General features: G+C 47.4%; 99 protein-coding genes, 1 tRNA gene, 6 rRNA genes and 1 riboswitch (2 of these 107 only partly in view). Of the genes, 73 read left to right on the top strand and 33 right to left on the bottom strand.

What is annotated here, in order from left to right:
• Window positions 1-524, top strand: partial view of a DeoR/GlpR family DNA-binding transcription regulator gene (locus SSED_RS23430; RefSeq protein ID WP_012144811.1) — the 3' portion only. The gene continues 247 nt to the left of window position 1, outside the view; 524 of the gene's 771 nt are visible here — the last part of the coding sequence; the start codon falls outside the window, past its left edge; its stop codon occupies window positions 522-524.
• Between the two features lie 64 nt (window positions 525-588).
• Window positions 589-2,418 carry a glutamine--fructose-6-phosphate transaminase (isomerizing) gene (glmS, locus tag SSED_RS23425; protein WP_012144810.1) on the top strand — a complete coding sequence of 610 codons (1,830 nt, stop codon included), beginning with the start codon at window positions 589-591 and terminating at the stop codon, window positions 2,416-2,418.
• A gap of 240 nt (window positions 2,419-2,658) precedes the next feature.
• Here glmS and SSED_RS23420 read toward each other — a convergent pair whose 3' ends face one another.
• The 4 genes from SSED_RS23420 to SSED_RS23405 form a co-directional block, all read right to left on the bottom strand.
• Window positions 2,659-3,672 carry a helix-turn-helix domain-containing protein gene (locus tag SSED_RS23420; RefSeq protein WP_041421883.1) on the bottom strand — a complete coding sequence of 338 codons (1,014 nt, stop codon included), beginning with the start codon at window positions 3,670-3,672 and terminating at the stop codon, window positions 2,659-2,661.
• 259 nt (window positions 3,673-3,931) lie between these two features.
• Entirely contained in the window at window positions 3,932-4,138 is a 207-nt protein-coding gene (locus SSED_RS23415) for a DUF2061 domain-containing protein (protein WP_012144808.1), read from the bottom strand.
• Window positions 4,139-4,355: 217 nt separating this feature from the next.
• Entirely contained in the window at window positions 4,356-5,261 is a 906-nt protein-coding gene (locus tag SSED_RS23410; RefSeq protein WP_012144807.1) for a 1,4-dihydroxy-2-naphthoyl-CoA synthase, read from the bottom strand.
• A 122-nt stretch (window positions 5,262-5,383) separates the two neighbouring features.
• On the bottom strand, window positions 5,384-5,737 hold the full coding sequence (locus SSED_RS23405; protein WP_012144806.1) for a hypothetical protein: 354 nt from the start codon (window positions 5,735-5,737) through the stop codon (window positions 5,384-5,386).
• A gap of 90 nt (window positions 5,738-5,827) precedes the next feature.
• Here SSED_RS23405 and ccoG point away from each other — a divergent pair, with 90 nt between their 5' ends.
• The 10 genes from ccoG to SSED_RS23350 all read left to right on the top strand — a co-directional run bounded on the left by ccoG (window position 5,828) and on the right by SSED_RS23350 (window position 21,797).
• Window positions 5,828-7,267: a cytochrome c oxidase accessory protein CcoG gene (ccoG, locus tag SSED_RS23400; RefSeq protein WP_012144805.1), complete on the top strand. Its 1,440-nt coding sequence runs from the start codon at window positions 5,828-5,830 to the stop codon at window positions 7,265-7,267.
• A 704-nt stretch (window positions 7,268-7,971) separates the two neighbouring features.
• A 16S ribosomal RNA gene (locus SSED_RS23395) occupies window positions 7,972-9,514 on the top strand.
• A 354-nt stretch (window positions 9,515-9,868) separates the two neighbouring features.
• A 23S ribosomal RNA gene (locus SSED_RS23390) occupies window positions 9,869-12,773 on the top strand.
• 145 nt (window positions 12,774-12,918) lie between these two features.
• Window positions 12,919-13,034: ribosomal RNA gene (gene rrf, locus SSED_RS23385) — 5S ribosomal RNA — on the top strand.
• A gap of 1,720 nt (window positions 13,035-14,754) precedes the next feature.
• Window positions 14,755-16,297, top strand: a 16S ribosomal RNA gene (locus SSED_RS23375).
• Window positions 16,298-16,635: 338 nt separating this feature from the next.
• Window positions 16,636-19,531, top strand: a 23S ribosomal RNA gene (locus tag SSED_RS23370).
• 138 nt (window positions 19,532-19,669) lie between these two features.
• Window positions 19,670-19,785, top strand: a 5S ribosomal RNA gene (gene rrf / locus SSED_RS23365).
• The 16S, 23S and 5S rRNA genes sit together here with 1 tRNA gene alongside, the layout of an rRNA operon.
• A gap of 112 nt (window positions 19,786-19,897) precedes the next feature.
• Window positions 19,898-19,974: transfer RNA gene (locus SSED_RS23360), tRNA-Asp, on the top strand.
• Window positions 19,975-21,067: 1,093 nt separating this feature from the next.
• Complete coding sequence (locus SSED_RS23355; protein ID WP_012144804.1) at window positions 21,068-21,319, top strand: YkgJ family cysteine cluster protein; 252 nt, start codon at window positions 21,068-21,070, stop codon at window positions 21,317-21,319.
• A gap of 22 nt (window positions 21,320-21,341) precedes the next feature.
• The gene (locus SSED_RS23350) at window positions 21,342-21,797 is read left to right on the top strand and encodes an Rrf2 family transcriptional regulator (protein WP_012144803.1); all 456 of its coding nucleotides are present in this window, start codon (window positions 21,342-21,344) and stop codon (window positions 21,795-21,797) included.
• A gap of 70 nt (window positions 21,798-21,867) precedes the next feature.
• On the opposite strand, the gene SSED_RS23345 is transcribed toward SSED_RS23350, so the two are convergent.
• From SSED_RS23345 to gpmM, 4 genes are read right to left on the bottom strand one after another with little or no spacing between them, the layout of a single operon-like run.
• Entirely contained in the window at window positions 21,868-22,629 is a 762-nt protein-coding gene (locus SSED_RS23345; RefSeq protein WP_012144802.1) for a divergent polysaccharide deacetylase family protein, read from the bottom strand.
• Window positions 22,630-22,662: 33 nt separating this feature from the next.
• On the bottom strand, window positions 22,663-23,868 hold the full coding sequence (locus SSED_RS23340) for a S41 family peptidase (protein WP_012144801.1): 1,206 nt from the start codon (window positions 23,866-23,868) through the stop codon (window positions 22,663-22,665).
• A 33-nt stretch (window positions 23,869-23,901) separates the two neighbouring features.
• Window positions 23,902-25,035 carry a murein hydrolase activator EnvC family protein gene (locus SSED_RS23335; RefSeq protein ID WP_012144800.1) on the bottom strand — a complete coding sequence of 378 codons (1,134 nt, stop codon included), beginning with the start codon at window positions 25,033-25,035 and terminating at the stop codon, window positions 23,902-23,904.
• Between the two features lie 10 nt (window positions 25,036-25,045).
• Window positions 25,046-26,590 carry a 2,3-bisphosphoglycerate-independent phosphoglycerate mutase gene (gene gpmM / locus SSED_RS23330; RefSeq protein ID WP_012144799.1) on the bottom strand — a complete coding sequence of 515 codons (1,545 nt, stop codon included), beginning with the start codon at window positions 26,588-26,590 and terminating at the stop codon, window positions 25,046-25,048.
• A 240-nt stretch (window positions 26,591-26,830) separates the two neighbouring features.
• Between gpmM and SSED_RS23325 the strand changes: the two genes are divergently transcribed.
• From SSED_RS23325 to SSED_RS23295, 7 genes are all read left to right on the top strand, one after another.
• Window positions 26,831-27,265 carry a rhodanese-like domain-containing protein gene (locus SSED_RS23325; protein WP_012144798.1) on the top strand — a complete coding sequence of 145 codons (435 nt, stop codon included), beginning with the start codon at window positions 26,831-26,833 and terminating at the stop codon, window positions 27,263-27,265.
• A 228-nt stretch (window positions 27,266-27,493) separates the two neighbouring features.
• Window positions 27,494-27,982: a protein-export chaperone SecB gene (gene secB, locus SSED_RS23320; RefSeq protein WP_012144797.1), complete on the top strand. Its 489-nt coding sequence runs from the start codon at window positions 27,494-27,496 to the stop codon at window positions 27,980-27,982.
• A gap of 120 nt (window positions 27,983-28,102) precedes the next feature.
• Window positions 28,103-29,119 (top strand): NAD(P)H-dependent glycerol-3-phosphate dehydrogenase, encoded by a 1,017-nt coding sequence (gpsA, locus tag SSED_RS23315; RefSeq protein WP_012144796.1) that lies wholly within the window; start codon window positions 28,103-28,105, stop codon window positions 29,117-29,119.
• 130 nt (window positions 29,120-29,249) lie between these two features.
• Window positions 29,250-30,434 (top strand): BaiN/RdsA family NAD(P)/FAD-dependent oxidoreductase, encoded by a 1,185-nt coding sequence (locus SSED_RS23310; protein WP_012144795.1) that lies wholly within the window; start codon window positions 29,250-29,252, stop codon window positions 30,432-30,434.
• 5 nt (window positions 30,435-30,439) lie between these two features.
• Window positions 30,440-30,892: an NlpC/P60 family protein gene (locus tag SSED_RS23305; RefSeq protein WP_012144794.1), complete on the top strand. Its 453-nt coding sequence runs from the start codon at window positions 30,440-30,442 to the stop codon at window positions 30,890-30,892.
• A gap of 170 nt (window positions 30,893-31,062) precedes the next feature.
• Window positions 31,063-31,596 carry a molybdopterin adenylyltransferase gene (gene mog / locus SSED_RS23300; RefSeq protein WP_012144793.1) on the top strand — a complete coding sequence of 178 codons (534 nt, stop codon included), beginning with the start codon at window positions 31,063-31,065 and terminating at the stop codon, window positions 31,594-31,596.
• Window positions 31,597-31,900: 304 nt separating this feature from the next.
• Window positions 31,901-33,559, top strand: coding sequence for a methyl-accepting chemotaxis protein (locus SSED_RS23295; RefSeq protein WP_012144792.1), 1,659 nt, complete (start codon window positions 31,901-31,903; stop codon window positions 33,557-33,559).
• 259 nt (window positions 33,560-33,818) lie between these two features.
• Here the strand turns inward: SSED_RS23295 and SSED_RS23290 are convergent, their stop codons facing one another.
• The 3 genes from SSED_RS23290 to SSED_RS23280 all read right to left on the bottom strand — a co-directional run bounded on the left by SSED_RS23290 (window position 33,819) and on the right by SSED_RS23280 (window position 37,372).
• Window positions 33,819-34,964, bottom strand: coding sequence for an ABC transporter permease (locus SSED_RS23290; RefSeq protein WP_041422415.1), 1,146 nt, complete (start codon window positions 34,962-34,964; stop codon window positions 33,819-33,821).
• Between the two features lie 79 nt (window positions 34,965-35,043).
• Window positions 35,044-35,778 carry an ABC transporter ATP-binding protein gene (locus SSED_RS23285; protein WP_012144790.1) on the bottom strand — a complete coding sequence of 245 codons (735 nt, stop codon included), beginning with the start codon at window positions 35,776-35,778 and terminating at the stop codon, window positions 35,044-35,046.
• Window positions 35,771-37,372, bottom strand: coding sequence for an alpha/beta hydrolase (locus SSED_RS23280; protein WP_012144789.1), 1,602 nt, complete (start codon window positions 37,370-37,372; stop codon window positions 35,771-35,773). The genes SSED_RS23285 and SSED_RS23280 overlap by 8 nt, the downstream gene beginning before the upstream one ends.
• Window positions 37,373-37,856: 484 nt before the next feature.
• Between SSED_RS23280 and SSED_RS23275 the strand changes: the two genes are divergently transcribed.
• Window positions 37,857-39,653, top strand: a complete 1,797-nt coding sequence (locus SSED_RS23275; protein ID WP_012144788.1) for an AMP-dependent synthetase/ligase — start codon at window positions 37,857-37,859, stop codon at window positions 39,651-39,653.
• 445 nt (window positions 39,654-40,098) lie between these two features.
• A complete protein-coding gene (locus SSED_RS23270) occupies window positions 40,099-40,503 on the top strand; it encodes an acyl-CoA thioesterase (protein ID WP_012144787.1) in 405 nt (134 codons plus the stop codon).
• Between the two features lie 80 nt (window positions 40,504-40,583).
• Here the strand turns inward: SSED_RS23270 and SSED_RS23265 are convergent, their stop codons facing one another.
• Window positions 40,584-40,841: a GNAT family N-acetyltransferase gene (locus SSED_RS23265; RefSeq protein WP_012144786.1), complete on the bottom strand. Its 258-nt coding sequence runs from the start codon at window positions 40,839-40,841 to the stop codon at window positions 40,584-40,586.
• 24 nt (window positions 40,842-40,865) lie between these two features.
• Window positions 40,866-41,300: an acyl-CoA thioesterase gene (locus SSED_RS23260; RefSeq protein ID WP_012144785.1), complete on the bottom strand. Its 435-nt coding sequence runs from the start codon at window positions 41,298-41,300 to the stop codon at window positions 40,866-40,868.
• A gap of 98 nt (window positions 41,301-41,398) precedes the next feature.
• On the opposite strand from SSED_RS23260, the gene SSED_RS23255 reads away from it, so the two are divergent.
• On the top strand, window positions 41,399-42,169 hold the full coding sequence (locus SSED_RS23255; protein WP_012144784.1) for a DUF4344 domain-containing metallopeptidase: 771 nt from the start codon (window positions 41,399-41,401) through the stop codon (window positions 42,167-42,169).
• A 164-nt stretch (window positions 42,170-42,333) separates the two neighbouring features.
• Here SSED_RS23255 and mtnC read toward each other — a convergent pair whose 3' ends face one another.
• Window positions 42,334-43,011: an acireductone synthase gene (mtnC, locus tag SSED_RS23250; RefSeq protein WP_012144783.1), complete on the bottom strand. Its 678-nt coding sequence runs from the start codon at window positions 43,009-43,011 to the stop codon at window positions 42,334-42,336.
• Window positions 43,012-43,270: 259 nt separating this feature from the next.
• Between mtnC and SSED_RS23245 the strand changes: the two genes are divergently transcribed.
• From SSED_RS23245 to SSED_RS23230, 4 genes are all read left to right on the top strand, one after another.
• Window positions 43,271-44,071, top strand: a complete 801-nt coding sequence (locus SSED_RS23245; protein ID WP_012144782.1) for a tetratricopeptide repeat protein — start codon at window positions 43,271-43,273, stop codon at window positions 44,069-44,071.
• Between the two features lie 235 nt (window positions 44,072-44,306).
• Window positions 44,307-45,491 (top strand): alpha/beta hydrolase-fold protein, encoded by a 1,185-nt coding sequence (locus SSED_RS23240; protein WP_012144781.1) that lies wholly within the window; start codon window positions 44,307-44,309, stop codon window positions 45,489-45,491.
• A 485-nt stretch (window positions 45,492-45,976) separates the two neighbouring features.
• Window positions 45,977-46,525 carry a porin family protein gene (locus SSED_RS23235; RefSeq protein ID WP_012144780.1) on the top strand — a complete coding sequence of 183 codons (549 nt, stop codon included), beginning with the start codon at window positions 45,977-45,979 and terminating at the stop codon, window positions 46,523-46,525.
• 626 nt (window positions 46,526-47,151) lie between these two features.
• Window positions 47,152-47,883 (top strand): hypothetical protein, encoded by a 732-nt coding sequence (locus SSED_RS23230; protein WP_041421881.1) that lies wholly within the window; start codon window positions 47,152-47,154, stop codon window positions 47,881-47,883.
• Between the two features lie 261 nt (window positions 47,884-48,144).
• On the opposite strand, the gene hutI is transcribed toward SSED_RS23230, so the two are convergent.
• Complete coding sequence (hutI, locus tag SSED_RS23225) at window positions 48,145-49,371, bottom strand: imidazolonepropionase (protein ID WP_012144778.1); 1,227 nt, start codon at window positions 49,369-49,371, stop codon at window positions 48,145-48,147.
• A gap of 195 nt (window positions 49,372-49,566) precedes the next feature.
• Here hutI and hutC point away from each other — a divergent pair, with 195 nt between their 5' ends.
• The 4 genes from hutC to SSED_RS23205 all read left to right on the top strand — a co-directional run bounded on the left by hutC (window position 49,567) and on the right by SSED_RS23205 (window position 54,368).
• Entirely contained in the window at window positions 49,567-50,268 is a 702-nt protein-coding gene (gene hutC, locus SSED_RS23220) for a histidine utilization transcriptional repressor HutC (protein ID WP_012144777.1), read from the top strand.
• Window positions 50,269-50,442: 174 nt separating this feature from the next.
• A complete protein-coding gene (hutU, locus tag SSED_RS23215; protein WP_012144776.1) occupies window positions 50,443-52,113 on the top strand; it encodes a urocanate hydratase in 1,671 nt (556 codons plus the stop codon).
• A gap of 3 nt (window positions 52,114-52,116) precedes the next feature.
• Entirely contained in the window at window positions 52,117-53,649 is a 1,533-nt protein-coding gene (gene hutH / locus SSED_RS23210; RefSeq protein ID WP_012144775.1) for a histidine ammonia-lyase, read from the top strand.
• 218 nt (window positions 53,650-53,867) lie between these two features.
• The gene (locus tag SSED_RS23205) at window positions 53,868-54,368 is read left to right on the top strand and encodes a PaaI family thioesterase (RefSeq protein WP_012144774.1); all 501 of its coding nucleotides are present in this window, start codon (window positions 53,868-53,870) and stop codon (window positions 54,366-54,368) included.
• Window positions 54,369-54,496: 128 nt separating this feature from the next.
• Here the strand turns inward: SSED_RS23205 and SSED_RS23200 are convergent, their stop codons facing one another.
• Window positions 54,497-55,123, bottom strand: coding sequence for a DUF3157 family protein (locus SSED_RS23200; RefSeq protein WP_012144773.1), 627 nt, complete (start codon window positions 55,121-55,123; stop codon window positions 54,497-54,499).
• Between the two features lie 92 nt (window positions 55,124-55,215).
• Window positions 55,216-55,752, bottom strand: a complete 537-nt coding sequence (locus tag SSED_RS23195; RefSeq protein WP_012144772.1) for a hypothetical protein — start codon at window positions 55,750-55,752, stop codon at window positions 55,216-55,218.
• Between the two features lie 196 nt (window positions 55,753-55,948).
• On the opposite strand from SSED_RS23195, the gene SSED_RS23190 reads away from it, so the two are divergent.
• Window positions 55,949-57,211: a mechanosensitive ion channel family protein gene (locus tag SSED_RS23190; protein ID WP_012144771.1), complete on the top strand. Its 1,263-nt coding sequence runs from the start codon at window positions 55,949-55,951 to the stop codon at window positions 57,209-57,211.
• A 183-nt stretch (window positions 57,212-57,394) separates the two neighbouring features.
• On the opposite strand, the gene SSED_RS23185 is transcribed toward SSED_RS23190, so the two are convergent.
• Window positions 57,395-58,021, bottom strand: a complete 627-nt coding sequence (locus SSED_RS23185) for a LysE family translocator (RefSeq protein ID WP_012144770.1) — start codon at window positions 58,019-58,021, stop codon at window positions 57,395-57,397.
• Between the two features lie 85 nt (window positions 58,022-58,106).
• Window positions 58,107-58,658 (bottom strand): lysophospholipid acyltransferase family protein, encoded by a 552-nt coding sequence (locus tag SSED_RS23180; RefSeq protein WP_041421880.1) that lies wholly within the window; start codon window positions 58,656-58,658, stop codon window positions 58,107-58,109.
• Window positions 58,659-59,117: 459 nt separating this feature from the next.
• Between SSED_RS23180 and SSED_RS23175 the strand changes: the two genes are divergently transcribed.
• Together SSED_RS23175 and SSED_RS23170 are read left to right on the top strand one after the other, a co-directional pair.
• Window positions 59,118-59,540: a YybH family protein gene (locus SSED_RS23175; RefSeq protein ID WP_012144768.1), complete on the top strand. Its 423-nt coding sequence runs from the start codon at window positions 59,118-59,120 to the stop codon at window positions 59,538-59,540.
• A gap of 123 nt (window positions 59,541-59,663) precedes the next feature.
• Window positions 59,664-60,227 (top strand): Tll0287-like domain-containing protein, encoded by a 564-nt coding sequence (locus SSED_RS23170; protein ID WP_012144767.1) that lies wholly within the window; start codon window positions 59,664-59,666, stop codon window positions 60,225-60,227.
• Here the strand turns inward: SSED_RS23170 and SSED_RS23165 are convergent.
• Both SSED_RS23165 and SSED_RS23160 read right to left on the bottom strand, forming a co-directional pair.
• Entirely contained in the window at window positions 60,208-60,969 is a 762-nt protein-coding gene (locus tag SSED_RS23165; protein WP_012144766.1) for an NRDE family protein, read from the bottom strand. The two genes, SSED_RS23170 and SSED_RS23165, sit on opposite strands and share 20 nt — an antisense overlap.
• Window positions 60,970-61,178: 209 nt before the next feature.
• Window positions 61,179-62,708: a ZIP family transporter gene (locus SSED_RS23160; protein ID WP_012144765.1), complete on the bottom strand. Its 1,530-nt coding sequence runs from the start codon at window positions 62,706-62,708 to the stop codon at window positions 61,179-61,181.
• Window positions 62,709-62,946: 238 nt separating this feature from the next.
• On the opposite strand from SSED_RS23160, the gene SSED_RS23155 reads away from it, so the two are divergent.
• Window positions 62,947-63,552 carry a YhgN family NAAT transporter gene (locus tag SSED_RS23155; RefSeq protein WP_012144764.1) on the top strand — a complete coding sequence of 202 codons (606 nt, stop codon included), beginning with the start codon at window positions 62,947-62,949 and terminating at the stop codon, window positions 63,550-63,552.
• Between the two features lie 206 nt (window positions 63,553-63,758).
• Here the strand turns inward: SSED_RS23155 and SSED_RS24895 are convergent, their stop codons facing one another.
• Window positions 63,759-63,950, bottom strand: a complete 192-nt coding sequence (locus tag SSED_RS24895; RefSeq protein ID WP_041421879.1) for a hypothetical protein — start codon at window positions 63,948-63,950, stop codon at window positions 63,759-63,761.
• A gap of 18 nt (window positions 63,951-63,968) precedes the next feature.
• Between SSED_RS24895 and SSED_RS23145 the strand changes: the two genes are divergently transcribed.
• From SSED_RS23145 to SSED_RS23135, 3 genes are all read left to right on the top strand, one after another.
• The gene (locus SSED_RS23145) at window positions 63,969-66,125 is read left to right on the top strand and encodes an MGH1-like glycoside hydrolase domain-containing protein (protein ID WP_012144763.1); all 2,157 of its coding nucleotides are present in this window, start codon (window positions 63,969-63,971) and stop codon (window positions 66,123-66,125) included.
• Between the two features lie 183 nt (window positions 66,126-66,308).
• Entirely contained in the window at window positions 66,309-66,632 is a 324-nt protein-coding gene (locus tag SSED_RS23140) for a hypothetical protein (RefSeq protein WP_012144762.1), read from the top strand.
• 14 nt (window positions 66,633-66,646) lie between these two features.
• Complete coding sequence (locus SSED_RS23135) at window positions 66,647-69,502, top strand: immune inhibitor A domain-containing protein (protein WP_012144761.1); 2,856 nt, start codon at window positions 66,647-66,649, stop codon at window positions 69,500-69,502.
• Window positions 69,503-69,577: 75 nt separating this feature from the next.
• On the opposite strand, the gene SSED_RS23130 is transcribed toward SSED_RS23135, so the two are convergent.
• Window positions 69,578-70,141, bottom strand: coding sequence for a chorismate--pyruvate lyase family protein (locus SSED_RS23130; protein ID WP_012144760.1), 564 nt, complete (start codon window positions 70,139-70,141; stop codon window positions 69,578-69,580).
• A gap of 114 nt (window positions 70,142-70,255) precedes the next feature.
• Between SSED_RS23130 and SSED_RS23125 the strand changes: the two genes are divergently transcribed.
• Both SSED_RS23125 and rlmF read left to right on the top strand, forming a co-directional pair.
• A complete protein-coding gene (locus SSED_RS23125; RefSeq protein WP_041422412.1) occupies window positions 70,256-70,663 on the top strand; it encodes a flagellar basal body-associated protein FliL in 408 nt (135 codons plus the stop codon).
• 59 nt (window positions 70,664-70,722) lie between these two features.
• Entirely contained in the window at window positions 70,723-71,937 is a 1,215-nt protein-coding gene (gene rlmF, locus SSED_RS23120) for a 23S rRNA (adenine(1618)-N(6))-methyltransferase RlmF (RefSeq protein ID WP_012144758.1), read from the top strand.
• A 1,186-nt stretch (window positions 71,938-73,123) separates the two neighbouring features.
• Here the strand turns inward: rlmF and SSED_RS23110 are convergent.
• Window positions 73,124-74,029 carry a substrate-binding domain-containing protein gene (locus SSED_RS23110; RefSeq protein WP_012144757.1) on the bottom strand — a complete coding sequence of 302 codons (906 nt, stop codon included), beginning with the start codon at window positions 74,027-74,029 and terminating at the stop codon, window positions 73,124-73,126.
• Between the two features lie 87 nt (window positions 74,030-74,116).
• Complete coding sequence (locus tag SSED_RS23105; RefSeq protein WP_012144756.1) at window positions 74,117-75,004, bottom strand: formate dehydrogenase accessory sulfurtransferase FdhD; 888 nt, start codon at window positions 75,002-75,004, stop codon at window positions 74,117-74,119.
• Between the two features lie 254 nt (window positions 75,005-75,258).
• Here SSED_RS23105 and SSED_RS23100 point away from each other — a divergent pair, with 254 nt between their 5' ends.
• The 13 genes from SSED_RS23100 (at window position 75,259) to SSED_RS23040 (ending at window position 91,166) form a co-directional block, all read left to right on the top strand.
• Complete coding sequence (locus SSED_RS23100) at window positions 75,259-75,729, top strand: DUF3305 domain-containing protein (protein ID WP_012144755.1); 471 nt, start codon at window positions 75,259-75,261, stop codon at window positions 75,727-75,729.
• Window positions 75,729-76,352, top strand: a complete 624-nt coding sequence (locus SSED_RS23095; RefSeq protein WP_012144754.1) for a DUF3306 domain-containing protein — start codon at window positions 75,729-75,731, stop codon at window positions 76,350-76,352. The genes SSED_RS23100 and SSED_RS23095 overlap by 1 nt, the downstream gene beginning before the upstream one ends.
• 228 nt (window positions 76,353-76,580) lie before the next feature.
• Window positions 76,581-78,272, top strand: coding sequence for a 4Fe-4S binding protein (locus SSED_RS23090; RefSeq protein ID WP_012144753.1), 1,692 nt, complete (start codon window positions 76,581-76,583; stop codon window positions 78,270-78,272).
• Between the two features lie 10 nt (window positions 78,273-78,282).
• Window positions 78,283-78,978, top strand: coding sequence for a TorD/DmsD family molecular chaperone (locus tag SSED_RS23085; protein ID WP_012144752.1), 696 nt, complete (start codon window positions 78,283-78,285; stop codon window positions 78,976-78,978).
• 183 nt (window positions 78,979-79,161) lie between these two features.
• The gene (locus tag SSED_RS23080) at window positions 79,162-79,362 is read left to right on the top strand and encodes a twin-arginine translocation signal domain-containing protein (RefSeq protein WP_012144751.1); all 201 of its coding nucleotides are present in this window, start codon (window positions 79,162-79,164) and stop codon (window positions 79,360-79,362) included.
• Window positions 79,363-79,398: 36 nt separating this feature from the next.
• The gene (locus tag SSED_RS23075; protein ID WP_012144750.1) at window positions 79,399-82,248 is read left to right on the top strand and encodes a formate dehydrogenase subunit alpha; all 2,850 of its coding nucleotides are present in this window, start codon (window positions 79,399-79,401) and stop codon (window positions 82,246-82,248) included.
• A 27-nt stretch (window positions 82,249-82,275) separates the two neighbouring features.
• Entirely contained in the window at window positions 82,276-82,866 is a 591-nt protein-coding gene (gene fdh3B, locus SSED_RS23070) for a formate dehydrogenase FDH3 subunit beta (protein WP_012144749.1), read from the top strand.
• Between the two features lie 60 nt (window positions 82,867-82,926).
• A complete protein-coding gene (locus SSED_RS23065; RefSeq protein WP_012144748.1) occupies window positions 82,927-83,934 on the top strand; it encodes a formate dehydrogenase subunit gamma in 1,008 nt (335 codons plus the stop codon).
• 621 nt (window positions 83,935-84,555) lie between these two features.
• Window positions 84,556-84,753: a twin-arginine translocation signal domain-containing protein gene (locus SSED_RS23060; RefSeq protein ID WP_012144747.1), complete on the top strand. Its 198-nt coding sequence runs from the start codon at window positions 84,556-84,558 to the stop codon at window positions 84,751-84,753.
• 18 nt (window positions 84,754-84,771) lie between these two features.
• Window positions 84,772-87,627 (top strand): formate dehydrogenase subunit alpha, encoded by a 2,856-nt coding sequence (locus tag SSED_RS23055; RefSeq protein WP_012144746.1) that lies wholly within the window; start codon window positions 84,772-84,774, stop codon window positions 87,625-87,627.
• A gap of 28 nt (window positions 87,628-87,655) precedes the next feature.
• Window positions 87,656-88,225 (top strand): formate dehydrogenase FDH3 subunit beta, encoded by a 570-nt coding sequence (fdh3B, locus tag SSED_RS23050; RefSeq protein WP_012144745.1) that lies wholly within the window; start codon window positions 87,656-87,658, stop codon window positions 88,223-88,225.
• Window positions 88,226-88,430: 205 nt separating this feature from the next.
• A complete protein-coding gene (locus SSED_RS23045; protein WP_012144744.1) occupies window positions 88,431-89,417 on the top strand; it encodes a formate dehydrogenase subunit gamma in 987 nt (328 codons plus the stop codon).
• Between the two features lie 411 nt (window positions 89,418-89,828).
• Entirely contained in the window at window positions 89,829-91,166 is a 1,338-nt protein-coding gene (locus SSED_RS23040; RefSeq protein ID WP_012144743.1) for a coproporphyrinogen III oxidase family protein, read from the top strand.
• A gap of 151 nt (window positions 91,167-91,317) precedes the next feature.
• Here the strand turns inward: SSED_RS23040 and SSED_RS23035 are convergent, their stop codons facing one another.
• Window positions 91,318-91,533: a hypothetical protein gene (locus tag SSED_RS23035; protein ID WP_041421877.1), complete on the bottom strand. Its 216-nt coding sequence runs from the start codon at window positions 91,531-91,533 to the stop codon at window positions 91,318-91,320.
• A 313-nt stretch (window positions 91,534-91,846) separates the two neighbouring features.
• Between SSED_RS23035 and SSED_RS23030 the strand changes: the two genes are divergently transcribed.
• From SSED_RS23030 to SSED_RS23020, 3 genes are all read left to right on the top strand, one after another.
• The gene (locus SSED_RS23030) at window positions 91,847-92,404 is read left to right on the top strand and encodes a GNAT family N-acetyltransferase (protein WP_012144742.1); all 558 of its coding nucleotides are present in this window, start codon (window positions 91,847-91,849) and stop codon (window positions 92,402-92,404) included.
• Window positions 92,405-92,495: 91 nt separating this feature from the next.
• Window positions 92,496-93,335, top strand: a complete 840-nt coding sequence (locus SSED_RS23025) for a PfkB family carbohydrate kinase (protein WP_012144741.1) — start codon at window positions 92,496-92,498, stop codon at window positions 93,333-93,335.
• 319 nt (window positions 93,336-93,654) lie between these two features.
• The gene (locus SSED_RS23020; RefSeq protein WP_012144740.1) at window positions 93,655-95,112 is read left to right on the top strand and encodes a sensor domain-containing diguanylate cyclase; all 1,458 of its coding nucleotides are present in this window, start codon (window positions 93,655-93,657) and stop codon (window positions 95,110-95,112) included.
• A 28-nt stretch (window positions 95,113-95,140) separates the two neighbouring features.
• Here SSED_RS23020 and SSED_RS23015 read toward each other — a convergent pair whose 3' ends face one another.
• From SSED_RS23015 to SSED_RS23000, 4 genes are all read right to left on the bottom strand, one after another.
• Window positions 95,141-95,653 (bottom strand): hypothetical protein, encoded by a 513-nt coding sequence (locus SSED_RS23015; RefSeq protein ID WP_012144739.1) that lies wholly within the window; start codon window positions 95,651-95,653, stop codon window positions 95,141-95,143.
• 187 nt (window positions 95,654-95,840) lie between these two features.
• Window positions 95,841-97,124, bottom strand: coding sequence for an ATP-binding protein (locus SSED_RS23010; protein ID WP_012144738.1), 1,284 nt, complete (start codon window positions 97,122-97,124; stop codon window positions 95,841-95,843).
• A gap of 34 nt (window positions 97,125-97,158) precedes the next feature.
• Window positions 97,159-97,887 carry a response regulator gene (locus SSED_RS23005; protein WP_012144737.1) on the bottom strand — a complete coding sequence of 243 codons (729 nt, stop codon included), beginning with the start codon at window positions 97,885-97,887 and terminating at the stop codon, window positions 97,159-97,161.
• A 72-nt stretch (window positions 97,888-97,959) separates the two neighbouring features.
• Window positions 97,960-98,412: a CC0125/CC1285 family lipoprotein gene (locus SSED_RS23000; protein ID WP_012144736.1), complete on the bottom strand. Its 453-nt coding sequence runs from the start codon at window positions 98,410-98,412 to the stop codon at window positions 97,960-97,962.
• Between the two features lie 168 nt (window positions 98,413-98,580).
• Here SSED_RS23000 and SSED_RS22995 point away from each other — a divergent pair, with 168 nt between their 5' ends.
• Both SSED_RS22995 and SSED_RS22990 read left to right on the top strand, forming a co-directional pair.
• Window positions 98,581-99,279 carry an MOSC domain-containing protein gene (locus SSED_RS22995; RefSeq protein ID WP_012144735.1) on the top strand — a complete coding sequence of 233 codons (699 nt, stop codon included), beginning with the start codon at window positions 98,581-98,583 and terminating at the stop codon, window positions 99,277-99,279.
• A gap of 78 nt (window positions 99,280-99,357) precedes the next feature.
• On the top strand, window positions 99,358-99,684 hold the full coding sequence (locus tag SSED_RS22990) for a DUF4870 domain-containing protein (protein ID WP_041422408.1): 327 nt from the start codon (window positions 99,358-99,360) through the stop codon (window positions 99,682-99,684).
• A 132-nt stretch (window positions 99,685-99,816) separates the two neighbouring features.
• Here SSED_RS22990 and SSED_RS22985 read toward each other — a convergent pair whose 3' ends face one another.
• Both SSED_RS22985 and SSED_RS22980 read right to left on the bottom strand, forming a co-directional pair.
• On the bottom strand, window positions 99,817-101,733 hold the full coding sequence (locus SSED_RS22985) for a methyl-accepting chemotaxis protein (protein WP_012144733.1): 1,917 nt from the start codon (window positions 101,731-101,733) through the stop codon (window positions 99,817-99,819).
• 297 nt (window positions 101,734-102,030) lie between these two features.
• Entirely contained in the window at window positions 102,031-103,680 is a 1,650-nt protein-coding gene (locus SSED_RS22980) for an electron transfer flavoprotein-ubiquinone oxidoreductase (RefSeq protein WP_012144732.1), read from the bottom strand.
• Window positions 103,681-103,907: 227 nt separating this feature from the next.
• Window positions 103,908-104,042, top strand: a riboswitch (molybdenum cofactor riboswitch).
• Here SSED_RS22980 and moaA point away from each other — a divergent pair.
• The 14 genes from moaA (at window position 104,030) to SSED_RS24400 (ending at window position 113,728) form a co-directional block, all read left to right on the top strand.
• Window positions 104,030-105,010, top strand: a complete 981-nt coding sequence (gene moaA / locus SSED_RS22975; protein WP_012144731.1) for a GTP 3',8-cyclase MoaA — start codon at window positions 104,030-104,032, stop codon at window positions 105,008-105,010. It overlaps the preceding riboswitch by 13 nt.
• A gap of 183 nt (window positions 105,011-105,193) precedes the next feature.
• Window positions 105,194-105,718 carry a molybdenum cofactor biosynthesis protein B gene (moaB, locus tag SSED_RS22970; protein WP_012144730.1) on the top strand — a complete coding sequence of 175 codons (525 nt, stop codon included), beginning with the start codon at window positions 105,194-105,196 and terminating at the stop codon, window positions 105,716-105,718.
• 80 nt (window positions 105,719-105,798) lie between these two features.
• Complete coding sequence (gene moaC, locus SSED_RS22965; RefSeq protein ID WP_012144729.1) at window positions 105,799-106,275, top strand: cyclic pyranopterin monophosphate synthase MoaC; 477 nt, start codon at window positions 105,799-105,801, stop codon at window positions 106,273-106,275.
• A 9-nt stretch (window positions 106,276-106,284) separates the two neighbouring features.
• Window positions 106,285-106,536: a molybdopterin synthase sulfur carrier subunit gene (gene moaD / locus SSED_RS22960; protein WP_012144728.1), complete on the top strand. Its 252-nt coding sequence runs from the start codon at window positions 106,285-106,287 to the stop codon at window positions 106,534-106,536.
• Window positions 106,537-106,538: 2 nt separating this feature from the next.
• Window positions 106,539-107,003, top strand: a complete 465-nt coding sequence (gene moaE / locus SSED_RS22955; RefSeq protein WP_012144727.1) for a molybdopterin synthase catalytic subunit MoaE — start codon at window positions 106,539-106,541, stop codon at window positions 107,001-107,003.
• A gap of 49 nt (window positions 107,004-107,052) precedes the next feature.
• Window positions 107,053-107,868: a molybdate ABC transporter substrate-binding protein gene (gene modA, locus SSED_RS22950; RefSeq protein WP_012144726.1), complete on the top strand. Its 816-nt coding sequence runs from the start codon at window positions 107,053-107,055 to the stop codon at window positions 107,866-107,868.
• A 3-nt stretch (window positions 107,869-107,871) separates the two neighbouring features.
• Window positions 107,872-108,552: a molybdate ABC transporter permease subunit gene (gene modB, locus SSED_RS22945; protein ID WP_012144725.1), complete on the top strand. Its 681-nt coding sequence runs from the start codon at window positions 107,872-107,874 to the stop codon at window positions 108,550-108,552.
• Window positions 108,533-109,642, top strand: a complete 1,110-nt coding sequence (locus SSED_RS22940; RefSeq protein ID WP_012144724.1) for an ABC transporter ATP-binding protein — start codon at window positions 108,533-108,535, stop codon at window positions 109,640-109,642. Before modB ends, SSED_RS22940 begins: the two co-directional genes overlap by 20 nt.
• Window positions 109,643-109,775: 133 nt before the next feature.
• A complete protein-coding gene (locus SSED_RS22935; protein ID WP_012144723.1) occupies window positions 109,776-110,135 on the top strand; it encodes a NirD/YgiW/YdeI family stress tolerance protein in 360 nt (119 codons plus the stop codon).
• 155 nt (window positions 110,136-110,290) lie between these two features.
• Window positions 110,291-110,827, top strand: a complete 537-nt coding sequence (locus SSED_RS22930) for a PepSY domain-containing protein (RefSeq protein WP_012144722.1) — start codon at window positions 110,291-110,293, stop codon at window positions 110,825-110,827.
• 9 nt (window positions 110,828-110,836) lie between these two features.
• A complete protein-coding gene (locus tag SSED_RS22925; RefSeq protein WP_012144721.1) occupies window positions 110,837-111,514 on the top strand; it encodes a response regulator transcription factor in 678 nt (225 codons plus the stop codon).
• Between the two features lie 82 nt (window positions 111,515-111,596).
• On the top strand, window positions 111,597-112,820 hold the full coding sequence (locus tag SSED_RS22920) for a sensor histidine kinase (protein ID WP_012144720.1): 1,224 nt from the start codon (window positions 111,597-111,599) through the stop codon (window positions 112,818-112,820).
• Window positions 112,821-112,865: 45 nt separating this feature from the next.
• The gene (locus SSED_RS22915; protein ID WP_012144719.1) at window positions 112,866-113,540 is read left to right on the top strand and encodes a TIGR01621 family pseudouridine synthase; all 675 of its coding nucleotides are present in this window, start codon (window positions 112,866-112,868) and stop codon (window positions 113,538-113,540) included.
• Between the two features lie 23 nt (window positions 113,541-113,563).
• Entirely contained in the window at window positions 113,564-113,728 is a 165-nt protein-coding gene (locus SSED_RS24400; protein ID WP_012144718.1) for a YqaE/Pmp3 family membrane protein, read from the top strand.
• An 81-nt stretch (window positions 113,729-113,809) separates the two neighbouring features.
• Here SSED_RS24400 and SSED_RS22905 read toward each other — a convergent pair whose 3' ends face one another.
• The gene (locus SSED_RS22905) at window positions 113,810-114,589 is read right to left on the bottom strand and encodes a substrate-binding periplasmic protein (RefSeq protein WP_012144717.1); all 780 of its coding nucleotides are present in this window, start codon (window positions 114,587-114,589) and stop codon (window positions 113,810-113,812) included.
• Between the two features lie 146 nt (window positions 114,590-114,735).
• Between SSED_RS22905 and SSED_RS24395 the strand changes: the two genes are divergently transcribed.
• Both SSED_RS24395 and gltS read left to right on the top strand, forming a co-directional pair.
• Window positions 114,736-114,894, top strand: coding sequence for a DUF2986 domain-containing protein (locus SSED_RS24395; protein ID WP_012144716.1), 159 nt, complete (start codon window positions 114,736-114,738; stop codon window positions 114,892-114,894).
• 336 nt (window positions 114,895-115,230) lie between these two features.
• Window positions 115,231-115,343 carry the 5' end (the start) of a sodium/glutamate symporter gene (gltS, locus tag SSED_RS22900; RefSeq protein WP_012144715.1) on the top strand. Its footprint extends 1,111 nt past the window's final position, so the window shows 113 of its 1,224 coding nt (coding positions 1-113); its start codon is at window positions 115,231-115,233; its stop codon lies beyond the right edge, outside the window.

Raw genomic sequence — 115,343 nt, 5'->3', positions numbered from 1 at the left:
AGGCTGCAGCTAAGCTGATTAACGATCATAATCGAATCATCATAGATAGCGGCAGCACCACATCGGGATTAGTCCGGGAGCTTAATGGTAAGAATGGCTTGGTGGTGATGACCAATTCATTGCAGCTGGCTAATGCTATCCATGAGCTTGAGAATGAACCGACATTATTGATGACCGGTGGCACCTGGGATCCTCATTCTGAGTCATTTCAGGGGCAGATAGCCGAGCAGGTATTGCGTTCCTATAACTTTGACCAACTCTTTATTGGTGCAGATGGCATAGACCTTGAGCGCGGCACAACCACCTTCAATGAACTTACCGGACTGAGTAAGGTGATGGCAGAGGTTTCCCGTGAGGTCGTGGTCATGCTCGAGTCAGAAAAACTGGGCAGGCGAATTCCCAACTTAGAGTTGGCCTGGAGCAATATCAGCGTGTTGGTAACCGATGAAAACTTACCAGCCGAGGCTGTTGAAACAATTTCAAACCATGGGGTGCAGGTGATCCTGGCACCTCATGTAAGTTAATCAAATTCAATTTTAATTTTAACTCTTATTTTAACTCTTGTTTTAGAGAGGTTAGGTAATCAATATGTGTGGAATCGTTGGCGCTGTTGCGCAAAGAGATGTAGCTGAAATCTTAGTAGAAGGACTTAAGCGCCTCGAGTACCGAGGATATGATTCGGCTGGTGTAGCGCTCATTCAGGATGGTACGCTCAGCAGTACTCGCCGTGTAGGTAAAGTTCAGGAACTTTCGGCTGCTTTAGATGCTGCGCCATTAGCCGGTGGTACAGGTATTGCTCATACCCGCTGGGCCACCCACGGTGAGCCGAGTGAGCGTAATGCTCACCCACACCAGTCTGAGGGTGATATTGCCGTCGTACATAACGGTATTATCGAAAATCACAATAAGCTACGGGAAATGCTTAAGGGTTTAGGTTATACCTTTGCATCAGATACCGATACCGAGGTTATCTGTCACTTAGTGCACCATGAGCTTAAGTCTAACGATAACTTACTTGCAGCCGTTCAAGCGACGGTAAAGCAGTTAGAGGGGGCCTATGGCACCGTGGTTATCGATCGTCGTGATAGCGAACGTATGATCGTTGCCCGCAGCGGTAGCCCGCTGGTTATCGGTTATGGTTTGGGTGAGAACTTTGTCGCTTCCGATCAGCTTGCTCTTCTGCCGGTTACCCGCTCTTTTGCATTCCTGGAAGAGGGAGATGTAGCCGAGGTGATGCGCCGTGAAGTTAATATCTTCGATGTTGACGATAATGCTGTCGAGCGTGAGGTCAAAGAGTCGGAAGTCACCCATGACGCGGGTGATAAAGGTGAATACCGTCACTATATGCTGAAAGAGATCTACGAGCAGCCACGTGCAATCGCACACACGTTGGAAGGTCGTATTGCCGCTGGCACCGTATTGGATTCAGCATTTGGTGAAAACGCCGCCGAGTTCCTGAAAGATATTAAACATGTACAGATCATCGCCTGTGGTACCAGTTATCATGCGGGTATGGCTGCACGCTACTGGTTAGAAGACTGGGCCGGTGTCTCTTGTAATGTAGAGATCGCATCTGAGTTTCGTTACCGTAAGTCGCACCTGTTCCCGAATAGCTTACTCGTGACTATTTCACAGTCCGGTGAAACCGCCGATACCTTAGCGGCACTTCGTCTGGCTAAAGAGATGGGCTACAAGGCCACTATGACCATCTGTAATGCGCCGGGTTCATCTTTAGTGCGCGAATCAGATATGGCCTACATGATGAAAGCGGGCGCCGAAATTGGTGTAGCTTCGACTAAAGCGTTCACCGTACAGCTTGCTGGCCTGTTGATGTTGACCGCCGTTGTCGGTCGTCATAATGGCATGTCTGCCGATATGCAGGCGAAGATCACCCAAAGTCTGCAATCTATGCCAGCTAAAGTTGAGCAGGCACTGGGGCTGGATGACGCCATTGCCGAGCTTGCCGAAGATTTTGCCGATAAACATCATGCGCTATTTCTGGGCCGTGGCGATCAATATCCTATTGCGATGGAAGGGGCGTTGAAGCTTAAAGAGATCTCTTACATTCATGCCGAGGCCTATGCATCTGGTGAGCTTAAGCATGGACCGCTCGCGTTAATCGATGCCGATATGCCAGTGATCGTGGTTGCGCCAAACAATGAGCTGTTAGAGAAGCTAAAATCCAACGTAGAAGAGGTACGTGCCCGTGGTGGCTTGATGTATGTCTTCGCCGATGTCGATGCTGAGTTTGAGTCAGATGACACCATGAAGGTCATCCCTGTGCCTCACTGCGATGAGTTTATGGCGGCGCTTATCTACACTATCCCAATGCAGTTATTGTCATACCATGTGGCCTTAATCAAAGGTACAGACGTGGATCAGCCTCGTAACCTGGCTAAGTCTGTTACTGTAGAGTAAGCCTCAATCGTTAAGCAAGAATAGTAAAGCCCCTGCTGGATAGAATCTAACAGGGGCTTTTATTTTAATTGCCTTGGTTGAACGTGATAAAGGGAGGTGCGCGCATAGCAGGAGACTAGTGCCAATGATGTAGAGCGAGATACCTCAGTACGTGCCATCAATCGTTACCTACGGGAAATTAAAGCCAACCAGGCATCGATGACCTAGTTGACCTAATCGCTAAGTTATTTAATGACAGAGCTACTTAATAAGATGTTTGCTAAGCTGTAAAACCTCAATTGCAGTTTTTCCTAAGGTGTACCTACCGGAAATCGCATACTGATGGTTATATTTTTCTAACCAGGTTCGTAAACTTTCATTGAATATATCGAGTGAAGTGACTTTGTTCTTTTTCAAGAATGGTTCATAAAACTCGTTATAAGCCAGATGTTGGAACTGTGAAGCCATACCGTTTACTACTGGGCCGTTATAGGCTCTCATTTGGATGTGGTTTATGTCGAGTTCAGTCATTGCTTCCTGAAAGGGAACACTATTCTTACCTGAGAATTCAGCTCCCCTATCAGTCAGAATGCTATTGATATGAATATTGCTCTCTCTGTACCAAGGAATAACTGCCCCCAGTAAAAAGTCTGCCGCTACAGTGGAGTCATTGCTTGTAGAAATAACGGCGTGTGCGTATTGGCTGTAAGCATCAATAAAAGTGTGCTGGTATACCGGGCCAAGACCGTTAATCTCTGCAATTTTAAATGTATCCTGAACACAGACATCGCCAGGGAACTTGCAGTCTAATGTTGATTCATTTTGTTCCAGTTTATAGAGCTGTTCCATGTCGTGTTGAGCCTTGAAGCTCAGATGGTTTTGCTGTCTCAATCGACTGTTTAGTGCGAGTAATCTGTTTTTCTTGGTTTCTAAGTTATGTCTTAGCCATATTGTTCTCACCCCGCTGGCTGAGATGACACAACCTCTGGCCGTTAGAATTTCTGCGGCTTTAGCCTGGCCATAATTAGGGTAATCGAGTGCAATTTCGATAACTTGGTCTTCTATTTCCTGAGACACTCGATTCTTTAATGCCGGCTTCTTTCTCGATAAATTAATTAATCCCCGCTCACCGGCTTCTTCATATTGTTTTTTAAAGCGGTAATAACTGTCGCGACTATATCCCATAATATCGCAAGCTTTGCTGATGCTATTGAGTTCTTTAGCAAGTTGAAGCAGTGCAAGTTTACTGCGGATTTCGTTACTGTTCTGGGTCATAACTTCTCTATTCCATCGAAAAATATGTGCAGCTTTGGTTATTCTATCAAAAAAGCTCATTCGAGGTGTAGCTAGCTATCTGACCAAAGTCTCGTCTCAACAGAATATTTGTTCTTTTGGGCGGATATCCTTTATCTGATTTGAGATTATATTGCTATATCAGCTCGTCATAAAAGCAATTAGGTTGTGAGGAGAGAAGTCAGACTCATTAATGCGGCTTTATCTACTTCTTTTATCTATCGGCTATTTTCGATATTCATTAAGCGGCAACTTTAAGTGAGGCGTCTGGTGAAGAGTGACTTTGAATTCTCTGCCATACCTTCTCATGGAAATAGAAAACCACGGTATTGACGGCGGGTTCGATGAGGGCAATGGCACCACCGATTACGACGCTACCAGTCAGTAGATAAGTAACAGTGAATGCGACGCTAAAATGTAGTATTGCAAAGGTGATTGTTTTAGTCATGATGAGCCCCGTTATCGAATGCGACCAAATGATAACTATTCTCATCTTGGTTTGGTAGTGGGATTATTAGATTTGTTTAATCGATATGTTCAATTGAAAGCTACTTTTAGTTATAAAGCCGTCAGCTTTAATGTCTGGTAATAAAAAACTAACGGCTTTATTCAAGTAAGCTATTTAAACTAGCCTAAGGTGTGGATATTTGGGGTCATCATTGGGATCAATAGTGCCATGGGAAATCAGAGAAATCCTGATCTCGCTTCTCAAGGAAGGAATCCCGCCCCTCTTGTGCTTCGTCGGTGCCGTAGGCAAGTCGGGTGGCTTCACCGGCAAACAGCTGCTGACCAACAAGACCATCATCGGGTAGGTTAAAGCCGTACTTAAGCATACGCATTGCCGTGGGAGATTTTGAGTTGATCTCTCTGGCCCAGTTTAGGGCTTCGGTTTCAAGTTCCGCATGAGGAATTGAACGGTTTACCATACCCATGTCGAACGCTTCATCGGCAGAGTAGTTAAATCCAAGGAAGAAAATTTCTCGAGCGCGTTTCTGTCCAACCATTTTTGCAAGGTAAGCACTGCCATAACCGGAATCGAAACTACCTACATCGGGATCGGTCTGCTTAAAGATTGCATGTTCTTTAGATGCTAAAGTGAGGTCACAGACGACGTGTAGGCTGTGGCCACCACCAACGGCCCAACCGGGAACAACCGCAATAACGACTTTCGGCATAAATCGAATTAAACGTTGTACTTCGAGTATGTGAAGACGCCCCATGCGGGCTAGGTCAGGTGTACCCTGTTCGGCGCCTTCATATTTATAGCCATCTTTGCCACGAATACGTTGATCGCCGCCGGCACAAAATGCCCAGCCACCATCTTTTGCCGATGGACCATTACCGGTTAACAGTACACAACCTACATCTGACCATTGTCTTGCATGGTTTAATGCTGTGTATAGTTCATCAACTGTTTTGGGGCGGAAGGAGTTTCTACACTCTGGGCGGTTTATCGCGATACGTACAGTGCCTTGATCTTTGGCTCTGTGGTAGGTGATATCTTCAAAATCAAACCCGGAAACTTGATCCCATAGTGTGGGATCAAAAATGTCTGAAACCTGCTGACTCATGATATTTAGCCTTAATACCCAAATTTTGATTGAGCAAAGGCTAGGCCGAAACTTAACTCAGGTCAATCGTCAGTTTCTATAAATGTCTGGCTATATGACTAGAATATTAAATTTGTTGAAAACTACTTTAGCCTGTCACAAATAAAAAAGAGGTTATCTTTATTGAAACTATCATGCTGTTTCGTTTTGCCACTACAGTAGTCATCTTTGAACTCTTGCAGGGTATACTCTGATGCAAGTATATCGTCCAAAGCTTTTAGTTCTCGTTCAGACATGCGCTGGCCAATCTCTTTTTTCAGATGGGCTAGCCTGTTATCTACCCTAATTATTTTAGTACCCGTTAATGAGTCTAATTTCCGCTCGATTTTTTGTAGTAGCTCATCTGATTTCGCAATCGGCTCATCGAGCTTATTGGTCTCAGTTGCTACGTAATATAACAACCCAGCTCCTAATCCTAATATGATCCAGCCTCTCATATTTTTAACCCAACTTTGATGAATAAAATGTAATATAACAGGTATAATAAGCTAATTTTCGTGCAATATTAAAGCGGTAAGGTTACAAAGATGAGCACAGAGTCTGAAAAAAAGGATTATTCGAAGGCTAAACGAATCAAGATCCATCAACCTGATGCAAATAAGGCTGACCGATTTAACCCACGTAATCGAATATATGTTCGAGCCGTCGATGGGCTTTGGAGTCAGCTTCGAAGACGATTAGGTTGGGTCGCCATGCTCTTTTTTCTTATCTTACCCTGGATCCCCTGGGGTGACCGCCAAGCCGTTTGGTTTAATCTGGGCGAGCAGAAGTTTCATATTTTCGGTTTGACCATTTGGCCTCAGGATCTAACGCTATTAGCTGCGCTTTTAATGATAGCCGCCTTTGGCTTATTCTTTATTACGACTTACCTTGGTAGGGTGTGGTGTGGTTACACTTGTCCTCAAACGGTTTGGACGTTTATTTTCATCTGGTTTGAAGAGAAGCTCGAAGGGGCCCGTAATAAGCGGATTAAATTGGATCAGATGCCCTGGAGTTTCAATAAACTTTGGCGAAAAACGGCAAAACACGCATCCTGGCTATTCATTTCATTATTAACGGGAATGACGTTTGTCTCCTACTTTGTGCCTACCAGTGAAGTATATCGTGATGTATTTACTTTAAGCGCGAGCGGCGGGATCTACTTTTGGGTCGTACTCTTTACTCTCGCTACTTATGGTAATGCGGGCTGGATGAGGGAGATCATGTGTATTCATATGTGCCCCTATGCACGGTTCCAGGCTGCGATGTTCGATAAAAATACCTTTATTGTTGGCTATGATAATAAGCGAGGTGAAACACGAGGGCCAAGATCACGTAAAGCCGATCCTAAAGAGATGGGGCTGGGTGATTGTATCGATTGCGACCTTTGTGTGCAGGTATGTCCCACCGGCATCGATATTCGAAACGGCTTACAGTATGAATGTATTAACTGTGGTGCCTGTATCGATGCCTGCGATACGACCATGGAACGTATGGGGTACGATAAAGGACTCATCGCTTACACCACCGAAAATAAACTCGATGGAATAAAACAGAAAGTGCTTAGACCAAAGCTGGTTGGTTATGGTGTAGTTCTGACTGTTATGATCGTAATATTTGTCTATGCAAGCGCAACCATAGCGCCTGTACGCATCGATGTTATTCGGGATAGAAACCAGTTATTCAGAGAGAATAATGAGGGTTTGATTGAAAATACTTTCACATTGAAGATTCTCAATAAGACTGAATCTGCTCATGACTATATACTGGCTGTAGAAGGTTTACCTGAGTCTCAATGGTATGGGTTACAACGAGTTCATATCGCAGGGGGTGAGGTGTTAACTCTGCCTATTAGTATTGCGGTTGATCCGGTAGAGCTGTCAAGATCTATGACTAAAATTGATTTCAGGGTGACTGCAGTGAATGCTGATACAAACAATGGGGATGTGATCGAGGCAAAACAGGAGTCACGCTTCTTTAGTCAGTAGCCAACGGTTAGTTTTGAATAGATAAGAGTATAAAAGGGGGCGTTTAGCCCCTTTTGGGTATCTTAAGCACATATTTCGTATCTTAAGTCGCCGTATCGATTGATAAAGCTGCACTCAGGGCTTTTAATGTGATTTTCTTTCAAAAAGCTCTTGTGCTCCAAGCCCACATCCCTATAATGCGCATCCACTGACACGGCACAGCAGGCCATCTAGACTAACGCTTAGAGATTAGACATAGTCGCTAAGCTAGATAGAACGGGACTTGCAGCGTGTTAGAGAGTTTAACTCCTTTGGAATTAGACTCTGGTGACAAACGCTTTAAGAGCTTCGGGTTTTGGTTTGATTTCACGAGAGTGATTAAGAAATCATCGCTTGGGAAACTTCTTAAAATAAGCGCTTGACGCCAATCACGGGAAGTGTAGAATACACCTCCTCAAGCCAACGACCTAGCGTCTGACGGCAGCATCTGAAAGATTGATGCTAACGCTCTTTAACAAATTGAAACAAGAAATCTGTGTGGACACTCACAGGTGTTGAGTTATTCGAAATTGCCTCTTTGAGGCAATCAAAAATTTTACTCAATGTAAGATGAGTGTTCATAGCAATATGTACAAACGTTTTTAAGATTCTTCCGAGTCTTTTAAACGAAATCAGAATTCATTGAGCCGAAGTCATTTTCGAAAGAGAGTGCTTCAACAAAACTTTAATTGAAGAGTTTGATCATGGCTCAGATTGAACGCTGGCGGCAGGCCTAACACATGCAAGTCGAGCGGAAACGGAGATAGCTTGCTATCAGACGTCGAGCGGCGGACGGGTGAGTAATGCCTAGATATCTGCCTAGTCGTGGGGGATAACAGTTGGAAACGACTGCTAATACCGCATACGCCCTACGGGGGAAAGGAGGGGACCTTCGGGCCTTTCGCGATTAGATGAGTCTAGGTGGGATTAGCTAGTAGGTGAGGTAATGGCTCACCTAGGCGACGATCCCTAGCTGTTCTGAGAGGATGATCAGCCACACTGGGACTGAGACACGGCCCAGACTCCTACGGGAGGCAGCAGTGGGGAATATTGCACAATGGGCGAAAGCCTGATGCAGCCATGCCGCGTGTGTGAAGAAGGCCTTCGGGTTGTAAAGCACTTTCAGCGAGGAGGAAAGGTTGTGTGTTAATAGCACATAGCTGTGACGTTACTCGCAGAAGAAGCACCGGCTAACTTCGTGCCAGCAGCCGCGGTAATACGAGGGGTGCAAGCGTTAATCGGAATTACTGGGCGTAAAGCGTACGCAGGCGGTTTGTTAAGCCAGATGTGAAAGCCCCGGGCTCAACCTGGGAATTGCATTTGGAACTGGCGAACTAGAGTCTTGTAGAGGGGGGTAGAATTTCAGGTGTAGCGGTGAAATGCGTAGAGATCTGAAGGAATACCGGTGGCGAAGGCGGCCCCCTGGACAAAGACTGACGCTCATGTACGAAAGCGTGGGGAGCAAACAGGATTAGATACCCTGGTAGTCCACGCCGTAAACGATGTCTACTCGGAGTTTGGTAACTTAGTTACTGGGCTCCCAAGCTAACGCATTAAGTAGACCGCCTGGGGAGTACGGCCGCAAGGTTAAAACTCAAATGAATTGACGGGGGCCCGCACAAGCGGTGGAGCATGTGGTTTAATTCGATGCAACGCGAAGAACCTTACCTACTCTTGACATCCAGAGAATTCGCTAGAGATAGCTTAGTGCCTTCGGGAGCTCTGAGACAGGTGCTGCATGGCTGTCGTCAGCTCGTGTTGTGAAATGTTGGGTTAAGTCCCGCAACGAGCGCAACCCTTATCCTTATTTGCCAGCACGTAATGGTGGGAACTTTAGGGAGACTGCCGGTGATAAACCGGAGGAAGGTGGGGACGACGTCAAGTCATCATGGCCCTTACGAGTAGGGCTACACACGTGCTACAATGGTCGGTACAGAGGGTCGCAAAGCCGCGAGGTGGAGCTAATCCCACAAAGCCGGTCGTAGTCCGGATCGGAGTCTGCAACTCGACTCCGTGAAGTCGGAATCGCTAGTAATCGTAGATCAGAATGCTACGGTGAATACGTTCCCGGGCCTTGTACACACCGCCCGTCACACCATGGGAGTGGGCTGCACCAGAAGTAGATAGCTTAACCTTTCGGGGAGGGCGTTTACCACGGTGTGGTTCATGACTGGGGTGAAGTCGTAACAAGGTAGCCCTAGGGGAACCTGGGGCTGGATCACCTCCTTACCTATACGACTAACTTAATGTTTGTTGAGTGTTCACACAGATAACTTGTTCTTGTTAGAGCGAGTGGCACGCCTTTACGGTGATGCTTGTTCTTTAAAAATTTGGAAAGCTGATAGTGTTAATGTGAAAGGGACAATGATGAACTTATTCGTAAGTGACTTATTGTTAATAGCATTAATGCGAAAATAAATAATTGAGTTCTCAAACACTTAAATCAAGTGCCGAACGATTTACCTTTGGGTAATGAGTTCAAGAGTATTCTTTTGGCGAAAGTAAACACCATTAGTTGCGATACAACCACTGAGCTACCCGCTCGGTAAGGTGTGTTTCTTAGGAAACTCATTTGGGTTGTATGGTTAAGTGACTAAGCGTATACGGTGGATGCCTTGGCAGTCAGAGGCGATGAAGGACGTAGTAACTTGCGAAAAGCGTTGGCGAGCTAGTAACAAGCATTTGAGCTAACGATGTCCGAATGGGGAAACCCACTCACATAAGTGAGTATCACAACATGAATACATAGTGTTGTGAGGCAAACCCGGGGAACTGAAACATCTAAGTACCCGGAGGAAAAGAAATCAACCGAGATTCCCCTAGTAGCGGCGAGCGAACGGGGATTAGCCCTTAAGCGTAGAGGGTGTTAGTGGAATGTGTTGGAAAGCACAGCGGCACAGGGTGATAGCCCCGTACATGAAAACTAACTTTACGTGAAAACGAGTAGGACGGGACACGTGACATCTTGTCTGAACATGGGGGGACCATCCTCCAAGGCTAAATACTCCTGACTGACCGATAGTGAACCAGTACCGTGAGGGAAAGGCGAAAAGAACCCCTGTGAGGGGAGTGAAATAGAACCTGAAACCGTATACGTACAAGCAGTGGGAGCGGTTCTTGAGACCGTGACTGCGTACCTTTTGTATAATGGGTCAGCGACTTACATTTTGTAGCGAGGTTAAGCGAATAGCGGAGCCGTAGGGAAACCGAGTGTTAACTGCGCGTTTAGTTGCAAGGTGTAGACCCGAAACCCGGTGATCTATCCATGGGCAGGTTGAAGGTTGAGTAACATCAACTGGAGGACCGAACCGACTTATGTTGAAAAATGAGCGGATGACTTGTGGATGGGGGTGAAAGGCCAATCAAACCGGGAGATATCTGGTTCTCCTCGAAAGCTATTTAGGTAGCGCCTCGTACGAATACCATTGGGGGTAGAGCACTGTTAAGGCTAGGGGGTCATCCCGACTTACCAACCCTTTGCAAACTCCGAATACCAATGAGTACTATACGGGAGACACACGGCGGGTGCTAACGTCCGTCGTGAAAAGGGAAACAACCCAGACCATCAGCTAAGGTCCCAAAGTTATTGCTAAGTGGGAAACGATGTGGGAAGGCTTAGACAGCTAGGATGTTGGCTTAGAAGCAGCCATCATTTAAAGAAAGCGTAATAGCTCACTAGTCGAGTCGGCCTGCGCGGAAGATTTAACGGGGCTAAGCAATACACCGAAGCTATGGGTTTGCCAGTTTACTGGCAAGCGGTAGAGGAGCGTTCTGTAAGCCGTTGAAGGCGAAGGGGTAACCCACGCTGGAGGTATCAGAAGTGCGAATGCTGACATGAGTAACGATAAAGGGAGTGAAAAACTCCCTCGCCGAAAGACCAAGGGTTCCTGTCCAATGTTAATCAGGGCAGGGTGAGTCGACCCCTAAGGCGAGGCCGAAAGGCGTAGTCGATGGGAAACGGGTTAATATTCCCGTACTTCTGCTAACTGCGATGGAGAGACGGAGAAGGCTAGGCTAGCGCGGCGTTGGTTGTCCGCGTTTAAGGCTGTAGGCTGTGTACTTAGGCAAATCCGGGTACACGCATTAAATTGCAAAGCTGAGAGTTGATGACGAGGTCCTAAGGGACTGAAGTAGTTGATGCCATGCTTCCAGGAAAATCTTCTAAGCTTCAGGTTAGTAGGAATCGTACCCCAAACCGACACAGGTGGTTGGGTAGAGAATACCAAGGCGCTTGAGAGAACTCGGCTGAAGGAACTAGGCAAAATGGTACCGTAACTTCGGGAGAAGGTACGCTCCCGACGGTGATGAGACTTGCTCTCTAAGCTGTTGGGAGTCGCAGATACCAGGTGGCTGCAACTGTTTATCAAAAACACAGTACTGTGCAAACTCGCAAGAGGAAGTATACGGTATGACGCCTGCCCGGTGCCGGAAGGTTAATTGATTGGGTTATCTTCGGAGAAGCTCATGATCGAAGCCCCGGTAAACGGCGGCCGTAACTATAACGGTCCTAAGGTAGCGAAATTCCTTGTCGGGTAAGTTCCGACCTGCACGAATGGCGTAATGATGGCCACGCTGTCTCCAGCCGAGACTCAGTGAAGTTGAAATTGCGGTGAAGATGCCGTATACCCGCGGCTAGACGGAAAGACCCCGTGCACCTTTACTATAGCTTGGCACTGAACATTGAACCTACATGTGTAGGATAGGTGGGAGACTTTGAAGATGGGACGCTAGTTCTGTTGGAGTCAACCTTGAAATACCACCCTTGTAGTTTTGATGTTCTAACTTAGGCCCCTGAATCGGGGTTAAGGACAGTGCCTGGTGGGTAGTTTGACTGGGGCGGTCTCCTCCCAAAGAGTAACGGAGGAGCACGAAGGTTGGCTAAGTACGGTCGGACATCGTACGGTTAGTGCAATGGCATAAGCCAGCTTAACTGCGAGACATACACGTCGAGCAGGTACGAAAGTAGGTCATAGTGATCCGGTGGTTCTGAATGGAAGGGCCATCGCTCAACGGATAAAAGGTACGCCGGGGATAACAGGCTGATACCGCCCAAGAGTTCATATCGACGGCGGTGTTTGGCACCTCGATGTCGGCTCATCACATCCTGGGGCTGAAGTCGGTCCCAAGGGTATGGCTGTTCGCCATTTAAAGTGGTACGCGAGCTGGGTTCAGAACGTCGTGAGACAGTTCGGTCCCTATCTGCCGTGGGCGTTGGATGATTGAAGGAAGCTGCTCCTAGTACGAGAGGACCGGAGTGGACGAACCGCTGGTGTTCGGGTTGTTATGCCAATAGCATTGCCCGGTAGCTACGTTCGGAATCGATAACCGCTGAAAGCATCTAAGCGGGAAGCGAGTCCTAAGATGAGTCATCCCTAGGAATTTAATTCCTCTAAAGAGCCGTTCGAGACTAGGACGTTGATAGGCAGGGTGTGTAAGCGTTGTGAGGCGTTGAGCTAACCTGTACTAATGACTCGTGAGGCTTAACCATACAACCCAGATGGGTTTTATGAGTAGCTATAGTGATTACTTCATAAGCACAAAAGAATACGAACTTGATTTTAGTGTGACTCAACTTATTTAAGAGCTATTTAGAAGATTCTAGATAGACAGCTTTCTAAATTTTACCAAATTAGTCTGGAAACCATAGCATTGTGGCCCCACCTGATCCCATCCCGAACTCAGAAGTGAAACGCAATCGCGCCGATGGTAGTGTGGGGTCTCCCCATGTGAGAGTAGGTCATTTCCAGGCGCCTAATACACGAAAAAGCCCTAGCAGAAAACGCTAGGGCTTTTTTCGTATATACGCTCCGCGAAAGCATCTACTTCACATGCAGTCCACAGCTGCTAACGCAGTGTGGGCCCCTCAGTTCGGCGACTACGTCACCTCTCGCTACAAAGCAGCTGAATGCTTCGCATCCAAGGCACTACTTTTTCGCCCCCATGTAAGAGGCCTTCGGCGTATTCCATTTATCTCATAGGGTGAGGAGCCTGTGCTCATCAAGCAACGCTTTATACAGGCTCTGGCGGAGGCTTCCTGCGTTATTCTAATCCACAGCTGACCATGACAGGTGCCTTGCTTGGTTTTGCAGCGGACTTTTCCACTTATGCAGGCATGAATGCCACATTGGTTTATAAAGAGCCGACGTCGCGCCGATAACAGCTCCTTCAATATCCACACTTCCACCATCTGATGTTTAGGATTTCCAAATGCCTCGATGCATGGTTGCCATACGACATGAAAGCTTCGCGGCTAAAGCTCGCTCCAACGTGGGGAATGGGTGTCATTGGATTGTGTAGGACCGGCTTTAGCCGGGAATCGGTCATTTCGTCATATAAGCTTCGCGGCTAAAGCGCGCTCCTACGTGGGGAATGGGTATCATTGGATTGTGTAGGGCCGGCTTTAGCCTGGAAGAAGATATTAAATAAGCCTTGCCCCTTTTTTTGCAAACCTCTTCGCGGCTAAAGCACGCTCCTACGTAGAGGCTAGCTGCTTTCCGTACACTTCTTCTTTGAACAAGATCTACACCACCAAAATTAAAAATGTTTCTTGTACTGCAAAGCCAGGTGTATTCTTCCATGGATAGAAGTTGCAGAGCTTTTTTTGGGGAGGAGCAGAGAACTAGAAGGGCTAACTTCAGGCCGTTGCGCCTTTATAGGGCCTGTTCATTTGATGCTTTAACCACTGTGTACGTACAGCTGCTCAGTGCTTGGTTGCATAAAACTCTCAATTGGTTGGTTTTTAAGCATAAGTTTAGGTGGGATATCATTTGGGTATGGCCAATTTTTGAAGTGGATACTCTAGTAAAAATGGCGGCAGCCTAAGCTGGTTGTGGGTAACCTTGTGCGTAATCGGTGCGTAAGCTGTTTCTAAGTGGTCATTTGATAAAAACATTCATTTTTCAGTAATTAGCGCTTGTGCTCTGCCTAAAACTCCCTATAATTCGCTCCCACTGACACGGCACAGCAGGCCAACTAGACTAACGCTTAGAGATTAGAAATAGTCGTTAAGCTAGATAGTACGGGACTTGCAGCAGTGTTAGAGATTAGATTTTCAATAGAAACTCTAATCAGGTGAAAAGCGGTTTAAGTGGTTCACTGATGTGCCTTACATACGAGAGTGTATAAGAAATCATCGCTTGAAAAACTTCTTAAAATAAGCGCTTGACGCCAACCACGGAGAGTGTAGAATACGCCTCCTCAAGCCAACGACCTAGCGTCTAACGGCGATATCTGAAAGATTGATATCATTGCTCTTTAACAAGTTGAAACAAGAAATCTGTGTGGACACTCACAGGTGTTGAGTTATTCGAAACTACTTCTCACGAAGTAGTCAAAAAATTTACTCAATGTAAGATGAGTGTTCATAGCAATATGTACAAACGTTTTTAAGATTCTTCCGAGTCTTTTAAACGAAATCAGAATTCATTGAGCCGAAGTCATTTTCGAAAGAGAGTGCTTCAACAAAACTTTAATTGAAGAGTTTGATCATGGCTCAGATTGAACGCTGGCGGCAGGCCTAACACATGCAAGTCGAGCGGAAACGGAGATAGCTTGCTATCAGACGTCGAGCGGCGGACGGGTGAGTAATGCCTAGATATCTGCCTAGTCGTGGGGGATAACAGTTGGAAACGACTGCTAATACCGCATACGCCCTACGGGGGAAAGGAGGGGACCTTCGGGCCTTTCGCGATTAGATGAGTCTAGGTGGGATTAGCTAGTAGGTGAGGTAATGGCTCACCTAGGCGACGATCCCTAGCTGTTCTGAGAGGATGATCAGCCACACTGGGACTGAGACACGGCCCAGACTCCTACGGGAGGCAGCAGTGGGGAATATTGCACAATGGGCGAAAGCCTGATGCAGCCATGCCGCGTGTGTGAAGAAGGCCTTCGGGTTGTAAAGCACTTTCAGCGAGGAGGAAAGGTAGGTAGTTAATAACTGCTTGCTGTGACGTTACTCGCAGAAGAAGCACCGGCTAACTTCGTGCCAGCAGCCGCGGTAATACGAGGGGTGCAAGCGTTAATCGGAATTACTGGGCGTAAAGCGTACGCAGGCGGTTTGTTAAGCCAGATGTGAAAGCCCCGGGCTCAACCTGGGAATTGCATTTGGAACTGGCAAACTAGAGTCTTGTAGAGGGGGGTAGAATTTCAGGTGTAGCGGTGAAATGCGTAGAGATCTGAAGGAATACCGGTGGCGAAGGCGGCCCCCTGGACAAAGACTGACGCTCATGTACGAAAGCGTGGGGAGCAAACAGGATTAGATACCCTGGTAGTCCACGCCGTAAACGATGTCTACTCGGAGTTTGGTAACTTAGTTACTGGGCTCCCAAGCTAACGCATTAAGTAGACCGCCTGGGGAGTACGGCCGCAAGGTTAAAACTCAAATGAATTGACGGGGGCCCGCACAAGCGGTGGAGCATGTGGTTTAATTCGATGCAACGCGAAGAACCTTACCTACTCTTGACATCCAGAGAATTCGCTAGAGATAGCTTAGTGCCTTCGGGAGCTCTGAGACAGGTGCTGCATGGCTGTCGTCAGCTCGTGTTGTGAAATGTTGGGTTAAGTCCCGCAACGAGCGCAACCCTTATCCTTATTTGCCAGCACGTAATGGTGGGAACTTTAGGGAGACTGCCGGTGATAAACCGGAGGAAGGTGGGGACGACGTCAAGTCATCATGGCCCTTACGAGTAGGGCTACACACGTGCTACAATGGTCGGTACAGAGGGTCGCAAAGCCGCGAGGTGGAGCTAATCCCACAAAGCCGGTCGTAGTCCGGATCGGAGTCTGCAACTCGACTCCGTGAAGTCGGAATCGCTAGTAATCGTAGATCAGAATGCTACGGTGAATACGTTCCCGGGCCTTGTACACACCGCCCGTCACACCATGGGAGTGGGCTGCACCAGAAGTAGATAGCTTAACCTTTCGGGGAGGGCGTTTACCACGGTGTGGTTCATGACTGGGGTGAAGTCGTAACAAGGTAGCCCTAGGGGAACCTGGGGCTGGATCACCTCCTTACCTATACGACTAACTTAATGTTTGTTGAGTGTTCACACAGATAACTTGTTCTTGTTAGAGCGAGTGGCATACCTAGACGGTAATGCTTGTTCTTTAAAAATTTGGAAAGCTGATAGTGTTAATGTGAAAGGGACTATTGTGGAAGATATCTCGTAAGGGATAACAACTGCTTTAGTTAATAGCATTAATGCGAAAATAAATAATTGAGTTCTCAAACACTTAAAATCAAGTGCCCGAACGATTTACCTTAATTGGTAATGAGTTCATGAGTATTCTTTTGGCGAAAGTAAACACCATTAGTTGCAATGCAACACAGATGAAACTCATTTGGGTTGTATGGTTAAGTGACTAAGCGTATACGGTGGATGCCTTGGCAGTCAGAGGCGATGAAGGACGTAGTAACTTGCGAAAAGCGTTGGCGAGCTAGTAACAAGCATTTGAGCTAACGATGTCCGAATGGGGAAACCCACTCACATAAGTGAGTATCACATACTGAATACATAGGTATGTGAGGCAAACCCGGGGAACTGAAACATCTAAGTACCCGGAGGAAAAGAAATCAACCGAGATTCCCCTAGTAGCGGCGAGCGAACGGGGATTAGCCCTTAAGCGTAGAGGGTGTTAGTGGAATGTGTTGGAAAGCACAGCGGCACAGGGTGATAGCCCCGTACATGAAAACTAACTTTACGTGAAAACGAGTAGGACGGGACACGTGACATCTTGTCTGAACATGGGGGGACCATCCTCCAAGGCTAAATACTCCTGACTGACCGATAGTGAACCAGTACCGTGAGGGAAAGGCGAAAAGAACCCCTGTGAGGGGAGTGAAATAGAACCTGAAACCGTATACGTACAAGCAGTGGGAGCGGTTCTTGAGACCGTGACTGCGTACCTTTTGTATAATGGGTCAGCGACTTACATTTTGTAGCGAGGTTAAGCGAATAGCGGAGCCGTAGGGAAACCGAGTGTTAACTGCGCGTTTAGTTGCAAGGTGTAGACCCGAAACCCGGTGATCTATCCATGGGCAGGTTGAAGGTTGAGTAACATCAACTGGAGGACCGAACCGACTTATGTTGAAAAATGAGCGGATGACTTGTGGATGGGGGTGAAAGGCCAATCAAACCGGGAGATATCTGGTTCTCCTCGAAAGCTATTTAGGTAGCGCCTCGTACGAATACCATTGGGGGTAGAGCACTGTTAAGGCTAGGGGGTCATCCCGACTTACCAACCCTTTGCAAACTCCGAATACCAATGAGTACTATACGGGAGACACACGGCGGGTGCTAACGTCCGTCGTGAAAAGGGAAACAACCCAGACCATCAGCTAAGGTCCCAAAGTTATTGCTAAGTGGGAAACGATGTGGGAAGGCTTAGACAGCTAGGATGTTGGCTTAGAAGCAGCCATCATTTAAAGAAAGCGTAATAGCTCACTAGTCGAGTCGGCCTGCGCGGAAGATTTAACGGGGCTAAGCAATACACCGAAGCTATGGGTTTGCTAGTTTACTAGCAAGCGGTAGAGGAGCGTTCTGTAAGCCGTTGAAGGCGAAGGGGTAACCCACGCTGGAGGTATCAGAAGTGCGAATGCTGACATGAGTAACGATAAAGGGAGTGAAAAACTCCCTCGCCGAAAGACCAAGGGTTCCTGTCCAATGTTAATCAGGGCAGGGTGAGTCGACCCCTAAGGCGAGGCCGAAAGGCGTAGTCGATGGGAAACGGGTTAATATTCCCGTACTTCTGCTAACTGCGATGGAGAGACGGAGAAGGCTAGGCTAGCGCGGCGTTGGTTGTCCGCGTTTAAGACTGTAGGCTGTTCACTTAGGCAAATCCGGGTGAACATTAAGGCTGAGAGTTGATGACGAGGTCCTAAGGGACTGAAGTAGTTGATGCCATGCTTCCAGGAAAATCTTCTAAGCTTCAGGTTAGCAGGAATCGTACCCCAAACCGACACAGGTGGTTGGGTAGAGAATACCAAGGCGCTTGAGAGAACTCGGCTGAAGGAACTAGGCAAAATGGTACCGTAACTTCGGGAGAAGGTACGCTCCCGACGGTGATGAGACTTGCTCTCTAAGCTGTTGGGAGTCGCAGATACCAGGTGGCTGCAACTGTTTATCAAAAACACAGTACTGTGCAAACTCGCAAGAGGAAGTATACGGTATGACGCCTGCCCGGTGCCGGAAGGTTAATTGATTGGGTTATCTTCGGAGAAGCTCATGATCGAAGCCCCGGTAAACGGCGGCCGTAACTATAACGGTCCTAAGGTAGCGAAATTCCTTGTCGGGTAAGTTCCGACCTGCACGAATGGCGTAATGATGGCCACGCTGTCTCCAGCCGAGACTCAGTGAAGTTGAAATTGCGGTGAAGATGCCGTATACCCGCGGCTAGACGGAAAGACCCCGTGCACCTTTACTATAGCTTGGCACTGAACATTGAACCTACATGTGTAGGATAGGTGGGAGACTTTGAAGATGGGACGCTAGTTCTGTTGGAGTCAACCTTGAAATACCACCCTTGTAGCTTTGATGTTCTAACTCAGGTCCCTGAATCGGGATTGAGGACAGTGCCTGGTGGGTAGTTTGACTGGGGCGGTCTCCTCCCAAAGAGTAACGGAGGAGCACGAAGGTTGGCTAAGTACGGTCGGACATCGTACGGTTAGTGCAATGGCATAAGCCAGCTTAACTGCGAGACATACACGTCGAGCAGGTACGAAAGTAGGTCATAGTGATCCGGTGGTTCTGAATGGAAGGGCCATCGCTCAACGGATAAAAGGTACGCCGGGGATAACAGGCTGATACCGCCCAAGAGTTCATATCGACGGCGGTGTTTGGCACCTCGATGTCGGCTCATCACATCCTGGGGCTGAAGTCGGTCCCAAGGGTATGGCTGTTCGCCATTTAAAGTGGTACGCGAGCTGGGTTCAGAACGTCGTGAGACAGTTCGGTCCCTATCTGCCGTGGGCGTTGGATGATTGAAGGAAGCTGCTCCTAGTACGAGAGGACCGGAGTGGACGAACCGCTGGTGTTCGGGTTGTTATGCCAATAGCATTGCCCGGTAGCTACGTTCGGAATCGATAACCGCTGAAAGCATCTAAGCGGGAAGCGAGTCCTAAGATGAGTCATCCCTAGGAATTTAATTCCTCTAAAGAGCCGTTCGAGACTAGGACGTTGATAGGCAGGGTGTGTAAGCGTTGTGAGGCGTTGAGCTAACCTGTACTAATGACTCGTGAGGCTTAACCATACAACCCATATGGGTTTTGTATAAAGCTAGTGTGATTACTTCAAAAGAATACAGTACTTGATTTTAGTGTGACTCAACTTATTTAAGAGCTATTTAGAAGATTCTAGATAGACAGCTTTCTAAATTTTACCAAATTAGTCTGGAAACCATAGCATTGTGGCCCCACCTGATCCCATCCCGAACTCAGAAGTGAAACGCAATCGCGCCGATGGTAGTGTGGGGTCTCCCCATGTGAGAGTAGGTCATTTCCAGGCGCCTATTTAGTTTTCAATTTCTCATTGAATGAGTAGTGAAAACGAGTCTCCTAGCCCTGACAAGTTAGCGACTTAAAAAGAATTTAGCATTATGCGTAAGCACTTTGCTAAAGGAGCGGTAGTTCAGTTGGTTAGAATACCGGCCTGTCACGCCGGGGGTCGCGGGTTCGAGTCCCGTCCGCTCCGCCAACACAAAGACGAAAGCCTCTACAGAAATGTAGAGGCTTTTTTCGTTTAGCCTTAGCTAGAGTAACGACAAGAATATTTAGTGAAATGCGTAAGCACTTTGCTAAAGGATTGATAGTTCAGTTGGTTAGCCTCTTTGTGAATAGAAAGCGGCCTGTCTCGCGTGCCGAAGGCACACGGGTTCGAGTCCCGTCCGCTCCGCCAACACAAAGACGAAAGCCTCTACAGAAATGTAGAGGCTTTTTTCGTTTAGCCTTAGCTAGAGTAACGACAAGAATATTTAGTGAAATGCGTAAGCACTTTGCTAAAGGATTGATAGTTCAGTTGGTTAGCCTCTTTGTGAATAGAAAGCGGCCTGTCTCGCGTGCCGAAGGCACACGGGTTCTAGTCCCGCCCGCTCCGCCAACACAAAGACGAAAGCCTCTGCACTTCTTATTGAAAAGAATGCAGAGGCTTTTTTCGTTTAGCCTTAGCTAGAGTAACGACAAGAATATTTAGTGAAATGCGTAAGCACTTTGCTAAAGGATTGATAGTTCAGTTGGTTAGCCTCTTTGTGAATAGAAAGCGGCCTGTCTCGCGTGCCGAAGGCACACGGGTTCGAGTCCCGCCCGCTCCGCCAACACAAAGACGAAAGCCTCTACAGAAATGTAGAGGCTTTTTTCGTTTAGCCTTAGCTAGAGTAGCGACAAGAATATTTAGTGAAATGCGTAAGCACTTTGCTAAAGGATTGATAGTTCAGTTGGTTAGCCTCTTTATGAATAGAAAGCGGCCTGTCTCACGTGCCGAAGGCACATTCGAGTCCCGTCCGCTCCGCCAACATTACGATAAGCCCTAACAGCAATGTTAGGGCTTTTTCGTATTTGAAATTTATGGAATAAAAAGATACGAGCAGAGCAGTCACTCTTGACCATCCATGGTCTGTGTTATATTGAGCTCTTAGGGCTCTATCTCTGCTCTGCCCTATCTGGAAGCAAGCTAATTTAGTATTTATTTCTATTCTAATTCATGCATTTAAAATGTTTAATTAAGCTAGTGAGTTTTGCTTCTAGTTTCATACCTATAAAAGAGTATAATGTTCTTTTATAGGAGTGGTTTTATGGATTGTCGTCTTGGCTGTGGAGCGTGTTGTATCGCCCCCTCAATAACTAGCCCTATTCCAGGTATGCCTGAAGGAAAGGCCGCTGGTGAACGTTGTGTTCAGTTATCCGAAGACAATCTGTGCAAAATCTTTGGCAGCAAGGAACGTCCGGATGTATGTAGCTCTTTTTCTGCTACTTTTGACGTCTGTGGTAATAGCAACAATGAAGCGCTTAGGCTGATTGCTTTTTTAGAGTCACAAACCAGCTAAATGAAATTTGAGTAGGTGAATCATGCAGTTAACTCGTTATACAGACTTTGGTATTCGCACCTTAATGTATCTGGCCATTCAACCGGATAGAGAAGAGTTGTTTCGCATCTCTGAAATCACTGAAGTATTTGAGCTGTCGCCTAATCATGTCTCCAAGATAGTTCATCATCTGGGTAAGCTTGGATATCTTGAAACTATTCGCGGTAAGAGTGGTGGTTTTCGTTTAGGTATGTCGCCTAAAGATATCAATGTGGGTAAGTTAGTGCGTGTACTGGAGAACTCTTTAGCTCCAATCGACTGCAGTAAGCCATATTGCCGCTTTACGCCATCTTGTCAGCTCAAAGGCGTGCTTGCCGATGCAGTAGCCGCGTATTTAGCCGTTATCGACGCGTATACGTTGGAGGATATAGTCAGTAATAAAGATGAGCTCAAGCAGTTACTACCAGAGCTTTCTATTCCGGTATTGCAAATAGCGTAATCTGAGATTTTATCATGTGCCAGACGAAATCTTCTCGTTTGGCATTCTTTATTAGATAAGATATATACGGCTACTTCAGCCGTATAGCAGAGTCTCCTCCCTTCTTTTCTTTATTTGCCAGCTTGTATGGTAATAAAGATGATGTCTTAACCAGCTCGATACCTGCCTTATCCAACCTGTGAAGATTACGTTTTAAAAATTTGATTGTTTCAGGGTAAGGGTGCGCTATAGCGACTGCCTGACCTTGCTTATGAGCCAGTGATATCAGATGTTCGAATCGTTCTTCCAGTGCTGACTGTGACACGTCATTATCTAAAAAAACTTGCCGCCTGAGTAGAGGGATCCCCAGTTGTTCAGCCTTATTGCTGGCCTTTGTGAAACGGGTTGTCATGCTGTCTACGAAATAGAGCTCTCTCTGTTTGAGACTCTCCATTACCCACAGCATCGGCTCGTCCAGTTGGGTCAGTAAGCTTCCCATATGATTGTTAGCCCCTTTTGCATAAGGAATGTTGTCGAATGCCTTCTCCAGCGTATGTTTTAATTCAGCCTCGTCCATCGTATTCGTTAGTCCACCTGGCCCCATAGTTTTACCATTTAACGCCTGCATAGGAAGGTGCAACATGATTTCGTGCCCCATATTATGGGCTTTCTTGGCAACTTCGGAACCTAAAGGGGTATGAGGAAGAACTGAAAAGGTGACTGTATTTGGTAAAGACAGTACGGCTTCATCGGATTGACGATAACCGATATCGTCAATAATGATCGCGACTTGAGATGCTTCTGCGTAACCACCTGAAAAACATGCAATAAATAAAACTAAAAGAAAGCGCACAAATATTATTATCTTTTTATACCTTAACGGTATTTATGTATTGGTTTTAATCCATGTGATTGCAGAATCAAGAATCAGATCATCCCTGATTTCATCATGAACCATATTTTTGTCGATTATAGGCACACTTTCACCGATTGTTACAGTTTCTGCTTCAAGTTTTATATCCGGTTCGATTCCTTTGGTGTTGATATCGTGGCCCTTTGGTGTCGTATATTTTGCTATTGTTAGCTTGATGGCATTTCCCTCTACCAGGGTTGGGATCAAACTTTGGACCGTGCCTTTGCCAAAGCTGGTTTCGCCTATAAGTGTTGCTCTGTCGTTTTCTTGTAAGGCTGCGGCGAGAACCTCGGAAGCGGAAGCCGAGCCCTTGTTGATCAGAACTATCATGGGAACCGATGAAAGCATAGTTTGGGGTGAGGCAAAGTAATCGGAGTTCGCATCAAAGAATCGCCCTTCAGTTGAGACTATTCGTCCTTTGGCGATGAAGATATCGGCAATTTTGATGGCTTGGTCTAGCAGGCCGCCGGGGTTGTTCCTTAGGTCCAATATTATGCCTTTAAGCCCAATAGGTTGCCACTGAGTCAGCTGCCCGATCATCTCCTCGGTAGAGTTATCTTGAAAGCTTGCGAGCCTTATATAGCCAATCTTGTCTTCGTAGAGCTTTGCTGTAACTGACTGTACGGAAATAATGCTTGGAACGAGTGTGACTTCAAATACTGAATTCATATTGGAATGAGTCAACGCGAGATTTATCGATTGGTTGTTCTGGCTGTGGTGTTTTATCTCTTTAAGTAATGTGTCCAGCTGCTCCGGGTTAACCTTTTTATTGTTAAGCTTAACTATCTGATCGCCAGCTCTGATCCCTGCAAGCTCAGCAGGTGAACTTGGAAAGGGGGTTATTATCGTGATCTTGTCGTCTTCGGCCGCGATTTCAATGCCAAATCCGAAGTATTCTCCCTTGTTAGCATCCCTGATATTAGAAAATGCCTGTTTATCCAGAAAACCAGAATAGGGATCTAATTTGTCAAAAATCCCCTCAATTGCAGCAGAGATTAACTCATCCTGAGTCAGTTCTTTCACGTAATAAGTTTCTATGGTATCGATAACATCGAGTAACAACGGATAGTTGAGGCGAGGGTGATACTGATCTGCATTTTCCTGACCGGATAAGGTCACTGATAGGCCGAGCGCTAAGCCTAAAAGAGTGCATGTGATATAACGAATAAACTGTGACATGGCGGCCCCTGTATTTGAGGGCTTATGTCACTCCTAGCGTTTACAATATCTCGCTGGATCGACCGCTTGCCCTTTATGCCTTACCTCAAAGTATAGGCCAGCCTCAGTCTGTCCACCCGAACGTCCGACGAGTGCAATCGTTTCCCCTTTGTTTACAGTGTCTCCGGCATTCTTTAAAAGTGTTTGGGCATGACCATATAAGCTCATATACCCCTTGCCGTGATCGACAACTAACACCATACCAAAACCTCTTAACCAATCGGCATAAATGATTTTACCGGCAGCGATGGAGGATACTTGTTGTCCTTCAGGGGCTGCAAGGGTTACCCCTTTCCATTTGACCTGGCCGGAACGCTTGCTGCCAAACCCGGATCTTATGCGTCCCTTAGTCGGCCATTTGAGTTTATTTTTACTCTTTAGCCCTTCCATGCTGGGACTGTTGTTTGTGGCTAATAAGGCTTGTTCCACGATGCGCTTGAGGCTCGCCTCCTCAATTTGCAGCTGTTCAAGCTTGGCACCACGGCTATTGACCGTTCTTTGGAGCTGGGTAAGCGTGCTCTGGCGTTGACTCTGTTCAAGGCTGAGCTGTTTAGAGTGCTGTTGTTGATTGAGGACTAACTTATTGAGTTTATTTTTCTGCTTTACCTGTTTGTCTTGTATCTCATCGAGCTCCGACATAGTGCCCTGAAGTTCATTGATGGACTTCATACGAGCATTATTCAGGTATTGATAGTAGGCAAGGAGGCGTTCAATGGTTGCTGGACTCTGCTGATTTAGCAGCATCTTACTGTAATCGTGATTACCTGCTAAGTATGCACTCGCCAGCTGGTTAGAAAGTGTATCTTGTTGAGTTTGTTTCAATGCATCCAATTTATCTTGGCGTTGCTTTAGTGTATGCAGACTTTTATCTGTTTCGGCTAACGCGACTTTGGTTTCATTAACTTTTCGAGCTGCTGTAGCAATCGCTTTTTCATCTTTTTTTAGCAGAGAGATGAGCTGTTCACGCTGTTTGTTGGTGTCTTGGAGTGCAGACTCTTGTTTACTTATCTGAGATTGAAGTGATTTCAGATCGGATTGACGTTGCTGCAGATCAGATGCCTGAACATAAGATGAAAGTATGATAAAGCCAGCAATAATGCTGGCTTTAATAAAAAAGCGAATATTCACTAGTTAAGAGTTACTCATCGAGTTTAATTATTGAGCGTCCAGTCATCTCTGACGGCACTTCTTCTCCCATCAAGGTTAACATGGTTGGGGCAAGATCGCTTAATCGTCCATCATTTTCTATGCTGCCGTTACGTCCGACATAGATTAACGGGACTAATTCACTGGTATGAGCCGTGTGTGCCTGACCCGTCTGTTCATCGGTCATCTGCTCGGCATTACCATGATCGGCTGTGATTAAGCATTCACCATCAACTTTTGCTAGTGCATCGACTACACGGCCGATACAAGTATCCACGGCTTCACAGGCTTTAACTGCCGCATCGAAGCTACCGGTATGGCCAACCATATCGCCATTAGGGTAGTTACAGATAATGACATCATATTTTGTTGACTCGATCGCCTCAACCAACTTGTCGGTTAACTCTGCAGAGCTCATCTCTGGCTGAAGGTCGTAGGTAGCCACTTTTGGTGATTGTATTAATATTCGATCTTCACCTTTAAATGGCTCTTCCTTCCCGCCGTTAAAGAAGAAGGTCACATGAGCGTACTTTTCAGTTTCAGAAATACGAAGCTGAGTCTTATCGCTGTCTTGAAGCGCTTCACCTAAGGTATTAACCAAATTTGTCGATGGGTAGGCGATGGCGGCTTTAATGTCGGCGGCGTACTCAGTCAGCATGACAAAATGAGCTTTTGGCGTAACGTTACGCTCGAAGCCGTCGAAGTCAGCATCAACAAAACTGCGAGTGATTTGACGGGCTCTGTCTGCGCGGAAGTTCATAAAGATCAGCGCATCGCCATCTGCTAGCTGAGCACTATCTCCTTGAGCGTCAAGGATGGCAGAGCTGCCGACGAACTCATCATTTTCGTCACGAGCATAGGCTGCCTCGAGTGCTTCTACGGCGTTAGAGTACTGATGTAATGACTTACCTTCGGTAATAAGCTCGTAGGCTTGAGACACACGATCCCAGCGGTTATCACGATCCATTGCATAGTAACGGCCTATGACCGAGGCGACGCGACCAGTGCCTAATGTAGTAAACAGATCATCAAAATGAGCTAAGCTGCCCTTCGCACTACGGGGAGGAGTGTCACGTCCATCGAGAAATGCATGCAGGTAAACCTGCTTGGCTCCACGTGCTACAGCGAGTCGACACATGGCTTCAATGTGGCTTTCGTGACTATGTACACCACCCGGGGAAAGTAGCCCCATAATGTGTACAGCACCTTGGTTAGCGATGGCCTTATCTATGGACTCGACTAAGGCCTGATTTTTATCAAATTCACCATCTTCAATCGCTTTACCAATACGGGTAAGTTCTTGATAGACAATGCGACCTGAGCCGATATTGATATGACCAACTTCTGAGTTGCCCATCTGACCATCGGGTAAACCGACATCTAAGCCAGAGCCGGAAATCAAGCTGTTTGGATATTGGGCGTTGAGTCGATCCAATACTGGAGTGTTAGCGTGGTATACCGCATTTTTTTGCGTGTTTTCACGGTAACCCCAGCCATCGAGGATCAGCAATGCCAAGGGGCGTTTGCGTGTAGTCATGGTGGTACCTTTAAGTTTAAAAGAATAAAGTTTAAAAATTTAATTGGCTAAATATTACTACGTAACCCGTAGTTGAAAAAGAAATTTACCTCGATTGCGTTAAGCGTTTTTTATGAGATCTTGATACTTGTCCGCATTCTAGGGTGTTTTGTGGACTAACAACTTGCTGCAATCTACTACTGCGATGGTATACTCTGTGCCCTAATTTTAGTTTCAGCCCCCAGAAGTAGGCATTTTACCATGCAAGAATATATTGAATTTTTGAAAGCTAACCCTATGTTGAGCTTAGCTTGGATTGGTCTATTTGTTGGCCTAATCGTCAGTGTTTTCAAATCTAGTTTCTCTAAAGTGTCTACAGTTGATCATCAACAAGCCACTTTGCTGATAAACAAGCAAGATGCGAAAGTGATCGATGTAAGGGAGAAAGCGGAGTTCAAAAAAGGTCATATTATTGATGCTTTAAATATTCCGTTATCAGAAATTAAAAATAATCAACTTTCGGCCCTTGAAAAGTCTAAAGCCAGTCCCATTATAATGGTATGCAACGCGGGAATGGTTTCATCTCAAGCAGCACAATTGATGGTTAAGGCAGGCTTCGAATCTGTTCATAACCTTAAAGGTGGAATGGGTGACTGGCAGTCAAATAATTTGCCGGTATCTAAGAGTAAGAAGTAACGAGTACCGCCGAATATTGCTTTTTGAAGATGTTTTTGATTAGAGTGTCTTCTCTTAACAAATTACTCAGGGCATTTAAGAGTCAGGTTATAAAACCGTTTTACATGCCTTTTTATATTGAAATAACTAAAACCTGGGATGGTGGCTGAGCGCATAAGCCTCAAGTAACAAAAGCCCTAAAGATTGGTTTCAATTTTGAAGCCCAATAACTTGGATAGGTAGGAAATTATGGCTGAAGTAGCAAACAACGAACAACAAGAACCACAGTTCAACATTCAACGTGTTTACACGAAAGATATCTCTTTCGAAACGCCAAACAGCCCTGCAGTGTTCCAGAAAGAGTGGAATCCAGAAGTTAAGCTAGATCTTGATACTCGTAGCGCTAAGCTTGCTGACAACGTATTTGAAGTTGTATTGTCTCTGACAGTAACAGCTAAAAACGGTGAAGAAACTGCTTTCCTATGTGAAGTTCAGCAAGCTGGTATCTTCGCTATCAATGGTCTTACAGAGCAGCAACTTGCTCACTCTCTAGGTGCATACTGCCCTAACATCCTTTTCCCATATGCTCGTGAAACTGTAGGCAGCTTAGTTGGACGTGGTACTTTCCCACAACTAAACCTAGCTCCAGTAAACTTTGATGCATTGTTCGCTCAATATGTTAACCAGCGTCAAGAAGGTGCAGAAGAAGCTGCTCAAACTGAAGAAGCAAGCGCTTAATAAGTCATTAAGTAGCAATTCAAAGGTATCTGTTCAGTAGTTCTTTCTGCTGCTCAGATAGCGGCCATTTCATTCGAATGCTAAGCTCGAATGAAATGGCAATATGTGATGAGTAGTTATATGAAAAACACTGCCGACATTACGGTACTGGGGGCGGGGTCTTATGGCACCGCCCTTGCTATTTCTCTAGCCAGTAACGGACATAGAACACTTCTTTGGGGGCATGAGCCCGAGCACATTGCGAACCTAAAGAAAGACAAGTGTAACAATGAGTTTTTGCCCGGTATTGCACTCCCCGACCTTCTCATTCCGGAAGCTGATTTAGCGACTGCGCTCGCGGCATCTAATAATGTGTTGGTCGTCGTTCCCAGCCATGTATTTGGTTCGGTTCTATCGCAAGCTAAGCCGCTACTGCGTGATGATGCTCGAATTATCTGGGCAACCAAGGGGCTTGAACCCGAAACCGGACGTCTTCTCCAGGAAGTCGCCCGGGATATTCTAGGTGAGCACTATCCACTCGCCGTATTATCCGGACCCACTTTTGCCAAAGAGCTTGCCGCTGGTTTGCCTACCGCAATTTCAATTGCCGGCACCGACGTGAACTTTATCAAAGACTTGGTCGAGTTGCTTCACAGTCCTAAACGTCTACGTGTTTATGAAAATGATGACTTTACCGGATTACAATTAGGTGGTGCGGTTAAGAATGTGATTGCTATCAGTGCGGGAATGTCAGACGGAATCGGATTCGGGGCTAATGCAAGAACGGCTCTGATCACCCGTGGATTGGTCGAACTGACACGTCTAGGCGAAGCTATTGGTGCTCAAGGTGCAACCTTTATGGGGATGGCCGGACTCGGCGATCTCGTTCTGACCTGTACCGATAACCAATCTCGTAACCGTCGTTTCGGATTAGCGTTGGGGAAAGGCCTCGATGTTGAAACCGCACAACAAGAGATTGGTCAGGTAGTTGAAGGTTATCGTAATACCAAAGAAGTTTACACATTAGCTAAACGCCTTGGTGTTGAGATGCCAATTACCGAACAGGTCTACAAAGTGCTTTATCAGGGGGGGACTCCTCATGAAGCGGCTAAAGCCTTGTTAGGGCGTGATCAGAAGTCTGAAACTCCAGACAGCTAAGGTCATCGCCATTCATGGCTAAGATGGAATCGTTGCAGCGATAAAAAGATTCCATGTACAGATAAGGGTGCTAAAATAGCGCCCTTTTTTATGGCTGTTTTTTGGCCGATTGTCGTTTAGGAGTGAGTGAGTGAAACATCATGATGTCATCATTATCGGTGCGGGGGCTGCGGGTCTTATGTGCGCAGCAACGGCGGGCTATCGTGGCCGTGATGTATTAGTTCTCGACAATGCTAAACAGGCTGGACGTAAGATACTGATCAGTGGTGGGGGGCGTTGTAACTTCACCAACCAAAAAGTTGAACCGAATAATTTTATCTGTAGTAACGCTCACTTCGTCAAATCTGCCCTGGCCAGATATCGAAGCAGTGACTTTATAGAGCTCGTCGAGCGCCATGGTATCGAATACCACGAACGGGATCATGGTCAGCTGTTCTGTAATGACTCGGCTAAAGAGATAGTGACCATGCTCCTGACTGAATGCGAGTGGGCGGGAGTTCAGATCAAATTACGCACCGTAATTAATGAGATTGGTCAAAATGAACAGGGGCAGTTCGAGCTGATCACAGACAAAGAGCACTACACATGTGACTCTCTCGTCATGGCTACCGGTGGACTCTCAATGCCGAAGCTCGGGGCAAGTCCATATGGCTATCATATTGCTCAGCAGTTTGGCTTAAAGCTGCTACCTACTCATGCAGGCTTGGTGCCTTTTACCTGGCATAGTGAACAAAAACAGAAGTTCGAACCCCTGTCCGGTATCGCCGTTCCCAGTACTATCACAGCTAAAGATGGCACTCAGTTTAGTGAGGCGCTGCTGTTCACCCACAGAGGCTTATCCGGCCCGGCTATTTTGCAGATCTCCAACTTCTGGAAGGCGGGGGAAACGATTAGTATCAACTTGCTGCCGGGTGTCGATGCCAGAGCCGCAATAGAGCTGGTGTTAGCCAACCATCCTAAACAGAGTCTGCGTAACACATTAAGCCATTGGTTACCTAAGCGTCTGGTTGAAGCCCTGTTTGATGAAACGCTGCTCAACAAGGCGATGAATCAGTTGATCCACAGTGAAGTCGACCAGCTTGCTGTCGAGCTTGAGTCTTGGGAAGTTCTCATGAACGGTACGGAAGGTTACCGGACCGCCGAAGTAACACTTGGCGGCGTGGATACCGACGAGCTGTCGTCGAAAACCATGGAAGCTAAATCCGTATCCGGCCTCTACTTTATCGGTGAGGTCATGGACGTTAGCGGTTGGCTGGGCGGTTTCAACTTCCAGTGGGCCTGGTCATCGGGCGTTGCAGCCGGACAAGCGGTTTAATTACTTTGCTAAAACCTTTACTCATCCTCTTGTCTATATTGTTGTTGAGTGCCTGTGGGAGTCTTCCTCCCGAACCAGATACTAAAGCGTCGAATCAGTTAGAACGTCAGCTAATGGCATTTCATCAAGAGTGGCGCGGTACACCATATCGACTGGGGGGAATGAACAAACGAGGCGTCGATTGCTCCGGTTTCGTCTATCTGGCCTATAAAGAGTTGTTGGGACAAGCGATACCCAGAACCACTTCTGAGCAATTACATTCGGGTGCAAAAGTGTCCAAGGACAGGCTCAATGCGGGCGATCTGGTGTTCTTTAAAACCGGTTGGACTACACGTCATGTGGGCATCTATTTGAGTGATTCTAAATTCCTGCATGCATCGACGAGTCAAGGGGTGATGATCTCGACACTGGAAAATAGCTACTGGAAACGAAAATATTGGTTATCCAGACGTTTATAACTCAGCTGGTTTTTATCTATTAAATACCGGATTAGCTCCCACTTTCAATACGCTTAAAGTTATAATAGGCATTAATTATGCTAGTTTAGACTCAACTAATATCCTCCGCTTCGATGCCGTATTGTGAATGAGCATCAGTAGAGGGATCTGCTTATTCGATAGGACTGAAGATGACTAAAGCAAAAATCGGTATTGTGACTGTAAGTGATAGAGCCAGCGCCGGAATCTATGAAGATCTTTCCGGTAAAGCGATTATCGACGTATTAAATGAATACCTCACCTCTGAGTGGGAGCCGGTTTATGAAGTCATTCCTGATGAGCAAGATGTTATCGCCGCGACCCTGATTAAGATGGCCGATGAGCAAAACTGTAGTCTTATCGTAACGACTGGCGGTACCGGCCCTGCGAAGCGCGACGTGACTCCGGAAGCGACGGAAGAGGTCTGTGACCGCATGATGCCAGGTTTTGGTGAGTTGATGCGCACCGAGTCTTTGAAGTTTGTACCGACAGCTATTCTGTCTCGTCAGACTGCCGGTCTTCGTGGTGATTCGTTGATCGTGAACCTTCCGGGAAAACCTAAGTCGATTCGTGAATGTCTGGACGCCGTGTTTCCTGCAATTCCATATTGCATCGACCTTATGGACGGACCTTTCCTGGAGTGTGACGAAGCGGTGATCAAACCTTTCCGTCCAAAGGCTAAGTAAGCTCTGAATTTGGATTTTAAAGGCGTCATAATAAAGCTCAAATACTGTTTGGGCTTTTTCTTTTTTTAGGCCATTTGCTCCATTCTTATATCTACTGCCTGTTTATAAACCTGCTTTTATCCCTTAAACATTTCCCACTTATACCTGTAGTTACATTTATTGGCCTTTTTTATAACTTTTCACAAACTTTTAGCCGTTTTCCCCTTGCGAGTATTAGTAACATTTATTTAACTGTTTTACTCTCCTTCGCCAGTAAGTTAACTAGACTGTTGATTAGTCATAATTGGTTTAATGGTGGAATTTGATGCATTTTTTATCTTCATGGAGTATTAAGCAGAAGCTCACTACTGTCATGGTTGTTTTTGGTTTAGCGGGATTGGTGATACTTACTAATGTCATTATTAATACCGGATTTGTTGAAGACAAATTTAATGAGTACGACAAAGCCGGGGTGACCAGTCAGAAATATATATTGTCGATCAGCCGTGATATGAACTACTGTTCGCGTTTATCGAGAAGTATCATGCTTGGCGATGATTTCGATAAAAACTTCGGCTTATTGGAAACCCGTATTGCAGATATTTATCGCCATTTCGAAGGACTCGAATCCTCATTAAGTTTAATCAGTGAACCAGATGTAAAAGCTAACCTGAAAAAACTCGCCTCAAATTCAAAGCAAGCGACGAAAGCATTTCTTGAAGATGGACGTCAGCGCATGTCAAAGCTCAGCTCGGTTGAGCGTACTCCTGATGTGCTGCAAGCAGCCTGGACCTCCTATCGTAAAGGCGCATCGCCATATGCCAATAAGGCTAGGGCAAGCTTTAAAGCGCTGGTTCAGGCAGAAGAGAGTGCAAGGAGTGATACCCAGCATGTAGCGCTGAGCTCCATGGCCGATATGAAGCAAGAGCTAATCGCCATTACCCTTGTTTCATTCTTCCTGGGTGGTGTGATTTTATTCCTCGTCGCTCGCATGATATTGAGCTCGGTTAAGACACTAAATCAATCTGTAAATAATATAGAAAAAAATTCAGATCTTACCCAACGTATCGAATGTAGTTCAAAAGATGAACTCGGAGAGCTTTCGCGCTCTTTTAACCTTATGCTCGATAAGTTTCAAGCCAGCATCAACAGCGTTTCAGACACTTCACAACAGCTTGCCGATTCCGCCCAGGGCATGGCGCAGGTGACATCAGAGACTGCGTCGTCTGTGCAGACACAGCAGCATGAGCTGGATATGGTGGCAACGGCGATGAATGAGATGACTGCTACGGTTGTGGAGGTCGCAAAAAATGCTAACGATGCCGCCGATGCCGCGGTTGAAACCGATAACCAGTCCAAAGAGGGGTTGCAGGTTGTAACCAATACCGTGGATATGATTGTTGGTCTTGCTGCAGAAATTGAGAGTGCGGCGGAGGTGATACTGGACTTAGAAAAGGACAGTAATCAGATTGGTTCCATACTCGATGTGATCAAAGGGATTGCCGAGCAGACTAATCTGCTGGCACTTAATGCGGCCATTGAAGCGGCGAGAGCGGGTGAACAGGGGAGAGGCTTTGCCGTTGTGGCTGACGAAGTCCGTACTTTAGCAAGCAGGACACAAGCATCGACCGAAGAGATTCAAAAGATGATAGAGAAGTTACAGGGTGGGGCTAAGGTGGCCGTGAGTGTCATGGCTGATAGTCGTAAGTATGTCGATGATAGTGTCAGCAATGCTAAATCTGCTGGTGAAGCGCTGCAGATGATCACTCAGTCGATAGGCAAGATCACCGATATGAATACTCAGATTGCCACGGCCGCCGAGGAGCAAAGTGCGGTATCTGAAGAGATCAATGCCAATATCGTTAATATTAACCATGCCGCAGAGGAGGCTGCACAAGGTGCTAATTCGACTTCCAGCGAGAGTGAGAGGTTGGCCGAAATGGCCAAGCAGTTAGAACTCCTTGTGCAGCAGTTTAAGATTTAACGACTTGTAGAGTATCACTCCCTTTTCTCTGCGATGGGATCTGATTCAAGTGAGTGATATCTCTCGCTGCAGCCATTTATGTCGATGAGGCAGAAGTTTAATACTCAGGCTTGCTGTTAAGCTACGAGAATAGAGCCAGAGCCTCTATGCTGAAACAAGCTCAGCATGACAAGCTCTTGTCTCGGGCTGGGGCGCAGTATTTTGAGCTCGTGATGTGCACGTTTTCAAATGACATCAGAGCTCGCCACTGTTTAAACTTTTATAATCCGAAGACAATCTTCTCGCTCTTGAGTGACCTCTCCATGCCAAATGTCAGTCCGAGTGCGATCACCAGCGTCGTTAGTGATGAGAGCAGTAACTGCAACATAGGAATTTCACGGCCCTTGATAAAGGCGATTAACGCTTGCTGCTGCCCGGATACGGGTAACCACTGCAAGGTATCCGGGGCTATGTTGTAGCTGGCAGCCATCGAGAGCATCATAGGTACTATGAGTACCAAGGTCAGGTAAGACTGTGCTTCCTTAAATGTCTTCGCCATAAATGAGACAAACAGCTGTAGGCTGGCGGCCATGATGGCTATCGGGAGTCCGATCAAGAGCATTAACAGTATGAAGTTCGTGCTGATTGAAACCGTGAAGCCCAGCTCCTGCCAAGGGACGAAAGAGTAGGAGAGCTTAGAGATTATCAGGGTTAACAGGAGTCCCAGCATAGCGAAGACGGTGACCGCCAAGACTTTCGTTAAGACAATATTCCGTGTGGAAACGGGATGGCTTAGCAGCAGTGCCAACGAGTTACGCTCACGTTCGCCGGCACTGGTATCGATGGCCAGGTTCATGCCCGAGATAAATACGGCATAGATCATGGTCATAGTCGCCACGCCCAAGATCACACCCCCCTTAGAGTCCGGCGTCGCCTGATCTTCGACATTGACCTTAATGGGTTGAACCACACGCGGATCGATTCCTCTGGCAATTAGCCTTAAGCTACCCATTTCGGCGCTGTAGGTCTGAAGGTTTTTCTCCAGACGTCTTATCGAGTTTTGCAGCTTCTCATTTGAATTATCGGCGACCAGAGTCACCTCGGCGCTTAACCCTTTCGCCATCTGCTCGGCATAATCATCGCTGAAGATTAAGCGGATATCTTTAATATCCAGACTCTTGTCCTGAGCGTCGCCATGGGTGATCCCCTGGCTGGAGAGATATTTCACCAGATCCGGTGCTCGCTCACCATTTTCAATCTTGATGTTGAGATCTTCCGGGCTCGACATCTGTCCGATGAGCAGCATAAACATGCCACACATCAACAGTGGAGTACCGATAGCATAATATAGGCCTGCCATAACGGAGCGTTTGTCTCTTGCCGCATCGATCAGCTCTTTTCTGAGCATAGTCATTATGTTACTCATCATGCTGCTATTCCTTTACTTGCACAGATTGGTTGATATGAAAATAGCGCGTATTGTGATGTGCTTTCTGAAAGAGCTATCATGCAGCGATGCCCTCATCTGTGCCTATCAATTGAATGAAGGCATCCTCGAGGGAGTCTTTTCCGGTTTGCTCACAAAGCTCATCCGGACTGCCTATGGCGACCACTTTACCTTGTGCCATAACAATCACCTGATCGCACAGGGCGGCGACCTCCTGCATCACATGGCTGGAGAAAAGCACGCAGTGTCCATGTGCTTTTAACTCTTTTAGCAGATCTCTGAGCACCCGGGTACTCATGACATCTAAACCTCGGGTCGGCTCATCGAGAATGATGTTGGTTGGCTGGTGGACTATGGCCTGTGCGAGTGCGGTTTTCATTCTCTGACCTTGAGAGAACCCTTTACAGCGTCGGTCGGCAATGTCATCCATATGGAGCTGACTGAGTACCTTAGCCGTGGCGGCTTTGGCATCGACGCGTGATAACCCATTGAGTTCGGCGAAATAACTGACATATTCTCTCGGGCTAAGACGTTCATAGAGTCCAAACGGGTCAGGGAACAGACCGAGTTGCTGTTTGGCTTCGATAGGAGATTTAGCGACATCGATACCATCGATCTCTGCACTACCCATATCGGCCTGCAGTAATCCAAAAACGGTTCTTAAGCAGGTGGTTTTCCCTGCGCCATTGGGCCCAAGCAGGCCGGTTATCTGGCCATCTTTAGCAATAAAGCTTAAGTCATCCAGGGCTTGCACCTCACCGATGCGCTTAGACAGGTTAGCAACCTTAATCATGACTATCTCCTTGCTCTACTCCGTGGGGAGCATCCGCTTGTTTCGTTTCTGTTGGCGTATCGGGTTTAGCCGGTATGGCTTCGACCGTACTGGCATTGAGATAAAAGTTACGACTCACATCCTTGTTCAGGCATTCACCATCTATCTCTTTTACACTTCCGGTATCGACCAGTAGGGCGATAAGATCGTTACCGCAAGATTGGTTAGCCACGCCATGAGTTGCGTATGGCGCGATAAAATGTTTCGCGTTGGTGAGTTTTTCCATGGCTAACTCTCCCCAGCTTGGTGGCGTCGCCGGATCTATCTGCCCCGAGAGGGCTAGGGTAGGTATATTACTGCTAATCGGTGCAGAGAAACTGCTGTCAACTGCAGGCATATTCCAGATGGCACAAGACTTCTCGAAGTTAGTGATCATCTCTTGACCGAAATAGGTTTGATTAGCTGCATCTCTCTCCTCTTGCGTGAGTCTCTGCCAATCTTCGCCACACACGACGGAGGCGTGCATGCCCATGGCTATGCCTGTGCTATCGATAGTGAGGGCATAGAGCCCCATAATGGGTTGGAAGTTCTCCTTGGCCGCCTCGCTGATGGCATGGGGGAGCAGCGCACGCACGTTTGGCATATAGAGTGCCATTCGAATTGCGCCCATAAACTTAGAGCGCGTCATTGTGAGTTGAGTGGACTCTCCGGTTAACGGATCATTCACTTGACTGATTGCCGGTTGTAAAGCCAGCTCTGCATCTACCTTATGCAGGTCCTCTTTGAGATGGGGAAATTGTGCGCCACAGAGTTTATTCTCATCACAATCCTGAATGAGTAGCTCGAAGCCCCTGTTGATGGCATTGCCGATAGCTAGCACGCTTTGCTGCATGGGAACCACGCCATCTATGGTGACGGTGGATAATACCTGTGGATAGTGACGCATGTAGAGTTGCGCCATGCGGGTACCGTAAGAGATCCCATATAGGTGTAGTTTCTGGTAACCAAGGTGCTGGCGGACGGCTTCGAAGTCTTCTAAAGCACTAAGGCTACCATACTGGGTCACATCGGCATCGAGTGTATCGAGGCAGGCCTGAGTTTCTTTGGCTACATCGAAGTCGGCTTCATTGATGGACAGGGCCCCCTCAAAACCTTCTCCCTCACAGTTAAGCACATTCGAGCGACCCGTACCGCGCTGATCGATGAGTAATATATCTCTCTTCTGTCGTACCTTGCTAAACATACGACTGAAACCCGCCGCATTATCTATGGCAGATTGACCCGGTCCACCTGCGATGGCAAGAAAGGCTTCTGAGTTTGCACCGTTCTTGATGGCTGGAAGCACAACATAATGAATGTCGATCTGTTTTCCATCTGGCTTAGTGCGATCTTCCGGGACGGTAATAAAGCCGCACTCGAGACGTTCGGATAGGTCGTCGACATAGCAGTGGCTGGCTTCACTCTCACCTATTTTTGAGTCTTGTTTGGCGAAGGTACTCTGGCTCATAAGCAAAAAGCCAATCATTATCATGCTCATGAGGAGCTTTAGGGGGGAAGTGGTTGTGATGGTGTCGGCCATGCTGATTTCCGACTCGTGCGGCTTTCCATGAAACATGAGACCTAAATCCTTTATTAAATTCATCATGAAAATGATAAATATATTGTGTATCAATACGTTAATACATTGTCGAAGGCTAATGTTAGAGGCCGTAAATGTCAACCCCGATCAGTTATTCGTGCAGACTGGCTGCTACAGGACCCGATGCGGAGACTAGCGTAGATATAAATAACTTTATGAGTGTAGGTAAAGTGCTTCTTTAGTGAAAGCGGCCTTAATTATGTAGATAAACGTGGTGGGGGTACCGAAAAAAGTGAAATTCAGCTTAAGTTAGTTGTAGTCCAGATGTTCGCATTTTATTCCTGGTAACCCAGTGTTAACACAGAGGAAAGTGAAAAGTTCTAGATCTAATCTAGCCGCACGTTTTCTACAAAACTGTGCGCAATTTAACAAAGTTTGAGCAATTGCTCTTATTTTTTGCGAATCATTCGAGTAAAATGCCCGAAAGAGGAACACCTGTACGCTTAAAAGGCCCTGAATTATGTCACTCGAGCAGTATCATTTAACACGTTTAATCAAACAGCAAAGCCAGAAACTTGGTGAAGCTATCGCGCTCGAAGGGTACGAAATGGCGGCCCCTTGGGATCTGGTGAGTTGGAGCTCATTTGATAATATCAACGCCAAGGTTGCCCAGGCATTGATTCAATTTGGTATCGAAGTCCAGGATCGTACCGTTATTTTGTCGCAAAATTGTCCCCAGTGGGCTTGTGCAGATATCGGTAGTCTCAAAGCGCGTACAGTTGTTGTGCCTATCTACCCGACGAGTACCTTCGAGCAAGCTAGTTATATCGTGAATGATGCCAAGGCGAAGCTGATATTTGTCGGCGATAAAGCGCATTATGAGATGGCCTGTATGCTGGTTCAGCATTGCGAAAGCTTAACTCATATCGTGGTATTCGATAAAAGTGTTGTCCTTAAGGAATATGAGAGCCATATCTACTTTGACGATCTTCTCACTGAGACGCATTCTGCCGAAGTGATCGCCGAATTGGATAAGCGTATAGAAGAGGCCGAGTTAGATGATCTTCTCTCGTTAATCTATACCTCAGGTACGACAGGTGATCCTAAAGGTGTAATGATGGATTACCGTAATATCGCCTCTATGATCGAGAAGCATGATAAGGTGCTGGCCTTCACTCCCGGTGATGTTTCTCTCGCTTTCTTACCTCTAAGTCACGTGTTTGAGCGTGATTGGAGTTTCTACGTTTTGAGCCGTGGAGGCCATAACGTCTATCTGCAAAATCCGATGGCAGTAAAAGAGGCTATCGTTGCGGTTCGTCCTCATACACTCTGTGTCGTGCCCAGATTCTTAGAAAAAGTGTACAGCGCCGTCCAAGATAAAGTGATAAAAGCACCAGAGTTAAGGCAGAAGATGTTTACCTGGGCGATGTCTGTCGGACATCGTCAGTCTGAAGTCGGTCAGGGGCGACATAAGGCGTCTTTGGGTCTGAGCTTGCAGTGGAAGCTGGCCGATAAGCTGGTTTTTAGTAAGCTCAAGCAAGTACTGGGTGGACGTCTTAAGTTTATGCCATGTGGTGGCGCTGCTTTAGACCCTAACGTCAGTGCTTTTTTCCAGAGTATTGATGTACCTGTTTTATGTGGTTACGGCATGACCGAAACCAATGCCACTATCACCTGTAATACCTTGTCTAACCGAGTGCCTGGATCTAATGGTAAGCCATTGCCTGATATGGAAATTAAGTTAGGCAAAGATAATGAGATCATGGTTCGCGGCGGAACTGTGATGCGCGGTTATTATAATCGCCCGGAAGATACTGCCGAAGCATTCGAGGATGGCTGGCTGAAAACCGGCGATGCGGGTCGTATCGATGAAGAGGGGAACTTGTTCATCACCGACCGAATTAAAGAGTTGATGAAAACCTCAAATGGTAAGTATATCGCTCCTCAACGTGTCGAAGGTAAGGTGGGATGTTGTCCTTTCATCGAACAGGTTGCCATCGTAGCCGATGCGAAAAACTATGTGACGGCCCTGATTGTGCCAGCCTTCGAAGCGCTCGAAGAGTGGGCGAAAGAGAAAGGCATTCACTATGAGTCGCCGATGGAGTTGTTGCGTAACAGCCGTGTGGTAGAGCATTTCGAGAATCGTCTTAAGGAGCTGCAGTCAGATCTGGCAGGATTTGAGAAGATTAAAAAGTTTACCCTGTTACCCGAGGCCTTCTCAATGGAAGCGGGTCTGATCACTCCGACGATGAAGCTGCGTCGTAAGGTTATTTACAATAAGTATGCCCGTGAGATCAATGCGATGTACGCGAGATAGCAGTTATACCGATTGGTATTAGCTCTGTACGATAGAGATGAAGGGATGCTTAGCATCCCTTTTTTATACATGGATGTAATTATCCCCCATCTATTCATAAGAGCTTAGGGATGTACTGGGAGGGGGTTTATGTCTGGCCATAAATGTTCCATTCATTTATTGGCATTTCCGCCGTCCGTGGCAGTCAGAACATTTTTGCCCCTGTCTATTCATAAGAATCCAGGGATGGTTAGCTGTGGTATTTATGTCTTAAACATTCGCGGCTAAAGCCGCTCCTACAGTAAAGAACCTCAAACCTGATATATCGCCGAATAATTGCATCCCGTCGGGTTCTCGGTTAACGTCAGCCAATAGATCTGCTTCGCATCTCTATATATGTCACTGTGTGACGTTATCAAGGCGTAATGAAGCGAGAAGATCAAGAATAATAAGAGGATATTCAGACGTGTCAGAGACTTTCTTTAGCTTAGAGATCCAACCCAGATTCAATGAAACGGATGCCCTGGGGCATATCAATAACACCATTATTCCGGTTTGGAATGAGGCGGCTAGAAAGCCGATATTTGAGATATTTAACCCGACACTGGATCTGGCAAAGTGGGATCTCATCGTTGCCGGGTTTAATATCGCTTTTCTCTCACCGACAAACTATGGTAGCCCGGTCAGCATCAAAACCTGGATAAGTCGTGTCGGTAATAGCAGCTTCGAGGTAATACAACAGAGTTGGCAGCTGGGGAGACAAACCTCCGAGACCAAGACGACCATGGTGCATTACGATTACGGCATAGATAAGAGCCAACCACTCTCAGATGAGATTAAACAGCAACTCTCTATGCTGACCGGCAAGTAGTTACTCCTGTCGTTAAATCAGTGTAGTTATAACCATTGGAATTTTGGCCGCTAGATTTAGAACAAGTACAGGAGCAGGAGTCATAAAAACTTCTGTACGTACCAGCAGCTTGTCTCGATGATGAGTTGCTCCGAGTTGGCCCAGCTTAGTCCATGGCGGACCAGCTTCTCGGCTAAGCCCTTATTCCTGAGTTCTGTGGGCACGAAGGTGTGAGTAAAGTTAACCCTGCCGTCAAAAAGCTCATAGGAGAGGCTAGCTTGTGCTTGTCCTACATTAATAACAAACTCATGTTCATCGATGAGGTGAATGATCTCAATGTCATTTGTATTCATAAGCATGCCTTTTTTCTTTGTTTCCCCGGATTAAGCATCCGCCAGTTCATGGGATTTGAGGGCATCGAGGAGTGCGGGTTTCAGCTCTGCTTTCTTACCGGTTTTAAAGTTAAACATCACCACCTGCGAGCTGCCTAAGGTGGTCACCGCTTGTTGTGCCTGACTATAGACACTGTAATGCATCATAAAGCGGTCTTGCTTGATGTCACTGATGGATACACCGACGAGTAAGGTGTCAGGGAAGGTGACCGGACGCTTGTAGCGAGCTGTGTTTTCGCTGATCACCGGGCCGACCTGAGTGCTTTGAAGATCGGCGAGCAAGTTTATCTGAGTAAAAAAATCGATACGGGCGGTTTCGAAATAGCGGAAGTAAACCACATTATTCACGTGCTGCAGTGCATCCATCTCGCCCCAAGCTACCGATATTTCGGTGTGTATGGGGTACTCCCTGATAAAACGTTCCATTTCCAGCCCTTTATTCAAACGGTTGTTTAACTTGTGAGCCAGCATAACAGCATGTCATAGTAGCAACAAGTTCATAGACTTGAGACTTGATATTTGAGATGAAACAGATACTCCTCGCCCTGACGCTGGTTCTTGTTCCGGCTTGTTTTTCACCCCATGCGGCAGCGCTTACTGAGCAGCAGTTTCTTCCCGCTGTGAGTCCTGAAGACAATCAGGCACGGGAGGTGATCGAGTCCGTTTCTGAACAGATGCAGCATTTGTTCGATGAGCAGCTTCCGATCAAGCAGAAGTTAACGATTCAGTTTGGTGCAGACGACGGCCCGCTGTTCGATCCTGAAAAGATGCAAATACTGTTTCCCTATCAGTTTGTCACCGAAGTACTGAATCGTTTCAAAGGTGATAACTATCAGCAAACAGGACTGACAGCGGTCGAAGCAACTCAGGATGCGATTATGCACACCTTGGCCCATGAATATGGCCATGCTTTTATCTATAGCAACCAGGTGATAGTGCTCGGCAAGGAGGAGGACGCCGTCGATACACTGGCCACACTACTCCTGCTTAACTCTTTTGAAGAAGGAGATGAAATTGCCTTGAGCGCCGCCGATCTCTTCGCCCTCGAGGATGAAGATGTTGAGAGTTTCGACGATGATCATTTTTGGGACGAACACAGCTTAGATGCCCAGCGTTACTTCGCGACCCTATGTCTTATCTACGGCAGCGACCCTGAGAAGAACCGGGAGATAATCTCGAAAGCACAGCTGAAGATAGAGAGAGATAGCTACTGCGAGGAGGAGTACCTTCGTCAAACTGAAAACTGGGACAGGCTGAAGGAGTTGTACTCGGTAGAGCCGTTACCGAAACAATAAGCTGTTCAGTATTGGCAGATCGTTTGGAAGTTAGTAAGGACGGATACAGCGAAGGTTTTATACCGTCCGTGGTAAATCTTCATAACTCTCAATAACAAAAAGTCCAGACACAAAAAAGGCACTCTTCGAAGAGTGCCTTTAGCGCTATTCAATGTGGAAAAAGCTTAGAAAGTGAGCTCAGCGAAGCTGCTGATCTGCTTATATGTTCCGGTGCGCTGACCTGGAGTGCGAACCATCTGCAGGGTACGCATGCCAGCTTCTTCTGCGGCTTTGAGCTCTTCGATCACATCCGAAATAAACAGCACCTGCTTAGGGGCTAAGCTGATGGTGTTAATGATGTTGCAGTAAGCCTGCTTAAACAGTTTATTACCGGTACGAGTGTCGAAGTGACCGTCAAAATTAGGTGTTAGATCGCCAGCATCGCTGTGGCTGAAAAGCAGCTTTTGCGCTTCGGCCGAACCGGAAGAGAAACTATAGAGGCGCATATTTTGCTGCTTAATACCTTCGATTGCATCGATAAAGTCAGGGAAAATATGACCGGTAAATTCACCTTTGGCATAGCCTTGTTTCCAGATAAGGCCTTGAAGTGTCTTAAGTGGTGTCGATTTGCGGTCTTCGGCAACCCATTGTTGCAGGATCTCGATGACTCGCTCCAGCGTTGCCTCTGGCTCTAACGCGATATCTCTGACATCACAGATGCAATTTTCTACCAGCACATTGTGCTCATTTTCTTTAAGAAAGTCGGGTAAGGCTTTGGCTGAATAAGGAAAAAGCGTGTCCTTAATAAAGCTAAGATCGGTTGTCGTACCTGCTGTATCTACAACTATGGCTCTGATACCCATAATGTCTGCTTACTCCACAATATCTTGACTAAAAATGCATCTGCAAAATTTCAATTCAGATCCTATGCTGAAACGCATAATTTGGCTAGTTAATTATCATCTCAGCTCCCGTTAGATTTGGCGGATATTGGTGGGGTGAGGCTGCAATCGATGCGGACATTCTAGATATACCACCTACTTAAGTCGCTTTGACTAAAATACAAGCAGATACTACGCTGTCTGATTAGGTCATTATTTCAACGGATGGAGAGTGATAGTTATGAAAGGAAGCATTTTAACTTATACATTAGGATTGGTAGTACTTCTGTGCAGCGGAGCTGCGCCAGCTAAGCCGACGGTTCATTCCATACCTGCTCAAATCATTCCATGTGATACCTCAGATTGCAGCAAAACATTTCAGGAGTACAAAACATTAGCGCGTTATGGTCACTCCGATGCCATGTATACCCTGGCCGAGATCTATCGAAACGGTTACGGCACCGAAGTCGATATGCGCTTAGCCACCAAGTGGTATCGACGCTCCGCAAAATATGACAACCCATTTGCTCAGTATAAGGCCGCTATCATCTATCTACAGGAGAGTGATAATCAGGATGTTGATAAAGCGATGAGGTACCTGAGAGCCGCAGATAGAGAGGGGCTCGATGACGCAACCCACCTGCTCGGCTTGCTCTACCTGGAGGGGGAGTTGATAGAAACGGATCAATTCAAGGCCAAGGAGTACCTCTCCAAAGCCTTCGAAAATGGCCATCAGGATACCCTAAATATCTTAGCCGATATCAGCCAGGTTAAGTTAGATCTTAACGATAAGGATATCGTCCCCAAAAAAGCGCCAGTGTCTAAACCCGCCCCCGTTGGCGAGATGGAGGTCATTGAGGTGAGGGCACCGTCACTGGAGGAGGTGGTCACCTATCATATCGCCAGGCTTAGGAGGAGGAACCCGGATGTCGGAGCAGCGACGGGAACCATGTTAAGGGGGCGTACCTGTGCAGAGATGATAGCGTGTAACACCGAGTCTGACCGTGAACGAATGCGAGAGTTTCTGATGTCGACCTGGTAGTAAAGCTTACCGTACCAGGCATAAGGGCCATCAAAAGCTGGCTGTTAGGTTATTTGTCAATAATATAAGAGGCTGTCACCTTGTGTCAGCCTCTTATATTTTCAGGCACATCAGTCGTGAACCTTTCCTGTTTTAAATCACCTCTCCTGACTGTTTGTAATCACCCAGTGCATGTTGTAGGTTTGTTAACTATCAAGCATAAAGCGATGTTGTCGAACTCATACAGGGAAGGTTCATGCTCAGAAATACCGTTTATATTATTGCTTTGTCTATATCAGGTCTGCTGTTCAGCCCTAAGATTTTTGCTGAAAATTCTGCGGCGAATGTCCACCTGAGTCAGGTGGAGAAGCTCATTGTTTCATCGGAGCAGTTTAAGGAGTCCGCCGAATTTATCGTTACCTTGCCGCCGAGTTATAGCAAGAACAGTGATAAAGAGTATGTGCTTCTGTTGGACTTTCATCCTCGCAGCCAAGCCTACCTTAGCGGTATGCATGACTGGATGAGCCATAACGGCGATTGGCCTTGGCTGAAAACCATTATCGTAACAGCGCCCGATGGGCACAAAGGACTGGGTCTGTTGAAGGTGCAAGCTATCGAAGAGCAGGGCAGTGAACTGTTGTTGGATTTTATGGAGCAAGAGCTGCTCCCGGCAATTGACAGCAAGTACCGAACCAATGGCTTTCGTATCCTCAACGGTTTTACCGGCAATGCAGGCTTAAGTCTCTACACCCTGCTCAATCGTCCCGGCCTCTTTAATGCCTATTTTGCCGCCAGTCCGGTACTGAGCAAAGACTTTGCCTATGTCATCAAGGATGCCCCCAAGAAACTCGCCGCCATGAAAGGCAAGCCAAGGTTTCTGCTGATGAGCACCAGTGACAGCGGCTTCGAGAAGAGGCAATTAGCCAGCTTTGCTGAGATGGAATCAATCATAGAGGCGAATGCCACATCGAAACTGGATTACCACATTAAACGCTTCGACGGCACCTACTATATGACTCAACCTATATTGGCAACCGCCTATGGTATAGAGCTGCTGTTTAATGATGTTCATCGGGTGTTAAAGCCAGATTCCGAGATCTCAAGCCAAGGTGCGCAGGCGATACTGGCACACTACCGTTATCTGTCTGAGGAGAAGTACGGTTTCGAGGTGCCCGCCACCGACTCCCTGATAGCCCTGGCCAAAGCCGAGTCGACCAAGGATGCAGCAAAAGGGTTGGCTGTTTACCAGATTGCAGTGAAGGCTGCGCCCGACTCACACACGGCCCATGACGCATTGGCGAACGCCTATGCAGAGGCTGGAGAGTTTGAGTTAGCCATCAAACATGAGCAACTTGCGTTGAATAACACCGAGCATCCATTCTGGACCAAGAGGTACTCAGAGAGTCTGGCCGCTTTTGAGGCTAAAAAGGGTGTTCTATAAATAGGCATTTAGCTATTAACAATTATCAAGCTTCGCTTGATGAACGTCGTGGAATTCCATTCCACTCTTAATTGCAAAGAGTAGGGCAAGGAGAGCTGTCGTCTGATGTGAATGGATTCACGAATGCCGCGATAACATGGATGTTAATGAGCGGTCTCGCCAACAACATCCCTGTTTAACTGCCAGTTCCCTATCCCTAGCTCTCGTTCATGAGCTTATGGCTACGCCATATTCACCTTCCAACGGGAGCTAATTTAACCTAGAGGTTCTCTTGGTATGTTCAGAGAATTTTGTGTTGGTTTGATTAGGGTCAGAAACTGTTAACTTGAGTATATTGATTGTTAGGCTTTAAACATCGGGGGCTGCCAGTACTTTCGCGCCGAATGTTGGAGAAGAGGTTTTGTCTTTACGTCGGTAAAAGGTTAATATATCAACGATTTTAAGGACATTTACTGATAAGTGAATACACAAATAAAGGGACTGCAATGAAACTCAACTCTCTGTTAACCGCTGGCATGTTACTGGCCGCGACGACACCCGCTCTTGCCGCCGAAGACCTGGGCTTTTACCTCGGTGGCCAGGTTAACCACACCAGTGTAGAAGACAATATCGGTACCTTAGATGAGTCTGCCATAGGGCTCGGCATCTATGGTGGCTACAACTTCAATGACAGTTTTGGCATCGAGACGAGCATTTTTTTGACCGATAGTCTCGTCGATGAGATGGATTTGAGAATAGCGGCGGTGACCATCTCCCCCGTGATTCGACATGCCTTTACCGACAGTGTAACTGGCTATTTGAAGGCGGGTCTGGTAGTCAACAAGACCTACAGCAACGATGACGGTGTTGACGAAGATTATCGAGGCACAGGTTGGTTGTTCGGCGCCGGTGTGGATGTGACCCTGACAGAGTCTCTGGCGTTACGAGTGTCTTATGAGATGAGTGAAACTGAGCCTGAATACAGCGAGCTGGAGAACTATTACGCCGATATCAGCCTGAAACAATTTGGCGTTGGTTTGCATTACAGATTCTAGCTACCTATGTATCGATCATAGGTCTACTCGTTTTCTGTTTTCCAAACTTCGTTTGGGTCAAAGTCGTGGGTCTTCAGCCCACACCCGACCAAGGAGGACTGCTCGTCCTCTCAACAACATCCCTGTTTAACTGCCAGTTCGGTATCCATACCTCTCGCTCAGAGAGGTCATTGTTATGACCTTCGCCCTTGGAACCACCATGACGCCCCGGCGAAGTTACATGCATTAAGTACGGGCCTCATATTCCAATAAAAATTGCCTAACGGCTCAGATGCTACATCCATGTAGCCCCGAGCCTGAACCATCATCCATGATGGTTCTACAGCATTTTTATCTACATATTTCGGCATGTAAATCCATTTACAAAGCCAGTTCGCTATTCCTAGCTCTCGTTCATGAGCTTATGGCTACGCCATATTCACCTTCCAACGGGGATTTATCGTATCTAGAGGGGAATTGGGGTATGCATGATGAAATCATGTTTAGTTGATTCGTTTCAAATTAAACCAACTAACTTGTCTATTTGTAAGTTAAAGTTACTCTATTAGTGAATGGCCATCATTCATCGGAATAAGAATGAGAACTCTATAGTTCTTTCTTTTGCAGTGGATTCATTAGGAGGATATGTGGAGTTATCTGAATTTTTGTTGGGTGAGGGAGAGTTGAAAGAGTGGACTGGTGAGGGGGAGCTTATTCCTGACCCAAACCTTATTTGGAATATTGACCATTTAGCTAGTTTTATTCAAATGGAGTTAGATTCTTGGAAGATGCATTGCGAGATAGTTGATAATAGGTTAGCTGTAACTTCTGAGGTGATGTGTAGTTTTATTTTGTACGAAAAGGAAAATGTAAGGTTCTATATAAAATCACTTTTTGACATAGCCACATACTATGTTGCATGCATTCAAGCTCTGGATAAATTACTAACACAACTTTATAAGTTGAGCTCGAAATATTATAGGTTGAAGGTAAAAAAACCAAAGTTGGAAATAGATAAATTGTTTCATGCTAAGGCTCAATTCATTCGAGATAAATCATTTATTCACCAGTATTCAGAACAGATTACTAATCCTATGGATAAGAGAGCTGCAATGTCTTGGACTCCAAACATATCCTATAAGAGTGGTGATATACCTACCTGTGAAAACTATAAGTTCGGTGATGGTAAGTGGTGGGTAAAGGTAAATGGTATTAAAACTGAAACAGAGGTTGATATTTCAACTAATGGTTTAGTTGAGTTTGCCACTAAAGCTCAAGAGCAGATTGAAATTCGCAAATCAAGAGTGATTCATTATTACAATGAGATAAAAGAAAATAAGCTATTGGAACCCGACCCCGTAGTTATCCCTGTTAAATAGAGATTTTTTAAACTACTACAGCTAAATCGAAGAGATTAATCACCTAGTGTAGGTGCGGCTGTGACCTTCCGTGACAGGGATGTCACGGAAGAGCCTACAGGGATTGTACTTGTGGCGTGTCACAGAAGTACCTGCACATTCAGCGAGCCGCAGGCTATTAATATCAGTATAGCCATGGGCACCATAAAACCACCAAGTACCCATATCGCCAGATGAAACCAACCCAAACGATGAGTCAGCCTCATCGCTCAGGCTACCAAATTACTGGTGTACCAATTGTCCTGATTTGACCACCTCAAGGCACACACCTACGCCATATGAGTAGGAAAGCTGAGCCGGTGTAGTGATATCCCACAAACAGAAATCAGCCTGCATCCCAACTTCAAGGACACCTACGTTGTCCTCTACCCCTAATGCCTTGGCGGCATTGCGTGTCATACCCGCAAGCGCCTCCTCTGGTGTCAGGCGGAACAGGGTGCAGCCCATGTTGAGCATTAACAGACTCGAGCAGAGCGGCGACGATCCCGGGTTGTAGTCACTGGCCAGAACCATGGGTACCTTATGCTTACGCAGCAGCTCAATCGGTGGCATCTGAGTCTCACGCAGAAAGTAGAAGGCACCGGGGAGCAGGGTGGCGCAGGTGCCACTTTGACTCAGGGCTTTTACTCCGGTCTCGTCCAGGTATTCGATATGATCCACCGATTTGGCGCCTAGCCTGGCGGCCATAGCCGAACCTCCCAGATTAGAGAGTTGCTCGGCGTGAAGCTTGATATCGAGCCCGGCATCTTTGGCTGCGGTTAATACCCGCTCGGTCTGCTCGACACTGAAGGCGATATTTTCACAGAAGACGTCGGCCGCATCGGCAAGGTTTTCCTCGATAACGGCGGGCAGCATTTCGTCAATCACTAAGTCCACATAGGTTTCTGCGTTGTCTTTATACTCTGGCGGTATGGCATGAGCCCCTAAGAAGGTGGTTTTCACATCGACGTGATGATGCTTACCGAGCTCGCGGGCGACGCGCAGCAGTTTGAGTTCTGTCTCTGTTTCCAGGCCATAGCCGGATTTTATCTCGACCGTGGTCACGCCCTCTTTCGCCAGGGCGTTGAGACGTTTTCGGCCCAGCTCAAAGAGCTCGCCTTCGCTGGCTTCACGGCAGGCTTTAACGGTGGAGATGATGCCACCGCCGCTACGGGCAATCTCTTCATAGCTGGCGCCCTGCAGGCGAAGCTCAAACTCGTTGGCCCGGTTACCGGCGAACACTAAATGGGTGTGAGCGTCGATAAGGCCCGGGGTTATCCAGGCGCCTTTCCCCCTGTAAACCGGTGTTGACAGAACATCGAATTCGGGCAGCTCGGAACGGAGGCCAATCCAGGCAATTCGGCCTTTTTCTACCGCAACAGCTGCATCGGTTATCGCTCCGTAAGGCGCTGATACAGAAGGAGACATTGTCGCTACGTTGACGTCAATCCAGACCTGATCCCAAGACATATTTTTCCCTCACTCTTAACGTGTTCATGTTCGTTCGGAAATAAAAGTTGTGATCCAACTTGTATTTACTTGTATATACAAGCTAGGATTATAGCGGTAATTTTCATCGTTTGAAAAGCGTTATTGGCCAAAGAGAGGTTTCTAGATTCTAGAACCTAGCGCCTGATACCGCAAAAGAAAGAGCAAAGGATTGGTATGGCAACGCCCAAGTTTGCAGAGATAAAGCAGTATATTTTAGCCCGCATCGAATCCGGTGAATGGGAGGAGCATAGCCGTGTTCCCTCAGAGAACCAGATGGCTGAGCTGTTTGAATGCAGCCGAATGACGGCGCGCCGTGCACTGACGGAATTGACCGATGATGGTGTGTTAGAGCGCTCTCAGGGCCTGGGTACCTTCGTCGCCGAGCTTAAATCTCAGTCCTCTATGATGGCCATTCGCAATATTGCCGATGAAATTAAAGACAGGGGCCATGGCTATAGCGTTAAACAGCTTGAACTGACTCAAACCGAAGCGACAGCACCCATAGCCATCGCCTTGGGGCTGGAGACGGGAACTCAGGTCTTCTACTCGGTGTTGGTGCATTGCGAGCAGGGCGTGCCTCTGCAGCTGGAGGAGCGTTTCGTTAATCCAAAACTGGTGCCCGATTACCTGCTGCAGGACTTTACACTGCAGACTCCTCACGAATATCTGTCACAGGTTGCCCCCCTTACCGAGGCGCGCCATACCTTAGAAGCCGTGGTGGCCAACGAACATAATAAAAAACATCTGGAGATAGAGGCGAGTGAGCCCTGTTTGCAGATCATTCGTCGTACCTGGTCGCGCAAGGGCATGGTGAGCTATGCCAGACTGATCCATCCCGGGACACGATTCAGGTTAGGTGGTCATCTGACGTTCTAAATCGATCTGCTGCGCATTTCGATTAATGCCACTGCGTGGGTAAGGATTAGCAAGAAAGACAACAGTAAATATAAGAATAAGTACAGACATAACGAGAACAACGCGGCTCTCTACTCTCTATAAGTTAAGAGCAAGCAATACAAGCAACAACAAATTGAAATGAGGTTATGCAAGATGGATAAGAGACACGACCCAAGCCGTCGCATCATAGCGCCACACGGCACAAAGTTAAGCTGTAAGAGCTGGTTCACCGAAGCGCCTATGCGTATGTTGATGAACAACCTGCATCCGGATGTTGCCGAACGCCCGGAAGACCTGGTGGTCTACGGTGGTATCGGACGTGCGGCCCGTGATTGGGAGTGCTATGACAAGATAATCGAAGTGCTGCAGCGCCTCGAAGAGGATGAAACCCTTCTGGTTCAGTCGGGTAAACCCGTTGGTGTTTTCAAGACCCACAGTAACGCACCTCGCGTGATTATCGCCAACTCTAACCTGGTGCCACATTGGGCCAACTGGGAACACTTCAACGAGCTGGATAAGAAAGGTTTGGCCATGTATGGCCAGATGACGGCGGGTTCTTGGATCTATATTGGCTCTCAAGGAATCGTGCAGGGCACCTACGAGACTTTTGCCGCCATGGCGACAAAACATTTTGGTGGTTCATCTAAGGGTAAGTGGATCCTGACCGGTGGCTTGGGTGGTATGGGTGGTGCTCAGCCGCTGGCCGGCACTATGGCGGGTTACTCAGTGTTGACCTGTGAAGTGGATGAAACCCGTATCGATTTCCGTCTGCGTACTAAGTATGTGGATAAGAAAACAGACTCGCTCGATGAAGCTCTGGCGATGATCGATGAAGCGAACAAGAGTGGTAAACCTGTCTCTGTGGGTCTGCTTGCCAATGCTGCTGATGTGTTTGCCGAGTTGGTTGAACGCGGTGTAACCCCGGATGTGGTGACCGATCAGACGTCGGCGCACGATCCTTTGAATGGTTACCTGCCTCAGAACTGGACACTCGAATACGCCGCCGAGATGCGTAAGAAAGATGAAGCGGCTGTGGTTAAGGCTGCGAAACAATCTATGGCGGTACAGGTCAGAGCCATGCTGGCTCTGCAAGCCGCAGGCGCTGCAACGACCGATTACGGTAACAATATCCGCCAGATGGCATTCGAAGAGGGAGTCGAAAATGCATTCGATTTCCCAGGTTTCGTACCTGCCTATGTGCGTCCGCTTTTCTGTGAAGGTATAGGACCATTTCGCTGGGTTGCACTATCCGGCGATCCTGAAGATATCTATAAGACAGATGCCAAGGTTAAAGAGCTTATTCCTGATAATCCACAGCTACATAATTGGCTGGATATGGCCCGTGAACGTATCGCGTTCCAGGGACTGCCATCACGTATCTGTTGGGTTGGCCTGAAAGACCGTGCTCGTTTGGCCTTGGCCTTCAACGAAATGGTTAAAAGTGGCGAGCTTTCGGCGCCGGTTGTCATCGGTCGTGACCATCTGGACTCCGGCTCAGTTGCCAGCCCTAACCGTGAAACAGAATCTATGCTCGATGGCTCGGATGCGGTTTCAGATTGGCCATTGATGAATGCACTTCTGAATACGGCCAGTGGCGCAACTTGGGTATCACTGCACCATGGCGGTGGTGTGGGTATGGGCTTTAGCCAACACTCGGGTGTGGTTATTGTCGCAGACGGCAGTGATGAGGCTGCGGTTCGATTAGGCCGTGTGCTATGGAATGACCCAGCGACAGGTGTGATGCGTCACGCCGATGCCGGATACGATATCGCTAAGAAATGCGCAAAAGAGCAGAATTTAGATCTGCCGATGCTGGAGAAGTAATTGATGAGTCATTTAATTTTAAACCCTGGAACTCTGACCCTGTCACAAATCCGCGAGATCAGTCGTGGAAAAGTAAGCCTGGAGCTTGCCGATAGTGCGATTAATGATATCAACACCAGTGCCGGTTTAGTCCAGCAGGTGTTAGATGAAGGCCGCACGGTTTATGGTATCAACACTGGCTTCGGCCTGCTGGCGAACACTAAGATCGCGGCCGATGATCTGCAGTTGCTACAGCGCTCAATTGTGTTGTCACACGCCGCAGGTACCGGCCAATATATGCAAGATGCGACCGTGCGCTTGATGATGGTATTGAAGATCAACTCATTGAGTCGCGGCTTCTCGGGCATTCGTCTCGAGGTGATTAACTTCCTTATCGCATTGGTTAACGCAGAAGTTTACCCATGTGTACCGGAAAAAGGGTCCGTGGGCGCATCGGGTGACTTGGCTCCTTTGGCTCATATGTGCCTGCCGTTACTCGGCGAGGGTGAGATGAGCTACAAGGGGCAGATTTTGAGTGCCAAAGAGGGTCTGGAGATCGCCGGTCTTAAGCCTATCGAACTTGCCGCTAAAGAGGGCCTGGCCCTGCTTAATGGTACACAGGCATCGACGGCGTTAGCCTTAGAGGGCTTGTTTAACGCCGAAGATCTATTCGCGGCCAGCTCAGTCATCGGTGCGATGAGCGTCGAAGCTGCCATGGGCAGTCGTAGTCCGTTCGATTCCCGCATCCACGCAGCCCGTGGACAGAAGGGGCAGATCGATTCGGCTGCACTGTTCCGCCTCCTGTTAGGCGATGAGTCTGAGATCAGCTTGAGTCATGTGGACTGTGAGAGGGTGCAAGATCCTTACTCGTTGCGTTGTCAGCCCCAGGTACTCGGTGCCTGTTTAACCCAAATTCGTCATGCTGCTGAGGTGCTTGGCACGGAAGCGAACGGCGTTACCGATAACCCACTCGTGTTCCAGGATACCGGAGACATCATCTCGGGGGGGAACTTCCACGCTGAGCCTGTTGCCATGGCGGCTGATAACTTGGCGATAGCTCTTGCCGAGTTGGGCTCTATCGCCGAGCGTCGTATCGCACTGCTCATCGACCCTAACTTGTCTATGCTACCTCCGTTCCTGGTGGAAAATGGTGGGGTGAACTCTGGCTTCATGATCGCCCAAGTGACAGCGGCGGCGCTGGCATCGGAGAACAAGACCTATGCTCATCCGGCGTCTGTCGATAGTTTACCGACCTCGGCAAACCAGGAAGACCATGTGTCTATGGCGACGTTCGCGGCGCGTCGTCTGCGTGATATGACTGAAAATACCCGCGGTGTCTTGGCTATCGAGTTGCTGGCATCGGCACAGGGGCTGGATTTCCGTGCACCACTTCAGCCGAGTGTTGTTGTCGCTAAGGCGAAGGCCGAAATACGTGAGTTGGTAACTTACTACGATAAGGATCGTTTCTTCGGCCCGGATATCGAAGCGGCAACTGACCTGCTTATCACGGCAAGCTTCAATGCTTACCTGCCAGACGGGATCCTGCCAAGTTTGTAATCAAACTTGATTGAAATTTCAGTTGGCAGGTTTGATTGATTTGAGCTTTGTGTCAATCGGCATGTCGTATTAAAAGGGCCTTAGGGCCCTTTTTTGTTGTCTGCAGCGACCTTTTATCCTAATACTCCATTGGTCTTAAGGCTTTTGTCTGTGTTGTGCCAGGTAGGAGATTACATTAGTTTGGGGAGATTAAATGGGGTCAATAAACGGAGTACAAGATGAGTAACCTTGCCTTTCAGGATAGCTACCCTGAGGAACTGAGTCACTGTTATGGCTGTGGAAAGAATAACTCCCATGGTCATCAGTTGAAGAGTTACTGGGATGGTGATGAAACACGGGCCGTATTTATGCCGCAAGCGTTTCATACCGCTATTCCCGGGTTTGTCTACGGCGGACTCATCGCGTCGTTAATCGATTGTCATGGGACGGGGAGCGCATCGGCTGCTGCCTATCGGGAGCAAGGGCGAGAGGTGGGCACACTTCCCAGCGAACGCTTCGTTACTGCCGCTCTCAATATCGATTATCTGGCGCCCACGCCTATGGGAGTCGAGCTTGAGCTTCGTGGAGTGATCCGTGAGGTTAAAGCGCGAAAAGTGGTAGTAGATATTACATTGAGTACCATGGGGAAGGTCTGTGCCAAGGGACATATGGTGGCGGTAAAGATGCCGGAAACCATGATGAGTTCAGCTGTAACTAATGATGAGTTCAGCTGTAACTAATAATGAAGATACATTGAAGGCTATTTGACAGAAGGCGAGCTAATTAAAGCCGACCCCGAATGTGAATATTCAGGGTCGCTTTCTCATAGTAAACAGGCTGAGTAAATAGACTGAGCCTGACAGATAGACTACATGCGTGAGTCCATCTCGCCAATCTTGAGACTCATTAACTCTTTAGTCCACTGAGACTTGTCTATGCCCTCTATCCAGAAGGTCTTACTCTGGCGTTGTTCACCATTACGTAGATAGGTGTTGGCCATTCTGAATATCGCCTTCCATACCTTGACCGTCTCGGTTTTCAGCTGTTTTCCACTGTCATCGAATAGGGTGATGTCGAGTTCAATCACCACGTAATTCTCTGAGCTGGTACTGGCCAGGTCGAAAGTCAGTCCGAGTCTGTTATCTGCGTCCCACTCACTCTTAAGTAATCTGACTTTAACGCCGGATTTTGCTGTGTGATTTAACAGAGCCGAGTTTTCCATCGCACTCTCTGTTAACGCATTAGCCACTGTGGATGTTGTCGTTACCGTCGCGACGGTTGCAGCAGAGCTTACTTCTGAACCTGTCTGAGTTGTCGCGGTAGGGGCTACTACGGGTTCCTGAGTCTTGAGTATGACGTATTCCCAGGTGAAGTCGTCATTTAACCTAACGGTTGCACCATTTTCCAGGGTGATTTTAGCGACCTCATCGGCCATGACCGGTACCGTAAATATTAGCAGTGCCAGTGAAGTGTATACCCGCAGTAGTTTATGCATGAGATTGAACCTAATAAAGGAGATGGCTCTAGCATATACAAAAGGTGGGCAGATTTCATATAGGGCGAAGGATTTTAAGGCCTATATCGACCCTACATAGCATAGCCTATGCTGATCACCGCAGATTCAGAGGCTGAGTTGTAACCTGCACCGATCATCAAACCAAAATCCATCATATATCTGAGGCCGATTTCCGCTCCCCAGGAGGTATTGGACTCCTCCTCCCATACGGGCTCACCATCGACAATGAAGGGAACGATATTATTGGTGTAGTGAGATTCATGGTTATATGAGGCTGCGCCGCCATATAGGCTGAAGTTGCTGGTCAGGCTGTAACTGAGTCCAAAGCGCCACATGGTGTCCTTGGTGTAACCCTCTCCGGGTTCCTGAACATCCATATCGTCTTTTGGGCTGGCCGCATAACCGATATAGTAACCCCAGTTCGCGTAGTCTCTATCGTAGTGGTAGGGAGCGAAAGTGACGCCATACATGTTATTCGCAGCAGGAATATAATCCAGGCTAACGCTCATTTTAGGTTTAAAGGCGGAATCAGTCTCTGGTGCTAATTGATTTGCCGTTGCCGTTAAACTGGTGAGAATAAGGCCTGAGGCGAGTAAATATTTTTTCATCTATAGCATCCGATTTCGACTTTAAAACCGGATTGTTGTTAAACTTTTGGCTGTAGTCAATCAAGAGTGCTAAAATTTCTTTTAAAATAGACGCTTGTAACTTGGTTGTGTCTTGTTTTGTACTCTATTGTTTCGGCTTGCGAGCGATGATTTAACAAAAAGTCATCCTGGCTCCAGTCTCTAAGGGAAGGTTATTGTGGATCAAGAATTAAGATTACAGATCTCTCAGTGGTTATCGGACTGGGGGGTAAACAGTACGCCATCGGATGGTGTTTCCACATCGGTATTGGTCTTTGCCAGCTTGGTGCTGGCAATGATCGCCTACCTGATTGTCAGGAGAGGTGTCGTCCGTACGATGAACATCGTCATCCAGCGCTCTAAAGTTAACTGGGACGATATCTTCATGGGGCACAATGTGTTGGAGAAGTTTTCCTATATCGTGCCGGCGCTGGTGCTCGACCTTCTGTTACCCATCGCGCTCACCGAACATCATCTGATGAGCTCTCTGATGGATCGCCTGCTGAGTGTGAGTATCGTTATCATACTTATCCGCGCGGTATATAGTGCCCTGGATGCCTTCAATGAGATTGCCGATGTAAATCTGGTCAGTCGACGGCTTCCCATAAAGAGTTTCGTGCAGCTGTTTAAGTTATTCCTCTTCTTTGTGGCCGTCATCATCTCCATCTCGGTGATTGCGGATCAGTCTCCGCTCTACTTCCTCAGCGGTTTAGGTGTCGCGACTGGTTTGGTTATGTTGGTCTTCAGGGACACTATCTTAGGGTTTGTCGCTGGGATACAGTTGGCGGCGAACCGCATGGTGAGCACCGGCGATTGGATCCAGATGGATAAATATGGGGCCGATGGTGCGGTTGAAGAGGTCTCTTTGACGACCGTTAAGGTGCGTAACTGGGATCAGACCATCACTATGATCCCCGCCTATGCCCTGGTCTCTGACGCATTTAAAAACTGGCGCGGCATGTCTGAGTCCGGTGGACGACGCATTAAGCGTTCTGTCTCCATCGACATTCACTCGATCGGCTTCCTCTCTGAAGAGGAGAGAGTTCGCCTCAGTAAGATCAATCATCTTAAGGCCTACTTTGCGGCTAAGAATGATGAGTTAGCCGACTTCAATAGTCAGGTCGATGATGCCGATATGCCTGTTAACAGTCGACAATTGACGAATATCGGTACTTTTAGGGCCTATTTGAAGGAGTTCGTGAGTAATCACGACAAGATCCATAAAGATATGACCCTGCTGGTGCGTCAGTTAGCGCCGACATCGGAAGGGGTACCGATAGAGATCTATATCTTTACCAACGATACCCGTTGGGGGTTCTATGAAGGAATTCAGGGGGATATCTTCGATCATATCTTTGCCATATTACCGGAGTTCGGCTTGAGGGTTTTCCAGGGACCGACAGGTTCAGATATCAGGAGTTTGAAAGCCGATAAGCGTTAAACTGCGAGTTGGACATTTTCCATGTAGGAGCGGCTTTAGCCGCGAATGTTTAAGAGGAGAAGAGTCGTAAGCGGTAAGTTTTAAGTGGTAAGTAAGAGCAAGTTGGCTATGAGCTGTACGTATAGAGCTATCCAGATTTTGACTTACCGCTTTCTCAGCCCTGTCTTGAGCTTATCGCTGCTCTTACCCTTCTCTCGTTACCAGAATTGCCGCTAGCGTGATAAAAACGCCACCGCTGGTTCGGTCAAACCAATGCAGTTTATTACTGGTCTTGAGTGTCGGGGCCAGTACATTGGCCATGCTGGCATAGAGCATCACGAAACTGAAATCGACTATCGCCCAGGTGATCGCAAGCGTCGCCAGCTGTGGCCCTTGGGGGGCAGTGATATCGATAAACTGCGGGAACAGGGCACCAAAAAACAGTAGATCCTTTGGGTTACTTATTCCGACTAAGAAGGCCTGCTTGAACATCTGTTTAGGACTGCCTTTCCCCTTGATATGTTGAAGATCCAAGCCTTTCGCGCTTGCCTTGGTGAGCAAGAGCTTTATTCCCAGAAATATCAGATAGGCTGCACCACAGTATTTTAAAATCGTAAAGCCATACTCGGTTGCGCTTAGCAGGGCACCGAGTCCCGCGGCGGATGCCGCCATTAAGATAAGAGCTGAGGTGACACTGCCTAATGCCGTGGCTAAACTGCGACTCTTGCCATAGTGAATCCCATGACTCATCGACAGTACCGCCATGGTGCCGGGAGCGATGGCAATGAGGAGTACCGCGAAAAAGTAGAGTAGCCAGGTATCGAAAGTCATATATTGTATAAAATAGTGGGTGGTGACCGCACTATAGCGGCCAGTGGTTTAATAGGCAATCCTGGTGTTTGAAAACTGATCACTATCAGGGCTGGAAATCGGGTATAACCTTAGTGTGGCGACCCTTGATAGCGCGATAAAAGGCGATAATCTGATCCATATCCTGCTGCATATCGTCGGTGGTTGGGGTACCTTGCGGGATTATCACCGTTTTATTGCCAAAATCTAAACCTACGGTAATTATCGGTACATTAGCCTTGCTCGCAATATGGTAAAACCCGGTCTTCCAGCGTTTTACCGGGCTCCTGGTGCCTTCCGGCGCTAACGCCAAACTAAAGTCGGGATCTGAATTGAAGATTTGTACGACTGCATCGACTAAATTATTGCTCTTAGTCCGGTCAACGGGCCTGCCGCCGACGGCTTTAAAAAACCATCCCCAAAGTGGCATAAATAGTTGATGTTTCCCGAGAAAGTTGACCTTCGCTCCCAATGCTCCTCGTGCCAGTACGCCTATGATAAAGTCCCAGTTGCTGGTGTGTGGACCAACGATAGCGACAAACTGGCTGTCGGTGGGTAGCGTACCTGAGATAGTCCAGCCAGTTAACTTCAAAACTAATTTGCAAAATTGTTGAAACATATAAAAACTCAATGCCATTTAAAATGAAATCGGCCTCATTATACCGATTGGTATTATACCAATCGGTATAAGAAAGTGGTCAACTCAGAGTTATTTTTGGCTGCATAATTCAAGGCGAAAGAGTGAGGGAATGGTGATCCCTTTTGAACTCATTCAACACAGAAGTAGGCAGCCAAAAACACTCCTGATAGGCGAGTTTTAGCACTTGCGATACTGCGTTAACGAGCTTAAACGTAGAATAACTATGTTCCTCACTCGTTGCCTTGCCTCACAAGCGCTAAACTCTCGCTGAGTGACCACACCTTTATACCGATTGGTATTATATAATGGCGAGGCGTGAATTCGTTAGTTGAGATAGTATATACCCAAGCCACTTCTCGACATGCTGAATTCTGCATTTCGAGGTCGTTTGGGTATATAATCAATCATACACCCAATCGCGCACATTTGGAGAAAAGCATGTTTAAAAAGGGATTTTCAGCCTTATTGATGCTACTTGCGTTTAGCGCTACCGCTGTTCCAACTGATGATATCACTCAGATATTGTCGATGCAGGAAGATGCCTGGAATCGAGGTGATCTCGACGGATATATGCAGGGATACTGGCAAAGTGACAAGATGCGTTTCGTCTCAGGAAAGAAGTTTCGCTATGGTTGGGAAGAGACGTTAGCGGCGTATAAGAAAAACTACCCGGATAAGGCGACACTGGGCACCTTAAAGTTCACCATCAAAGACACTAAGATGCTCAGTAATTATGCGGCGATAGTGGTTGGGCGCTGGCAGCTTACCCGGATAAAGGATCAGCCCAATGGTGTGTTTACCCTACTGGTTGAGAAAATTGATGACCGTTGGGTGATCACCCACGACCACACCTCTAATTAGCCAGCTACCACAATAACCAGATACTGAAATAACCTGACCTTATCATAAACAGGGCTTGCACTAGCCATTAGTTTTATCTAATATTGCTCGCGTAATTAGAAAAAACTAATGGAGTAGTCCCCAATGAATCAATATCGCAGCCCGGCCATCCTCGCTATCACTCTCTTAATCTCTTCCTTTTCGGTGAATGCCTCCCAAGAGTTACATCGGGATGCTAAAGGCTTGGTTAAACAGTTCGGTGCTACCTTGAAGCCTCAGCTTATACAGGCGATGCAACAGGGAGGGCCAGTGAATGCCGTCGATGTCTGTGCCATTAAGGCGCCTGAAATTGCCCGGGAACTCTCCGAACAATCCGGATGGAATATCCGTCGAGTCAGCCTGAAGAATCGTAATGCCAGTGCTGTCGCCGATGCTTGGGAGCAAAAAGTACTGAAGGAGTTTGAGTCGCAACTTGCAGCCGGAAAGCCGGCGAAAGAGTTAGAGCGTGGGGAGCTCGTTGACGGCGAATATCGTTTTATGAAGGCGCAGGTCACCACTCCCCTGTGTCTTAAATGCCATGGCAGCAATCTCGCCCAACCCCTGCACGACAAGATAAAGATGAACTACCCCGATGATCTCGCCTTAGGTTATCAGGCTGGCGAAATTAGAGGGGCATTTAGCCTCTCACTTAAGCCGGTTCAACCGTAAACACCTGACGGCCAAGGTTTCTGCCTTTGCCGTCATATCTGACTTCGATGAAGCGGGTCTTGCCCTGCTTATCCTGCAATATGATGCTGGTGGAGCGGGTGCCGTACTCTTCGTGGCGAATAAATATTGAAGAGAGGAGTCGCTCCCATTCGACGCCTATGCCGGTTTGGGGTAGATCCAAATCGCCGGCCCGGGTTTCATCCTTCATGATGCTGATTAACTCATCAATATCGGGCTCTGCCGATTCGGTGATCAGCTTCTCCAGTGCCAGGCTTCCCCTTGCCATCTTGGGCCAGATATCATCCAGAGCCCCGTTGCTGATCGAGTGAAAGCCCGGGGTTAACAGAGTCAGATCTTTCGCGGTGCTGTTGAAGCAGTAAAGCTCATCGGCATGGCCGAAGATTAAGTTGAAAGGGTTGTAGTTTTCACTGTGCTCTCTAAGCCAGCTCACCGTGAGCGGCTCATATCGTTTAAGTGCCTTAAGCACTAACTCGCCACGGCTTCTCATATTACTCTTTTGATTCATCGGGTTGCGCAGGTTGGTCAGGGCCGAAAAGTCACCCTCCTTGTTGATCCCGAACCAGCTACCACCCGCTTCAAGATCTTTACCCGCTAACAGTTCATTGTCAGGTTTCCAGAAATGGGCAGGCTCGGTGGGACGGTGATGAAACTCATCTCTGTTGGCACAGACTATCAAGGGATACTCGGGGTGTTGATTCAGGGCAATAAAGAGAATGCACATAGGAACTCAAACTTATTGGACTATATTCTGAATCTAAACCGGATTTGAAATTATTGCCATTAACTTGGGGGGATAAGGGAAAGAAAGCCACGAGGATCGAGTTTTGAGGATAATCTCGTAGCCCTTAAACATTCGCGGCTAAAGCCGCTCCTACATGGAGAAACTCGCAGCTTTCTCAGCTCTGTCCCGAGCTTAAAACTATCTTAGCCCTAATGCTTGTGCTCATGGGAGTGACTATGCGCTTTTGGCTTTAGCAGCATGATCCTCGCCATAAACTTTCTCGGGCCTAAGCGTAATAAGCTTGCCGCGAACAGGGCGGCCAGGATGACTAGCGATACCGTGTTTATCGGGTCTGGCAGGGTCATCATGGCATGCCATTGAGGCGCTATCATTGCCGTTATCAATGAGCAGCCAAGTACCAGAGTGATAACAAGCACTCTGAGTGTCCAGTTCATCAGTTTCAACTGAGCAAGATTAAAGATAGGTGCCGCGATTAGGGCCAGCATTACCGCCGGCATACTCCAACCGCTATAGGCTAACGACAGTGCCAGTACCGCACCGCCTAAGTTACAAAAACGCATCGGCAAAAACAGCACGAGTAGCACGGCAACCTGAATTGCCGGATTAGCCAAGGGGACAGCCGGGTGACCAATTAAATTGGCGAGAATCAAGCTTAACAGTATCCAGGGCGCACTTCGGTCAATGAGGTGGGCGAAGCCGAAACGCCAGGGAGATTTGGGCAAGGAGAGATGCGGATCGGTTGGTTCAACCTTGGCCAGCGTCAGTAGCGTCCCGAGAAGCGAGAGGCCGATCAGCTGAAACAGGGCAATAACAGGGCCGAGCAGGAGTGCGGTAATAATCAGGGCTTCCGGCCCCGCTAATCGCTGTAACCACCTCTGACCCAGTTCCGTGTTGTGTGGAGACAGGCCGAAATTGAATCTGATGGCGGCAACTGTATAGCTGAGCAGCAATACCGGCGCAAGCGTCAGCATCCAATCACCCAGTTGCTCTGTGCTGTGGCTGTGATGGTGGTGTTCGTGTCCGCCCGAGTCCATCATCAGCAATACAAACAGTAAGCCGATACCGAGCAGACTGCCGATCCCGGCATGGTACTCATATCTGCCTTGTTTATCTTCATGGCTCTGACCATGGGGTTGGTGCAGTACAACATGAAGAATAGAGCCTGTGACGAAGGACTGCAGGTATACGGTATTATCCAGACTCAAATGAGCGAGCAGTTGTTCACCGGCAAAGTATCCAACGCTGGTCAGCAGCATCATGCAGCCAAGAACCACCATGGCCCAGCGTGCACCCACTTGCGGCTTAAGCAACCACCAGATGGCTAAACCAACAGGGAGTCGATGAAGTATGACCCCTAAGGCCAGTAGAATTGAATTCTCATCTTGCTGAGCCAATACCATGGCCCCGCCGTCTGTGATGGTATGCAGCAGCAGTCCACCTATTCCGAGAATAAGCGTCAGATTATGGGTGACTTCAGAGTATCGGTGGAAGAGTCGTTCACTGGCCGTGGGCCCCCAGAGGCCAATGATGACAAAGATGATGGCAAGGAATCCGCCATGCTCCAGAAGTTCGGGTAAAATATGAACCAGCACTAAACCGCCTAAGGAGACGAATATAAATCCATCCAGGCCTTTCTGGAGTCCGTTTTCTGCCGTGAAAAAGCGATAGAAAATAGGACCTAACAATAGTGCGATACAACTGGCTAGAAGATAGAGCATGATTTCTTAAGAGGAGGCCTTGGAAAACGACACATAGTATACCAGTCTTGAGACGAATAAGTAGAATTTACACACAGAACAAAAAAACGACGTGCTGAGGGTGAATATCGAGCAGAAACAGATGAGAATGTCGCCTGTTTCTGTGAGTTGTGAGCTTGCTGGTGTAATTTGTCTATGGAAGTGTTTGAGAAAGGTTATAGAATATAGGGATATATTGGCCTCTCACTAAGCATGTTTTATGGATATCTTTTCCGCCGCAGTTATGTTGTTTCTTATCATGGATCCCTTGGGGAATCTACCTATTTTTGCGTCGATACTGCGTCATATTGAGCCCAAGAAACGCCGTAGGGTACTGATCAGAGAGCTGGTATTTGCACTCGTGATTATGCTGTTATTTCTGTTTGCCGGTGAAGCCATTCTAAACTTCCTTAACTTAAAATCTGAGTCGGTGAGTATTGCCGGTGGTATTATTTTGTTCCTCATTGCGATAAGAATGATCTTTCCCCAGCCGGGTGGTGTCGTTGGATTGGCGGCGGGTGAAGAGCCCTTTATCGTGCCCATGGCCATCCCCTTGATGGCTGGCCCCTCGGTGTTAGCCGCACTGATCCTGTTAGCTCATACAGACAGCTCCCGTATGATGGACTGGACCATAGCCCTGCTGGCTGCATGGGGTGCGAGTGCCGTCATTCTACTCTTCTATAAAGTATTCACTAAGGTACTCGGAGAGAAGGGACTTACGGCGGTCGAACGCCTGATGGGTATGGTACTCGTGATGATTTCGGTACAGATGTTCCTCGATGGCATTGCAGATTATATGTCCCACATAGGCCAGGCTGTTCCGTAAGCCGAGCTACGGGCTGAAGCGGCTGATTCTTTATGTAGGAGCGGCTTTAGCCGCGAATCTTGCAGGGCTTGAAGGCCGTCATTCTGAACTGGCTTCAGAATCCAGCTTTTGATTTACACTCTTTAGCTTTGCAATTTTAATCGCTAAAAAGCATTAGATCCCGGCTAAAAGCATCGCCGGGATGACAACATAGTTTTTGTTGCTTGTTACTCTTTTTCTTTTTTATCATCTGCTCGCCACTCGCCACTCGCCACTCGCCACTCGCCACTCGCCACTCGCCACTCGCCACTCGCCACTCGCCACTTTCTCAGCTCTCTCTTGAGCTTACGACTTACCGCTTTCTTTTCCCCTCTTGCATCGAGAGCGGCTTCTCGACATAATCGGGATATTGTATTCAATTTATCTTTGGTTAGTTCATGCTCTCTTGCCTCCTGCTCTGTATTTCAAGCCTCACGGCACAGACTTCTGCCGATTATCATGATCTGCTTCCCTATCAAGGTACTCCGACCTCTATGGAGGAGCGGGATGGAAAGGGAAACTTAGTTATCCCCGCCACCTATGTGGATCAGGGAGCATGGCATGGCTTTCACCTCCCCGACACACCTGAGTATTTTGGCAGCTTTACCGGTCCCCTGTTTATCGCTCAGGAGTACAGCCTTCATCTGAGTGACAGCCTGCAGAGGTTGTCGCTTAAGAATATGGATAGCGGCAAAATCTTAGATTTTGCTCAGGCAACAGAGAGTCGGCTCTTTAGTCGTCCCGATGCGTTAGTTCAGCAATTTCGATGGCCCGAACTCTCATTGGAGATGAGTCTGAGTTATAGCGATAACCGTACCTCGGTGATCCGCACCCGGCTCATTAATAACACTATGAGTCCGCAACATTGGCAGCTTAGCTGGTCCGGCGTTCCCTTTAGCTCTCATCCAAAACTTCCTGAGCATAGGGTCATTAAGCGGCTCGATAGCTGGAAAACGGGAATAAGATGGCGCCTTAATTCCGTCATGGAAACCTGGCAGATGCAGTTAGCCGATGCCGAATATGAGATCTGGTTTGACCGTGAGATGCGGATCGAGCTGTCACAGGAGCAGGGGTACCAAGCTTCCACATCAATTATCTCTCTGGCTGGCGGCGAACATAAGGAGTTCTTGAGTGCCCAGCGCTATTTTCATACTAAAGCCGAGCGCATCTCACATGGGATACCCGAGTGGAATGAGATAGGCAGGGCACTGGATACGAATCGAGGGCGCTGGCAGCGGAGAATCGACCGGGCTATCTCGGGTGGCGATCTGGCCTATCGCAAGATGGCCGTGAAGAGCATGCTGACCCTGATGCATAACTGGCGCAGTCCGGCCGGGGCACTGCTGCATGATGCGGTGACGCCATCGGTCACCTATAAATGGTTCAATGGTGTCTGGGCGTGGGATAGCTGGAAACAAGCTGTGGCCTTGTCCCATTTCGATACCGACTTGGCCAAGTCTAATGTACTGGCTATGTTTGACTACCAATTTACCGTCGAGGACAGGGTGCGGCCACAAGATGCCGGTAGCCTGCCCGATGCCATTTTTTACAATAAAGATCCAGCCAGGGGCGGAGAAGGGGGCAACTGGAATGAGCGCAACGGTAAACCGCCGCTGGCGACCTGGGCGGTGTGGGAGATCTATCAACAGAGTGGCGACCTTGAGTTTGTTGAGCTCATGTACCCTAAACTGGTGGCCTACCATCAGTGGTGGTACCGCAATCGTGATCACAACGGCAATGGCCTCGCCGAATACGGTGCTAACCTGCATCCTGCGCACTTCAAAGACGGTAAACCGTTGCGCGGCGCGATAATCGAGGCGGCAGCATGGGAATCCGGCATGGATAATGCCCCCAGATTCGATGATGATGCCAGCGTACAGGTGCTGAAAAATCTTGATGAGAATGGCAAACTCATAGGTTTTTCTCTGTCTCAGGAGTCGGTGGATCTTAATGCTTACCTGTTTGCTGAAAAAGAGCTGCTGGCCAGGATGGCTAAGTTGCAAGGGCTCGATAGGGAGTCTAGCCGCTGGGCGGGTGAGGCGGCTCATTTGAAAGAGCTCATTCAGACCCGCATGTTCGATGAGCGCAGTGGCTTTTTCTATGACTTGAGGTTTGATGATTCAGGTTCGCATAAAATGATAGATGCCGGAAAGGGAGTCGAGGGCTGGCTCCCCCTATGGGCCGGCGCGGCTTCGGCCTTGCAGGCAAAACAGATGGTAGAAACACATCTGACCGAGCAGGCATTCGCAACAAAAATCCCATTCCCTACGGTCAGTGCCGATAGCCCGAACTTCGCTGCGACTCAGTATTGGCGTGGACCGGTGTGGCTGGATCAGGCCCTGTTTGGGTTAATGGGGCTTAAAAGATATGGTTATGACACGGAAGCCACACGTCTTGCAACACGTCTGGTTGAGCAGGGTGAGGGGATCCTTCAACAGGCGCCTATCAGGGAGAATTACGATCCGCTAACCGGCAGGGGGCTGCACTGCACTAACTTCAGTTGGTCGGCATCTGTGCTGCTCTTGATATATGATTCATGGCTGAGTCGGCCGTGAAGCGAACATTGTCAGTTTTGTTTTCCCGAATTATCCGCCCGCTGTACGGTATCGATGATAAAACGATCAATTTAGGCGGGTTAAGCGCAAAGCTAGGTAAAGACCGGATAAATGTTGACGATAAGCTGTGAAACCGCCCCTCAGGCTGTTACAGTTTTGTGAGTTAATGTTATTGGGTGTGCTATGAAAACCGTCCTCTCTTTGTGCGTCTCCATCATTTCAGTCGCCCTGTTGTCAGGCACGCTTACGGCCTGTGCTTCTGGGCTTGACGACAGGAGTTCGGCGGCTAATGACACGCTATCTGATGCGCCTGCTAATAATCTGAAACAGATATCCCCCTGTGGCGCCATGCCGCCCATTAAAGATCGGTCTAAACTTAAACAAAGCCTACTGGAAAGGGGGCTGATAAAAGAAGAGATGAGCCTTGATGAGGCCGACAGAATCGTTGCCGAATATATCAATAAAAGACAGCAAGCCTTCGAGGATTGCCCGAAGAAGAGAAAGTGAGGATAGGTGTTCAGATGAAAAGAAAAAACGGTATTAATCTGCTTTCTACACTTGGGTTATCACTGCTCCTTGCAATTAGTAGTGCTCTCTCTCTTCCCGCCGCAGCCGAATACGGGACTATGGCCGATGCCGGTGTCATTAATAAGGAGCAGATCCTCTATTGGTTAATTAAACGAGGTGAGTTGTCAGCCGAAGCGAGTGAGGCTGAAAAGCGCGCCGCAGTAGCAACCTTTACTCAACGTGCCAGCGGGTTCCAGAGTAAGGGAGGGCTCGTTGAGGCGCAATTTGAAAAGCTAAGACTGAAATCGAGCGCCAAGCTTAAGACTGGAAAAACTCAGTTGCAGAGGAGCGTTGTAGCCTTCGCCGATGCCGATATCACCAAGACCGTTAAGGTGCTGGGGGTATTAGTCGATTTCCCCGATCTTCCCTTTGATGACAATCGACTCACTGCCAGCGACACCCCTATGTTCTATCCCAGTTATCCGACCGCCCATTATCGGGACCTGATGTTCTCGACTACGGGTTTTACCGGCCCTCAGGGGCAAAACCTAATGACCGGGTATCAATATTATCAGGCGGTTTCGGGTGATAGCTTCTTTTTTACCGGGGACGTCAAGGGTTGGGTGACGGCGGATAATAACGCCTCATTTTATGGTGGCAACGATGTCGATAACAGTGGTGGTGACAAGGCGGTACCGGATCTCGTCAAAGAGGCGGTGACCAAGGTTGTAGCTGGCATGTCGGCCGCAGAGTTAGCCGGTTATGACGTTGAAGATCCCTTCGATATCGATGGCGATGGAAATTTCGATGAACCCGATGGTGATATCGACCATGTGATGCTGTTTCACTCCAGTGTCGGTGAAGAGGCCGGTGGTGGCGTACTTGGGACCGATGCTATCTGGTCTCACCGTTTTTTCGTCTACACAGGCGGCAATCCGGGTTACACCGTTCCGGGAACCGGTAAGAAAGTATTTGGTTACACCGTGCAGCCCATAGACGCTGCGGCGGGTGTCGTGGTGCATGAATTTGGCCATGATCTGGGCTTGCCCGATGAGTATGACACCACTAACACGGGTGACGGCTCCCCCGTGGGTTCCTGGTCGGTGATGTCGGGTGGTAGTTGGACTGGCTTGCCTGCAGGGACACAACCTATAGGCTTTAGCCCCTATGCTAAGTCATACCTGCAACAAAAGTATAAGGGAAGATGGGTAACGGAACAGGAGATATTGCTCGGTAATATTCCCAGGACAGGCCTGGATGTTCAGCTGGTCGAAGCGGTGAATCATGCTCAGACAAATCAGATATCGATTCCTTTGCCCACAGCTGCTATTCCTTTTAAGCAGCCCTATGGGGGCAGCTATCAGTACTATTCGGGTCAGGGACATCTTATCAACAATGCCGCCTCATTCGAGGTAGACCTCCCAAGCACAACCCCCCTTACCTTGAAGATGAAGGCGCACTGGAACATCGAGCTGGATTATGATTACGCCCAGGTGATGGTCGACGGTGTCGTCATTGCCGGTAATCACACTAAGGCGAGCAATACCATCAACGGGGCCAGAAACATCATCACCGGCAACTCGGCCGATATTGCGGGTGCCGAGGGAAGTGATAACTGGGTCGATCTTGAGTATGATCTGAGTGCCTATGCCGGTCGAGCCAATGCTCAGATAAGTATCATCTATCGTACCGACGAAGCCGTTGGAGATTACGGACTGGCTATCGATAACCTCGTTATCATGGCGGCAGCCTCACAGGCTTACCTTGATGATGCGGAAACACCAGCCACCATGAGTTTAGCCGGCTTTTCCAGAATAGATAGCCAGCGTCCCGGTGACGCCCGTCGTTATATCATCCAGCTACGTAGCCATAACGGTGTAGATGCGGGTTTACCCAGCCATTCTTATGAGCCCGGAGTCTTGCTATGGTTAGAAAACTTCAGTTATTCAGATAATAACTCCAGTGAACATGCCGGCGTGGGCTTAATCGGCGTCGTCGATGCCGATCAGAATCTGATCGGGAATAACAGTACCGATATACAGATCCGCGATGCCACATTCAGCATGTTCAACCAGTCGAGCTATTTTGGTGATGAGCACCTGACATCTGTCTCTCTGTTTGATGACAATTTGGATTACAGCGCCCCACTCAAACCTCAGGCCGGTATTATCTTGCCTGAGTTAGGTCTGACAATGGAGGTCGTAGCGCAGAGTAACGACTCGAGCAGTGCTACCGTGCGCTTGAAATATGCCGAAGGTGTGACCCCTGAGCCTGAGGCGCTTAGTGCAACCATTACCGCTCAGCAGGCGGCGGGAACGGTAAGCTTCAGCGCTGCTGTGACCGGAGGAGAGGGAAGTTACACCTATGCCTGGGAGTTTGGTGTCATTGGTGCAAGCAGCACGCTGGCTAATCCCACCTATACCTACAGTGAGTCAAATGACTATGCGGTTTCCCTGCTGGTTACCGATAGCACAGGTGCGACAGCCAGTGATCTGCTGTTAATTAACGTTCAGGTTCCTCCTACCGCAAACTTTAGTTATGTCAGTGATGATCTTAGTATCACACTGAGTAACGCCTCGAGTGCGGGAGTGGGTGAGCTCAGCTACCTGTGGAGTTTCGGTGATGGGCAGACGAGTACCTTGTTGTCGCCCAGCCATATCTATGCCAATGAGGGCAGCTATACAGTCTCGCTTGCGGTGACCGACGAAGCTAACAATGTGAGCACCTTCTCTACGCTGGTTACAGTGACTGCAGCTGTGGTTGTGCCGCCGGTGACTCCATCGACAGATTCGGGATCCGGTGGGGGAAGTCTGAGTTGGTTTAGCCTCGGGCTACTCGCAATATTTGGTTTAAGAAGACGGTACTCTTAGTGATTAATTTTAGCGGTTAGGCTTAAACTTAGAGATACTCTTAGGTTCAGACTCTGAGACAGATTGTCAGCGTAATTATAGTCTTTCAATCGCCTGACGGGCTGCGGGCAGGAAGGTCTCACCGACGATAAGCTGCTCGCCTTGATAGGAGAAATAGCGTCGACGCCCCCACAACTCTTGAGTGAGAGGCTGGTGGAGAGATTTGGTCAGTTCAGCCAGCTTCTGACAAGGGGTGAAATGCGCGACCTCAATCTTACCCGGCGTAAACTCATTGTTGGTATAAAGCAGCTCACCCAGTGGGCGAGTACCGAGGTTTAACAGCTCGTTTTTTTTCTTATCCAGCAGGCTACCCGGAATTAAGGTTCGGGCAAAAATCCAGGGGGTACCATCCAGACAGAGCAGGACTTCGCGGACCCACACCTTGTTCTGATTTGGAAATTCGTTATCGAATGGGACTAATGTTCCTTCACCGAGCACCTTAACTTCAAATTCATCACAGTAAGAGCGTAATTTTTGAGTTAAACTCTCAGATGAAAGTAACCAATCGGTTAAAGGTGATTTGGGAAGATCGATGGTTTTTTCTGGTGAAAACCACTGAATTGATTCACCATAGGGGAAGCTTAACCTAGTCACACTCATTTAATTCTCGGTACAATACTGGCTGGCAAACTGGTGCAGTCTAGCATGCTGGAATATGATAGCCAGAAAGATCAGCAGGCATTTGTTACACAAGAGTAGGAGTCATTCTTGAAAATTCAAAAATTAGCATCGCTACTGCTTATTTTAGTCGCGACCGTTTTCAGCTTTGGTGCTTATGCCGAAGACGGAGATATTGTAGATAACTACGCCTATTATGGCTTCGAACCCGATCTCATCACCAATTATATCTCTACCGGTAAGAAGATGGGCTTTGTACGCATCGGTATCGAGCTGATGGTGAAAGATCCCGACGACCTGATCGCCCTCGAGCATCATGATCCTCTGTTGCGTGCCGCCATTCTGGAGATCATGGGAAGCCAGACCGCCGATAAGGTTAAATCACTGACCGGACGCGAAGAGATCAGACGTGAATGCTATGACACAGTCAATCGTCTTATCGAACGGGAAACCGGCAAGGCCATTATCGTCAACCTGCTTTTCACTAAGTATCTCTACGATTAGATTTTTCACCTCCCTCTACTGCTGCCGTTAGTGTCTCGGCTGACGGCATAAGATCCCATATGACTAAGCACTCTCAAAAACAGAACCGCCAGAAACAGACAACTCAGAAGCAGACCCGACGAAAAAAGCCAGCAGGCAAGCTGAAAGCTAAGTCTGAAGCAAAGCTCGATACAAGAGGCAAGCCCGAAACGACAGAGAAGAAAGGCCTCCATGAGCGAAACCTGCATAGGGACGGCTATGATTTTGAACAGCTGATTGAGGCATCACCGGCGTTAAAACCTTATGTCAGACCGAATCCATACGGTAACCTTTCGATAGATTTCGCCGATCCCTTAGCCGTTAAGGCATTGAACCTGGCCCTGCTGCAACTTCACTACCGGATTGAGTATTGGGATATCCCGGCAGGATTTCTCTGTCCTCCGATCCCCGGTCGGGTCGATTACCTTCACTATATTGCCGATCTGTTGGCCGGAATTGACTCGGACACGGTTGGGGATAAAGCAGAGGAGCAGGTTGAGGAGATAGGGACTAGACAAAATGTCCCATACGCTTCTAAACCAGAATCTTCAGCGCCTAAGCAGAGGTATAAGTCTCAGAAAAGAATGAAGATTAATGCCCTGGATATCGGTACCGGTGCCAATGGCATCTACCCGATACTCGGCATTCAAGCCTACGGCTGGCGGTTTGTCGCCAGCGATGTAGACCCGCTGTCGATAGAGAACGTTAATCGGATTGTCGGGCAAAACAAGGCCTTGCAAGGCAAGTTAAAGACACGGCTGCAAACCGATCATCAAAAAGTGTTTCATGGCATCATTCAAGCAGACGACCGATTCGATATCACCCTCTGTAACCCGCCATTTCACGCATCATTGAGTGAGGCGAGCGAAGGTAGCCTTCGTAAGGTGAAGAACTTAGCGGCTAACCGAGCGGCGAAAGGACATAAGCCTGAGCCTGCAGCTAGTAAGGCTAAACCTGATGCCAATGAGCTTAACTTCGGTGGCCAGAAGGCCGAGCTTTGGTGCGAGGGCGGCGAGAAGCAGTTTCTCGCTAACATGATCCGCGAGAGTAAAGATTTCGCCACTCAATGTTTGTGGTTCACCAGCCTGGTGTCCAAGAAAGAGAATCTGCAGCCTTGCTACGCCGCACTGGAAAAGGTGGGGGCGGTGACGGTGAAGACCATAGATATGGCACAAGGTAATAAGCTTACACGGGTTTTGGCCTGGAGTTATCTCACGCCTAAGCAGCAGGCGCTCTGGGCTAAGTATCGTTCTTAGCCTTTGAACGGTTTATTTATCAGGCTTAGCCTGACCTTGATAGTTAGACTTCGTCTAACAACTCGAGATGAGTGATTGCATCACTCTTCGGCTTGTCAGCCGAGAAACGTCGTGGGTTTTCCACCCACACCCGAGGGAAAGGGAGGATCAACAGCAATCCCCCCTCTCCCAACTCCCCATGCCGCCCCTCACGAAGTTACATGCATTGAGTACGGGCCTCGGTGTATTTTCGAAAATAACTATCGCCTCATATTCGCCATCCATGGCTCACCTAAGGCTATCTCGGCATCCATGCCTCAATCACGTGATTTTCTTCAATCCTCCTCAGCAACTTCCAACGGGGAATCATCGTATCTGGAGATTTGCTTGGTATGCCGAGTGTTTTGATATCTGTTAGGGAAGTCTAAGCCTTGTAAAAAAACGCTAACTACCTTAAGTTCATGTTGATGCTGTGAACATACACAGTGTAGCGGTTAGAGGTATTCAAGGATGAGGCGTTCCAGACAAGATAAGGTTACATTTTCTGATAGATTAATAAGTGTTTTTGCTTCTCTTTTCTTTTCTGTACCTACCAGTTTATTTCTAAGTCTTAAAATTAGTCAAAACCTATTAGCTTTGCAGCTCGATTTTACCGTTGGTGGAAAAGGCTTTTTGATTTTGGTGTCAATGTTTTCATTATTAGCATTCCTATTTCCTAAAGCAATTCCTAATCTATTAGGATGGGTTTGGAATATCTTTATGAAACACTAAATGGAATAAAGGGGTCGTAGCCTTTTAAACATTAACGCCAATTCGAAGAGATTGATAACCCGGTGTAGACGCGGCTGCGAGCTTCCAAAACATGGATGTTTTGGCTGAGCCTACAAGGAAGACTCTTTTGAAATCAAGAGCCGGCGTCTAGCAGAGGTATCTGCACTTAAGGTCGTTCATTCACATCTGACCTATAGGGATATAGGGAATGCCGTCATTATGTCGGGAATATCGTTGGCCATGTGATCACGACATTCGCATATCCTTATGCAGCACCGCCGCAGGTTGTTAACCGACAACCCCTAACAGCGTTAGCGTCGTCTTGGCTTCACCAGCCTCGCCCCTAGAGCCTGAAACCTCGAACCTCGAATCAATAGCGAAGCGTCGTCTTAGCTTTACCAGCCTCGCTCCTAGCCCCTAAAACCTCGAATCTTACCTAACTAGGATTCCACAGCAACTGCCCACAGTCAGTGAGATCATACCCACCTAACGTGGCGGCCAGTTGCCGTGTCTGGGTGCTGGCAAGCATATCGAACAGGTGCTGCAGCTGGCGGCGGAAGTAGATCCCCTGTGGCATGACGAAGTCGAAGGATTCTGTGACCAACGGTATAAAGCTGAGGCCACTCTCCATAGCAACCGATTTGCAGCCGAAACCGATATCGGCATCGCCACGAGCGATAAAGGCGGCGAGTTCACGCTCGCTGTAGGCGGTGACATTGGCGTTAAGATGAGACAGGGCGGCGCCTTGCTTCATTAGCCAGTGTTCCAGGTGTTGTTGACTGCCTGCGCCTGCCTGTCTGTCGACCCAGCGCCAGGGCAGCGAGGCAATCTTATCCTCCTCCTGACATTGTTGCAGCATATCGTTGCGTACCATCAGCCCCTGCTTACGGGTATAACCGTGAACCATGACCCATTGCTGGTGGTTGGCGTAGCCCTTAAGCAGTGCCGGGTGGCGGATGTTACGTTCATCTACGCTACCCCAGTGCAGTGTGCAGACATCGGCGTAGCCACGGGACAGGAGATCTAAGCCCATTCGTGAACCGGTCGAGCTGTAACTGATCAAGTCGCTCTTACCAATCTGGGTCATCAAGCGGGAGACCAGCATAGACAGCAGAGGGTCATCGCTGCCTGTGATATGCATACGATCTGACAGCATGCCGCTGTGGCAAGAATCCATGATCCAGCGGTCTATAAGAATCTTAGGAAACAGCCATTTACCCGTGATTTTAGTCGCGGGTAAGACTCTGTCGTTCGCCATGGCATAGACCTTTTTTTCATTAAGATCTAAATACTCAGCGACCTGTTTTGCGCTCATGTAGACGAGTTCGCTTGGTTCTGTCATTGCTGTTCCTTACGGAAGAGTTCTAGGGAGAACTCCTGAAAATATATTTTATCGTGTTCAAACTGGCTAGCTGTTTTATTGTTTCTATTAACTGGTTTTAGCCGGACGTTTAGGTGGCATCGCATCGAGTTCGACATTTTCGTCACCATGGTAGATGAGGAAGTGCTTGCCTTTTGCCCTGGCAATCATGGTGATGCCAAGTTTTTGTGCGAGTTCCAGTCCCATCTGAGTTGCACCGCTGCGCGACAGCACGACGGGTATGCCCATCTTAGCCACTTTTATCACCATCTCTGAGGTCAGACGCCCGGTGGTGTAAAAGAGTTTGTTATTGCCTGTGTCTTGCTTTAGCCACATCTCACCGGCGAGCGTATCTACCGCATTATGACGACCCACATCTTCAACAAAGTCGACTATTTGATCATCCTGACACAGTCCACAACCATGAACTGCACCGGCATTCTTGTAGGTTTCATTATAAGTGCTGATATTTTTCAGCAGGCTATAGATCATGCTCTGTTTGAGTTGTGGTTGAGGCAGAACGATATCATCGAGTCCATCCATGAAACCGCCGTAAACAGTGCCCTGGCCACAACCAGTGGTGACGGTCTTCTCAGAGAGCTTCTCCTCTAAGTCAGCCGTGCTTTCCGATGTGATAATGGCTGCCGAGTTCACATCCCAGTCGACAATCACAGACTCTAATTGCTTAAGGTCGGAGATGAAGCCTTGGTTTTTCAGATATCCCAGCGCGAGGGATTCGGCCCGTGCACCTAAGGTCATCAAGGTCACGATAGGGCGCCAGTTAAGGTAGACCATGAGCGGACGTTCGCAAGCAATGTGCTTCTCGACGCGTTCTCCATTCTCATCTATGGCGTTAACGGCAATAGTTAGCGGCACATCGGTATCGGTTTTGATTAAGCTGGGTTTGTGCTGGCTCAAGGCTAGTAACTCATTTTGAACATTCGATGGAGAGATCATAGCAATAATTGTACCTAGGTTTGGATTCCTCGCCCCAATGCGTGATCTCTCTCATTTAACGCATCGAAAGCGTCCTTTTATGTCCTAGCCTGAATTGCATATAGGACAAATTGTCCTAATCTTAGGCAGGAATTGATGATCCAGCTCAAGTTATCATAAGCTTTAGGCTGGCATGTATATTGCTTTACTAGGGATAGAAGTTCTTTAGCTGGCCTGTCATCTCGACATGCCTCTACAGGCAAGACGGAGACTAAATGCAACATACCGAAAGCCAATGGCCTATGCACGTTTCTCTCAAGAAAGTAGAGAAACAAGTTGGACGCTGGACCTCAGTGACCTGGGAGCTGGATCAGATATTACCGGCGACTCATCAGGCACCGGAAGGCTCCAAAGTCGTAATGCTTGAGTTATATAAAGATGAGCGCGCGAGTTACCGTTTAAATCTGGATATGGACAACGCCATGTTGTACATCGTCTGTGATGAGCTGGAAGATGGAACCTGGGTTCCGGCTGCGGTCTCTGCCGATCAGAACGTCGCCGCAGGTTGTCTCGAAGGTGACACGCCAGTACTTAATCTACCAATGCCTGAGGCCATCGCATGTTGGATCGAAGCCTTTATTACCCGTCACGGTGAAGTTGAGATCTGCGCCCACCGTCGTAAGCATGTAAATCGCCGCAAGAATGAAGGCCCAAGTAGCAATAACAACTTTGGGCAGAGAAACTGATGAGCGATAAATCTAGCGGATTACTTTCGCGTTGGAATCTTCGTCGCCAACAGGTGGCCGATGAGAAAGCGGCGGAAGAGAAAGTACTAGAGGCTGCAGAGCAAGCCGAAGCGCCGACCCAAGACCCTTCACTTAAAGGTTCTTCGTTACAAGATGAGTCGACTGAGGCATCGGCAGAGTCCGAAGCGGAAGATAAGATTCTTTCTGCCGAGGAGTTACCGGATCCTGAAAAGATTGAGGTGGGTGGCAGCTTCGCCAGCTTCATGGCCGACAATGTCGATCCTACCGCTAAAGCCGCAGCGCTGAAAGCACTCTGGAAGCAGCCTCAATACAATGAGATCGATGGTCTGCTCGAATATGCCCTCGACTACAGCAACCAGCCTAAGTTGACGCCTGAGCACTCGGCCGAAATCGCCAAGAAGATTTTCCGCCATGTCATTAAGGACAAGGAAGAGGAGCAAGAGGGCGAAGAGGCATTGACTGCCGAACTTGATACCGAAACGGAGGAAATTGCGGCTCATTGTGGTGAAGAAGTAAGCGGGGACATTTTGGACGTTGAGAGTGATGACTTGACCCAAAATGAACCACAAAAGCAAGACGAACCCAAGGTGACGGTTTCTTAAAGTAATTTTAGAGAAGTTTAATAACCATAAATTTGGTATGTGAATTGCTGTAGATATGGCTATATAAAGTTTGCAGATAACAAAGCAGACATAGAAAGCCAGCAGATGAAATAGGTAAAGCTAGCGCAGATTCAACATAGCGCACTTAAAAGGTTTCCCTGATGAATTGGGAGAAACCGATAGCGACCTAGCTGACAGCAACAGCCAAATACTGTTCAGGAACGCAACGTGAGCAAAAATTTGAATAATGATAGCCAGGTTGAACTCAAAGCAGTTCGACAGCAGGTGTTGGCCAATACTCAGATCCTTCAGAATCTGATCCCGCCGACCGTAAGTTATACCACCGAAGGGAATGTACTAATCATAGGGCCGGAAGATCTGGCCCGTTTAGCGGCGGACAAATTGTCTAATATGGGCAAGCTTGCCATCTTGGCCAATGAGTCTATTACCAGCCAGGATGAAGCGCACCTCGAAAAGGTAATGAGCTCGGCAGAAAATGTTGAGAGCTTTTACAATAAACTCATTGAGATTAAAGGCTTCCTCGGCCAGTTTCAGGTTAAGGTCGACTCAGGTTCAGACGATGCTTCTGATACCAATGCCGTTGAACTTAGCATGGTGGCGATACGTAAAGCCCACTTCGATCTTATCCTGGATTTGAGTCAATCGCCTTGTATCAACCTTGAGATGCTACCACCTGGCTACTTCTACGTCGGGCAGGATGAGGCTAAGTTAGCCGATGCCATCACCCAACTCCCCGATCTGGTAGGCGAGTTTGATAAGCCACGCTACGTTAAGGTCAATAGTGAGATCTGTGCTCACAACCGTAATGGTATTGATGGTTGCAACCGCTGCCTGAACTTCTGTCCTGCCGATGCGATTCAAAGTATCGACAAGATGATCACCATCGACCCTTATCTTTGTCACGGTGCAGGTAGTTGTACCAATGCATGTCCAACCGGCGCCATCAGTTATGATCTGCCAACACCGCAAGCCCTGCACTCTTATCTGCATAAGCTAGTGACTCGTTTTCGTGAGCAAGCGCAAACAGCACCGGTTATCCTTTTCCATGATGAAGCGAACGGTGCAGCACTCGTCGGTGCCGATCTATCGGGAGACGTCATTCCGGTTGCTCTGGAAGAGATAACGGTTGCAAGCATGGATCACTGGATGTCATCGCTTGCCTGGGGAGCACGTCAAATTTTGGTGTTAAACACCGAAGCGACGGCGCCGACTCTGACGCAGATGCTGCAAGGTGAACACAAATTAGCAAACGATATCTTAGATGAGATGGGCCAACCACAGCGTATCTCAGTTATCGACGAGTCGAGCATAGGCGACCTTGCCGCACTGCTGGAAACCAGTTCGAACTGGCCAGTGATTGTTCCCGGTGAGTTTGCTGCCACGACAAAGCGTAACACCTTGTATGCGGCGATTGACCATCTCAATGAGCAGGCGGCATCAGTGGATACCTGCTTGAGCCAAAGCAATATCCCTTACGGCATAGTCAGCATCAACAGCGACAAATGTACTTTATGTCTCTCTTGTGTTTCAACCTGTCCGACTCAGGCATTAACCGATGGTGGTGATAAACCTGCGTTACATTTCGTTGAGCAAGATTGTGTGCAATGTGGTCTGTGCGAGTCGGCTTGTCCCGAGAAGGTGATCAGCCTGACACCGCAAATGAATTTTGATAAAGCGCAGCGTCAGCAGCGTCAAACCTTGAAAGAGGAAGCCCCATTCGATTGTATTCGTTGCGGTACCCCTTTCGCCACCCAATCCATGGTGCAACGGATGCTGGAAGCAGTCGGAGGCCACAGTGCCTTTAGCGATAACATCGAGCGATTAAAGATGTGTAGCGACTGCCGGGTAAAAGATATGTTTGAAGACATCCTTCAAGATCCTGAAAAGCAACTGCGATAAGAGTTTAGCTATGACCGAATTAGTAAGAGAAGTATCAGAAAACGATCAGTTAAGAGCCGACATCTATCAGCTTTTGGCTGCACTACTGCGCAGTCAGCCAAGCGCCGAGCTATTGCAATTTCTAGCCAGTCTTGAAGTCGATGCAAATGACGATAGCGAGATGACTAAGGCTTGGTTATCACTGAAGTTAGCGGCGAATCAATTCTCGAGTGAGCAGCTTGAAGAGGAGTATTTCAACATCTTCTATGGCGTAGGCAGTGGTGAAATCATGCCTTACGGCAGCTGGTTTATGACGGGGTCATTGATGGATAAGCCATTAGCCCTGTTACGTCAAGACTTGCAGCAGTTAGGTTTCGAGCGTGAAGAGGATGTCAAAGAGCCTGAAGATCACGTTGCTGCACTATGTGAAGTGATGGGCACCTTGATTTTGGAGGCGCCGGGCTATCGTCAGCTGGCATTCTATCAGCGCCATATCGGCAGCTGGATTGAGCGCTTCTGCACTAATTTAGCCAAAACACCGAGCGCCGCATTCTATGCGACCGTGGCACAGCTGGCTAAGTCCTTCTTCGAGGTTGAGGCAAACGAATTTGAACAGCTTCAACTGGACATCCCTGTGAACTGTCCAGGTTCTGAGGCTGAAAAAGCTGAAGCCGAGAAAGCCGAAGCGGAAAAAATTGAACCTACTACCAGTGAGCTGGCTTCTTAAGCAGTGAGCAGGTTTGGGTTGAACATGAGCATCAACTTGAGGTGAGTTTGAAGGTTAAGCCACCGTGTTAAAAGCAAACAAGTTGATGTTATAAAATCGAGGGTTCGCCCTCAAAAGTAACCGGGTCATCGAGTCGTTGGCCCACATTTTAACGAAAATCTAAGCGAAAACTTAGGAGACACTATGAAGAAGCAAGCTTCCGATATGGGTCGTCGTCAATTGCTAAAGGCATTGGCAGTCGGCAGTGCGGCTGGTGCAGTTGCAACTGTCAGTGGACAAGCTCTTGCTGCATCACCAAGCGTTGAACCAACAACAGCTAAAGGTGATGGTTATCAAGAGACTGACCATGTTCGCAGTTATTACGCGTCATTACGTACCAAGTAATTACGCCATAAGTAAATAACATTAGGAGAGTGTGTGATGCGATTAACCCGCAAAACAGACCAGGCTGAAGTCGCTAAAAAGCCAGCCCTAGGTCTAAACCGTCGTCAGTTCCTTCAGTCTGCAGGTCTTGCAACTGGTGGTATTGCTGCGGCATCAATGCTTGGCGCAGGAATGATGCGTAAAGCTGAAGCTAAAGAAGTACCCCATAATGCGCCAACTGAAATTAAGCGTACTATCTGTTCTCACTGTTCAGTAGGTTGTGGTATCTACGCCGAAGTACAAAATGGTGTCTGGACAGGTCAAGAGCCTGCATTCGATCACCCATTCAACGCCGGTGGTCACTGTGCCAAAGGTGCTGCCCTGCGTGAGCATGGCCATGGTGAGAAACGTCTTAAGTATCCAATGAAGCTGGAAGGCGGAAAGTGGAAGAAGATCTCTTGGGATCAGGCGATTGAAGAAGTCGGTGGAAAGGCATTGGATATCCGTAAGGAATCTGGTCCTGATTCAGTATTCTTCATGGGTAGTGCTAAGTTCTCAAACGAACAAGCGTATATGTACCGTAAATTCGCAGCGATGTGGGGCACGAACAATGTCGATCACTCAGCGCGTATTTGTCACTCTACCACTGTAGCCGGTGTTGCTAACACTTGGGGCTATGGTGCGCAAACTAACTCTTTCAACGATATCCGCAACGCAAAAGCGATGATGTTCATCGGGTCTAACCCATGTGAAGCGCATCCGGTTGCTATGCAGCACATCCTTGAAGGTAAAGAACGCGGTGCGAAAATCATCGTCGTTGACCCTCGTTTCACCCGTACCGCAGCTAAGTCTGATGAGTTTGTACATATCCGTCCGGGTACTGATATCCCATACATCTATGGTCTGCTTTGGCATATCTTCGAGAACAAATGGGAAGATCAAACCTTCATCGACCAGCGTGTATACGGCATGGAACGTATTCGCGAGGAAGCCGCTAAGTGGAATCCTGCCGAAGTTGAAAACGTGGTTGGTGTACCTAAAGAACAGATGTACCGTGTCGCTAAGACATTGGCCGAGACTAAGCCTGGTACCGTAGTTTGGTGTATGGGTGGTACTCAGCATCACGTCGGTAATGCTAACACTCGTGCCTACTGTATCCTTCAGCTTGCTCTGGGTAACATGGGTGTTGCCGGTGGTGGTACTAACATCTTCCGTGGTCACGATAACGTACAGGGCGCAACCGATTTCGGTCTGCTGTTTGATACGCTACCTGGCTACTACGGTCTTAAGACTGGCTCTTGGAAGCACTGGTGTAATGTTTGGGATCTGGATTATGAGTGGGTTAAGAACCGCTTCGATCAAGAAGAACATTTAGGCCAGGTTCCTATGAACTCGACCGGTATTCCATGTTCTCGCTGGCATGACGGTGTACTCGAAGACAAGTCTAAGATTGCACAGAAAGACAATATCCGCATGGCATTCTTCTGGGGTCAATCAGTTAACACTGAAACCCGTGGCCGTGAGGTGCGTGAAGCGCTGGATAAGATGGACACAGTTGTTGTTGTCGATCCATATCCAACAATGGCGGGTGTTATGCACAATCGTAAAGATGGTGTATATCTACTTCCTGCAGCGACTCAGTTTGAGACTTACGGTTCTATCTCTGCATCTAACCGCTCACTGCAGTGGCGTACGCAGGTTATCGAGCCATTGTTCGAGTCTAAGCCAGATCACGTGATCATGTACAAGCTTGCTAAGAAATGGGGCATCGAGAAAGAGTTCTGTAAGCATATTAAGGTTAACGGCGATGAGCCATTGATCGAAGATATGACCCGCGAATTCAACCGCGGTATGTGGACCATTGGTTACACAGGCCAGAGCCCAGAGCGTTTAAAGATGCATCAGGAAAACTGGGGTACCTTCGATATTAAATCGCTTGAAGCACCAGGCGGCCCAGCTAAAGGTGAGACTTACGGTCTACCTTGGCCTTGTTGGGGTACTCCGGAGCAGAAGCACCCTGGTTCACAGATCCTTTACCGTACCGATCGTGAAGTGAAGAACGGTGGTGGTAACTTCCGTGCACGTTATGGTGTTGAGCATAATGGTAATAACATTCTTGCCGAAGGTTCTTACTCTAAAGGCGCTGAAATTCAGGATGGTTATCCAGAATTTACTGCTGACATGCTTAAGCAACTTGGCTGGTGGGATGACCTGACGGCTGAAGAGAAGAAGCACGCAGACGGTAAAAACTGGAAGACTGATATTTCCGGTGGTATTCAGCGTGTGGCTATCAAGCATGGTTGTATGCCTTACGGTAACGCAAAAGCGCGTTGTATCGTTTGGAACTTCCCGGATGATATTCCATTGCACCGTGAGCCACTCTATACGCCTCGTCGTGACTTGGTATCTAAGTACCCAACTTACGAAGACCGTATGGTTGCACGTCTTCCTACCCTGTATAAGACAATTCAGGATCAGGATTTCGCCAAAGACTTCCCACTGGCACTGACCTCTGGTCGATTAGTGGAATATGAAGGTGGTGGTGAAGAGACCCGTTGTAACCCTTGGCTAGCTGAACTTCAACAAGAGATGTTCATCGAAATCAGCCCGGGTGATGCAGCGGATCGTGGTCTTCGTGATGGTGACGATGTTTGGGTTCACAGTCCGGAAGGCGCAAAAATTAAAGTTCAGGCCATGGTAACTCCACGCGTGATAAATGGTGAGACCTTCATGCCATACCACTTCGCGGGTGTATTCGAAGGTGAAAGCCTAGCGAAGAATTACCCTGAAGGTACAGTACCATATGTGATTGGCGAATCGGCTAACACAGTATTGACCTACGGCTATGATGTTGTGACTCAGATGCAAGAGACTAAGTCTAGCTTGTGTCAGATCACCAAAGCCTAACTGAACTTGATGAGGAGATAAGCCATTATGGCAGTCATGAAATTTCTGTGTGACACCAAACGCTGCATCGAGTGTAACGGTTGTGTCACTGCTTGTAAGAACGAAAACGATTCCGCTCTCGAGTGGGGTATTCAACGTCGCCGCGTAGTAACAATTAACGATGGTGAGCCAGGTGAAGCATCTCTCTCAGTGGCTTGTATGCACTGTACCGATGCACCTTGTCAGGCAGTTTGCCCAGCAAACTGTTTCTACAAGACTGAAGACGGTTTAACGCTACACAACAAAGATACCTGTATCGGTTGTGGTTACTGTCTATACGCCTGCCCATTCGGCGCGCCTCAGTTCCCTAAGAAGGGTGCTTTTGGTAGCCGTGGCAAGATGGATAAGTGTACTTTCTGTGCCGGTGGCCCGGAAGAGACTCATTCAGATGCTGAACGTCAGAAGTACGGTTCAAACCGTCTGGCTGAAGGTAAGTTGCCTATGTGTGCTGAACTTTGTGCAACTAAGTCGCTGTTAGCGGGTGATGCAGATATCGTTTCAAGCATCTATCGTGAGCGTATTGTTGCACGTGGTAATCCAAATGCGATATGGGGCTATACCCCTAAGACTGGCGCGTAGGACAAATAGGGCTATGAACTCTGTTCATGGCCCTGTTACTAGTCCGATAAAGGAGTGAGTATGTTATTAAAATCACTGCGTGGCCTGTTTGCTTTGCTGGTTTTACCTTTTGTTTTAACTATGGGGTTAGGTTTGAGCACATCGGCGCTTGCCGTCGACGATCAAACCAGCCAACAGATGGCCAATAGCAGCGAGGTCGATCTATGGCATGCTGTTAAGACTGGCGATTCTGGTTATACCACCAAGAAGGGCGTTGAAAGTGGCGTTCTGATAAACGTATCGGCTATTGAGGCAACTGAGATAAAGAATCAATACCTCACTCCAGCGATGGGTTTGGCGGTATTGGGTGTATTTGGTGCTTTCATCGTCTTCTATTTTGTTAATGGTCCCTCTAAGTTAAGTAAGGGCTACTCTGGCAAGATGGTATTACGTTGGTCAAAGGCAGACTTGTGGATTCACTGGGTATTAGCTATCTCTTGTCTGGGGCTGATACTTACAGGTATCAACATCATGCTGGGTAAACATATTCTAGAGCCTTATGTGGGTGAAGGAATGTGGGCCGGACTGATTTATGCCAGTAAGTTTATCCATGATTACGTGGGTCCTGTGTTTATCATATCTTGGATCTTGTGCGTCGTTAAATGGATGCCTCTGCAGACATTTAAGATGTATGACCTGAAATGGTTCTTAGTCGTTGGTGGTTACATCAACTTCGGCCCATTCAAGGGTAAGCATCCGGATAGTGGTTTTGCTAATGCCGGTGAGAAAATGTGGTTCTGGACACTTACCCTGTTCGGACTGTTCATCAGTGTTTCAGGCATGATGTTAGTCTTGCCTGGCTTAGATCTTCCTCGTGAAGCGTCTTTTGCGGCACTGCTGATACACGCTATCAGCGCGATCATTATCATCGCATTTACTATCGTACATATTTGGATGGCGACAGTATTGAGTGAAGGTGGTATGGAGTGTATGAAGTCTGGTTATTGTGATGAGAACTGGGCCGTACAACACCACAACCTTTGGTATGATGAGATCAAGGCTAACGGTACGTTGGAATACAAAGATTAAGTATGCAGATCCTAGGTACTAGAACCTAGGAACTCAGATAAAAGCCTCAGCTGATATCTTTCACTGAGGCTTTTTTGTATCTGGTTGCTTGTTGTTTTTTTCTTATTCTTTCAATCATCTGCTCGCACCTTTCTCTGCTCTGTCTCGAACTTAAAACTTACAACTTTTCACTCTTCTATTTAATCTTCGAGCCCGCAGTTGTCTTTGCTGCCTTTTTAGTCACTTTCAGAATATTGAATCCTGCTATTGAAAACCATTCCTAGTTGCGCATTCTCTTAAGTATCAACAGATTGAGCATACAAACTGGTAACAACTGTAACTCGGATTTTATTGCAAATTTATGCAATAAAAATGAACTAATTTCCAAAACATGATTCGGTTAACACTTTAGAGAAAGGGCCGCTGTATTCACGATCTGAATTGGATTTAGATCAATTTTTAAATTCTGATTTTCTCCTATATTGCGCGGGTAATTTTGGGATGCTTCTAATAAATAAGGACTTTTTACTTTTTGAAAACTAAGGAGTAACTATTCGGCAACAGCCGTTTGGAAACCACATTTTTCTAAAAGTAATCTGGCTATTACTAATAACGAGTATTCCTTTCACACCAGGAGTAAATATGAAGAAGCAACAGCCTGATCTGAATCGCAGATCTTTGCTGAAAGCACTCACTATCGGTGGTACGGCAACAGCCGCACTAGCCGTAACAGGTGTCAGTGCCGCTCAAGCAACAGAAAGCAATGTAAGCACTAAGAGTGCTGATGGCTACCATGAAACTGCACATATCCGCAGTTATTACAATAGCTTGCGTAGCTAATTTAGGAGAGTTCGAGCGATGCAATTAACTCGCAAATCAAACGAGGCACCTAAAGTCGAGAAAAAGACTCTAGGCATTAGCCGTCGTCAGTTTATGAAGCATGCAGGTATCACTACCGGTGGTATTGCAGCGGCTTCACTTTTGGGTACTGGCATGATGCGTCGTGCTGAAGCCAAAGATATCCCTCACAATGCTCCAATCGAGATCAAGCGTACCGTTTGTAGTGCTTGTGCGGTAGGTTGTGGTCTTTATGCCGAAGTACAAAATGGTGTTTGGACAGGTCAAGAGCCAGCATTCGATCACCCGTTCAACAGCGGTGGACACTGTGCGAAAGGTGCTGCACTGCGTGAACATGGTCACGGTGAGAAGCGTCTTAAGTACCCAATGAAGCTTGTCGATGGCAAGTGGAAGAAATTATCTTGGGAGCAGGCTTTCAACGAAGTTGGCGACCAGATGCTGGATATCCGTAAGGAATCTGGTCCTGATTCACTTTACTTTATGGGTAGCGCGAAGTTTTCGAACGAAGGTTGTTACATGTACCGCAAATTTGCGGCTATGTGGGGCACGAACAACGTCGATCACTCAGCACGTATCTGTCACTCTACCACGGTAGCCGGTGTTGCTAACACTTGGGGCTACGGTGCGCAAACCAACTCTTTCAACGATATTCAGAATGCTAATGCAATTTTCTTCATCGGGGCAAACCCGGCCGAAGCGCATCCTGTTGCAATGCAGCATATCTTGCTGGCGAAAGAGAAGAACAACGCTAAAGTTATCGTTGTCGACCCTCGTTTCTCACGTACAGCCGCTCACTCTGATCTGCACTGTGCATTACGCCCAGGTACTGATATCCCATTCATCTACGGTATGCTTTGGCACATCTTTGAGAACGGCTGGGAAGATAAGACATTTATCCAAGAGCGTGTGTTCGAGATGGAAACTATTCGCGAAGAGGCGAAGAAGTTCCCACCAAAAGAAGTTGAGCATATTACCGGTGTAAGTGAAGAGCAAGTTTACCAAGCTGCTAAACTTATGGCCGACAATCGTCCAGGCACCGTAGTTTGGTGTATGGGTGGTACTCAGCATCACGTAGGTAATGCCAACACTCGTGCTTACTGTATCCTTCAGCTTGCGCTGGGTAACATGGGCGTTAAAGGTGGTGGTACTAACATCTTCCGTGGTCACGATAACGTACAGGGTGCAACTGACTTAGGTCTGCTGTTCGATACGCTACCTGGCTATTACGGTCTTAAGACGGGTTCTTGGAAGCATTGGTCTCATGTATGGGATCTGGAATTTGATTGGGTTAAGAACCGTTTCGATCAAAATTCATACCTTGGCCGTATTCCAATGAATACTCCGGGTATTCCTTGTTCTCGCTGGCATGACGGTGTGTTAGAAACGCCTGAGAAGCTAGCTCAAAAAGATCGTATTCGCATGGCGTTCTTCTGGGGACAATCGGTTAACACCGAAACCCGTCAACGTGAAGTACGTGACGCACTGGACAAGATGGATACTGTCGTGGTTGTGGATCCGTTCCCAACTATGGCGGGTGTTATGCATCGTCGTCAAAATGGTGTTTATCTACTTCCTGCGGCAACTCAGTTCGAAACTGAAGGTTCAGTATCTAACTCGGGTCGTAGCCAACAGTGGCGTGAGAAGGTTATCGAGCCATTGTTCGAGTCTAAGACCGACCTTGAGATCATGTACCGTCTGTCTCAGAAGCTTGGCTTTGCTCAAGAGTTTACTAAGCGTATCGCTAAAGATGCCAACGACCTTATGGTTATCGAAGACATTACTCGCGAGATTAACCGCGGTATGTGGACTATCGGTATGTCTGGTCAAAGCCCAGAGCGCTTGAAGCTGCACACCCAGAACTGGGGTACGTTCAGCAACAAGACCCTTGAAGCGGAAGGTGGTCCTGCAAAGGGCGATACTTACGGTCTACCTTGGCCTTGTTGGGGTACTCCGGAGCAGAAGCACCCAGGTACCCAGATCCTGTATAACACACACAAGCATGTGCTTGAGGGTGGCGGTAACTTCCGTGCTCGTTATGGTGTGGAATATAAGGGTAAGAACCTGCTTGCCGAAGGCAGCTTCTCTAAAGGCAGCGAAATCCAAGATGGTTACCCGGAATTCACCTCTGAGATGCTTAAGCAACTTGGCTGGTGGGATGACCTTACTGCGACCGAGAAAGCCGAAGCCGATGGCAAGAACTGGAAGACCGATCTTTCCGGTGGTATCCAACGTGTCGCTATGAAGCACGGTTGTATTCCTTATGGTAACGCTAAGGCGCGTTGTATCGTTTGGACCTTCCCGGACCAGGTACCTGTTCACCGTGAGCCGCTTTATACGCCACGTCGTGATCTTGTATCTAAGTACCCAACTTATGATGATATGCAAGTTCATCGTCTGCCGACTCTGTACAAGTCAATCCAAGAGAAAGACATGACAGGTCAGTACCCGCTGGCATTGACCTCTGGTCGTCTGGTTGAGTATGAAGGTGGTGGTGAAGAGTCTCGTTGTAACCCATGGCTTGCAGAGCTTCAGCAAGAGATGTTTGTTGAGATAAGCCCTGCTGATGCTGCCGATCGCGGGATCCGCGATGGTGATACCGTGTGGTTGGAAGGTGCCGAAGGTGGCCGAATCAAGATTAAGGCTATGGTAACACCACGTGTTAAGCCTGGTGTAACTTGGATGCCATATCACTTCGCTGGTGAGATGCACGGTGAAAGCCTTGCGCCAAACTACCCGGAAGGTACGGTTCCTTATGTTATTGGTGAGTCAGCGAACACTGCATTGACTTATGGTTATGACCCTGTGACTCAGATGCAGGAAACCAAGTCGTCGCTTTGTCAGATTGAAAAAGCGTAAGTGCAGATAAGCTAGGAGAAATGCCGTTATGGCTACAATGAAATTTTTGTGTGATACCAAGCGCTGCATCGAGTGTAATGGTTGTGTCACCGCTTGTAAGAACGAAAACGACTCTGCTCTGGAATGGGGCATTCAACGTCGCCGCGTTGTGACTATCAATGATGGTCAACCTGGTGAAGCATCTATCTCAGTGGCTTGTATGCACTGTACCGATGCACCTTGTCAGGCAGTGTGTCCTGCGAACTGCTTCTACAAGACTGAAGACGGTTTAACGCTACACAACAAAGATACCTGTATCGGTTGTGGTTACTGCTTATACGCTTGCCCATTCGGCGCGCCTCAGTTCCCTAAGAAGGGTGCTTTTGGTAGCCGTGGCAAGATGGATAAGTGTACTTTCTGTGCCGGTGGTCCAGAAGAGAACCATTCAGATGCAGAGCGTCAGAAGTACGGTTCAAACCGTATCGCCGAAGGTAAACTTCCAATGTGTGCTGAGCTATGTGCGACTAAGTCGTTACTTGCGGGTGATGCTGAGATTGTCTCGTCAATCTACCGTGAGCGTGTTGCATACCGTGGCTCTAAAAATGCAATCTGGGGTTAATAGATCTGCTGCGCATTTCTATTGATGCCACTGCGTGGTGTTATTCAGATGCCAATGAGTCCATTTGGATGAAAGGGATCTGAATAGCGCTGTCAAGGTGGGCCTTTCTTAAACATTGAACATGATGATTAAGAAGAAACTACTTTGGTTTTTATCGCGTAAAATCCACGCCATGGTGACATGGTGTGGAAGATAAGGATGTAATATGAACAATTGGTTCAAACAGATTGGCTTAACTTTAGTGCTGATGTTTAGTGCTATTGGCCTAGCTCAAGCTGGCTCTTCACAAGGAGCTGAGCAGCCTGTCGCAACGGATGGCCAAATTTGGTCTCAGTTAAAAGCGGGTGCCACAGGTGTAACTACCTCTCATGGTGAGTTCCACAATCAGCCGATCAATACCTATGATCTACGTGTTTTAGAACTTCGTAGTGATCTGTTAGCGCCAGCATTAACGGCTGCGCTATTTGGTATGATCATCATCTTCGTCCTGTTTATCAAAGTGAATGGTATTTCTAAACTTCACGGTGGTTTCTCAGGCAAGCTGGTTTATCGCTGGTCTAAGTTTGATGTATCGATTCACTGGTTAGGTGCTATTCCTTGCCTGTTATTGATTCTGACGGGTCTCACTCTGTTGGCCGGACGTTTCTTCTTCCAGCCTTACATTAGTGAAGGCTTGTGGGCTGGATTTGTCTACGGCGCTAAGCAAGTGCATGACTTCATGGCTATCCCATTCATGCTGGGTTGGGCCTTGATGACCACGCTTTGGGCTAAAAACCAGTTGCCTAAGATGTATGACCTTAAGTGGATGATGGTGGTGGGTGGTTACATCAACTTCGGTCCATTCAAAGGTAAGCATCCGGATGCCGGTTTTGCTAACGCAGGAGAAAAACTCTGGTTCTGGGCCTTTGCTGTCTTTGGCCTGGTTATCTCAGCGTCTGGCATGTTGCTGCTATTCCCGAACTTGTTCGAGCCTAGCCGCACATTGAGCCTGATTGCACTCGTGCTTCACTCTGTCAGTGCCATCATCATTACTGCTTTCTCAATCGTCCATATCTTTATGGCAACGGTTATGTCTGAAGGTGGTATGGAGTGTATGGTTTCTGGATACTGTGATGAGACTTGGGCAAGCCAACACCACAATCTTTGGTTCGATGAGATCAAAGAGAACGGTTCGCTTAAGTATAAAGAGTAGGCTTTAGCTACGAGCGGTAAGCTTTAAGCTATAAGTGAAACACCTCGTTGGGTAACCAGCGGGGTGTTTTTGTTTTATGGTCTTTGGAAGGAGGCTAAAGGTAAGGTGCTTGAACGCTTGAGGTTCTAGCCGGAGTGGTAGGAGCGGCTTTAGCCGAGAATGTTTTAGGCAAGAACAGTTTTCATTCACTCAGTTTTGTTAATCACTAAAACATGACTTGCTTAACAAAAATCTCTAGATTTCCTTGTTAGGTGGCAGTAACTTATAACCAGTTCACGTTTTGGAACCTTCTCAAATGATACTTTTATACCTCAAAGTGGTTTTTTTATTTACCGGGTATCATTCGTAAATTTAGAGTGTTTTTCTTCAATTTTCTGACGCTACTCATAGATGGCTCAGGTAGGAATCTTTATGTCTTCAATTATTCAAACGGCTAGCAGTGAAATCATTAAACCTTATGAGGCTGATATCACTGTGCCCAACTGGATGCTTAGCTCTATGGAGCGAGTGATGCAGTTCTATGTGGATAAGAATCTACGACTGGATACTCAGTCTGCCGACATGATGCCTGCGCCGGTTGAAGGCAAGAAGTATATGCTCTATGCACATATTCCTTTCTGTCATACGCTCTGCTCGTTTTGTACTTTCCACCGTTTTATATTCAAAGAAGATAAGGCGCGAGCCTATTTCGTCTCCCTCAGAAAAGAGATGGATATGGTTAAGGCGCTCGGCTATGACTTCGAGTCTATGTACATCGGCGGTGGCACCACGACTGTGCTGGAAGATGAGCTTGCCCGCACTATTGAGCATGCCAAGACGCTATTTCCGAGTATTAAAGAGGTCTCCTGTGAGTCGGACCCTCAGCATCTGGATAGCCCCGGGTTTAAGCAGCTCGAAGGGTTAGTCGATCGTATGTCTATCGGTGTTCAAAGCTTTAATGATGACATTCTGGCAATGACCGACCGTATCGAGAAGTTTGGCTCGGGTCAGCAGACCTTCGATAAGATTATGGCGGCTAAGGAGCTGTTTCCGATCATTAACGTGGATCTGATCTTTGGTTTCCGCGGTCAAACCGATGAAGTGATTCAATATGATCTGGATATGGCAGCGAAACTCGACCCTCGTCAGATCACGACCTATCCTCTGATGATCACTCACCAGACCCGTAAGAGTGTGAAGGGTAAACTGGCCGCTCCTCAAGGTGATATGGCACGTCAGTATCGTCAAATTCTCAATAGCCTGAATGGGCAATACAACCAGCTTTCAGCCTGGGCGTTTGGTAAGACTAACAACGAAGGGTTCGATGAGTATGTTATCGATTATGATGAGTACTTAGGTGTTGGCTCCGGTTCATTCAGTTTCCTGGATGACACCCTATATGTGAACAACTTCTCACTGCGAAAGTATCAGGAGAATATCGCTGCAGGCCGCATGGGCGTCGAACAACAGAAGAACTACAGTAAGAAAGATGTGATGCAGTATCGCTTCCTGCTGGGTATGTTTTCCGGTCGCCTCTCACGTAAGTATTTCCGTGAGACCTTCGGAGTCAACTTAGACACGGCGCTGTTTAAAGAGATGACCTCGATGAAGGTGATAGGCGCAATTAAGAACGACCCGACCGATCCGGATAATCTAATCGTCACAGATAACGGTAAGATGATGGGCCTGTTGATGATGAAAGAGTTTTATTCAGGTATGGATAATGTGCGCGCTCAACTGCGTAAGCCACTGAAGCCCTGTGACATGTAATGAAAAGAAGCTGTAAGAGGTTAGCTTCGCAGGCTGTCAGGACGCTTAGCAATTAGAGTATGCTCCTGGATTTAAGACCGATCCACATCGAAAGGTTGAAGTTTTGCTTCAACCTTTTTTGTTATCTTACTTTTACCTTGTTCGCCTCTAATCAATACATTTCCTGGTTTTTATACCAAGAGGTTTGCTTTCGAGCTCCCTTAAGTCTCTTCTCTAAGCTAACTACTTCGTTGCGTATCTGCCTGATGAAGGGGTCATCGTAGTTGAGTCGTTCAAACTCCTGCAGACAGGCTTGATACCGCTTGAGTTTGCTCTCAGGAGAGCCTGCAAGCTCAAAATATTCTTCCAAATTAATTATTGAGTCCATTCAACAATCCTACATCCGTTGTGAAACTCTATATTAGCCATTTCAATTGAAGATTAGGAGGTAGTGGAAACTGATTGAATGAGTTGAGCCAATATCAATTTTCATTAAGTGTTTGAAAATTAGCTGCCTGCTCGTTTTCTCTTCGCTTCGTTAATCTTATTTAGTTGGTCATCTCTGGCAGGGTATTGAGAGATCTCTTACAAAAAGACGGGTTAACCTGACCGACTAATGGCTGGAAGGCTTCGTAAGGTCTTGTTGCTAAAATTTTCTTTTCAGGTAGTTTGGAAGCTTGATATACCCTTTGGAGTTGTAAATGAAACCACTGTTCCAGACTGAACGCATTATTTGCAGAGAGTTCGAGTCTGCCGATCTTGAGGCATTTGCCGAATATCGTGCACAGCCAGAGGTCGCGCGTTATCAGAGCTGGAGTGAGTACAGTTATCAGGATGCACAGGCTCTATATGACAATATGAAGAAAGTGCCCTTCGCTACTGTGGGTCATTGGTTTCAATTGGCGATTGTGACTAAAGGAGATAAAGATTCTCAACAGATGCTGGGGGATCTTGCCGTCCATTTTATCGATGGACAGCAGATTGAGATTGGTTTTACCTTTGCCCCGAATTCTCAGGGGCAAGGCTATGCATCTGAGGCTGTTTTAGGGCTGCTGGCTTATCTGTTCAGCGAATTAAAGCCCCATCGGGTTATTGCAACTACAGACTGTGACAATGTTCCTTCATGGTTATTGCTCGAGCGAGTAGGGCTTCGTCGAGAGGCACATTTTATTGAAAATGTTTTCTTCAAAGGTGGCTGGGGCAGCGAGTTTCAGTATGCCATGCTAGCCTCAGAATGGAGAACGGGGCTTGGTGGCTAGTGAGCTAACACTCTTTTCTACTATTTGGGAATATGCGTCAGACCTGTATTCCTTTACCATCATTAGATGATATCTATTTTCTGGAGCCTCAATGGCTAATATCCTTCTGGTTGCTAACTTGAATTGTGATCGAATCTTAGAGCTCGATAAGCCTCTGCAGACGGGCGGGCGATTTCACTATCAAGATGGAGGACAAAGGTTGGGTGGCGGTGGAGCTAATACCGGACTGGGCTTGGTGTGGGCACAACATAGAGTTGCATTAGTAAGCCAGGTCGGTCGCGATAAGATTGGTGATTGGTTACTTGCCGAAGCAAGTACTCAGGGGATCGATTGTCACCTTATTCAGCGCCATGAAGAGAGCAGCTGTGAGATGTTATTGGTGATGACTCCCGATGGTGAGCGAACCATTATTCGTCCACAAAGGCCTATCTTTGAGCTGCCGGCCCCTCCCGTTTGGGATCAATGGGATGCCGTATACTTTAATTCGTCGGCAGAAGGTTCGGTGAGCTGGGCTAAAACGGCGTTGAATCATTGTTTAGTTCTGGCACAACTTGCTAAGGATGAGCGTCTCAGACCCTGCCATATTTTGATCGCTTCTAAGACCGACATGCTGGGACGAAGTGAACTTTCTAATTGGGAGTATGGAAAGAGTATTGCCGGTGAGTCGCTAAAATATTTTATAGTGACCGATGGAGCCGATGGTGCGTATTTATATACTCAGGATGGATGCCAAACTGTCCCGGCGGTGACATCTGACGTGGTCGATACAACCGGGGCGGGAGATGCCTACGCTTCCGGACTTATCCATGGGTTAGCGACAGGTCTAACAATTATCGATTCGATGAATGAGGGGGCGACCTGGGCCGCATTTGCCGTTGCAACGGCTAGTTCCATTCCCGGGGCCGCACTGAAACAGTACCTGAATGGGTAGGCTCAGGCTATTGGCTTAATGCTATAACTTTGCTTAGCAGAGAAGGGCACCTGTCATAAATTTATCACTTCCCGGTCATTTGCCTGTGACATCCGCCCTTTATTGTTTGCGATATGGATTCCCCTAATGGTGTCCTTTCATAGTTTTTAGCTGTTTTTCATCTATTTGCCCCGCTCCTCAAACGGGGCATTTTTTTATCCGATTAACTTATCGCTTTCATGTCCTGACTCATTTACGACTATGCTTAAATTCGATGCCATAGATTCGGTATTTAGTGGGTGACATGCCATGTGGAAGATAAGCAATAGGATAATTGTAGATGGGTAAGACAATTTGGAATGATAAGAGAAAATTTGTCTGGATCCTTTCCGTTCTGCTCTTTGGTGCTTTCATCGCGACCAGCGGGATCAGTTATCAGGTTGCGCATAGCTCCCTGAGTGCGCAAATTGAAGAAAATACCTTACCCCTGACCAGTGACAATATCTATTCGGAAATTCAACAAGACCTGTTGCAACCCATATTCATCTCTTCTCTGATGGCACAAGATACTTTTGTTCGTGATTGGGCGATTAATAAAGAGCAAGGTCCCGAGAAGCTGATCCATTATCTTAGAGAAATTCAAGACAAGTACGATACCGTGACCAGCTTTTTCGTATCTGAAAAAACCAGAAATTACTATCACTCTTCAGGCGTCCTGAAACAGATTAAAGATATTGATCCTGAAGATGCGTGGTATTTCCGGGTTCGGTCACTCGCCAGCTCAGAACTTTACGAAATTAATATAGGTCCCGGTTCCACTGATGCCAAGCAGACTGTCGTGTATGTGAATTATAAAGTCTTTGATTTTGAAGGCGGATTTATTGGTATTACCGGGGTAGGTCTTGCAGTAGAGAGAGTGAGAACCTTGATTGAGCGATACGAGAAACGGTACAACAGGCATGTCTATTTTGTCGATCGAGAGGGGCATATAACCCTTCATGGTGAGGCATTTTCCGGGGGGAAGACAATACAGGATACAGAGGGGGTGGATAAGTTAGCGACACGAATTTTGACCAGTCCGAGTGCGTCACTGACCTATATGAGGGATGGTAAAACGGTCTATCTCAATAGCCGTTTCGTCCCTGAGTTTAAATGGTACCTGATGGTTGAACAGGAGGAGGTCGATAGTGAGAAGAAATTATTAACCACCTTTTGGGCGAATCTTGCCATCAGCTTTATTGTGACTATCGGTATTTTAATGGTCGCAAACTTAACCTTGGGGCGTTACCAGAGAAAACTGGAGTTTATGGCTTCGACAGATAAACTGACGGGGGTTGCCAATCGGCAAATATTCGAAGAGTATTTTGCAAAGGCGATGGCCGAGGCCGATGAGAGCGAGACTCCGGTTTCAATTATATTGCTCGATATCGATCTCTTTAAGAGGGTGAATGACACTTATGGCCACAACATAGGTGACTTGGTGATTAAAACGGTGAGCAGCGTATTGAAAAACCAGCTAAGAGAGAAGGATGTGGTTTGTCGCTGGGGAGGAGAAGAGTTTCTGCTTTTGCTACCCAACCTGGAGTTAAGCCACGCCGTCGACGTCGCTGAGCGGATCCGGGGAAAGATTGCCAAGCGAAAGATCAGAGTCAATGAGCATGAGATCTGTGTGACTGTGAGTTCGGGCGTTGCGGAATATAATCACACCGAAAAACCCAATGAGTTGATAAATCGTGCCGATGTTGCTCTTTACCAGGCAAAAGAGTTGGGACGTGATCAGGTGGTTCTCTCCCATTGAGTGGGGTGCACTCTGCTCCGCAGCCTATCTATTCAATATTAGAATGATGGGTCATAAGAGTCTTGTTGAAAACGACTCTTGCCGTGAAAGATTCTGCACCATTTTGCTCTTTTAGCTTACCGATATAGATCTGATTATATTTATCCTGAGCAATGGATACATCGGTAGAGGTATATATATTTTCTGCGCTATCTAACGAGCTCATTTCAAATTTTTTCGAATCAAACACTCTGGAATCAAATTGGCCTTCATAGACGCTCAATTGGCTCGTCGGCTGCCCCTTCGCATGATTGAAACCCATCACTACGATTCCATTTTCGTAGCTCACAATGAGCGCCGTGTGAGTGATATCTATGAGGTGAATCGGGTGGCTATGGTTCTTGAAATTGAGAGCTAAAGCTTGCCGCCTATGATGATACTCTTCGAGGCTGTTACCTATATCATCCGGCGCAATCAGGTGCGGCGCTATCAGAGGAGCTTGTGCTTCCTTGTTGCTAAGCGCTGCGGCGATTAGCATTGTGGTGAGAAATATAGATTTCATATGGCCTCCTGCATTGAAAGGTTATTATGTGAGCAGTAGGAGAGCTAAACCAGAATGAGTATGTATGAGTTTGTATGCCAACAGATATAGACCGAATTTGCCTGTCAGGAAAAAGTAGGGTGCAAGTAGGTTTTAATGGCGACACATTAACTGAGTGATGGAGGAGACCTGTGCATGTTTATAGCCTTCATAATGGTAGCTTGATATTAAAACAGGCTCCGCCCATATTGCTGTCAGAGATATAGATGCGGCCCTTGTGCTGCTTTATTATCTGCTTAGTGATCGCTAAACCCAGTCCATGTCCGCCGCTTTGCCTGTCTCTCGACCTGTCCAGGCGTACGAAGGGATCAAAAATGGTTACTCTGTCTTTAACGGGAATATTCGGGCCGTCATTTTCAATCGTAATGTGAAGTTCTTCCGGGCTTGCCTGCAGTGATATTCTCACCTCAGAGTTCGCATATTTATAGCCATTACGGATGACATTCCCCAGTGCGCGCTGCAGTGCTCTCACCGATACCGGGGCGATGCAGTTATCTCTGACATCTAGTGTGAGCTTAGCCTCGGTTTCAAATTGAAGGTGGTTAAGCTGCTTCTCAAGCAGGTTCCCTATGTCGGTCGGTTCCAGTGCTAAGCTGGTATCCAGGCGTTCCAGTTTAGAGAAGTGCAGTAGCTCTTCGACCATGCTGTTGAGTTCATTCAGATCCGATTGGATCCCTTCCAGATGAGGCATTTGGTCTGGGCGCACCTTTGAATCATCGAGCATATCCAGATTACATTGAATGCGGAAAATGGGGGTTCTGAACTCGTGTGCAACCGCGTTAGTCAGGTTTCGGTTACTACTGATAAGTTGTGAAATTCGGTCGGCCATAATATTGAAAGTTTGATTTAGTTTACCCACGTTATGGAACATCTTAGTCGATGCCCTGGCGGTAAAGTCACCATCGGCGAAGGCGATATAGGTTTTCTCCAACCGACGTAACCTTCTGGCGAGAAAGAAGAGCACGATAAAAGTGATGATAGCGAGTGCCGTACAGATCTCAATTAGTGTAAGCCACTCCTTATCACTTATCTGCTGCATAAAAGGAGAGCTCATATCAGAAGCTATACGATAGATTTTCTGCTTATCGCCAAAGGTGAAGTAGGCAATATTCTCCTCGGCATCTTCGATAAAAAAATTCCTCTCTAAGAGGTGAGATCTTATCACTGCACTGATTTCAGAACTTGTTGTTTCATATGTATCCAGGGTTAAGTGCATCTTCTCCGTGAACTTTTTAAATGAATGCTCGGCTTGGGCTTGGCCTTTGAGTTCGGCTATCTTTGTCAGTAGACCTGCGGTTGCCGAGATGTCATTGCCGAATGAAATTTCTTCAATCTCATCGGTAGAAAAAAGCTCAAACTGATCCATCGCTATCATGGCGATAAAAAAGGTGATTAAGATGATTCCATAAGATAATAGAAACAGTCGCTTCATCGGTTTTCCTAACGATTAATAGATCTTGATACCATTACCAACGGTCCGGTACAAACAGATAGCCCTTAGCCCGTACAGTGATGATTTTCCTGGGAAGGGCGGGGTTATCGCCGAGTTTCTTGCGTAATACCACTATCTTGTTGTCTATGGTGCGATCTATGCCATCGTATTCGATACCACGAATCGTCTTGACTAAGAAGTCACGGGATAACACCTCGTCGGCATGGGTCGCGAGTAACCACAACAGATCGAACTCACTGCTGGTGAGCTTGGCATCGAGCTTTGCCAGGCGACACTGTTTACGCTGATTATCCAGATAGAGCTCACCAAATGTGAGCTCTTTAGATATTGGCTTCGGACTATCGGCATGACGCCTGAGTAGCATGCGTAGTCTGGCGAGAAGTACCCTGGGTTGCACTGGCTTGACGACAAAGTCATCGGCGCCCATTTCGAGTGCGGCGACCTGATCCATATCGTCTTCACTGGCGGTTAGAAAGAGCAGCTTGCCACTGTATTGAGGTTGGATTTGACGACAAATAGTAAATCCATCCACATTCGGCAGCATAAGGTCGAGGATCACAATATCAGGCTGTTTATCAATGATGGTGGCGACGGCATCGGCACCATCATTGACGCAAGTGACCCGAATATTTTGTCTCTCCAGATAACATGAAAGCAGTTCACTGATCTTCTCATCATCTTCAACGAGTACGGCGGTTATATTGTTCATCTCTTCCGGGGGCTGCTGCGATATCTTTGGCAAATTTAGCACTCCTTGTCGGTATCCGACAGAATTATTGTCAGTAAATTGGGCTATAGGTACCAAATCTTCAAACTAGCTATCGAATTTAATCTTGTTAAGAATGTAGCGTGTATCGTAAACCCGTGAAGTTTTTTCTGTTTTCTCGGTTAATCCGGTGACTTCGACGATGACAGAAGTTTCATTTTCGATATTCCCTAAACTATATAACCAATCATCGCCCTTAAAGCCGACACCACCACTGGCTACCGTGTCTTTGTTGTTTTGCTCACTGCTGAGAACAAAGTAAGGATAGTTGGCGCCATCGGCTAATTCGGCTGCTTTTCGCAGCATATATTTTCTGGCAAGTGCACGATCGGTATGAGTGTTACCGACAAAGCCGATTTGCCAGCTATCTTCGGCTATCTGGGTGATATCGAAGCCCTTGCCGAAACTCCAGAACGATTTTTGGGTATCGTAGGAGGTAGCGCAGCCGGAAACGGATAAAATAACGAATGTGCAGATCGCAATGCGGCGAATAAAGTTCATAATCTAGCCTTAAGTAAGCGGGTTGTTTAATATTGGTGCCATTATCTTTGTTGGTTCAGATGATAAACAGACTCACTTTGTATGGATATGTCTGTTCATTGTTAGGGCGCACGAAGCCATTGGTCGAATTTTTGTTTATTTTTATTCAATAATAATGGGGAGAATTAGATGTCGAAAGGTGTACTCGTAAACCGGTTATCTGGACTGTATCTGGGCAGTGAGACCCGTCTTGAGTCTGGAATTCCCAGTGGCATAGATCAAAAAATCACAGCTACCGAGTTAGATGTCAGCGTTGAGACTGTATTAGGGGATGCTCAGGCCGACCCTCGTCACCACGGCGGGCCGGATCGTGTGTTACATCATTTTCCCCGTGAGCATTACGGGCAATATCGTCGCTGGGATATGATGGCTCAGTTTAAAGATGCCCCTGCGATGGGAGAGAACATCAGCACTGTTGGTTTGAATGAGAGTCAGGTCTATATCGGTGATATTATCGCTATTGGAGATGTTGAGCTGCAGGTGACTCAACCCAGATCGCCATGTTTCAAGCTAAATCAACAGTTTGGTCATAAAGAGTTTGCTTATGCGATGCAGACCAGCGGTCTGTGTGGCTGGTTCTATCGTGTGCTTAAGCCCGGTCAAATACATATTGATAATGGCGTATCATTGATCGAGCGCCGCAGTGACATCAGCGTTAGGGAAGCGATGACTCTCTATTTTGCACCAGAGTTTGATGCTCGCGCCTATGACAGGCTGTCTTCCTGTGAAGGCCTTGCTGCCTCTTGGGTTAATAGCTTACAAAGAAGATTAGACACTCAAAAAATTGAGGACTGGCAGATGCGCCTGTTTGGTCCGAAATCAGGTTAATCGTATTCAGTCCAAATTGATTCAGGGAGAAGAAAGGTGACAGATCAAGCACAAGCGTTGACGCAAGATGAGAAGAACATGGGAATCGTGGTTCACGTCGCCAGTTTTGCCGGCTACATAATACCGTTTGGAAGCGTACTCGGCCCCTTGATCGTCTGGCTGATGCAACGGGATGAGATTCAGTTTGTTGATGAGTGTGGACGTAATTGCCTCAACTTTAAGATCAGCATGATGATCTATGTGATGATTAGTGTTGTACTGATGTTTGTGGGTATAGGCTTTATTCTGGTTGGATTTTTGGCTGTGTTCGATATTGTGGTGACTATCATAGCGGCGATGAAGGCCAGTGAGGGGATATGTTACAAGTACCCTATGACCATCAAGTTTATCAAACCGCGAAGCTAGCCTCTGTTTCCGGGGATTGAACCCCGGAAAGTTAGCAAACTAGTCTATGGTTTTTTAGAGCAAAAATAACGTTAGTGTCGATTAGGCCTAAGGCCATTTTCCAGCACCGCGTCATCTTTGCTCTTTGAGCCGTTATACCTTAAAGCCCGCCACTAAGGTATCCAAGCGGTTGGCTAGCTGATTGAGGGATTGGCTCGCTTGAGCAACAGCTTCAGAGGTGTCAGCAGTTCTTTGTGTAATGTCACTGATCTCGGTGACATTACGGTTGATATCTTCAACCACGGTTGACTGTTCTTCAGTCGCTGCAGCCACCTGAATGTTCATGTCTGTAATCTGACCAATTTGCTCACTGATCCCCGATAGCGACTGACTCGCCTCATCGACGGCTGTGACACCTTCAATCGAGCGAGAACGACTCTGCGTCATGGCATCGACAGCTCTGCTGGCCTCAGACTGCAACTTATCGATCATGATCTGCACTTCGTTGGTCGACTCTGCTGTGCGCGAGGCAAGGTTACGAACTTCATCGGCAACGACGGCAAATCCACGTCCGGCTTCACCTGCTCGTGCCGCTTCGATTGCAGCATTCAGCGCGAGTAAGTTGGTCTGCTCAGATACGGCGCGGATAACATCTAAAATACCGCCAATCGACTTAGTATGAGTCGCTAAAGATTCAATGACCTCTCCGACTTGCTCTACATCATTCGACAGCTGGTTGATGGTATCGCGAGCACGTGTGACGACAACCTGACCTGTATTGGATTCGGTATCGGCATTTTTTGCGGTATCGGCGGCCTGAGCAGCATTACCGGCGATTTCGTTAACCGTTGCTCCCATCTCATTGATGGCGGTAACCACCATCATGGTCTGATCTTTCTGTAATTGACTATCGGATAGGGTTTGCTGTGCCTGATTGGCGACATCTTTAGCCGATAGGCTTAATTGCTCACTGGTTTCGGCTACTTCAATAATTGAGGCTTGGATTTTACTGATGAAGCTGTTAAATCCTTTTGCGAGCTGAGTGAGTTCATCATTACCTTCGACGGGCAGGCGTTGACGCAAGTCGCCTTCACCTTCACCAATATTTTGCAGCATAGAGGCAACGACGGATATGGGGCGACTGACTGAGCCGGCAACAAAAGTGGCCAATACGATAAAGCCTGCGGCAATCAGCAGTGTCCAGATTAAGATCTTGTAGGCAGACTCTTCAAGCAGGGCAAAAACCTCACCTTCGGGTACCTGTGCAATCAAATACCAATTCATCGATGGGATATAACTACTGGCGACGAGCATAGTCTCACCATCGACTTCGGTTTTCAGTAAACTGAAGTCGCTGCGATTAAGCAGGCTATTGGTGTTGCTGTCTCGGTAGAAGCTATTGAGATCGGCATTGCCGATTTTAGACGTATCCTGATGCAGTTTTACCTGGCCTTTAGCGTCGACGAGATAAACAAAGCCCGTCTCTTCAATTTTAAAGGAGGCGAGTAACCTGACCATGTCATCGAGTGACTTCGCCAATCCGACTAAGCCACGGCCATTAGGTTGTTGATAGTTTATGAACAACTTCACATCGCCATTGGCTTCGGTAAAGACATTGAGCATGCGCTCCGTGCCACTGTTTTTATAATCGAAGAACCAGCCATCTTGAGATGGAGTGAGTTCACGCAAGAAACCGTCCTGAGTATAATAGGCGGCAGTTTCGCGATCTGCGAATGATGCTTGTGCTAAACCATACTGCTGGGTGATATCTTTAAGCTGGTTGGTGACTAAGCTTTCACTTTCTGCTGGTCGTCCATCTTCTAACCATTGGATTAACATGCGGCTATTTGCAAGTTGCTCGGCGGCATTCATTAAGGTTGAAATATCGAGTTCAACCTTGTTGCGGATCTGCTGTAGCATGTTTGGCATCTCAGAGCCTAACATTCTCTGTTCAACAATCTCCTTCGCACTGCGCTGACTGAGCACTCCAACCAGAATAGTGGATAACAACACGGCGAGCGTCACCGTAAGCAATATCTTTTGTTTAATTGTGAGCATATTAAATTTCATAGTTAGCAACCTGCTTATTTTTGAACCGATGGGACTTCGGTTACCAAAGTCATGGAGCCTGTGATCTGGTAATAAAAAATAGGTAATCCTAAACAGTATTATCGAACCGTTCAGATATTAGTTTAGTAGGATGTTGGATTTTTTTTCTGAAAGAAAAATTAGCGTTTGCTTGTTTTGTAACGCTTTTATTAGAGAAGAGAAGTATGGTTATTTTTTGACTCGATTGCAATGCTTTATTTGGGGGCGTAGTAGAAAAGCGCGCACTAATGTGCGCGCTTTTATTTGTCTCTTATCTAACTACATATTCGGGTAGTTTGGTCCACCGCCACCTTCAGGGGTGACCCAGGTGATATTTTGGCTGGGATCTTTGATATCGCAGGTTTTACAGTGAATGCAGTTTTGAGCATTGATCACGAACTTGCTTTCACCTTCCTCTTCAATAACTTCATAAACCCCGGCAGGACAATAGCGCTGAGCGGGTTCATCAAACTTAACTAAGTTCACGTCGATAGGAATGCGTGCATCCTTGAGTCGAAGATGACATAGCTGATCTTCTTCGTGGAAGGTATTTGACAGGTAAACCGAAGAGAGCTTATCGAAACTCAGCTTTCCGTCAGGTTTGGGGTAATCGATCTTACTATAGCTGTTTATGTCTGCCATTTGAGTATGATCGGGTTTCTCATCCCTTAAGGTGATAGGGAACTTGCCACCAAACCAGTTTTGGTCAATATAGTTGAAGGCGCCACCGAGGTAGGTACCAAATTTATGCATTGCCGGGCCGAAGTTACGTGACTTATATAACTCATCCTGTAACCAGCTCTCTGTGAACCTGTCATTGAAACAGTCGAGATCTTTACCACCCTCTACCCCAGCCAGAAGCGCCTGTGCGATTGTTTCAGCCGCCAACATGCCGCTTTTCATTGCTGTATGAGTACCTTTGACCTTAGCAAAGTTTAAGGTACCGGCATTACAACCAATAATAAGTCCTCCAGGGAAGCTCATCTTAGGTAGGGAGTTTAAGCCACCTTTAGTGATGGCACGTGCACCATAGCTTAAGCGCTCGCCGCCGGTCAGGTATTTCGAGATGACCGGGTGAGTCTTATAACGCTGGAACTCATCGAATGGACTCAGGTGTGGGTTTTGGTAATTCAGATCGACAATAAGACCCACTGCGATTTGATTATCTTCGAGGTGATAGAGGTAACCACCACCGGACGCGCCTTCGGTTAACGGCCAGCCGCCGGTATGAACCACCTTGCCTTGCTCATGTTGTTCGCTGGGAACTTTCCAGATCTCTTTAAAGCCTAAGCCGTAGTGCTGTGGCGTCTTGCCATTATCTAAGTGATACTTCTCGATGAGTAGCTTGCCTAAATGGCCGCGGCAACCTTCACTGAAGACAGTATATTTTGCGTGAAGCTCCATACCTGGCTCAAAGCTATCTTTAGGCTCTCCATCGGCACCGATGCCCATATCGCCTATCAAGATACCTTTTACACTGCCATCTTCATTAAAGAGCAGTTCACTTGCCGGAAAGCCCGGAAATATTTCGACGCCAAGCTCTTCGGCGCGTTCGGCGAGCCAGCGTGCCAGGTTGCCTACGCTAATAATGTAGTTACCTTCATTATGCATCGTTTTTGGCAGAAGAGAGTGAGGCATGGCGCGTGAAGCGGTCGCCGAGCCTAACATATGGATCTCATCAGATTTGACGGCTGTGTGAAGTGGTGCGCCTTTTTCATGCCAGTCGGGGAATAGCTCACTCAGCACTTTGGGCTCAAATACCGCGCCTGAAAGAATATGAGCTCCAACCTCTGAGCCTTTCTCTACAACACAGACAGTAATTTCCTGGCCACTGTCTTTCGATACCTGCATTAGTCGACACGCTGTAGCCAGTCCGGCGGGGCCGGCTCCAACGATGACGACATCGAACTCCATCGATTCGCGTTCCATCACTTCACCTCTAGTCGGTCACTTCTCCCCGTTAAACGGGTGTTTTAATCAGTCCCTCCACCATACCGCAAAAATGAGCAATGGCACAGAGTTTAAACAGTGATTCCCGTCTGTCTGATACTAATTATGTATGTGAGGGGTGTCACAAAATGTTAACGCCTGATTGATCTTGAGCAAGGAATACAGCATTTCCGCTATGGATTGAATTTGAAATAGGTCTATAATCAGCCCTGACGGTTCTCCGAGCTTTTTGTCCTACGTCAACAGATACGGACGCTAAGCCGTGGCAATAACGCCACCGGGGTGTGAACAGAAATGCTCTCACCTCCCCTTACTTGGAAAGGTGATCATGTCTCAACTACAAGACAAATTTGGTCGAAGATTTCACTATTTACGAATGTCTGTTACCGACGTTTGTAATTTCAAATGCACTTATTGCCTCCCCGATGGTTATCGTCCCGATGGACGTTCAAAATTTCTTGCGCTAAGCGAAATAGAAAATCTGGTCGCCGCTTTTTCAGAAGTCGGTACTCAGAAGATCCGTATCACAGGTGGTGAACCCACCCTGCGTAAAGATTTTACCGACATCATTCGAGCGGTTGCCGATAACGACAAGATTAAGACCATTGCGACGACAACCAATGGCTACCGTTTAGAGAAACACGCTAAAGAGTGGTATGACGCAGGATTGAGACGGATTAACGTTTCGGTCGATAGTCTCGATCCTAAGATGTTTTATCAGATCACAGGTGAGAATAAGTTCGATGAAGTGATGCGTGGGATTGATGCTGCACTCGAGGCAGGTTTCGAGCGGGTGAAAATCAATGCCGTACTACTTAAAGGATTTAACGATAAAGATCTGCCGCGTTTTCTGCATTGGATTAAACATACCCCGATAGATTTGCGTTTTATCGAGTTGATGGAAACGGGTCTCGGGCGCGATTACTTTCAAGCACACCACTTGGCCGGGGCCGATATAAAGTCGCAACTCGTCGAACAGGGCTGGAGCTATGATCAGCCTGCTGCCGATGATGGTCCTGCTCAGAATTTTAGTCATGAGGATCATAAAGGCCGCATCGGCTTGATCATGCCTTATGAGAAAAACTTCTGTGCCAGCTGTAACCGTTTGCGGGTCTCTGCAAACGGAAAACTCCACTTATGTCTGTTTACAGAAAATGGTGTCGATCTCAGAGATCTGCTTCAACATGAGAGCCAAAGGGCTGAGCTTGTTGAGCGTCTTCATGGACAACTCGCACAGAAAAGTGAGACCCATTTCCTTCACGACGGCATCACAGGTGTGACTCAGCATTTAGCTTCCATCGGCGGCTAGTCGATGAAAGGGGAGGCAAACTTATACTCTGATATAGGTGTCTCCCCAAAATGATTCTGTGTTTCACATCTATCGGTAGTTAATCACTTCATGAGCTGCTTCAAGTACTTGATGCAGGGTAGTGAGTATAATTTCGTCGTTAAACATAGAGTTACTATCAACTACAGGTTAAGAGATTAATTTATGGGACACTGCACTAATACCCAATTTGTACCATTAAACATCGCTGTGCTTACCTTGTCAGATTCCCGTGACTTTAGCCGGGATACCTCTGGACAGTTTCTTGAAGATAACCTGATCGAGGCTGGTCACACACTTGTCGACCGTAAGTTGATAAAGGATGATAAATACGAGATCCGCTCGGTGTTGTCTCAATGGATAGCTTCGGACGAGGTGCAGGTCATTATCACTACCGGCGGGACCGGATTTACCGTGCGTGATAATACTCCTGAAGCGGTCAAGCCCCTGTTCGATAGGGAGATAGAGGGCTTTGGAGAGCTGTTTCGCCATGTTACCTATACCGAATTAGGCACATCGACGGTGCAGTCGAGAGCGCTGGGTGGTTTTGCTAACCAGACCGCTATTTTTTGCCTGCCTGGTTCGACCGGAGCTTGTCGTACCGGATGGACAAAAATAATCAAAGAACAGTTAGATGCAACACATAGACCCTGTAATTTTGTGATGCATGTGAAAAAAATATCGGGTTAAGTCGTAGTCCCGGTATTACTAAGTAGTGATACCGGGTGAGTTTTCTATTTGAATTGCGTTAATGTAAAAGGTCAAAACTGATGTCGAATGAATTTACTCATATCAACGCCGATGGCAATGCACATATGGTTGATGTGACCGAAAAAGCGGTAACCGAGAGAGAAGCCAGAGCCGAAGCCTATATCGAAATGGCGGCGGATACCCTGGAGATGATCATGAGCGGCAGCCATCACAAGGGTGATGTGTTTGCAACGGCTCGTATTGCAGGCATTCAGGCTGCAAAGAAGACCTCGGATCTTATTCCACTGTGTCATCCATTGATGTTGACTAAGGTAGAGGTTGAACTAGAGGCTCAACCTGAATTTAACCGCGTGCGTATCACCAGCTTGTGTAAGCTTTCGGGTAAGACAGGTGTCGAGATGGAGGCATTAACGGCCGCGTCTGTTGCGGCGTTGACTATCTACGACATGTGCAAAGCGGTTCAGAAAGATATGGTGATCTCACAGACACGTCTGTTAGAGAAGCGTGGCGGTAAGTCTGGTCATTTTAAGGTATAGAGAATAGTTATGATAAACGTATTATTTTTTGCGCAGGTGAGAGAGTTGTTGGGCGAAAGTGGTCTTCAGGTCGAAGCGACAGATGAATTGAGCTCTGCAGAGACTCTGCGCGCGGCACTCGCTGCCAAAGATGAAAAATGGGGCCGGGTGTTAGCCTCTGATAAGCTGCTTGTTGCCGTAAACCAAACCATCAGTAGTTGGGATACGCCGGTACAAGATGGCGATGAAGTTGCCTTTTTTCCGCCTGTTACCGGGGGGTGATCATGTCTTCAAACTTGAATAAGGTTTTGGTACAAACTGAAGACTTTAGTGTGCCTGAAGAGTACGCCCTGATTGCCGATGATAACAGTGATGGAGCCGTGGTCACTTTCGTTGGTAAGGTCAGAGATTTTAATGACGGCAGCGTGGTTACCGACCTGACGTTGGAGCATTATCCTGGCATGACAGAAGCTGTATTAAACCAGATTGCTGTCGAAGCGCGTGAGCGTTGGCCTTTGAATAATGTGACCATTATTCATCGTGTCGGTACTATGGCACTGGGTGAGCAGATTGTGTTTATCGGTGTGACCAGTGCTCACCGTAAAGCGGCATTTGCAGCTTGTGAGTTCTTGATAGACTTTCTTAAAACCAAGGCACCCTTCTGGAAGCTGGAAGCCGGTGAAAGTGGTAAGAGCTGGGTCGAAGCGAAAGACGCCGATGAGCAAGCGGCTAAGATGTGGGATAAGTAAAAGTTAACCAATTTATCTTCGGGGTTTGGCATATTTCGGGAAGGAAGTGATGAGGAAGTTGAAAGGGCTGGTTGCGCTTTGTGTTGCAAGTTTACTCTTGTGTTCGGGTATTGTGAGTGTGCAAGCTGCGGATCGTGATGTCCCTGCGATTGCGGCGGCATCTAATATTAAGTTTGCTCTCGATGAAATTGCCAAACAGTTCACCAAAGATACCGGTGAAAAAGTAAGGATCTCTTACGGTTCTTCCGGTAATTTTGTGGCTCAGATTAAACATGGCGCTCCCTTTCAGATGTTTATGTCGGCCGATGAAAAATATACCGATCAGTTAGCCCTGTCTGGGGCGACAGTCGATGAAGGTGTGCTTTATGCGATTGGACGATTAGCCCTTGCGGCACCGAAAAGTTCTCCGTTGAAGTTAGACCCGGAGCTCAGTGGCCTTAAGTCTCTGTTGAAAGCCGGTCAGCTGCAACGATTTGCCATCGCTAATCCGGACCATGCCCCATATGGTGAGCGTGCGCGCGAGTTGCTGCAGAATATGGGTCTTTGGGAATCTATTGAGCCTCAGCTTATCTATGGTGAGAATGTCTCGCAAGCGGCTCAGTTTGCCGTCAGTGGCTCGACCCAAGGTGGTATTATTGCGCTCTCTTTAGCAATAGCCCCTCAATTTCAAAAGATGGGTCACTACCAGGCACTACCAGCCGAACTGCATGCTCCCTTATATCAACGTATGGTGCTCACTAAAAAAGCGGGTACAACGGCTAAGGCATTCTACGCCTACCTTCAAACTGAGACTGCTCGTCAGATATTTATCGAGTTTGGGTTTGGTTTGCCTGACTCGTCGACCCATACTGAGTCGGGTAATTAACGGATGGATTGGGAAGCGCTCTGGTTATCGATTAAGCTGAGTAGTGTCACAGTACTTATTTTGATCCCTTTCGCCATCTTGCTTAGCCGCTATCTGGCGTATCATCACTTTACCGGTAAGTCGTGGGTTGAAGCCTTGATCATGGTGCCATTGGTGCTGCCGCCCACAGTGATCGGATACTATTTGCTGGTGGGGCTTGGCAGTCAGTCCTGGCTTGGACGGCTGCTGGAAGAGCTATTAGGCCATCAGCTGGTCTTTCATTTTTCCGGCTTGGTCGTTGCCTCTATTTTGGTCAATATTCCCTTCGCGGTTCAGCCTATACAACGTGCCTTCGAGGCGGTGCCTGAAGATGTCCGGGATGCCGCAGCATGCTGCGGGATGAGTCGAATGAAGGTGCTTTTTAAGATTGAGCTCCCTATGGTATGGCCCGGTGTGTTGACCGCTTTGGTGCTGTGCTTCTCCCATGTCTTAGGCGAATTTGGCGTCGTCCTGATGATGGGCGGCAATATTGCCGGAGAAACTAAGACCATCGCCATCTCCATCTATGACAGTGTTCAGGCATTCGATTTTGCCAGTGCCGGACAGATGTCTCTGGTGTTACTCGTTTTTGCTGTAACCGTATTGGCATTTACCACCAGTTTGTCCAGAAGTATGGGAGCGGCACATGTCTCAAGACGTCGGTGATCTTTATTGTCGTATCAGACAAGATAAGCAGATCAGGCTCGATGCCGAATTTACCTGTAAGGCCGGCGAGGTCATGGCGGTTGTTGGCCCTTCCGGTGGCGGTAAATCGACCCTGCTTCGAATGATTGCCGGCTTAAATCAACCTGAGTCGGGTGAGATCCGCTACGGAGATATCTCCTGGTTTAAAGGTGATGCCAAGGTTAACCTGACCCCTCAACAGCGTCATCTGGGTTATGTGCCTCAACATTTTGGTCTGTTTCCTAATTTAACCGCGCTCGAGAATGTGGTTGCCGCACTGGATCATATTCCTAAGTCTGAGCGGATCCCCCGTGCTAAAGAGTGGCTGGAGAGGGTGAACCTTCATGGCTTACCCGATCGTTTACCTGCCAACCTGTCCGGCGGACAGAGGCAGAGAGTGGCATTGGCCAGAGCGCTTGCTCGGGAGCCGTCGGTTCTCTTGTTGGATGAGCCATTTTCTGCCGTGGACAGAGAGACCCGTGAGCGTCTCTATCTCGAGCTGGCCAGATTGAAAGAACAACTCTCTATTCCCGTTGTCATGGTGACTCACGATCTTAATGAGGCGTTACTGCTTGCCGATAATATGATTTTGATAAGTCAGGGGAAGATGTTGCAGCAGGGGATACCTCAGGAGGTATTGACTCGTCCTCGTAATGAAGCGGTTGCCAAGCAGATGGGGTTGCGTAATCTCTTCGATGCTCATGTGATTGCTCAGGAAGAGGAGCGCCAGATCACCTGGTTGAAGTTTGGCGAACACCTGATCGCCAGCACCTACTTCGACAGCTTAGCCGTCGGGACTAAGGTGCGTTGGGTGATCCCAAATCACGGCATACGATTTAACTCGATTAAACAGGGCAGGCTATGTCGAAGTTTCAACAAGTTAGATATCACCATAGACTCGATGTTGACTATGGGAGAAACCGTCAGAATCGTCGCAAGCGTTAAGGGAGTGCGCCATCAGATTAATGCCGAGGTGCCGCTGCATCTGGCATTAAAGCTTGAGTTGGCAGAGGGGGTTAATACAACCGTTGCCTTAAAATCTGAGCTTATTCATATTCTGGAGCCGCAATAGGCCACGATTTTCAGGCTATAGATGGTAACCAATATTTTCGGCTCCCATTTATGATCAAACATTAATCTGATTTCCATCTCTCCTTTACGGTTAAACGCATAAGATTAGCCTTAACTTAAAAGGAGAACTCAAAATGTCTAAAAAATTAACCGGCTCCATCATCTTATCTTGTGTATTAACCCTGCCAGCATTTGCTGCCTATAACGGTCCGGGAGTTAATAGCCATGCAAAAACGGCGGCCGAAGCCGGTAAAGCGAAAGATGACACTCCAGTAGAGCTGACGGGACATCTGGTTAAAAGCTTAGGCGATGAAAAGTACCTTTTCCGGGATACGACCGGCGATATTGAGGTCGAGATTGATGATGCGCTTTGGCGTGATATCGAAGTCTCCAGCGATACAACTGTGACGCTCAGAGGCGAGGTCGATGATGAGTGGCAAGGTATCGAGATCGAAATTGACAGTATCGACCTGATTAACGAATCGGGTGTTTAGCCATTGAGTCATCCTATAGAGTCTGTAATCATTAAAACTGCATCGACTCGGATAGGCTCAGTTGAAGTAAAATTGGCAGTAGAATTATCTGAACGGTAACGGTTTTTTCTTTATTGATATAAGATGAAACGTGTATAAATGATAACGGAGGAGCGATGGCTCGTTGGCTAGTTAGTTTAGTTCTTTTTTCAAGTACCGGTTTTTCTGGCGCATGTCTGGCTGGAGCCTCTGTATTGGAACTGCTCTCAGATGGGCAAAATATCTCTCCGCAAACGTTTATGCTACAAGTCGAGAAAGACTACCCCGGTGTAATAAGCGAATTTGAAATAGATGTTGAGAAGGGTGAGCTAATCTATGAGATTAGCGTTATAGACACCAGTGCTGAAACCATCACCGAATTTGAGTTCAGAGCCAAAGATGGCCGACTGATCCATCAACGGGTCGAGTCTCTTGAAGCCGATGATAAAGATGAGCTTAAAGCTGTGAGTGTGATGGAAGATGAGTCGTTAACTTTTAGTTATCTGGTAAAACAGGCGATGGTAGACAGCCAAGCGCACATTGTGGAAGCCCAACTGGATCACGACCTTAATATCAGTTACCTGGAGTTAAAACTGTTAGATGGAAACGGTAAGAGTAAGATTGCATTCGATATTAAAACTCAACGTCCTCTACCAATGCTTAAATGGAACTAGGTTACCTGTATGAAAATTTTACTTGTAGAAGATGATGCAACCACCATCGAATATGTGGTTAAAGGCTTTATGGAGCAGGGGCATAACATCGAGACCGCAAGTGATGGTCATCAGGGCTTGCTCCTCGCGACGAGTATGAAGTATGACCTGGTGATATTAGACCGTATGCTACCTCAACTTGACGGATTAAAGCTGCTTGCTGCACTCAGGGCAACAGGTAGTCAGACACCGGTATTGATCCTTTCGGCGCTAAGCCATGTCGATGAGCGTGTAAAAGGCTTGAGAGCGGGTGGCGATGACTATATGACTAAGCCCTTTGCCTTCTCTGAGTTGCTTGTTCGCGCCGAAAAACTGATGCAGAGAGGCTTTTCTCAGCCTGCCGATACCGAGCTGTCCGTGGGAAACCTGGTGATGGAGTTGCTTACCCGTAAAGTGACCTTAGACGGTACCGAGCTTATGCTGCAACCTAAAGAGTTTCAACTGTTAAAGTACTTGATGGAACACCCAAACCAAGTTATTAGCCGCACACTGTTATTCGAAGCCGTGTGGGATTACCATTTTGATCCCCGTACCAATGTGATTGATGTTCATATCGCTAAGCTCAGACGCAAATTTGAAGAGCTGGGATTTGGTGAGTTGATTGAAACCGTTCGAGGTGCAGGTTATCGCCTCCGCCAAGGGAATTAAGCCTTATCAGAGTAGTGCCTGGCGCATTACCATTATCTTCTCGGCTCTTGTTACCTTAATCATAGGTACCTTGCTCTTTGGCATGTACCGGCAATTGATGAACGAGCAGGAGCTGCAGACAGATCAACATCTCGCGGCTGAAAAAGCCCGCTACCAACAGATGGCACTGACCTTAGATCGAAGAAGCTTCGGTATACAGGTCAAGACAGCCGATCCTAAAACGGCTCTTGTCGTATGGCGTAACTCTTTCGATTTGGTTGGCGCACTGAGTTTGATGCCCGATGATATGCCTATGCTGCCGCAAACCCGTGAGTTCCCGATATTGACCGGTGGTCCGGATAAGCTACATATTCTCACCGGTGGCTTAGTCATGACCCGCTATGGCCCGGTTTTAATCGCTACACGAACCGATCAGCTCGCAACCTTGATAGACAGATTCGTTAACGCTGCCATCACGGCTCTGATGTTAACCATAGTGCTGACTCTGGCCTTAGGTTATCTGTTTTCTAAGGCGATCTTACGCCGTCTGGTGCAATATAACCGTCTTAGCCGTCGCATCGAGCGGGGTGAGTATTCGACACGTTTTCCTGTCAGTTGGCGCCAGGATGAATTTGACATGCTGGCCAGCAAGTTTAACCGGGTGCTGGACACGCTGGAAAACAACTTGGCGGCAGTGAGAGGGGCGACAGACAACATTGCCCACGATCTCAGAACGCCTCTGTCACACTTAAGGATAGGTTTAGAGCAGCTGCCTGACAGGTCCTGTGAAGAGTTGCCCGAAGCCTGTGCCATATTGACCGAGAAGTTAGATCATTGCCTGGCGACGTTCGATGCCATGCTCTCACTGACCCGTATCGAAGAGGGGCAGCAGACATTAGAGTTACAGGAGCTGAGTCTAAAGCTTTTATGTGAAGACCTGTTTGAGATGGCCGAAGCCATGGCTGAGATGAATCAGCAGACTCTTTCGGTTACCACGGGAACAGACGTTAAATTAACCGGTGACAAGTACCTCCTGTTCCAGGCTCTGTTTAATCTGGTCGATAACGCGATCAAGTATGCGGGTGAAGGTGCGCATATTGAGATAGTGCAGCAGGGGAGAGAGATACAGATCCGCGACAATGGCCCCGGTATTCCCAACGAAGCGAAAGATAGGGTCTTCGAGCGTTTGGTCAGGTTAGACCCGAGTCGCCACAATCAGGGCACAGGGTTAGGGTTATCGTTAGTGAAAGCAATTTTGGCCAGACATGATGCGCGGGTTAAGTTAATGGATAACCAGCCCGGGCTGATAGTGAGTATTACTTTCTAGTGCACCAATATCTTATTTTATATATAGACAGTGAGCAAACGATAGATGTACCAGATAATTGCAGATGAAGCTGATTTTTTAGTGATATCTAAATCCCACGATGTCCACTTTCACAGTCAGGATGGGACGGCAGGGGTTATGGCCCAGGTTGAACAAGATCTCGGGGTGAAACTCTTCTCGGTTCATCGCCTCGACACCCTGACTTCCGGGTTATTGTTGTTTGCCAAGAGTAGTCGGGCCGCAGCCGAGTTTACGCAGCTCTTCACTGAACATAAGGTTCAGAAATATTACGTGGCGATAGCGAAAGGAAAACCAAAGAAGAAGCAAGGTTGGGTGGTCGGAGATATGGCCAAATCTCGTCGCAGCATGTACAAGCTAATGCGTACGATGGAGAACCCTGCGATGACACAGTTTTTTTCTCAATCTGTTGCCGAAGGCGTTAGGTTGTATCTGCTTAAACCTTTGAGCGGAAAGACCCATCAATTAAGGGTGGCACTTGCCAGTATAGGCGTGCCGATTTTAGGCGATAGGCTTTACGGTGGCGGCGAGGCCGACCGGGGCTACCTGCATGCTTTTAGCTTAAGTTTTATCTTTCGCGCTAAAGCGTACCAATACTTGAACTACCCGGCGCAAGGCGCTGAATTTACAACTCCTGATGCAATTAAGCAGTTGCAAATATGGTCGGAGCCTGAGAAGTTAGATTGGCCAAAACGAAAATGAATTATTTTTAGGGAGATTTATTAATGGACACCAATAAGCTTTTACTCATTATTATCGCTATCTTGCTACCCCCCGTAGCCGTATTCCTGAAATCGGGTGTAGGTAAAGACCTGTTGATTAACATCATCCTATGCTTGCTCTTCTTTATTCCTGGTCTGCTGCATGCGCTCTGGGTTGTGACTAAGTAACCTGCTCAGTAGAGGGTGTTTGACAGATAAAATGCAGCCAAATGGCTGCATTTCTATTGAGAGGCAGTAGGTCTGTACCAATTAGTCTATCTCTCCTGTAACTATTTTCTCATAGACGCCATTCGAGTGGATAATCTCTATCCCCTTGTCTAATGCCTTTGCGAGTGCTTCAGAGCCTGGATGCTTTCGAGAGAAGGCAAGGTGGATTCTGCTCTCTTTATTCGGGAAGCCTCTATATAAGCTTGTTGAGTCCAACTTCATCTTATTCAGGGTGTACTTTGCCACTTCATCGTACATGATCACGGCATCGACTCTGCCAGCCAGCAATATATTGATGAGTTGAGTCTGACTGGAGACTTTAAGCTCTCTGAATCTGTGCTGCTCATGTTCGAATGTCTGCCCATATTCGTAGCCGAAAATCCGTCCAACTTTAAAATCGTCAGGAAGATCGTTAATGTTGGCGTATTGAGCCCCATCTTCCGGACGGAAAAAGAATGAGGATTTAGCCATGAACAGGGCTGAATTGCCAAATAGATAAATAGCCTCAGTGGAGGCTTGTTTGCTCACATTAAACCCGCCAACGACATTGCCACTCTTAATATCGTAAAGCACTCTTGCGTAGGGCAACACCTGGATTTTCGGTGTAATACCAACGGCCGAAAATGCATGTTTTACTATGGATGTCGACAGACCCTCTCCCATTTCATCGGCATAGGGAGGCCAGCTATTTTCTACCGCTATGATAGGAAAATATGCCGATTCTTGAGCGGGAGCTTGTCGCTCTGCGGCTGCGCTGCTTAAGCTAACCAGAAAAACAAGAAGGGGCAGAGTCGCCAGAGATAAGTGTACCTGTATTGTCATGGCAAGGCTTAAAGTTAATAGTTCGTTTAAGTAATGCTAATATAAATCTGGTGTAGTGCAAATAAAAGATGGCGTGTGCATTTAGGTATTATGTGCGCTGCTGATATATAATGGCCTGCTGATTAAAGCGTTGACCGGGCCGCAAGATGAATCGAAAGAAAAAGATTAACCAAACACTTAAAAGCAAAGCTAAAAAAGCCAATGCCAAGCTGCACGGCCATAATAAACCCAAATATATCTCTAAAGATGAGCGTGCCAGACTCGCCTTAGAGGAGGTACAAGCAAGCCCTATTGCTGCAGATTAATCTAAATCTGTGCCTCTTCGGGCCAGGTTACTTTCATATACATCTGTAAAACACCTTCAGCTTCCCATTCTTGCGGGTTGTTAATTCACCTATGTGGTGGATTATCATCCTGATGATGTGTTTTTTCCTCTTTATTTGCGACGAATATGCCTTTTTGCTAATTCGGCAATACCGTAAACATGGTGAGTTGTGGCAGAATGCCCGGCTGTCTCATCATAGGTACCGAACATCTCTCTTTGTTAGGTACTGACCGAAAGAAAGTAAAGTTATTGATAGCCTGAATTCTGATGTTTCAGGTTAGCGCAGTTTGGCTTTACATATTCAAATAGGAGTTTCATGAATACAGTTTATTCAATAGGTGAACTAGAGTCGTTCTTAGTGGCTATTTTGGTGCTTTTCATTGGCCATTTTGTCAATCGTCACGTTGCCTCATTCAGGAAATATAATAT

Origin of the sequence: Shewanella sediminis HAW-EB3 (assembly GCF_000018025.1) — a bacterium.
Taxonomy (GTDB): domain Bacteria; phylum Pseudomonadota; class Gammaproteobacteria; order Enterobacterales; family Shewanellaceae; genus Shewanella; species Shewanella sediminis.
The sequence above is the reverse complement of the archived record's forward strand: the minus strand, read 5'-3'. Positions and strand labels throughout refer to the sequence as shown.

Coding starts and splice junctions, on each gene's coding strand:
- hutI (WP_012144778.1), bottom strand. CDS start 49,371: ATGTCTTGGGATCAGGTCTGGATTGACGTCAACGTAGCGACAATGTCT.
- mog (WP_012144793.1), top strand. CDS start 31,063: ATGACTAAAGCAAAAATCGGTATTGTGACTGTAAGTGATAGAGCCAGC.
- SSED_RS23325 (WP_012144798.1), top strand. CDS start 26,831: ATGCAAGAATATATTGAATTTTTGAAAGCTAACCCTATGTTGAGCTTA.
- secB (WP_012144797.1), top strand. CDS start 27,494: ATGGCTGAAGTAGCAAACAACGAACAACAAGAACCACAGTTCAACATT.
- SSED_RS23340 (WP_012144801.1), bottom strand. CDS start 23,868: ATGTCACAGTTTATTCGTTATATCACATGCACTCTTTTAGGCTTAGCG.
- ccoG (WP_012144805.1), top strand. CDS start 5,828: ATGAGCACAGAGTCTGAAAAAAAGGATTATTCGAAGGCTAAACGAATC.
- SSED_RS23035 (WP_041421877.1), bottom strand. CDS start 91,533: ATGGACTCAATAATTAATTTGGAAGAATATTTTGAGCTTGCAGGCTCT.
- SSED_RS23350 (WP_012144803.1), top strand. CDS start 21,342: ATGCAGTTAACTCGTTATACAGACTTTGGTATTCGCACCTTAATGTAT.
- SSED_RS23055 (WP_012144746.1), top strand. CDS start 84,772: ATGCAATTAACTCGCAAATCAAACGAGGCACCTAAAGTCGAGAAAAAG.
- modA (WP_012144726.1), top strand. CDS start 107,053: ATGAGGAAGTTGAAAGGGCTGGTTGCGCTTTGTGTTGCAAGTTTACTC.
- fdh3B (WP_012144749.1), top strand. CDS start 82,276: ATGGCAGTCATGAAATTTCTGTGTGACACCAAACGCTGCATCGAGTGT.
- SSED_RS22935 (WP_012144723.1), top strand. CDS start 109,776: ATGTCTAAAAAATTAACCGGCTCCATCATCTTATCTTGTGTATTAACC.
- SSED_RS23165 (WP_012144766.1), bottom strand. CDS start 60,969: ATGTGCATTCTCTTTATTGCCCTGAATCAACACCCCGAGTATCCCTTG.
- moaC (WP_012144729.1), top strand. CDS start 105,799: ATGTCGAATGAATTTACTCATATCAACGCCGATGGCAATGCACATATG.
- hutC (WP_012144777.1), top strand. CDS start 49,567: ATGGCAACGCCCAAGTTTGCAGAGATAAAGCAGTATATTTTAGCCCGC.
- SSED_RS23155 (WP_012144764.1), top strand. CDS start 62,947: ATGGATATCTTTTCCGCCGCAGTTATGTTGTTTCTTATCATGGATCCC.
- rlmF (WP_012144758.1), top strand. CDS start 70,723: ATGACTAAGCACTCTCAAAAACAGAACCGCCAGAAACAGACAACTCAG.
- SSED_RS22985 (WP_012144733.1), bottom strand. CDS start 101,733: ATGAAATTTAATATGCTCACAATTAAACAAAAGATATTGCTTACGGTG.
- SSED_RS23080 (WP_012144751.1), top strand. CDS start 79,162: ATGAAGAAGCAAGCTTCCGATATGGGTCGTCGTCAATTGCTAAAGGCA.
- SSED_RS24400 (WP_012144718.1), top strand. CDS start 113,564: ATGGACACCAATAAGCTTTTACTCATTATTATCGCTATCTTGCTACCC.
- SSED_RS23025 (WP_012144741.1), top strand. CDS start 92,496: ATGGCTAATATCCTTCTGGTTGCTAACTTGAATTGTGATCGAATCTTA.
- SSED_RS23000 (WP_012144736.1), bottom strand. CDS start 98,412: ATGAACTTTATTCGCCGCATTGCGATCTGCACATTCGTTATTTTATCC.
- SSED_RS23280 (WP_012144789.1), bottom strand. CDS start 37,372: ATGTTTCATGGAAAGCCGCACGAGTCGGAAATCAGCATGGCCGACACC.
- SSED_RS23195 (WP_012144772.1), bottom strand. CDS start 55,752: ATGAAAAAATATTTACTCGCCTCAGGCCTTATTCTCACCAGTTTAACG.
- SSED_RS23290 (WP_041422415.1), bottom strand. CDS start 34,964: ATGAGTAACATAATGACTATGCTCAGAAAAGAGCTGATCGATGCGGCA.
- SSED_RS23100 (WP_012144755.1), top strand. CDS start 75,259: ATGCAACATACCGAAAGCCAATGGCCTATGCACGTTTCTCTCAAGAAA.
- SSED_RS23180 (WP_041421880.1), bottom strand. CDS start 58,658: ATGTTTCAACAATTTTGCAAATTAGTTTTGAAGTTAACTGGCTGGACT.
- SSED_RS23240 (WP_012144781.1), top strand. CDS start 44,307: ATGCTCAGAAATACCGTTTATATTATTGCTTTGTCTATATCAGGTCTG.
- hutH (WP_012144775.1), top strand. CDS start 52,117: ATGAGTCATTTAATTTTAAACCCTGGAACTCTGACCCTGTCACAAATC.
- SSED_RS23415 (WP_012144808.1), bottom strand. CDS start 4,138: ATGACTAAAACAATCACCTTTGCAATACTACATTTTAGCGTCGCATTC.
- moaA (WP_012144731.1), top strand. CDS start 104,030: ATGTCTCAACTACAAGACAAATTTGGTCGAAGATTTCACTATTTACGA.
- SSED_RS23260 (WP_012144785.1), bottom strand. CDS start 41,300: ATGGAACGTTTTATCAGGGAGTACCCCATACACACCGAAATATCGGTA.
- moaE (WP_012144727.1), top strand. CDS start 106,539: ATGTCTTCAAACTTGAATAAGGTTTTGGTACAAACTGAAGACTTTAGT.
- mtnC (WP_012144783.1), bottom strand. CDS start 43,011: ATGGGTATCAGAGCCATAGTTGTAGATACAGCAGGTACGACAACCGAT.
- SSED_RS23285 (WP_012144790.1), bottom strand. CDS start 35,778: ATGATTAAGGTTGCTAACCTGTCTAAGCGCATCGGTGAGGTGCAAGCC.
- SSED_RS23205 (WP_012144774.1), top strand. CDS start 53,868: ATGAGTAACCTTGCCTTTCAGGATAGCTACCCTGAGGAACTGAGTCAC.
- SSED_RS23255 (WP_012144784.1), top strand. CDS start 41,399: ATGAAACAGATACTCCTCGCCCTGACGCTGGTTCTTGTTCCGGCTTGT.
- SSED_RS23065 (WP_012144748.1), top strand. CDS start 82,927: ATGTTATTAAAATCACTGCGTGGCCTGTTTGCTTTGCTGGTTTTACCT.
- SSED_RS23160 (WP_012144765.1), bottom strand. CDS start 62,708: ATGCTCTATCTTCTAGCCAGTTGTATCGCACTATTGTTAGGTCCTATT.
- SSED_RS23105 (WP_012144756.1), bottom strand. CDS start 75,004: ATGATCTCTCCATCGAATGTTCAAAATGAGTTACTAGCCTTGAGCCAG.
- SSED_RS23060 (WP_012144747.1), top strand. CDS start 84,556: ATGAAGAAGCAACAGCCTGATCTGAATCGCAGATCTTTGCTGAAAGCA.
- SSED_RS22915 (WP_012144719.1), top strand. CDS start 112,866: ATGTACCAGATAATTGCAGATGAAGCTGATTTTTTAGTGATATCTAAA.
- modB (WP_012144725.1), top strand. CDS start 107,872: ATGGATTGGGAAGCGCTCTGGTTATCGATTAAGCTGAGTAGTGTCACA.
- SSED_RS23075 (WP_012144750.1), top strand. CDS start 79,399: ATGCGATTAACCCGCAAAACAGACCAGGCTGAAGTCGCTAAAAAGCCA.
- SSED_RS23275 (WP_012144788.1), top strand. CDS start 37,857: ATGTCACTCGAGCAGTATCATTTAACACGTTTAATCAAACAGCAAAGC.
- SSED_RS23235 (WP_012144780.1), top strand. CDS start 45,977: ATGAAACTCAACTCTCTGTTAACCGCTGGCATGTTACTGGCCGCGACG.
- SSED_RS23410 (WP_012144807.1), bottom strand. CDS start 5,261: ATGAGTCAGCAGGTTTCAGACATTTTTGATCCCACACTATGGGATCAA.
- SSED_RS23095 (WP_012144754.1), top strand. CDS start 75,729: ATGAGCGATAAATCTAGCGGATTACTTTCGCGTTGGAATCTTCGTCGC.
- SSED_RS22995 (WP_012144735.1), top strand. CDS start 98,581: ATGTCGAAAGGTGTACTCGTAAACCGGTTATCTGGACTGTATCTGGGC.
- SSED_RS23295 (WP_012144792.1), top strand. CDS start 31,901: ATGCATTTTTTATCTTCATGGAGTATTAAGCAGAAGCTCACTACTGTC.
- SSED_RS24395 (WP_012144716.1), top strand. CDS start 114,736: ATGAATCGAAAGAAAAAGATTAACCAAACACTTAAAAGCAAAGCTAAA.
- SSED_RS23265 (WP_012144786.1), bottom strand. CDS start 40,841: ATGCTTATGAATACAAATGACATTGAGATCATTCACCTCATCGATGAA.
- SSED_RS23130 (WP_012144760.1), bottom strand. CDS start 70,141: ATGAGTGTGACTAGGTTAAGCTTCCCCTATGGTGAATCAATTCAGTGG.
- SSED_RS22990 (WP_041422408.1), top strand. CDS start 99,358: ATGGGAATCGTGGTTCACGTCGCCAGTTTTGCCGGCTACATAATACCG.
- SSED_RS23045 (WP_012144744.1), top strand. CDS start 88,431: ATGAACAATTGGTTCAAACAGATTGGCTTAACTTTAGTGCTGATGTTT.
- SSED_RS22920 (WP_012144720.1), top strand. CDS start 111,597: ATGTACCGGCAATTGATGAACGAGCAGGAGCTGCAGACAGATCAACAT.
- SSED_RS23085 (WP_012144752.1), top strand. CDS start 78,283: ATGACCGAATTAGTAAGAGAAGTATCAGAAAACGATCAGTTAAGAGCC.
- SSED_RS22930 (WP_012144722.1), top strand. CDS start 110,291: ATGGCTCGTTGGCTAGTTAGTTTAGTTCTTTTTTCAAGTACCGGTTTT.
- SSED_RS23140 (WP_012144762.1), top strand. CDS start 66,309: ATGAAAACCGTCCTCTCTTTGTGCGTCTCCATCATTTCAGTCGCCCTG.
- hutU (WP_012144776.1), top strand. CDS start 50,443: ATGGATAAGAGACACGACCCAAGCCGTCGCATCATAGCGCCACACGGC.
- SSED_RS23040 (WP_012144743.1), top strand. CDS start 89,829: ATGTCTTCAATTATTCAAACGGCTAGCAGTGAAATCATTAAACCTTAT.
- glmS (WP_012144810.1), top strand. CDS start 589: ATGTGTGGAATCGTTGGCGCTGTTGCGCAAAGAGATGTAGCTGAAATC.
- fdh3B (WP_012144745.1), top strand. CDS start 87,656: ATGGCTACAATGAAATTTTTGTGTGATACCAAGCGCTGCATCGAGTGT.
- SSED_RS23245 (WP_012144782.1), top strand. CDS start 43,271: ATGAAAGGAAGCATTTTAACTTATACATTAGGATTGGTAGTACTTCTG.
- SSED_RS23405 (WP_012144806.1), bottom strand. CDS start 5,737: ATGAGAGGCTGGATCATATTAGGATTAGGAGCTGGGTTGTTATATTAC.
- SSED_RS23175 (WP_012144768.1), top strand. CDS start 59,118: ATGTTTAAAAAGGGATTTTCAGCCTTATTGATGCTACTTGCGTTTAGC.
- SSED_RS23110 (WP_012144757.1), bottom strand. CDS start 74,029: ATGACAGAACCAAGCGAACTCGTCTACATGAGCGCAAAACAGGTCGCT.
- moaB (WP_012144730.1), top strand. CDS start 105,194: ATGGGACACTGCACTAATACCCAATTTGTACCATTAAACATCGCTGTG.
- SSED_RS23030 (WP_012144742.1), top strand. CDS start 91,847: ATGAAACCACTGTTCCAGACTGAACGCATTATTTGCAGAGAGTTCGAG.
- SSED_RS23015 (WP_012144739.1), bottom strand. CDS start 95,653: ATGAAATCTATATTTCTCACCACAATGCTAATCGCCGCAGCGCTTAGC.
- SSED_RS23185 (WP_012144770.1), bottom strand. CDS start 58,021: ATGACTTTCGATACCTGGCTACTCTACTTTTTCGCGGTACTCCTCATT.
- SSED_RS23170 (WP_012144767.1), top strand. CDS start 59,664: ATGAATCAATATCGCAGCCCGGCCATCCTCGCTATCACTCTCTTAATC.
- SSED_RS23010 (WP_012144738.1), bottom strand. CDS start 97,124: ATGAAGCGACTGTTTCTATTATCTTATGGAATCATCTTAATCACCTTT.
- SSED_RS23135 (WP_012144761.1), top strand. CDS start 66,647: ATGAAAAGAAAAAACGGTATTAATCTGCTTTCTACACTTGGGTTATCA.
- SSED_RS23020 (WP_012144740.1), top strand. CDS start 93,655: ATGGGTAAGACAATTTGGAATGATAAGAGAAAATTTGTCTGGATCCTT.
- SSED_RS23355 (WP_012144804.1), top strand. CDS start 21,068: ATGGATTGTCGTCTTGGCTGTGGAGCGTGTTGTATCGCCCCCTCAATA.
- SSED_RS22905 (WP_012144717.1), bottom strand. CDS start 114,589: ATGACAATACAGGTACACTTATCTCTGGCGACTCTGCCCCTTCTTGTT.
- moaD (WP_012144728.1), top strand. CDS start 106,285: ATGATAAACGTATTATTTTTTGCGCAGGTGAGAGAGTTGTTGGGCGAA.
- gpmM (WP_012144799.1), bottom strand. CDS start 26,590: ATGACTACACGCAAACGCCCCTTGGCATTGCTGATCCTCGATGGCTGG.
- SSED_RS23145 (WP_012144763.1), top strand. CDS start 63,969: ATGCTCTCTTGCCTCCTGCTCTGTATTTCAAGCCTCACGGCACAGACT.
- SSED_RS22940 (WP_012144724.1), top strand. CDS start 108,533: ATGTCTCAAGACGTCGGTGATCTTTATTGTCGTATCAGACAAGATAAG.
- SSED_RS23420 (WP_041421883.1), bottom strand. CDS start 3,672: ATGACCCAGAACAGTAACGAAATCCGCAGTAAACTTGCACTGCTTCAA.
- SSED_RS22925 (WP_012144721.1), top strand. CDS start 110,837: ATGAAAATTTTACTTGTAGAAGATGATGCAACCACCATCGAATATGTG.
- SSED_RS23200 (WP_012144773.1), bottom strand. CDS start 55,123: ATGCATAAACTACTGCGGGTATACACTTCACTGGCACTGCTAATATTT.
- SSED_RS22980 (WP_012144732.1), bottom strand. CDS start 103,680: ATGGAACGCGAATCGATGGAGTTCGATGTCGTCATCGTTGGAGCCGGC.
- gpsA (WP_012144796.1), top strand. CDS start 28,103: ATGAAAAACACTGCCGACATTACGGTACTGGGGGCGGGGTCTTATGGC.